Genomic DNA, 111175 nt, shown 5'->3' with positions numbered 1-111175 from the left:
GCAATGCAGATGTTCTGGAAGGTCCGGCCTAAGACCGCCCCCTTCAGACAATTATCGCAACGGTCACGCCGAGTCACAGCATTTTTGCTGACCAAAAGACCGCGCGTCCGGCTCCAGATGGGAGGAGAATTCAGAGCTTTTGTTTCGACCGGTTTCGGCCTCGGTCTTTGCGCTCGTCACGAGCCGCCGCCTGTCTCAACCCGTTGGCCGCTTGCTAGCCCTTCGTGGTCCGTGCCTGTTCAACGCCCGTCGCTTCCTCCCTTCCACGCGATCATCGCGCAACGTCAGGAGCAACGTGCGTACCGTTCGGCGGTTCCAGCGACTCGTCGGTCGGGAAGTTTAACGCTGGCCGGGCTCAGCGTGTCGTCATCGCCCTGCGAAATGCATCCAGCGTCTCGGCGCTGACATGGTGCTCGATGCCCTCGGCATCGATCCGTGCCGTCTCGGCGCTGACACCGAGCGAGCGCAGGAAGGCTTCGACAGTCTCGTGACGGATGCGGCTCTCCTGCGCCACCTTGCGACCGGCGTCCGTGAGAAACACCCCGCGATAGGGTTTCCTGGACACCAGCCCATCGGCGCAGAGCCGTGTCAGCATTTTTGCCACGGTGGGTTGCGCGACGCCAAGCCTGGCCGCGATATCGACCTGACGGGCCTCGTTTCCGTCCTCGATCAGATCGGCGATCAGCTCGACATAGTCCTCGACAAGCGCGCTGCGGCGCGCTTCGCGGGTCTGCCTGAACCCTTCCGAATGGATTTCGGCATCAGGAAGCGGCTTTTCGCGTCGAACTGGTCTGTTCCTCAGCGCCAATACGCGCTCCTTCATGGCTGAATCGGCTCCGCACTCATAGCACGGACCGTAGTGCTCTGGCCGTTTATTTGCATTCCCGGGTCGGCGCAACCCGGCGTTTGCTGCTGCACGCGGCGCCTATCGGCTTGCATCACAAGAGCTTGAACAATGAAGTATAGCCTGTTGCATAATGTTCAGCCTTAGCATACATAGTGGCGATCCTCGATACCCTTCCAGCGGACCCCCCGATGTCAGAAGCAGTGTCCCGTCCCTCGTGGCAATTTGCCCGCTCCGATGAGACTGAGCAGCCCAGTCTGCGCGAGGTCAATGCCTCGATCAGGGTGCCCGACACCGGTCTCTGGTTCCGCCGCCTGTTCGCCTTCATGGGTCCCGGCTATATGGTCTCGGTCGGCTATATGGACCCGGGCAACTGGGCGACAGACCTCGCCGGCGGCGCCCAGTTCGGCTACACGCTGCTTTTCATCATCATGCTGTCGAACCTGATGGCGATCCTGTTGCAGGCGCTGGCCGCCCGCCTCGGCATCGCCACCGGCCGCGACCTCGCGCAGGCCTGCCGCGCCTATTATCCGCGTCCGGTAAATTTCCTGCTCTGGATCGCCTGCGAACTGGCGATCATCGCCTGCGACCTCGCCGAGGTGATCGGCACGGCGATTGCGCTGCAGCTCCTGTTCGGCATCCCGCTGATCGGCGGCGCCGTCCTCACCGCGCTCGACGCCTTCCTTGTGCTGCTGCTCATGAACAGGGGCTTCCGTTATCTCGAGGCGTTCGTCGTCGCGCTCCTGATCATCATCTTTGGCTGCTTCGCCATCCATATCTTCGTCGCCGCCCCGCCCGCAGGCACAATCCTGCATTCGATGTTCGTGCCGTCGTCCCAGATCGTCACCAACCCGACGATGCTCTACATCGCCATCGGCATCATCGGCGCCACCGTGATGCCGCACAATCTCTACCTGCACTCCTCGATCGTGCAGACCCGCGCCTATGAGCGCACCGATGCAGGCAAGCGCGATGCCATCAAGTGGGCGACCACGGATTCGACCATCGCGCTGATCCTGGCGCTGTTCGTCAACGCGTCCATCCTGATCGTCGCGGCAGTGGCCTTCCACGGCACCGGGCACCAGGATGTCGCCGAGATCGGTCAGGCTTTCGAATTGCTGTCGCCGCTGTTGGGCTTGAGCATTGCCTCGATCCTGTTCGCGGTCGCGCTGCTCGCCTCCGGGCTCAACTCGACGGTCACCGCCACGCTTGCCGGCCAGATCGTGATGGAAGGCTTCCTGCGTCTGCGCATTCCGCAATGGGCGCGCCGCCTGCTGACGCGCGGCCTTGCCATCGTCCCCGTCGTGATCGTCACCGCGCTCTACGGCGAAAAGGGCACGGCCCAGCTCCTGGTCTTCAGCCAGGTCATCCTGTCGATGCAGTTGCCCTTCGCCGTTGTGCCGCTGGTGCAGTTCGTCTCGGATAAGAAGAAGATGGGCAGTTTCGTCATCTCGCGCGGTGTCGCCGCACTCGCCTGGGTAGTCGCGGCGATCATCCTGGTGCTCAACTTCAAGCTGCTCTTCGACACTTTTGCCGGCTGAGTTCGAGCCGCGACATCCCGGCCGGCCGCGCTATCTTCTGAAAGCATGACCGTTTCGGACGACGCCCGAAAATTCTACGCCAAACTGATGGCCGCGCATGCGCGCTCCGCCGATCCCCGCATCGAGGAGGCGTTCGCCTCCGTGCCGCGCGAGGCCTTTCTCGGCCCTGGACCTTGGACCGTCTTTGCCGGCGACGGGGCGTTCAAAACCCCGACTGCCGATCCCGGCTACATCTACCAGAACGTGCTGGTGGTGCTCGATGCCGACAAGGGCATCAACAACGGCGAACCGGTTCTGCACGCCATGTGGATCGGCAAGGTCGAACCGAAACCCGGCGAAGCCGTCACCCATATCGGCGCCGGTACCGGCTACTATACCGCGCTGCTGGCAAGGCTGGTCGAGCCCGGCGGCAGCGTCACCGCCTTCGAGATCGAAGCGGATCTCGCCGCGCAAGCCAAGGTGAACCTCGCGGCCTATGGCAATGTCGAGGTCGTTGCCGGCGACGCTGTCGCCGGCCCGCTGCCGCCCTCCGACATCATCTATGTCAATGCTGCCGTCATTGCCCCGCCCCCTGCGTGGCTGAGGGCGCTCAGGCCCGGCGGCCGGCTGATCTTCCCCTGGCGGCCGGCGCAGCGAATCGGCCTCGCCGTGCTGGTCACCCGCATGCAGGCGGGTTTCGCCTGCAGGCCCTTCATGGGTTCCTGGTTCATCCCTTGCGTCGGCGCCTCCCTCGCCGGCCCGGAGGCAAGAGTGCCAACTCGCGAACGCGCCAGCCGCACGCGCTCGATCTGGCTGACCGAAGACAAGGCGCCCGATCGCACTGCCACTGCCGTGTTCGGCGATGTCTGGTTCTCGTCCCGCGCCATGCGCGCCGACAGCGAACGATAGAAATCTGCGGGAGCCTGTGTCGGAACGTAGGCTCGTCGCCCGTCCTTAGGCCGAAATCCGGCCGCGACGGCGCGGATCACGAAAAGGGAGAAGACAGATGCGCAAGATCATCGCCGCCACATTCGTCAGCCTCGACGGCGTCATGCAGGCTCCGGGCGGCCCGGAAGAAGACCCGGTCGGCGGCTTTCAATTCGGCGGCTGGACCTTCCATTACTTTGACGAGGTGGCGGGGGAGGCAATGGACGAATTGTTCTCCAAGCCCTTCGCCCTGCTGCTCGGCCGCAGAACCTATGACATCTTCGCCGCGTATTGGCCGTATCAGAAAGATTCGATCGCAGATGCCTTCAACCCGGCGACCAAATATGTCGCGACGCATCGGCCGGATAGCCTGACCTGGCAGAACACGCAGCCGCTTGGACCAGACGTCGTTGCCAGGCTCAGGCAGCTCAAGCAGGAAGACGGACCCGATCTGCTCATCCAGGGTTCGGGCAATCTGATCCAGACCCTGCTCGCCAATGGGCTGATCGACGAGATCCGGTTGATGATCTTCCCGCTGTTGCTGGGCAAGGGAAAGCGCCTGTTCGGCGATGACGCGATGCCCGCCGCCTTCAAGCTCATCAAGTCGCAAACCACCAGCACGGGTGTCATCATGGCGACCTATGAACGTGGCGGCGACGTCAAGACCGGATCTTTTGCGACAGAGCAGCCTTCCGAAGCCGAGCTCGAACGGCGCAAGAACTGGAAGTAGCGCCAAGGTTCCTCGCCCCCAAAGCGGGGGCGAGGAACGAAAAGTGTCGCTCACGCTGCCTGGCGATGCCGCGCCAGACCCTCGCGGATATGAGTGGCGAATGCCTCTGCCGTCGGCCTGACGGCATGCTTCGGCAGGTGCAGGTTGACGGAAAAATTCGGCAGCGCCGGTAAGTCGGCGTCGGACAGGATGTCGAGGTCGGCCGGAACCGTCGAGGCGAGCCAGGTGGTCACCGCAAGGTCCGACCGTACCGTTGCGGTCGTTGCGTCGATGTTGCCGTTCTCGAACACGGTGCGCCAATCGAGCCCATGCGTGCCGAGCGCCGCCAGCACCGCCGGACGGAAGGCGCAGGTATCCGCGACCATGGAGACCGGCAAAGGCCGCTTCAGGCGCGCGGAGCCGCCTTTGGCGCCGACCCAGACCAGCCGGTCGACCACCAGGCACTCGCCGGCCGTCGGACCGGCCCGCTCCTCGATGACGGCAAGGTCGATCGTCCCTGCCGCCAGCGCCGCCGCGAGTTCCGGCGAAGAGGCGCAGACCAGCGAAATCTCCACCTGCGGATAGGCTTCGGCGTAGGTTTTCAAAACAGGTTGCAGCAATGTGCCGACAAGATCGTAGGGCACGCCGATCCGCACCCCGCCGGCGACCGCCTTGCCGCTTATCTCCGCCAGAATCTCGTCATTGAGCCGCAAGAGACGCCGGCCCTTGTCGAGCAGCCGTTCGCCCGAACGCGTCAGTCTCAAGCCGCGGCGGTCGCGCTCGAACAACATCTGGCCAAGGATCTCCTCCAGCCGCTTGATCTGCTGGCTGACGGCGCCCTGGGTCAGATTGAGGGCGTTGGCCGCGGCCGTCATGCTGGCTTTGTCGGCCGTCGTCACGAAGGTGCGGACAAGTGTGGTGTCGAGATCGCGAAACATCGCTGCATTATAAACACTAATGCAGACCATATCCAACATTGCATTTACTGATAGCGCCGAGCGCCTAACATGCAGGCTCCTTCCACCGTGGAGGCTTTGGATGTCCGAAACCATCGTCCCCCTTGTCCTGTTCGCGTTGATCTCGACCTCGACGCCCGGCATCGCCACGACGTTGTCGACGGCATCCGGGGCGCAGTTCGGCTTTCGCCGATCGGTGCCGCTGATGGCCGGCAGCGCCGCGGGACTGGCGTCGGTAGCGGCGGCGGGCGCTGCCGGCCTCGCCGGGCTGCTCGCCGCCGTCCCTTCGCTCCAGCTGGCGATGAAGATCTCCGGCTCGCTCTATCTGATCTGGCTGGCGATCAGGATCGGCCGCAGCGGCCCGCCCGAGCTCGACGTGAGCATGGCCAGGCCGAACAGCTTCTTCGGCGGCGCCGGCATCCAGTGGATGAATCCCAAGGGTTGGGCAATGGGCCTGGGTGCGGCCGCCTCCTTCGCGGCGCTTGCCGACGGCCCCTTGCAGTTGGCATTGCTGCTCGGTGCCGTGTTCGGCCTTGCCGCGGCCGTCTCGCTGTCGCTCTGGTGCGTAGCCGGCACGCTGCTGGCACGTTTGCTACGAACCGAGCGGCAATGGCGCGCGCTCAACATCGTGCTTGGCCTGCTGCTGGCCGCCTCCATCCTGCAGATGTGGCGGCCAGCCTGAGGCGGGCAAGTCCTTCAGGTTTGCGAAGTCTATTCCGCCGGCATGGCGACCGGGCGGGCGAGCGCGCGACCCGCGAGCACCACACCCAGCCCGCCGATCGGGAATACCGCCGCGACCAGCCCGAGATCGGCCGGCGCGCCGAAACGCAGCACCGCACCGCCGACCACCGCGCCGAGCGCGACGCCGAAATAGAGCGCCGAGGCGTTGAGCGAGAGCACGATCGGGGCGGCATCGGGCGCTATTTTGATGATCCGGCTCGCCTGCGCCGGCGGGAAGGCCCAGCCGACGATGCCCCACGGCACCATCATGCCCATCAGCGCCGGCCCGGCGATCGAATGCGGCAGGGAGGTCGGGATCAGCGACAAGGTGACGAGCATCGCTGCGCTCAGCCCCAGCGACCAGCAAACCGTGCGCGCCGCGCCGAAACGGTCCGCCGCCTGGCCGCCGGCGATGTTGCCGATGACGGCGCCAACGCCGAATGCGAGCAGCATGCCGGGAAGCGCCAGCGGACTGAGGCCGCCGCCCTCGATCGCCAGAGGCGCGATGAAGGCAAAGACGGTGAAGGCGCCGACCAGCGCCAGCACGGTTGTGACCAGGATCGGCAACACGCCGGGACGGACCGCCGCCGCGAGCCGCGCCTTGAGCGGCAGCCTGGTGCCGACAATGCCGCGCGGCAGCCGCCACCACAGGATCCCCCCGGCAAGCGCGCCGAGGCCGGCAATGGCGAAGAAGGTGCCGCGCCAGCCGGCAATCGCCGCCACCAGCGCGCCGAGCGGCGCGCCGACCGCGACCGCCACCGTGGTGCCGCCGACCACGACCGCGATGGCGCGGGCCCTGTGATGGTCGTCGACCAGCGCCACGGCGGTGCCTTGCGCGGTTGCCGCGAACAGGCCGGACGATAGCGCCATGACGATGCGTGCTAGGAGCAGCAATTCGAAGGACGAGCTTAGCGCCGCGACGATATTGCCGATGACGAAGAACACCAGCGTCCACAGGATGACGCGTCGCCGGTCCCACTCGCCGGTCAGCGTCGCCAGGATCGGCGCGCCGATCGCATAGGCGAGCGCGAAAGCGGTGATCAGCGAGCCGGCGAGCGGAACGGAGATGCCGGCATCCGCGGCGATATCGGGAAGAAGGCTGGAGATGACGAAGCCTTCGGTCGAGATCGCAAACGATCCGAGCGCAAGCCAGAAGATCCGCTTGTCCATTGGATATGTCCTTTGTTCAAAAGTTATTGAACAATTGGACCTGAAAGGGCCATGATGTCAACGGCGCTTGGGCAAATTAGCCGAACCCTCCTGACAGCCCTGTGTCAGGACGCGTAGAAACCGGGAAGCTGTGTAACCAAGCAAGAAGAGGAGACGCGTTGAAGTCGGTGCCGTTTGCGCTTAATTCTCAGCGATGACCTTGCCTCATCCGAACGCCGATCAGATCAGCCTGCCGATCGTGCTTGCCGTGCTTGGCGACCCGACCCGGCTGGCCATCGTGCGCTTTCTCGCCAGCAAGGAAGGCGTGCCGATGAACTGCGGCAAGTTCCTCGACCTCGCCTCCAAGACCAATCTCAGCTACCACCTCGCCAAGCTGCGCGAGGCGGGCGTCACGCGCACCGAAGCGGTCGGCACCAGCCGGCTGATCACCCTGCGCCGCGACGACCTCGACAGGCGCTTTCCCGGCCTGCTCGACAGCGTGATCGCGGCCGCCGGCGAGGACAAGGCGCTTCCAGCGGTCGGCACCGCCGATGCGGAGATCGACGCCTGATGCGCATTGCCGTTCTGGCCGATATCCATGGCAAGGTGCTGGCCCTCCAGCCTGCCGGATCGCGTTGTGCGGCAATAGCCATCGCAGCGAGCTCATCCGCATTCCCGCCGGCGCATGTCTCCGAGCAGGACAGCCGGCATGCGCGCTACGGCATCGTCGAGCTGGATGCCTCCGGCCGCTCCGAGGCGATCGCCATCGCCTACGACCATGAAGCTGCCGCAAAGCAGGCCGAAGCAGCGGGACGGCCGGAATGGGCGCACGCGCCGCGGACCGGATTTACAAAGATTGAGCGCAGCTCATATCTAGAGCGAAGCTCATATTCAGGATTGAGCCCAGCTCATATGCAGGGTTGAACGAAGTTCATATCTGATTGAGCGGAAACGCCAGGACTGCAGTGCATTAAGGATGAAGCGCAAAGTCACGCTCCGATCGACATTGCTGATCGCCGCTCCTTTGCTGCTGGCCGCCGTGCCGGCTTTGGCCCAGGACGCGCCAGCCACGATCATTTCGATCATCGGCGGCCTCGCGCCGGACGATCTCCTCAACATCCGCACCACCGCCTCCCCGGATGGAAAGATCGCGGCGCGCCTGCCCAACGGCACGGCCGTGAAGAATTACGGCTGCAAGACCGTCAACAAGTATCCCTGGTGCAAGGTCGAAGACACGCAGGACGCGCATATCGTCGGATGGGCGCCGGCCCGCTATCTCAGCCCGAACAACCCGGCCCCGGCGCCCGAGGATGCAGCCGTGCCGGCAACTGACGCCGGCCCGCCACAGGAAGCGAACGCGCCGGAGCCCTCTGAAGAACCGCAGCCGGACATCGCCGCGCGCCTGGGTCGCAGCGAGCCGGCCGATCCTCCTTCCGCGGCCGATATCAGCGCCATCGCCATGCAGGATGCCTACGCCCTCGCCTTCGCCGCCTCGGCAATCACGGAGTCCGACACCCCTGCCCCAGACGCCACCGACGGCATCCCCTGCGCGCGCCGGATCGGCCAGCCGATGACCCGCTGCCTGATCAGCGTCGCACATGAGGCCGGCGACAGCGTCGTGACCGTGACCTGGCCGGACGGCGGCACGCGCATTATCCACTTCCATGACGGCAAGCCGGCCGGCTCCGACTCCTCCGACGAGTTCCGCTTCCCCGCGAAGGCAGCTTGAACATGATCCGCATCGGCGTTTCGGAGCGCTTTGAGATCACGGATCAGCTGGCACTGGGGAATTGATAGGCTGAAGACGCCGGCGGGACAGTGCCCCCTCTGTCCTGCCGGACATCTCCCCCACTTGGGGGGAGATCGGCTGTTTTGGCGCCTCGCTTTTTCTTCGCCGTCGAAAATTGGCGAAAGCAGTCGTGACGTCCAATCTCCCCCCTCGTGGGGGAGATGCCCGGCAGGGCAGAGGGGGGCGCGAAGGAATGAGACGCCTGTTTTGTTCCGTCACGCCAACCCGCAAAACCCTCATTTTCGGGGTTACATCCGCCAAAACTCTTCCCTATAAGGCCCTCCTAGCCTGATACCAGAATCGCAAGCACAACCGGCCGGGTCCTCCCCGCCCGGTTTTTCGTGCAAGCCGCTCGCCGAACGGAATCCATAGACCATGCCAAGACGCACCGACATCAAGTCGATCCTGATCATCGGGGCCGGCCCCATCGTCATCGGCCAGGCATGCGAGTTCGACTATTCCGGGACCCAGGCCTGCAAGGCGCTGAAGGAAGAGGGTTTCCGCGTCATCCTGGTCAACTCCAACCCGGCCACGATCATGACCGATCCGGAGCTGGCCGACGCCACCTATATCGAGCCGATCACGCCGGAAGTGGTGGCGAAGATCATCGCCAAGGAGCGCCCCGACGCGCTGCTGCCCACCATGGGCGGCCAGACCGCGCTCAACACCGCGCTGTCGCTGCGCCGCATGGGTGTGCTCGACCGCTACAATGTCGAGATGATCGGCGCGGATGCGCATGCCATCGACAAGGCCGAGGACCGCGCGCTGTTCCGCCAGGCGATGAGCAAGATCGGCCTGGAGACGCCGCGCTCGATGCTGGCCAATGCCACCGAGGTCAAGGACGCCGACCGCAAGATCCACGAGGCCGAGCGCGCCGCGCTCAAAGCCGAGAACCCCGAAAACCTCGATGCCGCGCTCGACGCGCTGGAGACGCGCTGGAACCTCGGCGAAGGCGACCGCAAGCAGCGCTATATCAGCCACGCCATGGCGATCGCGGCGCAAGCGCTCGACCATGTCGGCCTGCCGGCGATCATCCGCCCCTCCTTCACCATGGGCGGCACCGGCGGCGGCATCGCCTACAACCGCGCCGAATTCTACGACATCGTCCAGTCCGGCCTCGACGCCTCGCCGACCACCGAGGTGCTGATCGAGGAAAGCGTGCTCGGCTGGAAGGAGTACGAGATGGAAGTGGTCCGCGACAAGGCGGACAACTGCATCATCATCTGCTCGATCGAGAACCTCGACCCGATGGGCGTGCACACCGGCGACAGCATCACCGTCGCGCCGGCGCTGACCTTGACCGACAAAGAGTATCAGATGATGCGCAACGCCTCGATCGCGGTGCTGCGCGAGATCGGCGTCGAGACGGGCGGCTCCAATGTGCAGTTCGCCGTCAACCCGGCCGATGGCCGCCTGGTGGTGATCGAGATGAACCCGCGCGTCTCGCGCTCGTCCGCGCTCGCCTCGAAGGCGACCGGCTTCCCGATTGCCAAGGTCGCGGCAAAGCTTGCCGTCGGCTACACGCTGGACGAGCTGGAGAACGACATCACCGGCGGCGCGACGCCGGCCTCGTTCGAGCCGTCGATCGACTATGTGGTGACCAAGATCCCGCGCTTTGCCTTCGAGAAATTCCCGGGCGCCGAGCCGGTGCTGACCACCGCCATGAAGTCGGTGGGTGAGGTGATGGCCATCGGTCGCAGCTTCCAGGAATCGCTGCAGAAGGCCCTGCGCGGACTGGAAACCGGCCTCACCGGCCTCGACGAGATCGAGATCCCCGGCCTTGGCTCGGCAGACCACGTCGACGACCGCAATGCCATCCGCGCCGCGCTCGGCACGCCGACCCCCGACCGGCTGCGCATGGTGGCGCAGGCGATCCGCATGGGTACCTCGCTCGAAGACGTGCACGCCATGTGCAAGATCGACCCGTGGTTCCTCGAGCAGATCGCCGGCATCATCGCCATGGAAGAGCGCATCCGCGAGCACGGCCTGCCGCAGGACGCGCCGAACCTGCGCATGCTGAAGGCGATGGGCTTTTCCGACGCACGCCTCGCGTCGCTGACCAGAACCGACGCCGAAGTCATTCAGAAGACCAGGCAAAAGCTCGGCGTTCATCCGGTCTATAAACGCATCGACACCTGCGCCGCCGAGTTCGCCTCGCCGACCGCCTATATGTACTCGACCTATGAGACGCCCTTCGCCGGCGAGCTCGCCAATGAGGCGCGTGTGTCGTCGCGCAAGAAGGTCGTCATCCTCGGCGGCGGCCCGAACCGCATCGGCCAGGGCATCGAGTTCGACTATTGCTGCTGCCATGCCGCCTTTGCGCTGCGCGATGCCGGCTTCGAGGCGATCATGGTCAACTGCAACCCGGAGACCGTGTCGACCGACTACGACACGTCCGACCGGCTCTATTTCGATCCGCTGACGCCGGAGGACGTGCTGGAGATCCTGCGCGCCGAGCAGGCCTCCGGGGAACTGGTCGGCGTCATCGTCCAATTCGGCGGCCAGACACCGCTGAAGCTGGCCGACGCGCTGGAGAAGGCCGGCATCCCGATCCTCGGCACTTCGCCCGACATGATCGACCTTGCCGAAGATCGCGACCGCTTCCAGAAGCTGTTGCACAAGCTCGGGCTCACCCAGCCGAAGAACGGCATTGCCTATTCGGTCGAGCAGGCGCGCCTCGTCGCTGCCGAGCTCGGCTTTCCGCTGGTGGTGCGCCCGTCCTATGTGCTCGGCGGCCGCGCCATGCAGATCATCTACAACGAAGGCATGCTGCAGACCTATCTGCTCGACACCGTGCCCGGCCTGGTGCCGGAGGACATCAAGCAGAAATACCCGGCCGACAAGACCGGCCAGATCAACACGCTGCTCGGCAAGAACCCGCTTTTGTTCGACACCTATCTCACCGGCGCCACCGAGGTCGATGTCGACTGCCTCTGCGACGGCAAGGAAACCTTCGTCTCCGGCATCCTGGAGCACATCGAGGAGGCCGGCATCCATTCGGGCGACTCGGCCTGCTCGTTGCCGGTATATTCGCTGCAGCCGGAACTCGTCGACGAGCTGGAACGCCAGACCGCCGCACTTGCCCGGGCGCTCAATGTCGGCGGCCTGATGAACGTGCAATACGCCATCAAGGACGGCACGGTCTATGTGCTTGAGGTCAACCCCCGCGCCTCGCGCACCGTGCCCTTCGTCGCCAAGACCATCGGCCGTCCCATTGCGAAAATCGCCGCCCGCATCATGGCCGGCGAGACGCTGGAAAACGCCTTCGCGCATTACGGCGCCATGCCTGACGCGCGAAATCCCGGCCATATCGCGGTCAAGGAAGCCGTCTTCCCCTTCGCCCGCTTCCCCGGCGTCGACATATTGCTCGGGCCGGAAATGCGCTCGACCGGCGAGGTCATGGGCCTCGACCGCGACTTTGCGCTGGCCTTCGCCAAGAGCCAGCTAGGGGCGGGTGTTGATCTCCCCCGCGCGGGCACGCTCTTCGTCTCGGTGCGCGACGAAGACAAGAAGGGCATCCTGCCGGCCGTAAAACGCCTCGCCGAGCAGGGCTTCAAGGTTTTAGCCACCTCCGGCACCGCCCGCTTCCTCGCCGAAAACGGCGTGACGGCGGAAAAGATCAACAAGGTGCTCGAAGGCCGCCCCCACATCGAAGACGCCATCCGCAATCGCCAGGTCCAGATCGTCTTCAACACCACCGATGGCCAGAAGGCCGTGTCGGACTCGAAGTCGCTGCGGCGGGCGACACTGATGCAGAAGGTGCCTTACTACACGACGCTGTCGGGCGCTGCGGCCGTGGCCGAGGCGATCGCGGCGCTGCGCGCGGGAAACCTCGAGGTTCGGCCGCTGCAGGAGTATTTTGGGTGAGGGCAACTTTGGCAGGGTAAGGAACATCACCAATTTAAAGGGATAATGTTTAGGTAATTGCTTTCACAGAGGCGCAGTTTAGTTCGCGGCGAGCGCATCCACAGAGCCAGCTTGCGGGAATTCTCCAAGATATTGGAGCGATGCCGCCACCATTGCGCTCTACGGCGCCCCCCTCTGTCCTGCCGGACATCTCCCCCACAAGTGGGGAGATCACCCGTCATCGCGGCTTTTCGCCAATCGCCAACGGTGCAGGATCGGCGAGGCGGCGAAGCTGCCAATCTCCCCCCAAGTGGGGGAGATGTCCGGCAGGACAGAGGGGGGGCGCGCCGTAGAGCGCGACTTCGTGCCCGTTCATCTCAGCGCATTTTGGTACCGGCACCGATTAGCAACTCCGGAACCCTCGGTTCCCCGCATTCTGCCCGTAGGCTAAAAATCTGCGATGGATGACATGTCCGAAGACGAAATCGACCTGCGCTGCCCTGAGATCGTCGCCGACAACGCCGCCAAGGGGCTGCGCCTGCGCAAGGAGTTCGGCCGCGGCGGCACCGAGATCGGCATCGCGAGGGCGACGGAGCTGAAGAACCGCAAGAACCTTTCACCCTCGACCATCCGCCGCATTGTCAGCTATTTCGCCCGCCACGAGGTCGACAAGCGCGGCAAGAACTACGGCAACGAGGAAAATCCCTCTGCCGGCTACATCGCCTGGCTGCTGTGGGGCGGCGACGAAGGCCGCGCCTGGGCGCTGGAGATGAAGAAGAAAGTCGGCAACGCGCCGGACATCTGAGCAGCAGCCGGCTCTTCGTGGAACTGCTTCACAAAAACCCTATGAACCGCCCGGCGAAAAGCACGCAGGTCCACAGGCCGAGCGAAATCACGGCCAGGACGGCCGCGATGCCCCCGGCCGACTCGGCCACCCCGCTCGTGCGGGTCAAGCGCGTGAAGGCGAGGAAATTGGCCCCCGCCAGCAGGATCAGTGTTATCTTGACAACGAAGATCGGCATCGCCGCATAGGTGCTCGCCTTTACCGAAAACAGCAGCGCCCCGGTGATGATCGCGCCGCCAAACGCCCCAAGGGCTACGCGGCGCAGCAGCGCGACGAACGGCGCGTGGGGCAGCGAGCGGAAGGCGCCAAGGACGCTGAAATCCATGAGGCCGACGCTGGTGAGCAGCGCGCCGACCGCCATGATGTGCAGCGCGTTGACGATCGGATAGGCGACGAAGGAGGCTTTCAGCCCCCGCGCCAAGGCAAGCTGCTCGATGCCGGCCAGAAACTCCGCCATCTAGGCCGGCGGCAGGCGGTCGGGATAGACGTCGTAGCGCTTGCCGCCGACGATGATGCGCACCGCCTTCATGCGCTTTTCCGCCTCCTCGCGCGAGCGATGGCCGATCGCGGTCACCGCGTCGCCGAGCTTGGCGACCTCCTCGGTGAAGCCGGCGGCGATGGTGCGGGCCGGCGGCGCCATCTCCACCCGCCACACCTCGCCCTGCGCATCGACGTCCAGCGTCGCATGCGGATTGCCGATATAGATCGCCGCGATCTTGCCCTTGAGCTCGAAGAACTCGTCCTGCGTCCACGACCAGCCGTGATGGGCATAGGCGGCAGTGCCAAACATCAACGCCGCCGCCAGCACGACGCCCTGCATGGGGTTCAACGGTAACTGCATCGCCCGTCTCCTCCACTCCTCCTGCCAGCGGTCGAAAGTAGGCTACGGCACGGCCAGGTCAAATCACATCGGAGCTTCGGCCCGGCACGGCACGAATTTCGGGTCCGCGGCGTCCACAGCACGATCAGGCCTTGCTACAGGCCTTCATGCTCCCCATTTTCGCTTCTCCTGGCCGCTCTTCTCATGCATCGAAGGCGGTCGAACTCACGTCTGAGCGAGGCAAACTATGAGCAGCATGAGGGACCGTCAGGAAGGCTTCGAAAAGAAATTCGCAATGGACGAGGAGACGAAGTTCAAGGCCGTGGCGCGCCGGAACAAGCTGCTCGGCCTGTGGGCCGCCGAAAAGCTCGGCAAATCCGGCGTGGATGCCGACGCCTATGCGAAAGAGGTGGTGCGCGCGGATTTCGAGGAAGCGGGCGACAATGACGTGTTCCGCAAGGTCCGTGCCGACTTCGACGCAGCAGGCGTCGTCCAGTCGGATGCCCAGATTCGCCAGGCCATGGACGAGTTGCTGGCAACGGCGGTCGAGCAGATCAAGGCGAGCTGAGGATCCGCTGCGGGGGCAGAAACCACCCTCACTCGTGATACGCCACCGCCAGTTCCTTCACATGCTTCTCGTGCATTTTCAGCACCGGCAGAGTCTTCTTGGCGAATTCCTTCAGCGCCGGGTCGTCGCCGGAATTGGCATAGGTGCTGAACAGCGCGACCGCGTCCCTGTGCGCATCCATCAGCATCTTGATATACTTCCGGTCGAACTCTGTGCCGCTCGCCTGTTTGAGCTCGCCTAGCATCTGCTGTTCCTTAGGCCCCAGGGCGGGGCCGGCAGGCTTGATAGAAGCCGTCGTCTGGCCCTGGCTCATCGCCGCCTTGAAATCCTCCCCTGCCTTGGTGTGGTCCCTGACCATCTCGTTGGCAAAAGCCTTGAGTTCGTCCGACTGCGACTTCTCCTCGGCCAGCCTGCTCGCCTGGATTTCGAACTCATTGGCATTGGGTACGGTGGTGACGAAAGTCTGCGTGTCGACCTTATTGTCTGCCGCCATTGGCGCGACATCGTTGCTGTCGCTCGACTGAGCAAGAGTGGCCTGCGCGCCGGCAAGGAGCGCCATGGCGGCCGCGGTCAGAAGCGTTTTCATCTGGAATCTCCGATCAGCCCCTTGCACTTCCAACGCGAAATGGCGCTGCCGGTTGCGTTGAGGGCCGTGAAGAAGGCTGTGTTTAGATTCAGGGTCAGGCCGAGCCGAGGATGGTGGTTCCGAGGACCGGAGCGTGCTTGAAGTACGTGAACACCGGAAGCGCAGGACACCGCCATGTGCAGCCCGGCATCACCTGAACATCAGCAAGGCCTACCCCTTCACGCCGCCGGCGGTGAGGCCGGAAACGATCTTGCGTTGGAAGATCAGCACCAGCACCACCAGCGGCACCGTGACGATCACCGAAGCGGCCATGATGTTGCCCCAGGGGATCTCGAATTGCGAGTTGCCGGAAAGCAGCGCGATCGCCACCGGCACCGTGCGCTGCGCGTTGTTGGAGGTGAAGGTCAGCGCAAACAGGAATTCGTTCCATGCGCCGATGAAGGCGAGCAGCCCTGTCGTCGCCAATGCTGGCCACATCAGCGGCAGGAAGACGCGAGTGACGATGATCCATGGCGTCGCGCCGTCGAGGATCGCCGCTTCCTCGATTTCGACCGGCAGGTCGCGCACGAAGGCGGTGAGCACCCAGACCGTGAACGGCAGCGTGAAGATCATGTAGGAGAAGATCAGTGCGATGAGCGAATTGTAGAGGCCAAAGGCCCGGATGATCTCGAACAGGCCGGCCAGCACCGCGACCTGCGGAAACATCGACACCGACAGTATGGCAAGCATCAGCGCCGAACGGCCGCGGAACCGGACGCGTGCCAGCGCATAGGCGGAGGTCACGCCGAGCAGCAGCGAGATGAGCACGACCGCGCCCGAGACGACCAGCGAATTCAGGAGATTGCGCAGGAAGGGACCTTCGACCAGCACGTTCCTGTAGTTGGCGAGGCTTAACGCCTGCGGCCAGAGGCTCGCCTCGAACAACTCTGTGCCGGATTTCAGGCTGGTGACGATGGCGTAATAGAGCGGAAACACCGCGACGAAGACGATTGCCCCCACCAGCAGGAAGAAGCCCAGGCGCTTCAACATCGCCATGTCAGCGGCCTCCTTCCAGCTCTATCCGGCCAATGCGGATGTAGGAAATGGTGAGCAGCGCCACGATCAGGAAAAGCAGCGTCGAGGCGGCCGAGCCATAGGCGAACTTGTCGAACTCGAACAGGTTCTCGCGCACGAACACCGACATCGATTTGGTGTGCGCATTGTTCGGCGTCAGCACGTAGATCAGGTCGAAGATGCGCAGCGCGTCGAGCGCGCGGAAGATTACCGCAACCATGACCGCCGGGCGGATGAGCGGCAAGGTCACCTTCCAGAAGATCTGCCACGGATTGGCGCCGTCGAGCCTCGCGACCTCGATAACATCGCGCGGCAGCATCTGCAGCGCGGCGAGGAAAAGCAGCGCCATGAACGGCGTCGTCTTCCAGATGTCGACGATCAGCACCGCGATCATCGCCGTGTCGGTGCTCGCGGTCCAGGCGATTTTGGCGTCGATCAGACCAAGGTTGAGCAGCACCGCATTGATGATGCCGAACTGGTCGTTGAGCATCCACTGCCACATCTTGGCCGAGACGATGGTCGGGATCGCCCATGGAATGAGGATCGCCGCCCTGACGAAGCCGCGGCCTCTGAAGTCGGCGTTGAGAACGAGCGCCACGATCATGCCGAGGACCGTTTCGCAGCTCACCGACACCACGGCGAAGAGCAGCGTGTTCCACACGGCGCGCCACCAGACCGGATCGGCGAGTAGCCCGTCATAGAGGACGCGGCCGCTCGGCATGCTGAGCATCGAGAAATAATTGTCGAAGCCGACCCATTGGCGGGCGTCGAGATCGGCCAATGAGGCGTCGGTGAAGCTGTAGTAGAAGGTGCGCAGGAGCGGCCAGCCGGCGACGGCGGCAAGGACCAGAAGCATCGGCGCCAGAAACAGCCAGGCCGAGCGCACGCGTTGCCGCATCAGGCGCGAGCGGCTCACAGGCATCGCCCTCACCAGCCCTTGCCCTTCAGCCTGGTCAGCCTGGCTTCGAGATCGGCCAGATTGTCGGCGGCGCTGCCGTCGCCCGACATGGTGTTGTGGACGGCCGTCCAGAACTGGCTCGAGGCTTCGTTGTACTTGATCTTGGCGACCGCCGAAGGGCGCGGCGCCGCGTTGAGGAATATCTGCTTCCAGCGCGGGACGATCGGCTGTTCCCTGGCGATATCGGGATCGTCATAGAGCGCTTTGATGGTGGGCAGGTTGGACGTCCTCAGCGTCCGATACTTCTGCATCTCGGGCGAGGCGATGAACTTCACCAGATCGATCGCCGCGTCCTGGTGCTTGGAATATTTGGAAACCGCGAGGTTCCAGCCGCCGAGCGTTGCCGTCGGCCGGGCGTCTTCGCCGGTTCCTGCCGGCAGCGGCGCCACATCGAACTTGCCCTTGATCGGTGAGGTCTCGCTGTTGCCGAGCGCATAGGCATAGGGCCAGTTGCGCATGAAGACGGCATTGCCGGTCTGCCAGACGCCACGCGATTCCTCTTCCTGGTAAGCGAGCACGCCCGGCGGCGCAATGGTGCCGATCCAGCCCCTGACCATGTCGAGCGCGGCCGCGGCTTGTCGGTTGTTGATGGAGACCGTGCCGTTGGGCTCGATGATCTGGCCGCCGCCATTCGACCTCACCCATTCGAGCGCGTCGCAGGTCAGCCCCTCATAGGCGTTGCCCTGGAAGACGAAGCCCCACAGGTCCTTGTTGCCGGCGGTGCGCTCCTTGTCCATGACGAGCTTGGCGGTGTCGGCCAGTTCCCGCCAGGTGGTCGGCACCTTGGCGCCATATTTGTCGAGCAGATCCTTGCGGTAATAAAGCGCCGGCGCGTCGGTGAAGATCGGCAGCGCCACCAGCTTTCCGTTCACGGTCTGCGACTGGATGATCGACGCGAAATGCTCGGCCACGACATCCCTGGTCGCCGCGGTGAGATCGACGAGTTGGCTGGCAAGCTGCGGCGCCCAGATCACGTCGGTCTGGTAGACATCGATGTCGCTGTTTCCCGCCGCGAGCCACAATCTGAACTGACCGAACTGGTCGGTGCCCGACGGCGGTATCACCACGATGTCGACCTTGTTGCCGCTCTGCTTCTGGTAGCGGTCGAGTATCTCGCGCAAGACCTTGATGCCGTTGCCCGTGTCGCCCGACACGATCGACAGCTCGACCGCGCGAGCCGGCGCCACCGCGAGCATCGCGCCGACGGCAAGTGCGAGGAATGCGCGGTAAAATTTCATGCTGGTGGGCCTCGCCTCGGAACCGTCCACGCGGACCTTGCCGCGTCGGCTGATGATGACCCTCCGCCCGCATTGAATGCGGAGCGACGCTTCGGGGTTCCGACATGGCCATCGGGGACGGGGCCGCGAGCGGACTGACCCTAGCCACTCGGTTAAGGGAGATCTCGCGATCGGCCGCACGCTCAAAGCGGGCGGGCTCCGAAACCCGCCGCCCCGGAGCCCGCCTTGGAGTGGCTGACGCATGCCGGCACAGCCTCTCCGACGCCTTGCCAGCGTCGATCCGCCGATCGGCCGCCCTGCACCACGACGCATTAGCATGCCCTAACGTCAGCTTGTGTGAAGCGGTTCACAATGCGCCCTGCATTCGGTTGTGTCGCTGCAGGCAAATGCTGCGAAGCGCCTAGCCTTCCCAGGCCACCGGAACCATGCCGAGCCGCTCATAAAGCCTGAAGGCTGCGGGGTTCTTCACCGTGTTGGTCTTGAGGTCGACATGGGCGGCACCCCTGTCGCGGAAGGTCAGGAACACGTGCCGCATCAGCGCCTCGCCGATGCCGTGCCTTCGCGAGTCCGGATGAACCGCCAGATCCTTGACGAAGCCCGACTCCCAGCAAAGCGCGGCGCCCGCCAGCAGCCCCTTGCCGTCGATGACGAGGAAACAGAGGTCCGGATCGAACTCGGCATCGTCTGAGATGCGCGGCCACCATTCGTCGAACGGACCTTCGGCGCCGTCGTCGAATGCCTCTTCCAGCAGCGCGTGCAGGGCCTGCGCATCCCTGTGCTCGAACGGGCGCATGACGAAGCCTTCCGGCCAATGCGGCGTGGTCAGCGCATCGTCGAGAAGCTTGCGAAGGCGGACATCGTTGGGGGTCGGCGGCCGGCGGCTGGTGTCACGCATGCAACTGCCCCAAAAGACCGATGGGACGCGCCTCGTTGCCGGCGCTCAGGCGCCCGGCTGCAGGCGGCGGCGGTCGACGCCGAGACCCGTTTGATCGAGCAGGCCCTTGCGCTTGGCGTCGTAATAATAGCCCGTCTGATAGAGCTGGTCGGCCCGCTTGGCGTTACCGCCCGAGACCAGCCAGGCGCCGCGCAGATATTTGACAGCGTATTTGAGATTGGTCTCGGCGTCGAACAGGCCGGCTGCCGGCCCGTCATAGCCCATGCCGCGTGCCGTCGCGTGCTTGATCTGCATCAGTCCCCAATGACCGTGATTATAGGCCTTCGGATTGAAGGTGCTCTCGCGGTTGACGACATGGCGCACCAGATCGACCGGCACTTCGTAGATCGCCGAATATTTCTCGATCAGCCGCTCGATCTCGGCGCGCGGACCCGTGGCATGCTGTTCGGGGCCCGGTTGGGCAAGCAGCGCCGGGTTCTGCGGCACCACATAGGCGACCTGCTGCACGCCCGGCATAGGAGCCACCTTCGCTGATTGGCCGGTGACCGGCATGGCAACAGCGGTAGTCCGGTAGACGGCGGCCTGCTTGAGCGCACCGGGGCCGGTCGGCGATGCGCCGGCCATCAGCACGGGCGGCGGCGGAAACTGCCCGGCGACGGGTGTCGAGCCGGCGAACGCGGCAGGTTGCGCCGGCGGCGGAAGGGCGGCGCCGGGCTGCGCGGGCGGCGGCAACGGCGCGCCAGCCGTCGTCGCGCCAGCCGTCGTCGCGCCAGGCGCCGTCGCCCCAGGTGCCGTCGCCAGGGCCACGGCATCGCCGGTCAGCGCCGCCGTTTGCACCTGAGCGAGGCCGGAAGGCTCCGGCAGCACAGCAACGGTTTCGGGCAGCGCGATGGTCGGTGTGTCGTCCTCGGCGGCCGGCGTCGATGCCGCCGCAAGCGCCGGCGAGGGTTTCATCTGTGAGGTCGAGGTACAGCCGCTGAGGCCGGCAGCGGCAACGAGCACGCCGATCGCGGTGAGGATGATTTTCGCTGCCAAGCCCTGCAGGTCCGATTGTCGGTTGTTGAAAAGTCCTTACACCAGCGATTCCAACCGGGCAATCAGGGCCAGTGTGCAGCTTTCGGGTGGCGAGACTCGAAGCAAACTGCGATATTGTTCCCCATCTGTACTGGAGATGTACCCGTTTTTCGCAGTTTGCGGAAAGGAGCGCACCATGGAAAACGCATTGCCGATCACGGCCGGCCACGCAGTGTTAGAAACAGTGATCGGCTTCATGGGCGTCGCCTGGAGCGAAAAGGGCCTGATCCGGCTCTGCCTGCCCGAGCGTAGCCGCGAAGCGGTCGAGCGCCGCCTGTTTCGCCATGCCGGAGTCTCCACCTCCACCGAACAGCCGCAATGGGTGGTCGAACTGATCGCCTCGATCAAGGCCTATGCGGCCGGGGACGATGTCGATTTCTCCGGCGTGCCGGTCGATCTCGACGGCGTCGACGATTTCCGCCTCGCCATCTATGACGCTGCGCGCAAGCTCGGCTTCGGCGAGACCACCACCTATGGCGAACTGGCCAAGCGGGCCGGCCATGCCGGGCTTGCGCGCGAAACCGGTGCAGCCCTCGGCGCCAATCCGGTGCCGCTGGTCATTCCCTGCCACCGCATCCTTGCCGCCGGCGGCAAGATCGGCGGCTTCTCGGCTACCGGCGGCTCCGCCACCAAGGAGAAGATGCTGGCCATGGAAGGCGTGCGGGTCGGCCCGCCGCCCGCCGCTCAGGCATCATTCGCGTTCTGACACAGCTTGCCGAACGCCGGACTCTAATGGCGCGGAAAGATCCGCCGTCGGAAATGCCGGTCGAAGTCCGGCCGTTTGCAGATATAGACGGGGCAGGATTTGATATCGGCGCTCGGCACATAGGCCCGCGCCCTCACCTCGCCCATGTTGCAGAAGCGCTCGTCCTGCACATAGCGGTCATAAAGCGGCAGTCCCGGCACGCGCATCGACTGGTAGCGCAGGATGACCGCGCCCTGCCTGGCGATCGTCGCCCGCACGCGGTCGCAGCTCATGCGCGTCGGGTCGTAGCGCGAGACGGCCTGCGCCTCGGCGGCCACCAACATCAGGCAGGCGGCAAGCAGAATTGTCCTCATGATATTCTCCCGCAACAGCAAGCGTATCTTCCCTCCACAACGCATCCCCGGCTGCAAACCTTCCAAGCGCAGTGGGCTCCGTTGGACGCTATCGCGGCACATGCCGGTAACGCCATCTTGTTTTCGTTCGCGAACCATACTATATCCGGCGCATTGAATTTGGCCGATCGATCGGGCCGCGATCTTCGCGTTTGCTGACGTCTATCTCCAAAATTTCGATACCACCGGCCGGGCTTTGGTCCGGTCAAACGAAGCAAATGTGAAGGACTCTACATGGCAACTGGTACGGTTAAGTGGTTCAACGCCACCAAGGGCTACGGCTTCATCCAGCCCGACAATGGCGGCGCGGACGTTTTCGTCCACATCTCCGCCGTCGAGCGCGCTGGCATGACCACCCTCGTTGAAGGCCAGAAGATCAGCTTCGAGATCGAGCAGGACCGCCGCACCGGCAAGTCCGCTGCTGGGTCTCTGAGCAAGGCAGCCTGATTTGGCGCTGGCATTTTGCAGCCGGGCGTGATCGCCTGGCATTGCACAATGCGCCTAGTTAGCGACGCGCACCGGGCGAGAGCCTGGAGCGGGCGGCAAGTCACGGATGTACTGACGGTCGTGCGATAAGCGCGCCGGAGCGAAAGGACCCGACAAGCTGGAACAGCAGATAGCTGCCGGCCCGGCCTCAACGCTTCCGATCAGGCTACCGGCATAGGAAGGCGGGCATTGTCCCGCCTTTTTTGTTGCCTGAATTGGCAAGCCGCCGCCCGCGCTTGTGGTCCCACTTTTGGTACTTTTAGCCCAATTGTAGTATGATTCATGACCAAGCTCGAACAGATCGAAAAGTCCGTTGCCGAACTCAGCCCTGAAGAGCTGGAGGCGTTTGCCGCGTGGTTTGAGACGCTGCAGGCCGATTTGTGGGACAAGCAGATTGAGGCCGACGCAAAGGCGGGCCGGCTGGACAAGCTGCTGGCCGAAGCACGCGCCGAAATAGCTGCCGGCAAACTGCGTGACCTGTGAGGCACAGAGCTACCGCTAGTTTTTGGACAAGATACAATTCTTTGCCAAAGGCCGTTCGCCGTACCGGCCGACAAGAACTTCACTTCGATGAGACCAATCCGCGACATCCATCCCTCCATTTCAAAAGGTGGGAGAGCTTTGGTCGGCGAGGATAGACGACACTTATCGGGCCTTGGCCCTCGAAAGCGCTGATGGCTTCGACTGGATCTGGATCGGCACCCATGCCGAATACGATCGTCTCATCAAATAGCCAGCATTCGGCGGCTGCAAAATGCTGCGGCATAGAAACAGACTACCCAACCCACTTGATCGGCACGTGCCTCTTGTCCGTCTCGACCCGCTTCAGCCACTCCACCACGGCCGGATGGGCGTCGAGCTGGAAGCCGCCCATCTCGGCGGTGTGAGTGTAGGCAAAGAGCGCAATGTCGGCGACGCTGTAGCTGGCGCCGGCAAAAAAGGCGTTCTGCTCCAGATGTTTGTTCATCACGCCGAGCGCCTTTTTGCCGCGCTCCAAAGTCAGCGCCAACCGTTCCGGCGTCGCATCCTTCGCGCTCTCGGGAAATGTGAGCAGCGCCTTGCGCACCGCGATATAGGGCTCGTGGCTGTACTGCTCGAAGAACAGCCACTGATAGGCCAGCGCCCGCTCATATCTGTCGGCCGGCAGGAAGCGTGTGCCCTCGGCGAGATAGAGCAGAATGGCGTTGGATTCAGCGATGCGTCGGCCGTCGTCGAGCTCGAGCAGCGGCACCATCGCGTTGGGGTTCTTGGCGACATAGTCGGCCTTGCGCGTCTCCCCGGTGTGCGAGCTCACTTCGATGCGGGTGAAGGGAATGCCGAGCTTTGCCATCAACAGACGCGGCTTGTAGCAATTGCCGCTGTCGATCATGTCATAAAGGATCATGGCCCTCTCCGCGCGCGACGAACGATCGGAGGCCTCTAACTCGCCTGTGCGGGGTTCATCCAGTGATTTGTTTTTGAGTGAAAGCATCAGCGGCGCTGATGCAGAGGCACTACCTTGTTGTCCATACCGAGCAGCGCATCGATCGCCAGCGGCTCTTCGTTGAAGATGGTGCCGGCGATCGCCGGGCGGGCGAGGTGATATCCTTGCAGGAGGTCGACGCCACCATCGAGCGCGACGCGCAGATGCGTGGCATGCTCGATGCCCTCGACCAGCACCTTGGCGCCGCGGTCGTGCAGCGTCGAAACCAGCGGCCGGAAGAACCGCTCGGCGGCGGCATGGCGGCAGAACTCGGCAAACCAGCCGCCGTCGATCTTGACGATGTCGGGCGACAGCAGGCCGATGCGCGCTTCGGTCGAATGTCCGGTGCCGAAGTCATCGATGGCGATGCGGACACCGTCGCGCCTCATCTCGCGCACGAGACCGGCGAGCACATGCTCGTCGGCTGCCTGCTCGGTGATCTCGCAGACCAGCATGGCCGGTTCGAGGCCGAAATCGCCGAGATGCCTGGCCATCAGCCGGATCTCGGCGAGCGCCCGCCCGAAATGATCGTTGATCATCGGATTGTAGTTGAAGAACAGGGTAAGGCCATCGACGCCGATGTTGCGGTAGTTGCCGAGATGCAGCATCCGGCACATCGTCTCGACGAACAGCCGGTCCTTTGCCACAACGCTGTCGAAGAAAACTTGCGGCGCAACGGGCGTCGCGACGCGCCGCGGCTCGATCAGCGCCTCGACGGCGACGGGTTGCAGCGATCTGCCACGCGGCGCGAAGATCGGCTGGTAGGCGCTCCACAGCCGGAACTCGCCATAGACGCCGAATTGAAGGCCGATCTCGTCTTCGAAGATCGCTTCGGCGACACTTCGCCGCCTTTCGGGGCGCTGCCTGTCGGGCCGCCCGATCATGGCGTCACCTTGCGCCCAAACGCCTTGGTCGGGCGAGCTGACGCCACCGGAGCGGGACTGGCGGCCGCGATCGTTTTGCCCTCCCCGGCCGCGGGCGCCTGCACGCTCTTGCCGAAGACGCGAAGACTGGTCGAGGCCAGCTCCGGCCGGGCAAGCACATAGCCTTGCACCATCGACGCCCCGGATTTCTCGGCGAGCTCGAGCTGCCAGCCTTCCTCGATGCCTTCGAAAACCGTGCGGATGCCCTGACTTTCGAAGCTCGTCACCATCGTTGTCAGCAGCGCGAATCCGGCTCCGGACTCCATCAGCTGCGTGATCCAGTTGGCGTCGAACTTGACGATGTCCGGCCGCAATTCCTTGATGCGGTTGATGTCGGATTCGTCGGCGCCGTAATCGTCGACGGCGATGCGGAACCCGTTGGCGCGCAGCGCCTCGACGAAGCTGTTGAGCGTTTCCTGCGAAGCCGATTTCTGCTCGGTGACCTCGCACACGATACGGCGCGGGTCGATGCCGGCCTCGTGCAGCACCAGCCGCATGTCGCGCAGCGCCTTGTCGACGATGGCGCGGTCGGTGAACACCGACGGATCGAAATTGACGAAGATCGACGCCTCTTGCGGCAGACAGCCGCCGGCGTTGAGCAGATGCAGCGTCCTGGTCAGCGCCTCGATATGCAGCCGGTCGCCTGCGGGGCAAGTGCCGAAGAAGCTCATCGGCGATTGCGGCTCACCGTCGCGGAACGGGCGGATAAGCCCCTCGAAGGCGACGAGCGAAAGCTTGCCTCCATCGAAGGCGAAGATTGGCTGGAAGGCGCTCTGCAGCGTGTAGATTCCCCAGACACCGCTTGAGGTGCCGTCATCATGACGGATGATATGGGCAAGCCCGATGCTGCGCGACAAAGGTCCCTCGCTCCGCAGAATAAGCGGAATTCGATCTGCCATCCTGCCAGCCAAGGGTTTACCGCTCGTTGATGAATTTATAGTTGCCGCTCACGCCACCTTGACCTCTGGATCACCCGACAATGCTTGCGCTTGGCCCGATGATGCGACATGAGAGGCGCCGCGGCCGCTCCTGGCCGCGCCCTTCTCTTGGAGACGCTCTGTCATGGCCTTTCTTGCCGACGCCCTTTCCCGCGTGAAGCCTTCCGCGACCATCGCGGTGACGCAGAAAGCGCGTGAGCTGAAAAATGCCGGCCGTGACGTCATCGGCCTCGGCGCCGGCGAGCCGGACTTCGACACGCCCGATAACATCAAGAACGCGGCGATCGAGGCGATCCGCCGTGGCGAGACCAAGTACCCGCCGGTCTCCGGCATCGCGCCGCTGCGCGAGGCGATCGCAAAAAAATTTAAGCGCGAGAACAACCTCGACTACCGACCGGAGCAGACCATCGTCGGCACCGGCGGCAAGCAGATCCTGTTCAACGCCTTCATGGCGACGCTGAACCCCGGCGACGAGGTCATCATCCCGCGCCCCTATTGGGTGAGCTACCCGGAAATGGTGGCGATCTGTGGCGGCACGTCCGTCTTTGCCGACACCTCGATCGACAACGGCTTCAAGCTGACGGCTGAGGTGCTGGAAAGGGCGATTACGCCGAAGACGAAATGGCTGCTGATGAACTCGCCGTCCAACCCATCGGGCGCCGCTTACACCGAGCGTGAACTCAGGGCCCTGGCCGACGTGCTGCTCAAGCACCCGCATGTCTGGACGCTGACCGACGACATGTATGAGCACCTGACCTATGGCGACTTCGTCTTCAAGACCATCGCCGAGGTCGAACCGAGCCTCTACGAGCGCACGCTGACCATGAACGGCGTGTCGAAGGCCTATGCCATGACCGGCTGGCGTATCGGCTACGCCGCCGGCCCGGTGCCGCTGATCAAGGCAATGGACATGATCCAGGGCCAGCAGACTTCCGGCGCCTGCACCATCGCGCAATGGGCGTCCGTCGAGGCGCTCAACGGCCCGCAGGACTTCATCGCCAAGAACAAGGCGATCTTCCAGGGCCGGCGCGACCTCGTCGTGTCGATGCTCAACCAGGCGCGCGGCATCTCTTGCCCATCGCCGGAAGGCGCCTTCTACGTCTATCCGTCCTGCGCTGAGCTGATCGGCAAGAAGACGAAGGCCGGCAAGGTCATCGACAATGACGAAGCCTTCTGCTCGGAGCTGCTCGACGCCGAAGGCGTTGCCGTTGTGTTCGGATCGGCCTTCGGCCTCGGCCCGAACTTCCGCATCTCCTACGCAACATCGGAGGCGCTGCTGGAGGAAGCCTGCACCCGCATCCAGCGCTTCACTGCGTCGCTGACCTGATCGGCAAGGCCGCAATCCACAAAAACCCGGCTTCGCGCCGGGTTTTTGTTGGACGGCAATCAGCCGCCATACTGTTCGTCGGAGACCGCCTCGAGCCACTCGGCATGGACGCCGTCCAGCGCTTCCTGCATGGCGACATGCGTCATCGTGGTCTTCGGCCCGGCGCCGTGCCAGTGCTTTTCGCCCGGCGCGAAGGAGATGACGTCGCCGGCCCTGATCACCTCGATCGGCCCGCCCCACGTTTGCGCAAGCCCGGCGCCGGCCGTGACGTAGAGCGTCTGGCCGAGCGGGTGCGTGTGCCAATGCGTGCGGGCGCCCGGTTCGAAACTGACCAGGGTTGCCCTCAGCCGCGCCGGCGCCTCCTTCTCGATGATCGGCGTCTGCAGCACCTTGCCGGTGAAATACTTTTCTGGCGCGATGATCGTCGGCACGCTGCCGCACGCAATGATCTTCATCGTAGAAACTCTCAAATCGTTAGGGACCGTCCGCCGCAGCGGGAGGTCAGTTTCTTGCTATATGGCGACCGACGCAATCGCCTTTGAGCGCTTGAGCCACCGGGCTGTTCGAAACCGAGCACAAAACCAAAGCCGGCGCATTTCCTATTTTCCTTGCCCTCTCCGCTAACCCGTGTGACGATGGCCTTGGCAGGTGGTGAGCAACAACCCCGCCCGCGACGGCTGAACAGGCCGGCCGCCGCTCCCTGGGAAACGCCTGAGTGGAGGTCAGCCATGGGTAATCGCGCCGGAGGACGACGCACGGGACCGAAATGCATCGCCATAGTCGGTCCCTTCGCAAGCGGTAAGACGACACTTCTCGAAGCTATCCTCGCCCGCACGGGCGCCATTCCCCGCCAGAATCCCGTTTCATCGGGCAACACGGTTTCCGATCATTCGCCAGAAGCCCGCGCCCACGCCATGAGCGTCGAGGCGACCTTTGCCACGACGGAATTCATGGGCGAGCAGTTCACCTTCGTCGATTGCCCCGGTTCCATCGAGTTCGCCTTCGAGGCGGAGCCGGTGCTTGCCGCCTGCGATGTCGCCGTGGTCGTGGCCGAAGCGGACGAAAAGAAGATACCCGCGCTTCAGCTCATCATGCGCAAGCTCGACGATCTCGGCGTGCCGCGCATCCTGTTCCTCAACAAGGTGGACAAGGCGGTCGCCGGCGTGCGCGAGACGCTAAAGATGCTGCAGCCGGCCAGCTCGGCGCCGCTGCTGCTGCGCCAGATTCCATTGCGCAAGGATGGTGTCGTCATCGGCTCGATCGATCTGGCCTTGGAGCGCGCCTATGTCTACCGCGAATATGCCGAAAGCCAGGTCGCCGAGATTCCGGACGACGACAAGGCGCGCGAGCTCGAGGCACGGTTCTCGATGCTGGAGACGCTGGCCGACCATGACGACCAGCTGATGGAGCAGTTGCTGGAGGAGATCGAGCCGCCGAAGGACGCGATCTTCGATGACCTTGCCGCCGACCTGCGAGCCGGCTCGGTGACGCCGGTGCTGCTCGGTACCGCCGAGAAGGGCAACGGTGTGCTGCGCCTGTTGAAGGCTATCCGCCACGACGCGCCTGACGTCGAGGCGACGCGCAAGCGCCTTGGCGCGCCTGATGGCAGCCAGACGGTCGTGCAGGTGATGAAGACCATCCACACCGCGCATGGCGGCAAACTGTCTATTTCGCGTGTGCTTTCCGGCCAGGTGGCCGACGCGGCCGAACTCTTCCTCTCCAGCGGCGACACGACGAAGGTCTCCGGCATCTACAAGATGCTTGGCAAAGACCAGTTGAAGCTGCCGTCGGCCAAGGCTGGCGATACCGTCGCGCTCGGCAAGCTCGACAATGTCAGGACCGGCCAAACGCTGAGTTCGGCCAAAGGCGGCATCAAGCCGCTGATCGCCCTGGAGCCCCCGCAACCGGTGTTTGCATTCGCTTTGCGCCCCAAGGAGCGCAAGGACGAGGTCAAGATGTCGGCAGCGATCCAGAGGCTAGCCGAGGAAGACCCCTCGCTCAGCCTGCACCACAACCAGGACTCCGCGGAGACCGTATTGTCGGGCCATGGCGAGATGCACCTGCGCGTCGTGCGCGAGCGGCTGGAGGGCAAGAACCAGATCCCGATCGATGGCCATTCGCCGGCGGTGCCCTATCGCGAGACGATCCGCAAATCCGCGCAGCAGCGCGGCCGCCACAAGAAACAGTCGGGCGGCCACGGCCAGTTCGGCGACGTGGTGATCGAGATCAAGCCGCTGCCGCGCGGCACGGGTTTCCAGTTCACCGACACCATCACCGGCGGCGTCGTGCCAAAAACCTACATCCAGTCGGTGGAGACCGGCATCCGCGACTATCTGAAATCCGGTCCGCTCGGCTTCCCGGTGGTCGATGTCGCCGTCAACCTTTCGGACGGCTCCTATCATGCCGTCGACTCGTCCGACATGGCCTTCCAGATGGCGGCCAAGCTGGCGATGAAGGAAGGCATGGCGGCCTGTTCGCCGGTTCTGCTGGAACCGATCATGAAGGTCGAGATCGTCACACCGTCAGATGCGACCTCGAGGATTATCGCTTTGATCCCTCAGCGGCGCGGCCAGATCCTTGGCTATGACGCGCGGCCCGGCTGGCCGGGCTGGGACGTGGTCGAAGCGACCATGCCCCAGGCCGAGATCGGCGACCTGATCATCGAGCTGCGCTCGGCGACGGCAGGCGTCGCCAGCTACAAGGCCGTCTTCGACCATATGGCCGAGCTGACCGGGCGCCTCGCCGACGAGGCGATGAACGCCAACGGCAAGGCCGCCTGATCGGATCTTGTTGAAGACGCGAAAACGGCGCCCGGATCGTCCGGGCGCCGTTCTTATTGCGGACTGTCTTCCTTGGGAGGCAACGGCAGGTCCGCCGCATCAGGAAATGGATCGGACGCGGTAGCTGCCTGAGCCCGGCCTGTCCGAGTGATGCCCCCATCTCCCGGACCGACCAACCGCGTCCTATGATCTACCTAATCGATAGAGTGCGTCTGCGACATGTTACCCGATGTTACATGTCACTGTTACGCGGGCCGCGCGCACGCATTTCTGGGGTCGGCGTGACTTCGGCGCAACAAAAAAGCCGGATCAATAAAGATCCGGCTGAGTTTGATTGGAAGTGCCGATTAGGGCTAACCTCCAGAGGGGAACACTCGAGGGCGCTAATGGGAGGAGAACGCGCCCTGGAGATCAACTATATATGTGCTCATCATGCTCAAGAAACAAGCATCTATTTTGCAACACACGCATGCAAAAAGAGGTAGGCTGTGGTCTAATCCGTCGCGAGAACCGATAGGACCAGAAAAAATCGCCGAATCCAGAGCCGTTCCGGACTGAAAGCGATCGCCGATATGCAAACCGGGTCAGATTCCGGTGCCGAAATACGCTAAATTCACAATGATGCAAACTTGGGCTGGTCGCGTTTATTTCTGCGGCAGGAGAGCCCGATGCGAACTTTTGCGGCAATTGCCGGCAGCGCTGTGTTCTTTGTCTCCGCCCCGGGCGCACTGTCTCCGGCTGGCTGCCCCACGCCATGGCGCGCTTAAGTCCCGGTCGTGGGCCAGGTCAGGCCGGCACCACCCGAATATCGGCAGGTCCCTGCTAGTAGGACCAGCTGCGCGCCTTGGCGATGATGAAATCGCGGAACACATGCAGCTTCGCCTGATTCTTCATCGCGTCGGGATAGGCGAAATAGGTGTCGAAGGACGGCACCTCGGTTTCGGGCAGCAACTGGACGAGGTTCGAGTCCTTGTTGATGACGTAGTCGGGCAGCATGGCGATGCCGGCGCCGCCCTGGACCGCGCGCTTGATCGACAGGATGTCGTTGATCTGCAGCGTCGGCACCCTTTGCCCGCCCTCGAAATCGCCGACCGTCTCCAGCCAGTTCAGCTCCGACAGATGCGAGGGCACCGGCACGCCGAAGGTGACGATCCGGTGGTTCCTGAGCTCGGCGATCGAGGCCGGTTTGCCAAACTTCGCCACGTAGGAAGGCGACGCATAAAGGTGGAAATGCACCGTGAACAGCCGGCGCTGGATAAGATCCGGCTGCTGCGGCTGGCGCAGGCGGATGGCGCAATCGGCTTGGCGCATGGTGAGGTCGAGCTCCTCGTTGGCGAGGATGAGCTGCAGGCTGATCTCGGGGTAGAGCTCGATGAATTCCTGCACGCGCTCGGTCAGCCAGCCGGCCCCGAGCCCCACCGTTGTCGTGACCCTCAGCACGCCGGACGGGCGATCCTTGGTCTCGGTCAGCCGCGACTTGATCGTCTCCAGCTTCATCAGCACGTCATGTGCCGTGCGGAACAGCATCTCGCCCTGCTCGGTCAACACGAGGCCACGCGCGTGGCGATGGAACAGCGCCACGCCGACGTCATGCTCCAGTGCGCTGACCTGCCGAGAGATCGCCGACTGCGACAGATGCAGCGTTTCGGCGGCATGGGTAAACGACCCAGCCTCCGCCGCAGCGTGAAACACGCGTAGCTTGTCCCAGTCCAGCGCCATGATTCCCCTCGTGTTGCCTTTGGCGTCTGAATGAAAAATCAGGCTTTTAAACGGCTTTTTTCAGCCGATCGATTATTCCGCCGCTTCGCGGTGAACCTCGATCCCCGCCAGATATTTCTCCGCCTCGAGCGCGGCCATGCAACCGAGCCCGGCAGCTGTAACCGCTTGCCGGTAGACATCGTCGGTGACGTCGCCGGCGGCGAAAACGCCGGGAACGTCGGTACGGGTCGAATCGGGCGCCGTCCACAGATAGCCGTTCGGCTTCTGCTTCAGCTTGCCGATGAAAAGCTCGACCGCCGGCGCATGGCCGATCGCGACAAAGACGCCATCGACCTGCAGCCGCGACACTTCGCCCGTCACCACATTGCGCAGCTTCAAGCCGTCGACCGAAGGCGGCAGCGGTGCCTTGCCCGGCTGCCCGGTGATCTCGTCGACGACGGTATCCCAGATGATGCGGACATTGTCCTTCTTGAACAGCCGCTCGCGCAGGATACGCTCGGCGCGGAAATCGTTGCGGCGGTGAATCACGGTGACGCTCTTGGCGAGGTTGGCGAGGTAGAGCGCCTCCTCCACCGCCGAATTGCCGCCGCCGACCACGGCGACATCCTTGCCGCGATAGAAGAAGCCGTCGCAGGTGGCGCAGGCCGAGACGCCGAAGCCCATGAACGTCTGCTCGGACGGGATACCCAGCCACTTGGCTTGCGCGCCGGTGGCGATGATCAAAGCGTCGGCGGTGTAGACGGTGCCGGAATCGCCGGTGGCGCGAAACGGCCGCACATTGAGGTCGACCTCGGTGATGATGTCGTTGACGATCTCGGTGCCGACATGCTCGGCCTGCTTGAGCATCTGCTCCATCAGCCAGGGGCCCTGGATCGGATCGGCGAAGCCCGGATAGTTTTCGACGTCGGTGGTGATCATCAACTGACCGCCCTGCTGCAGGCCGGCGACAAGCATCGGCTTCAGCATGGCGCGGGCGGCATAGATCGCCGCGGTGTAGCCGGCCGGCCCGGAGCCGATGATGAGAACGGGCGCGTGTTTGGTGTTCATGAAAAAGTCCCCTGCGGCGCGAGGGCCGTGGTTTTGTTGCCGGTAATGTAAGTGCTGCCCGCCAAGCCAGCAAGGCAGCTTGGCCTTCGTCCCCGGAAAGCTTCATAGTGGTATACAGGGCCATATCGCAGCCAGTTGCAGAAAAATCATCGCAAAGGGATGGCCTCGCGCGCGAAACCAAATTACAAAATCGCGAAAGATTCTTGCGCGAAAGCCGATCATGCCGCTCAAAGCCGATCTCGACGCCATCGACTGGAAGATCCTGCGAGAGCTGCAGAGTGACGGTCGTATGACCAATGTCGAGTTGTCCGGCCGCGTCGGCATCTCGGCGCCGCCTTGCCTGCGCCGCGTCAGGCGACTGGAAGAGGCCGGCATCATCCGCGGTTACCGTGCGCTCCTCAATGCGCCGGCGCTCGGCATGGATGTCGTCGCCTTCTGCCTGATTGGCCTGCACCATCAGGCCGACGCCGAGCTCAAGGCTTTTGCCGAGCGGACGAGGGGCTGGCCGATCGTTCGCGATGCCTGGATGGTGTCGGGCGAGTCCGATTTCCTGCTGCATTGCGTGGCAAGCGACCTTGGCACCTTCCAGACCTTCGTCATCGAGGAGCTCGCCTCGGCGCCCAATGTCGACACGGTGCGCACCGCGCTGACCATCCGCCGGGTCAAGGATGAGGGGCTGGTCGCCTTTCCGGCTTAATGCGCCGGCTTCCGGTGAAGCCGCTGGAAAAACAGCGGTTTGGCGCTCAATTTTGAATCAATCCGCGATCATTGCGATCGTATCGCGGTGAGCAGACCTTCCAGGTCCCGCACATCGCGCAGCGGCAAAACGGAAAAGCCGCCCATCGGTGTGGCTTCGCCATCGACAAGCCAGCCGCGCTCGAGGCCGGCGCGCTGTCCTGCTTCCATGTCGGCCGGCTTGTCGCCGACGATCAGCGATCGCTTGAGATCGAGGCCGAGGCGGCGCCCTGCCTCGAGCAGCATGCCCGGATTGGGCTTGCGCATCGGATGATCGGCGATCGCCAGCGGGCCCGAACCGGCCTCGTGGTAGGCGCAGGCCAGCACCATGTCGACGGCTGCGTTCTTCTCGGCAAGCAGTTCGAGCACCCGCTGATTAACCCGGGCGAAGGCATCCCAGCCAAAATAGCCGCGCGCGATACCGGACTGATTAGTGATGAGGATGACCGGAATGCCGCGCCGATTCGCGGCTTCTATGGCAGGCGCGATACCGTCGCGCAGCACCATGGCGTCCGGATCGTCAGGATAGCCGGTATCGATATTGATGGTGCCGTCACGGTCTAGAAACAGTGCCGGCAGGCCAGCCGGAAACGCCTTGGCGCCAATCCGCTCGATCCACAGGCCGGGCTCGACGAGCGGAAAATCCCCTTCGCGGTCAGCCATTGCTGAGACGCGCTTCGACCGCCTCGCACAGGTGGTGATAGAGGCAGAGATGCCCCTGCTGGATGATCGGCGTCGAGGTCGACGGCACGCTGAGCAAGATGTCTGTGAGCGGCTTGAGCTTGCCGCCGGTGTCGCCGGTGAGGCTGATCACCGTCATGCCCATGGCCCGCGCCTGCTCGGCGGCGGCAAGGATGCTCGGCGAATTGCCGCTGGTGGAGATAGCGAGCAATACCGCGCCTTCCGACCCATGCGCCTCGACCTGGCGTGAGAAGACGGTGTCGAAGCCGTAATCGTTGCCCCAGGCGGTCAGCACCGCCGCATTGGCCGGCAGCGCGATGACATTGTAGGCCTTGCGCTCCTTCAGGAACCGGCCGACCAGTTCGCCGGCGATGTGGATGGCGTCGCTCGCCGAGCCGCCATTGCCGCAGATCAGCAGCGCCTTGCCGCGTGACAGCGCCTTCACGACCGCGCTCACCGCGCGCTCCATCTCGCCGGTGAGATCGCGCTCGACCATTGCCGAGATCGCCGCCGCGGAGCGGACCAGATAGTCGTTCAGCTCGGACATGAAACCCTCAATTCGCGCCGCCGGCGCGCAGCTTGCCGATGGTTTTGGTGGTGCTCTTGCCGGCGACGAGGTCGACCAGCACCACACGCCCGCCCGCGTTCTGCACCACGTCGGCGCCGACCACGGTCTCGATCGTGTAATCCGCGCCCTTGACCAGAATGTCGGGCAGAAGCGCCTCGATCAGCTTGAGCGGCGTGTCTTCCTCGAAGACGACAACGGCATCGACCGAGGCGAGCGCCGCGAGCACGCAGGCGCGGTCGTGCTGGTCGTTGACCGGACGTCCGGGCCCTTTCAGCCGGCGCACCGAGGCGTCGCTGTTCAAGCCGAGCACCAGCCGGTCGCATCGGCTGCGCGCGGCGTGCAGCAGGCTGACATGGCCGGCATGCAGGATGTCGAAGCAGCCATTGGTGAAGCCAACCGACAGCCCCTCCTCTTTCCAGGCCGCCACCATCCTGGCCGCCGCATTGGCGTCGAGAATGGCGTCCTTGTGGGCGACCGGTCCATGCGAGCGGAACAGCGCGCCGGAAAGCTCCTCCACTGTCAGCCGCGCCGTGCCCCGCTTGCCGACGACCACGCCGCCGGCGGCGTTGGCGATTGTAGCAGCCTGCACCCGGTCGGCGCCCGCGGCGAGCGACAGCGCGAAGGTGGCGATGACCGTGTCGCCGGCGCCGGAGACGTCGAACACTTCGCGCGCCTGCGTGGAGATATGGCGGGCATCCTCCGCGGTGACCACGCTCATGCCCTTTTCGCTGCGCGTCGCGACGATGAACTCGAAGTCATGCGCGGCGATCAGGTCGCGTGCCGCAGCGACGATCTCGTCATCGCCGAAGACCGGGCGTCCGACCGCCTCGCCGAGTTCCTTGCGGTTGGGCGTGACCGCCGTCGCCCCGGCATAGCGCGCATAGTCGCGGCCCTTCGGGTCGATCAGCACCGGTTTTCCGGCATCGCGGCAGATCGCGATCAGTTCGGCCGCCACGCCGTCGAGCAGGATGCCCTTGCCGTAGTCGGACAGGATGACGATATCGGCGCGCGCAAGGGCAGCCTGGAAATGCTCGACAAGCGTCGCCCGCTCGCCACTGGACAACGGTTTGATTTCCTCCTCGTCGAAACGCAGCACCTGCTGGTTAAGCGCGCTGAAGCGGCTCTTCGACGAGGTCATGCGGTCCTGCCGCTGTGCAAGGCCGTCCGTATCGGCGCCAAGATCGCCGAGCATGCGCATGAGATTGTCGCCGGCCTGGTCGGCGCCGATCACGGACACCGGGATCGCGGCGCCGCCCAGTGAAACGATGTTGGAAACGACGTTGCCGGCGCCGCCCAGGGCCACCACCTCGCCCCGCCCATGCAGAACCGGGATCGGCGCTTCAGGCGAGATCCGCTCGATGACGCCGTTGACGAAACGGTCGAGGATGAAATCGCCGACCACCAGCACGGTGACCTCGCCGAAGTGGGCGATGGTGCGATGCAAGGGCTCCGGGGAAGGCAGATGGTGCTTGATCATCTCACTGGCGCGTGCCGAGAACGGCGGTTCTTGATCGGGGTTGCAGCGCCGGAAATGCGGCGCTCTTCATTCTTCGCGATGCCGATATACCGCAATCGGGGCCAGCGCAACGGCGGGCCGGTGCACGCGCACCGGCCAAGGCGCCGGACGGATCAGCTCTTCTGCAAGGCGACATGGACGCCGAGACCGACAAGCACGGCGCCACCTGCGCGCTGCATAAGGCGCTGCGCGCGACCGGAGCGCCGCAGGCGCGCAATCATGGCGCCGGCGAGAAAGACGCAAACGATGTCGGCCGACGAGAACATCAGGTTGACAATGGTTCCCAGCACCACGAACTGCAGCCAAACCGGCAAGGTCGCCGAGGCATCAATGAACTGCGGCAGGAATGCCATGAAGAAGATTGCTGTCTTGGGATTGAGCACCTCGACCGTGATGCTTTCGAAAAAGGCGCGACGCGCCGATTTTCGCTCGATGGCAGGAAGCGTTCCGTTTCCCTGGATCTTGGCGCGGAACAGCGAAACACCGAGCCAGATCAGGTACAGCGCGCCGACAAGTTTGACCGCCATGTAAAGCGGCGGCACGGCATGGAACAACACCGACAGTCCGGTTGCGGCGGCAAGGACATGGACATAGCCGCCGAGATGGATGCCGAGCGCCGCCGTCAGCCCCGACCAACGCCCGCGCGCCATGGTCTGCGCGGCGGCATAGAGCATGGCCGGTCCGGGAATGTAGGCGAAGATAGCCGTGGTGACGAAAAAGGCGATAAGCAGTTCGGTCGACGGCATCTTGATCCCTCACGATAGGAGCCGACTGAAGCGGGAGCTTTGCGGCCTCACTGTGGCGACGAACCGGTCTGCCCTGATTTGGCAAGAACACGCGCCATGAACTTGTCATGGTCGACGACCGCGCGCTCGTGGAAACCTTCGCCGATCAATCCATTCTCGTCGCTGCACGATACCTTGAAGCGCAGCTTTCGCCCCTGCACCGCGACAAGCTCGACATCGGCGGTGACGGTCATGCCGACGGGCGTCGCTGCGACATGGCTGACGTCGACATGGGTGCCGACGGTTCTCTCATGGCTGCTCAGGAACGGACGCAATGCCTCGACGCACGCCCATTCGATGAAGCCGACCATGAAGGCGGTGGCGAAAACCGGCGGCATGTCGGCGAAACCCGCAAAGGCCGTTGCCATGGCCGGAACCGTCAGGGAGTCGTCGACCCGCAGGGTTTGAAGGTAGTGAAGGCCGGGCTTTAAATCGGATGTCATGGCTATACCAACGGCAAGAACGCACACCGACGGCTCATGCCACGGCCCTCAAAGGCACCATAGCTTGCTTCGACTGAAGACATATCGTTCGGCGCGCCAGAGCTTATCTCGCGAGCCGTTCTGCCGATCCATCCCTACATTCGTCGTAGCCGACGCTCCGCAACCGGCGACCTTTTATCGACACTCTCTCGCGCCTCCCCTATAAGGGCCGGAATCGGCAACGAAACAAGGCTCACCAGGATGATCATCGTCACGGGCGGCGCCGGCATGATCGGCTCCAACATCGTCGCCGCGCTGAATGCCGAAGGCCATGACGATATCTTGGTCGTCGACGATCTGACCGACGGCCACAAGATTGCCAATCTGGCCGATCTCCGCATTGCCGACTATCTCGACAAGGACGAGCTTCCGGCCCGGCTCGAGGATGGCAGGCTGGGCCGCATCGACGCCGTCTTCCATCAGGGCGCCTGCTCGACCACTACCGAATGGAACGGCAAGTTCATGATGGACGTGAACTACGCTTATTCGAAGCGCCTGCTGCACGCCTGCCTGGCACTGCGCGTGCCCTTCCTCTATGCCTCGTCGGCTTCGGTCTATGGCGGCGGCAGCGAGTTTCGCGAAGAGCCCGAATTCGAACGGCCACTCAACGTCTACGCCTATTCGAAGAAGCTGTTCGACGACTATGTCCGCCGCAATGTCTTCGACACCGATCACTCGCAGGTCGCCGGCCTGCGCTATTTCAACGTCTACGGGCCGCGCGAGGCGCATAAGGGCGCCATGGCCTCGGTCGCCTTCCATTTGTTCAACCAGGTCGAGCAGGGCCAGAACCCGAAGCTGTTCGGCGCCTATGGCGGGTTCGGCCCCGGCGAGCAGAGCCGCGACTTCATCCATGTCGGCGACGTCGCCGACGTCAATCTGTGGCTATGGAAGCGGGGCTCAAGCGGCATCTTCAACTGCGGCACCGGCCGCGCCCAGCCGTTCCGCGCCATCGCCGAGACGGTAATCGAGACGCTCGGCAAGGGTGAGATCGAGTTCGTTCCCTTCCCCGAACACCTGAAGGGCAGCTATCAGAGTTTTACCGAGGCGGATATGTCCCGCTTACGCGCGGCCGGCTACAATGGCCAGTTCCGCACCGTCGAAACCGGCGTCAGAGACTATGTCCAATGGCTGAAAGCCCAACGATCCTCGTGATCGGCCCACGCTGGGTGGGCGACATGGTGATGGCCCAGTGCCTGTTTACGGCGCTGAAGGAAAAGCATCCGAATGCCGCGATCGACGTGCTCGCGCCGTCTTGGGCAGCGCCCCTGGTCAAACGCATGCCCGAAATACGCTCCCAGATCGACTTTCCATTGATGCCCGGCACGCTCGAATTCCGCAGCCGCAGGCGCTTCGGTCGCCTGCTGCGCGGCCGCTACGACATGGCCTATGTGCTGCCGGGGAGTTGGAAATCGGCGCTGATCCCGTTCTTCGCCCGGATTCCGCGCCGCGTCGGCCATCTGAGGGAAATGCGCTACGGCCTGCTGACCGACATCGTTCCGCTGCCCGATGCGGTGAAGCGGCGCACGGCTCAGGCCTATTTCGGCCTGGCGCGCGGCGGCACTTTTCGCCCGCCGAAGCTCACCGTCGATGTGGCCAATCAGGCCGATCTGCTGGCGCGGTTCGGGCTGGGTGCAAAAGAATTCGTCGCCCTGTTGCCGGGCGCCGAGTTCGGCCCGGCGAAGCGCTGGCCGAGCGAATACTATGCTGAGCTAGCCCGCGGGATGATGGCAAAAGGCCTGGGCGTCGCCTTGCTCGGCTCGAAGAACGACGCTGAGGTCTCCGGCGAGATCGCGAGGCTTGCGCCGGGCGCCGTCGACCTTGCCGGCCGGACGAAGCTGGAGGATGCCATCGATCTGATCGCCGCGGCGAAGCTAGCCGTCTCGAACGACAGCGGGCTGATGCATGTGGCCGCCGCCGTCGACACGCCAATCGTCGCCGTCTATGGCTCGACCTCGCCCGAAAACACGCCGCCGCTGACCGATCGTTCGGAACTGATCTGGCTGCACCTCTCCTGCTCGCCCTGCCACAGCAAGGTCTGCCCGCTCGGCCATCTCAACTGCCTTAAGACGCTCGATGTCGCGCGGGTCGCCGCCGCCGCCGACCGGTTGCTTGAAATTCCTGCGGCCGCATGAGGGTTCTCATCGTCAAGACGTCATCGATGGGCGATGTCATCCACACCTTCCCGGCCGTCGAGGACGCGCTCCGCAATCGCCCGGACATAAGCTTCGACTGGTGCGTGGAAGAGGCCTTTGCCGCCATCGTCGCCTTGCATCCCGCGATCGGAACCATCCACAAGGTGGCGATCCGGCGCTGGCGCAAGAAGCCGTTCGACCGCGGCACATGGCGCGAGATGGCCGGCCTGCGACGTGCGTTTCGCTCGCGCCGCTATGACCTGGTTATCGATGCACAGGGGCTGTTGAAATCGGCCGTGGTCGCCAAGCAATCCGGCGCGCCGATCGCCGGCTTCGACCGCTCCAGCGCCCGCGAGCCCTCGGCGACGCTGCTTTACGAGCGCAAATACGCCGTGCCGCGCGAGTTGCACGCCATCGAGCGCACCAGACGCCTGTTCGGCCTGGCGCTGGGGTATCAGGCGGACCTCTCGACGCTCAGCTCCGGCATAGTGCCGCCGGCAGGCGGACTTTCCGGCGTCGAAGGTAAAACGGCTTTCCTGCTGCACGGCACCAGCCGCGAAGACAAGAAATGGCCGGTCGAAGACTGGGTCGATACTGCGCGCCGATTGGTGTCGCAGCAATTTACACCGATCGTCACCTGGTCGAACGAAGCGGAGAAGCGTGTTGCCGAGGCGATCGCCGGCGCCGTGCCGGAAACGGTGCTGGTTCCGAAATCGCTGCTAGCGGATGTCGCCGCGATCCTCGGCCGGTCGACGCTCGTCATCGGCGCCGACACCGGCCTCACCCATCTCGCCAGCGCTTTCGGCCTGCCGACCGTCGCCATATTCCTGGCGACGGAGCCCGGCCTGACCGGCCCGCGCGGGCCCTATTCATCGACACTGCTGGCGCCCGCCGGCGGCAAAGTCACGCCGGCCGAAGTTATGGCTGAAGCAGAGCGGCTGCTGGCGCCTAGATCGGAAACGCCAGTCTAGCCCTCAAATAAATTGCACCTGGACGATCTCGTAACCCCGTGCGCCGCCCGGGGCGTTGACCTCGATGGCATCGCCGACTTCCTTGCCGATCAACGCGCGCGCGATCGGCGAGGAGATCGAGATACGGCCGGACTTCACGTCCGCTTCCTGGTCGCCGACGATTTGATAGGTCTTCTTTTCCTCGGTGTCCTCGTCGACCAGCACGACCGTGGCGCCGAACTTCACCTTGTCGCCGCTGAGCTTCGAGACGTCGATCACCTCGGCGCGCGCGATCAGGTCCTCGAGCTCGTTGATACGGCCCTCATTATGGCTCTGCGACTCTTTAGCCGCATGGTACTCGGCATTCTCGGACAGGTCGCCATGCGAGCGCGCTTCGGAGATCGCCTCGATGATGCGTGGACGCTCTTCCTGCTGGCGCCAGCGCAGTTCTTCCTTCAATGACGCGAACCCCTCGCCTGTCATCGGGACCTTGATCATGATGCCTGACCTTTCCTGCCACTACCCCCGCTTTTCGGGAATAGCCTTGTCGTTGGGTACAAAAAGAAAACGGTCCGGCAGCCTCGGGCTAACGGAACCGTTTCACCACAATTTCCCTGAATATAGCGATCTCCGCGCGATTTTCACGCTCAAAAATGATGTTCAGTAAAATCACCACCGCTTTCGCAAGGCCATCCGGCGCTAAATCCGCAATGCCGCCAGCAAAAAGCCGGCCGCGATTGCTCGCAGCCGGCTTCGAAAAGCATCTGAGAAGAATCAGCTCCTCAGGAAACGTTCGATCTGCTCTGACAACATGCCGTATTCGCGCGAGCCTTTGCCGGTCCGCTTCTCGATTTCCTTGAGCTGCTCCTGCGCGCCGGCAAGATCGCCGATTTGCAGATGGGCCTCGCCGAGATATTCGCGCACCAGCGTGTAGTCGGGGTCGATGCGCAGCGCTTCCTCGTAATAGCCGAGGCCGACCGTGACACGGCCGGAATGGCGATGCGAATAGCCGAGATAGTTGAGAATGCGCGGATCCTGCTTGTTGGCGGCGAGCGTCAGCACCGAAATCGCCTCGTCGTAGCGCCCGGCCATCGCCAGGTCGTGGCCTGCCTCATAGATGCTGTCGTCATCCAGCATGCCGTACTGCGGCACGACGCATTTCTTCTTTTTCTTGTCCCAGACCTGACCCTTCTTGCATTGAGTGGTAGTCTGGCTGCCACCGCCACCGCCCTCGCCGGCGGTGAATGCAGGCGCCGCGAACAGCGGCAGGCTAACGGCAGCAGCCAAGACCTGAACAAGCAAACGTCTGCGCATCGGAGCCTCCTTAAGCGTGACAACGGCAGATTAACGCCGCTTCGATGCGGTTTCATCCCGAAAACCTGTCAAAAGCCAAACTATTTGGAGGTCGGGGAGCGCATCGCCTCTGCGAACGGATGTGACGCGGGCCGCAAATCCGCTATCATCAGTCGAGCGCACGACGAGGAGAAAGGCCAGTGCAGCAGCGCCTCGAGAAGGAATGGGAGCTTTCCATCGACCCGGATACCGTGCGCCTGTTCATCCTGAAGGCCAAGGCGCTGAGCGCAGCCGTCAACGAGGACTACGACGACGGCGCCGAGCACGAGGTCGAGTTCGATGGCGACAGGCACGACAATCATCATCACGACGGCCTTGTCGAGGAGGCATCGGAAGACCTCACCGAGGAGGAATTCCGCGAGCTTATCAACGACCTCAATGTCGATGAAGCGGCCGAGCTCGTAGCGTTGGCCTGGGTGGGCCGCGGCGACTACGAAGCTTCCGAATGGATCGACGCGGTGGCGGCCGCGCGCGAGCGCGCCAACAAGCGCACCGCAAAGTACCTGCTCGGACTGCCGCAGCTCGCCGATTGGCTGGAGGAAGGCCTGGAGGCGATCGGCGCGTAACGAACCGGTAACCGATTTTGATCGCAGCGCCGCAGCGTTCAAGGCAACCTTGCGATGCCCGGCCCGTTTCCGGCCGATGGCGAGGCTGAGCTTTTCCGGATTTTGCAGACTGGCGCTGCCTTTGGCGGCGGGGATTTTGCTGGTCACGCCGGCCGATGCCAAGCATCGTCACAGGCAGCCGCTGACACCGCGCATGGAGCAGCCGTTGACGCAGCGGGCCGATCAGCCACTGCGGCCGAGGATCAAGCACCGCGTGAGACCGCGCGGCAAGCAGCAAGTCGCGCCAAAGCTGGTGCAACAGCAAACGCAGGACCAGCCGATCTTGCCCGCCGATGCTCCGGTGCCAGAACCACGGCCCGCAGAAGCGCAAAAGGCCGGCACCGCAACGCTGGAAGAGCAGAAGGCTGCCGGTCCAAAGGACGCTGACGCATCCGACCAGATCAATCAAGAAAAGTCTCGTGAGGGAAAGCGGCAGCATCCCGAGTCTTCGGCCACCGAGCCGTCAACCGACACGGAAGGCGAACCTGAGGCGCCGTCTGCGGTGCCGATTCCGACGCAACGACCCGACATCGCGGAACCGAAGCCGCCCGCTGCCGCACCAAAGCCACCTGAAAAGCCGGCTGATACCCACGACAACAAAATACTGCCCGATCCGCGCTCCGCTGAGCTGCCAGCCGACAAGATGCCGGCGGAGGAGGTTGCCTGCCGTGAGCGCCTCAAGACGCTCGGCGTCGAATTCGAGGAGCACAAGGCCGAGCACGAAGCCGAGATCGGCTGCTCCATTCCCTATCCCATCGTCATGAAAACATTAGGAAAATCGATCAGTATAGGCGCCGGAGCCGAACTCAACTGCCAAATGGCGGAGGCTGCGGCACGATTTGCCGTCGAAGTCATCCAACCCGCCGCGAAGGCCGAATTTGGCGCCGATCTCAAATCGATCGGCCAGGCCTCCGCCTTTGTTTGCCGCCCGCGCAACGGTGGTGGAAAGCTTTCGGAGCACGCCTTCGGCAATGCGCTGGACATCGCGTCCTTCACACTCTCCGACGGCAGGACGATCGAGGTCGGCCCGGTGCCGCCCGAAAAAGATGCAAACTTCCTGAACACGATCCGCAAGGCCGCCTGCGGGCCGTTCAAGACGGTGCTCGGCCCAGGCAGCGATCCGGACCATGCGCTGCACTTCCACTTCGACCTCGAACCGAGACGGAATGGCGGAACGTTCTGCCAATGAGTGGGTGCGAAGAACAGATGCCGCAATTCGGCCCCAGGCGTGAATGCCGGCGCTGATCTTTCCTTTACTCTTGCCGACTAGACTTGTGCCATCCGGGGACAGGATGCCTTTCGATGGCCGCAATATTTGGCGCCAGCCTCGCCTTGGCGCGACTAAGCACTCGTGCGCGCTCCGTTGCCGTCAGAATGACAACGGGGCTCGCAATCACAGCGGTCTCGGCCTGCACCACCGGCGATGTCTTTTCGCTGCAGCCGGCCGTCGACGTCGGCAGCCAGACCTCCGCCATGCCCGAGGCTCCGCAATATTCCGGCATGCAGAGGCTTGTTCCGTCCGATCCCTACCTGACCCAGGCAGCCTATCCGCGCATGGATGAGCCCTTGTCTTCGCCCGAGCAGATGCCGGCCAGCGAGATCGACTGCCGCAATGAACTGAAACGGCTTGGCGTCGTTTACCAGGACATCCAGCCGATCCACGAAGGCCAGTGCGGCATCGATTTCCCGGTGAAAGTTTCAGCCATCGGCAGCGTCGAGATGAAACCGGCAGCGACACTGACCTGCAACATGGCCGCGACCTTCGCCGCCTGGACCAGGAACGAGCTCGTGCCGGCAGCCCGCTGGCGCTATTTCTCCGGCGTCAGGGCGATCCACCAGGGCTCGAGCTATTCCTGCCGTAAGATCGCCGGCGAGGGCGTCTTGTCGGAGCACGGCAAGGGCAATGCGCTCGATGTCATGAGCATCGAGCTCAACAATGGCAACGACATCGACGTTCGCAAGCCTGGCCTGTTTGCGTTTCGCACCCGCGGCTTCCTCAACAATGTTCGCGCCGACGGCTGCCAATATTTCAACACGGTGCTCGGCCCGGGCTATAATTACGACCACCGCAACCACTTTCACTTCGACGTCAAGAACCGCAGGAACGGCTACCGCGCCTGCCGCTGACCCTCAGCCTACTGCCCAACCGGCCCAACACCGCATAGAGTGGGCCGGGCACAGGCTTGGGAGTGGTCTCTCGTGGGTGAGCGAAGCCTTAGGCGACGCGCGGCGATTTGGCTGGCGGCTTTCTGTGCTTTCTATCTGGGCTTTGCCTATCTTGCCGCGCCGGAATTCTGGACGTGGCGCGAGCGCGGCTTCCGCACGCAGCGCTTCGAGATGGTGACGCATACGCCGCAGGGCATTCCCGGCGACCCGATCAATGTTGGACTTGTCGGCACCGAGAAGGAGGTGGTCCACGCTTTTGCCGTGGCCGGCTGGGACACGGCCGACGCCGTCACGCTCAGGACAGCGATCGACATCGGCGAGAGCGTCCTGTTCTCCCGACCCTATCCCGATGCGCCGATCAGCCGCCTGCTATTTGAAGGCCGCGCCCAGGACCTCGCTTTCGAAAAGCCCGTGGGCGACAGCGCCGACCGGCGCCACCACGTCCGCTTCTGGCAGACAAATACCGTCGGCGACGACGGCCGCCCGCTCTGGCTGGGCGCTGCCAGCTTCGACCGCGGCGTCGGCCTGAGCCACGACACCGGTGCCATCACCCATCATATCGGCCCGGACATCGACGCCGAGCGCAACTTGCTGATCGGCGACCTCAGCACCGCAGGCATGCTGACATCGTCCAGCGAGATCCCGGGGATCGGCGCGACGAAAAACGGCAGGAACGGCGGCGGCGATCCCTATTTCACCGACGGTATGGCGGTGGTTGGCGTGTTGAAGCGATTGCCCTAGCGCATCCGGCATTCTCGAAGCGGCAAACGGCGCAATTCGAAAAACGCCAAACCCGCTATTTTCGAATGCACCGCAGCAATGCTATTGACGCCGCATGCTATACGTCGAAATCGCCGTTGTGGCCGCCCTCATCCTGGTGAACGGCCTTTTGGCCATGTCGGAGCTGGCTATCGTCTCGTCGCGGCCGGCCCGTCTCAAGGCGATGATCGACCGCAATGTCAGGGGTGCCGGCCGCGCGCTGGCGCTCGGCTCCAACCCGGGCAAGTTTCTGTCCTCGGTGCAGATCGGCATCACCCTGGTCGGCGTTCTTTCCGGCGCCTTTTCCGGCGCCACGCTCGGCGAGCGACTGGCTCAATATTTGGCCTCGACGGGCATCCGCGAGAACATCGCCGACCCCATCGGCGTCGGCATTGTCGTCGCGGTCATCACCTACGCCTCGCTGATCGTCGGCGAGCTCGTGCCGAAGCAGATCGCGCTCAGGGATCCCGAGCGCGTCGCAGTCCGCGCCGCACCGGCGATGACCATTCTCGCCAAGGTATCGGCGCCGCTCGTCTTTCTGCTCGACATTTCCGGCCGCGCGGTTCTGTGGTTGCTCGGCCAGGCCGGCGAGGCGGAAGAGAAGGTCACGGACGAGGAGATCAAGATGCTGGTCGCCGAGGCCGAGCATCACGGCACCATCGAATCCGACGAGCGCCGCATGATCGCCGGCGTCATGCGCCTTGGCGACCGCGCTGTGCGCGCCGTGATGACGCCGCGCACCGAGGTCGACTGGATCAACCTGCAATCCGACGAGGCGACCATCAAACGGCTTTTGATGGAGAGCCAGCATTCGCGCCTGCCTGCGGGCGACGGCAATGTCGATGCCATGATAGGGGTCATCCAGACGCGCGACGTGCTGGCCGCCCTTCTTGCCGGCAGGGTGTTGGATCCGCGCCAGCATGTGCGCACCGCGCCAATCGTCCATGATCAGGCAGACGCGCTCGACGTGCTGCAAAGGCTGCGGGAATCGGACGTACCGATGGCGCTCGTCCATGACGAATACGGCCATTTCGAAGGCATCGTCACGCCGGCCGACATCCTGGAAGCGATCACCGGCGTCTTCCGCTCGGACCTCGACGCGGGCGAGGAAGAGAACGCGGTCAAACGCGAGGACGGCTCATGGCTGCTCGCCGGCTACATGCAGGCTGACGAGATGGCCGAGGTGCTGGGCATCGACTTGCCGGAGAACCGCGACTACGAGACGGTGGCCGGCTATGTGCTGTCGCATCTGCACCACCTTCCCGCTACCGGCGAATGCGTGGACGCGCAAGGCTGGCGCTTCGAGGTGGTCGACCTCGACGGCCGCCGTATCGACAAACTGATCGCCACCCGCCTGCCCGACGGCCACCGTCCGATGGCGCGCCGATAGCGAGCCTGGATCTGCCGGGTTTTCCCAACGTCCATTCAGGCCAGTTCCTTGCGAAGAAAGACGCGGGCCTGCCCATCGAACCCGAACGGAACGCGGCCGAATTCCACATAAGCGTGGCGGCTGTAGAATCCAGGCGCCTGAAAGCTGCTTGTCTCCACGACGGCGCGTCTGCAGCCCCGCGCCTTTGCCTCTTCTTCGACGGCGGCAAGCAACCGGGCGCCGTAAGACAGACCGCGTAAATGCGCGGGCACGAAAAACATGTCCAAGAACAGAAGGCCGAGTTCGGTCCTTCCCCATAGGCCGCCCAAAGCTTTGCCCGAGCCATCACACAATACGGCGCCTATGGGAATGCGGTCGTCCGTCCCTGTGATGGCGACGTTATAGCGGTAGAGCGCCGCGGCGGCCTCCGCTTTCGCGGCTTCGTCCGCAGACAGGATAATTGAGAATTCTTGAGTCATGCGGATTTGCACCTGCCCTGAACATGGCGAAAACGGATGAACTTCCAGCTTCGGCCGGCGTTCCGGAGAATGCTCGTCAACCTCTTCGTGTTCGGAACCTTGAAGAGAGGGTTTCCTCTTCACAAGGCGGGTTTGTCCGGGGCCGCGTGCATCGGTGCCTGCAGGACCCGTGAGCGTTTCCCGATGCTGATTGCCGGACCTCGCTTCGCTCCGATGATGTTCAATGAACCGGGTCTCGGCTTCCACGTCAGGGGCGAGCTCTACGCGGTCGACCACCGCGCCCTGGCTGGGCTTGACCGGATCGAATCCGTTGGCAAGCCCGGCAACCTGCGCGTCCCGATCGAGGTTGAGCCCATTGAAGGCGGTCCGCATGTGGTGGCGCAGGCTTACATGAAATCCCGCCGTCTCGCGGATCCCGTCCATTCGGGATATCTGGATTTCTACGACGATCGGCGTTTCAAACTTCACGCGAACGACTAAGGTTGCGCCCGAAGGATGCCCAATTGAAATCCGACTTTCTCCAGTATGTCTGACATAAAAGCGGCAGCAGAGCGAAATCCTTGAGCGATCGTCTGTCGACGACCGAGGCTTCCGCAAATAAAAGGGGCGGCGCAAGCGCCGCCCGTAGATGATATTTTGGGAGGATGAAGCGGCTTAAGCCGCCTGGGCTTCACTGGCGATCGCGTCGGCGGCGCGCGCCGCCTTCAGCACCTTCGCCCACCAGGCAACGTCATTGATGAGCGCCGCCGCCGCCTGGTTCAGATGTTCGATCTCTTCCAGCTTCTTGTCGCCCTGGCGGACCGCAAGGAAATCGCCCCAGGCGATGTGCACTGCCGACTTGACCGGCGCCATTTGCAGCTCGACGGCGATCAGGCGAAGCTGCTCGACGGCGCGCGCGCCGCCGACGCTGCCATAGCCGACGAAACCGGCCGGCTTCTTGTTCCATTCATTGGCGGCGTAATCGATGGCGTTCTTCAAGACGGCGGTCGGCGCGTGATTGTATTCGGCCGCGGTGAAGATAAAGCCGTCGAACTCGGCGACCTTCTTCTGCCAGCGCTGCGCCACCTCGTTCTGCGACGGCGCCCAGGCGGAGGATGCGACCTCATCGAAGAACGGCAGCGGCCAGTCGCGCAAATCAACGACTTCGACGTCGATATCGGCATGCGTCTTGGCAATCTTGGCGATCCACTGCGTCGGGACGTCGGCGAAGCGGGCGGCGCGCGTCGAACCGACGACAATGGCGATTTTGGGTTTGGACATAAGGGGGCTCTCCTTGCGGGGGAATTTCGGTATCGTTTGGATACCGGCGCTATATGTGATACTGACAAAGTGGCGCGCAAGGAGGCACATTTTTGTTACCGAGGCACCCGTACAACACTGAGGACTGCCGGGCCGTATCGGAAATCCTACAACGGGTCGGCGACAAATGGACCGTTTTGGTGGTCGGCAAGCTGGGCGGCGGACCGATGCGCTTCAATGAATTGCGCACGGCCGTCGGCGGCATCTCACAGAAAATGCTGACCATCACCTTGCGCGGCCTGGAGCGGGACGGCTTTGTCACGCGCAAGGTTTTTCCGACCATTCCGCCGCGCGTCGATTACGAGCTGACCGAGCTCGGCCACGAGTTGCTGGTGCCGGTTGGCGCGCTCGGCGAATGGGCACGAAAGAATACCAATCGAGTACGCGCGGCACGCGCGAAATTCGATGGCGAGCATCCCTGAAAGCCTTGAAGCTCAACGTGTTGCAAGCATCGCGTCGCAGCGTTGCTGACTGCGCAAGGAGTCTGCAGTTGTGTCTTTTTGACCTGTCGTATTCGGAGGGCACATCAACCTTTAGTGCCCCGCCCGACCCTGACGGCTTTGGTCGCGTCTGAGACGACCATTCAGGCTTTTGACGTGGTACTGCCACGCGGCGCCAAGGAGCAGATTGCGCGCATCGCTCCCTGACTCTGCTCCGCCCCGAGGCCATGCATCCACACCGTGCGCGGGAGCTCTTTTTTCACTTCTACATAGGCAGTTATGCCGAGCAGACAGGCGAGTGCGAGAAGGGCTGCCACGAGCCAGCCGTTCAGCATATGTTGACGCATTGTCTTTCCTCCAGCGGCACGCACCCTCGGGCGCGGAAGCAACCATCGGACGTCGTCGGACGCACGTCCCGCGCAAGAGTTGTTACAAATTTGCCTGTCCGGAAAAGCGTTCGCCGTCAGCTTTCGGCTGGGACCGGCTTCGGCTTGCCGTCGCCGTCGAGCGCCACCATGACGAAATCGGCATGGGTGACCTTCTCCATCAGGTCGGCGAGATAACGCTGCGCCCAGGCCTCGACCTTGAGCGTCATCGAGGTGCGGCCGACGCGCTCGACATGGGTGTAGATGCAGAGCGTGTCGCCGATCTTCATCGGCTTGGCGAAGGACATCTCCTTGACCGCCGCCGTCACCACACGGCCCTTGGCCCGTTCGGCCGCGCGGATGCCGCAGGCCAGGTCCATTTGCGCCATCACCCAGCCGCCAAATATGTCGCCGGCGGCATTGGCATCCGACGGCATGGCGAGCGTCCTCAATGTCAGGTCGCCGAGCGGCTTGCCGTCCGCGTAGTGCACCATGAGGGGTCCTCCAGCCGCTGCTTCCTGAAGCCGTACCAATGCCATCGCGATGTCGCAAGCTTTGCTGAAGGCGAAGGACGCGTCGCGGCTCGGTCGCTTTTTTCACAAGCCATGCCGGAAGCCCCAGCGACGACGTGAGCCGGCAATGTCTAGGGTAAGCGCCGGATCTCGGAGCCCGCCCGCGCATCATGCAGACTTATGATTTCATTATCGTCGGCTCCGGCTCGGCCGGTTCGGTGGTCGCGGAAAGGCTCTCGGCCTCGGGCCGCTTCTCGGTCTTGGTGCTTGAAGCCGGCGGCAGCGATCGCCGCTTCTATGTCCAGATGCCGCTCGGCTACGGGAAGACCTTCTTCGATCCGGCCGTCAACTGGAACTACAAGGCCGATCCCGATCCCGGCCTCGGCAACAATGCCGACCACTGGCCGCGCGGCAAGCTGCTCGGCGGCTCGAGCTCGATCAACGCCATGGTTTTCATCCGCGGCTCGCGCGAGGACTTCGATGCCTGGGCCGCCGCCGGCAATCCGGGCTGGAGCTATGACGACCTGCTCCCCGCTTTCAAAGCGTTGGAGGACAACGAGGCCGGCGCCGATCAATGGCGCGGGGTCGGCGGCCCCTTGCACATCACCGATTGCTCGAATGCGGTGCATCCGCTGACCAAGCGCTATCTGGCGGCCGCCCAGCAGGCCGGACTGCCGTTAAATCCAGATTTCAACGGCGCCTCCCAGGAGGGCGTCGGCGTCTACCAGATCACCACCAGGAACGGCCGCCGCATGTCGGCCGCCCGCGCCTTCCTGCGACCGGCGATGAAGCGCAACAATGTGCGCGTCGAGACCAACGCGCTGGCGACGAAAATCCTGTTCGAGGGCAAGCGCGCCGTCGGCGTCGAGTACCAGCAAAACGGCGAAACCAAGAGGGTCCGCGCGGGCCGCGAGGTGATCCTCTCCGGCGGCTCCGTCAACTCGCCGCAACTGCTGCAGCTCTCCGGTGTCGGCCCGTCGGCGCTGCTCGGCGATCTCGGCATCCCGGTCGTCCACGCCAACGACAATGTCGGCGCCAACCTGCAAGACCATGTCGGCATCAACTACACCTTCAAGGGCAAGCTGCCGACGCTGAACCAGATCCTGCGGCCATGGTGGGGCAAGCTGCTGGTGGGCATGCAGTACATCCTGCTGCGTTCCGGTCCGCTGTCGTTGTCGATGAACAATGCCGGCGGCTTCTTCCGCACCGACCCGTCGATGGCGCGGCCGAACATGCAGCTCTATTTCCAGGCCTTCTCCACCGTCATCCCCAAGAGCGGCGAGCGCCCGATCCTGACGCCCGATCCGTGGCCGGGCTTCTCCATCGGACTTTCCAATTGCCGGCCGTCGAGTCGCGGCGAGATCATGATCCGCTCGAAGGATCCGCGCGACCATCCGAAGATCACGGCGAACGCCTATTCGACCAACGCCGATGTCGACGAGATGCTGGCGGCGGTGAAGTTCGTGCGCAAGATCGCCTCGATGCCGGCGATGGCCGAGATCATCGAGGAAGAAGTTTTGCCTGGTCCGTCAATTACTTCCGATGCCGATATGATTCAGGATTTCAGGAAGCGCTCGGGCACCGTCTACCATCCCGTCTCGACCTGTCGCATGGGTCCGGACGCTTCGCGCGCCGTCGTCGATCCACGGCTTCGGGTGCATGGGCTCGAGGGCTTGCGTGTGATCGACGCATCGATCTTTCCCGACAACATCACGGGCAACACCAACGCCGCCGCAATCCTCACCGGATGGAAAGGCGCCGAGCGAGTTCTGGAGGATCACAAATGAAAGTCACCGACGTCAAGACCTGGGTTGTCGGCAACCCGCCGCCCGGCATCGGCGGCAAGTATTTCATCTTCGTCAAGCTCACCACCGATGGCGGCGTGGTCGGCTATGGCGAGGCCTACAACGCCACCTTCTCGGCGCATGTCACTGCCAAGATGATCGAGGATATGGCCGAGCGTTACCTCATCGGCCGCGATCCGCACGATATCGAGAACCTCTTCCGCCGCGTCTATTCCTCCGGCTTCACCCAGCGTCCCGACGTTTCCGGGATGGGCTGCTTTTCGGCACTCGAAATGGCCTGCTGGGACATCATCGGCAAGGAGGCCGGCAAGCCGGTCTACAAGCTGCTCGGCGGCCAGGTGCACGAGACGCTGCGCTCCTACACCTATCTCTATCCGCACACCGGCAGCGTCCATTCGGAAGACGCCCACGGCCAGAACGTCTACAACGATCCCGACATGGCCGCGGCCTGCGCGCTGGAATATGTCGAGCAGGGGTTTAACGCCGTCAAGCTGGACCCGGCCGGGCCTTACACGGCCTATGACGGCCATCAGCCGCGCCTGATCGACATCGACCTCTCCGCCCGCATGATCAAGGCGATCCGCGAGGCGGTCGGCACCAGGGCGGACATCCTGTTCGGCACCCATGGCCAGTTCACCGCCTCCGGTGCGCTTCGTATGGCCCGTGCAATCGAGCCCTACGATCCGCTGTGGTTCGAGGAGCCGGTGCCGCCGGACATGCCCGAGGTGATGGCGCAGGTCGCTCGCGGCACCTCGATTCCTATCGCCACCGGCGAGCGGCTGACGACAAAATTCGAATTCGCGCGCGTCATCGAGAACCGCGCCGCGACCATCCTGCAGCCGGATCTCGGCCGCTCCGGCGGCATTCTCGAAACCAAGAAGATCGCCGCCATGGCCGAGGCCTACCACATCCAGGTCGCGCCGCATTGCTATTGCGGGCCGATCGTCGGCGCCGCCAACATCCAGCTTGCGGTGACTCTGCCCAACTTCCTCATCCTGGAATCGTTGAAGCAGTGGGACGATTTTCACGCCACGCTGCTCAAGAAGAAGATCGAATGGCAGGATGGCCACGTCATCCCGTCGAAGGAGCCAGGCCTCGGTGTCGAGCTCAACGAGAAAATCTGCGAGGCGCACCCCTATAGCGGCAAGGACCTGCATCTGCAGATGATGCAGACGCCGCTGATGCCGTGACCGCGCGCCTCGCCTACGCCTTCATCGGCCTTGGTCATCTCGGCGGCAACCTTGCCGCCAGCCTGCTGCGCCACGGCTTCGCTGTTGCCGTTTTCGATCGTGACCCAGCGGCGGTTGCGCGTTTGGTCGCGCTCGGCGCTACGGCGGCGGCGAGCCCGGCGGATGCCGCGACCCGCGCCGGCAATGCGATCACCTGCCTGCCCTCGCCGAAAGTGAGCGAAGCTGTGCTCGCCGGTTCTGACGGATTGCTGGACGGCCTGGCCGCCGGCGGCACCTGGATCGAAATGTCGACCAATGGCCGCGACGAGATCCTGCGGCTGGCCGCACTTGCTTCGGCGAAAGGTGTCGAGACGCTGGAATGTCCGGTCACCGGCGGCGTGCACTTGGCGGCGGCAGGAAAGATCACCGCGCTGGTAGGAGGGGACGCCGCGCTCTACGAGCGCCACCGGCCGGCGATCCAGGCAATGTGCGCCAAATCGTTCCTGATGGGACCGGTCGGCTCGGGGGCGGTGATCAAGGTCATCACCAACATGCTAGCCTTCATTCATCTGGTCGCCGCCGGCGAGGCATTGATGCTCGCCAACCAGGGCGGGCTCGACCTCGCCCAAGCCTATCACGCCATCGTCGCCTCTTCCGGCAACAGCTTCGTCCACGAGACCGAAAGCCAGCTTATCCTGAACGGCTCCTACGACGTCGGCTTCACCATGGACCTGGCCTTGAAGGATCTCGGTTTCGCGTTGGGCATGGCCAGGGATTTCCGCGTGCCGCTGCAACTGGCAACACTCGTCAACCAGATTTTCGAGGTCGGCAGGCGGGAGTATGGCGGTGGCGCCTGGTCGACCCAGATCGTCAAGCTTCTGGAGGATGCGGTCGGCACGGAGCTTCGCGCGCCAGGCTTCCCGGCCAAGCTCGAACTGTAATCCGCCAAAACTTTAGCCAGCTATTTCAATCGCCTAATCACACCGGCGGAATCAAACCTTCAGGCAGGTGATTCAACACCTGAGCGTCAATGCGCCGGGCAGTATCTCGAACGTCGCCGGAATCCGACCGGGCGACTCGCCGTCTATGTCGACCAGCGCTCCGTTCTTCTCAACGTCGCCCAGCGGTTCGACCAGCACCTTGCGACCGCGCAGGATGGTGATCGCCGGATGGTTGCGGTGGCGCCCGCCATAGAGGAGACGGATGTCGCGGATCAGCCCAAGCTTGCCGGCGGCGCGCAGGATGACGACATCGAACTGGCCGTCGGACAGATCGGCGTCCGGCGCAATCATCATGCCGCCACCGAAGAATTTCCCGTTCGCTACCGCCACCAGCGCCATGCGCGCCTCGACCGGCTCGCCGTCGTCTATGGTGATCCTGACCTCCTGGAAGCGATAGCGGACGAATTCGAGCACGGTGCGCCAGAAGAACAGCGCCTTGGCCGAGACCCTGCCCTTGCGCTTGTCCGCATTGACCGCGCGATCGGTGGCGCCGGAGAGGCCGAGGCTGGCGATGTTGATGAAGTGACGGCTGGCGAGCGCGCCGTGGTCGTCGATGTAGCAGACGCGGCCGGCATCGACCTTGCGCGCGCCGGCGCCGGCGATACGCGCCAGTGCTTCCTCGATTTCGTCGGGCAGGCCGAGCCCTCTGGCGAAATCGATACCGGTGCCGCAGGGCAAAAGGCCGAGCGCGCTGGTTCGGCCGGTCTCATGCTCTGCCTGCAGCAGCCCGTCCGCCACCTCGCTGGCGGTGCCGTCGCCGCCGGCCGCGATCACCAGATCGCACCCGCTGGCCGCGAGGTCGATTGCCAATCGCTCGGCGTCGCCGCTGGTCTGCGTCTCGCGCAGCTCGAAATCGCCGAAATGCCTCTTGAGCGATGCGGCGGCTTCGGACCAATGCCGCTTGAGCTTGCCCCCTCCCGCTATCGGATTGAGAACCACCCCGACCTTCAACCTGATCTCCCCCGAGGCATATTGCGTGGAAGTCCATGGCGACTCGGCTGATGCAGCGCCACAGCACTTTGCCGGCATTCAAACGCGGGCCGACTGGCGGGGCAAGGCTCATCCTCGAAAGGACCGCGGAAAATGGGGACAGGCTGTCTAAGGCGTTCGGCCCGCAAATTCCGAGACTTGTCGCATCGGTCCCCGATAATCCCGCTATCCACAGGTCCGCGTCTATTCCGCAAATTCCTTACCCGGCATACATTGAACCCATCTCAGGCGGCTACCGAACGCCCCGGCCGAAAGGCAGAAGCGCAAGGCGGATTTCCTGAGGCCCGTACGGCCCAGAACGAGAGCAGGTTCGCCTGCTGGAGGGACGGATGCCGAGACCTACGGGTGCCGCGGAAAGCGTGCGAACGCCGACGGCGGACCGATGCTGCCATGAAGGCGGGTGAAACCTTCGATGGTGCGCCGGCAAAGCCCGCAAGGGTGGAGATCGGCGTGGTCTGGAACGGACGCTGCCTTCGGGTGGCGACTGGCAGGACCGTCAAAATCAAGGCCGGCCTGGCGCGACGACTTTACGGAAGTTGCTGCCGTAACCGGTTCCTGATCTGACAGGGAGGCGCTGGGAGCAATCCCAGCGCCGACTGTTTTTTGGGCTGCCCTTTCACCGGCCCTTTTCCCAGCGTCCTGCACCTCCCCAGCATCTGCCACTGATGCTTCCCCGCCACAGTCGCAAGCCAAGCAACGCGCCGACACTCTCAATTCACAATCGCGGCCAAATCCCGCCTTGTTCCCCGGCGATTGATCGCCTGGGAACGAACTTCAAAGGGACAAGACCGTGATCAAGACCGCCCTTGTCGCCATGACCATTGTCGGCTGCGACTGCGACGCCAAGCTCTGCGAGTATATCGGCGAGACTCCCGCCAAATGGGCGACGATTGCCGACTGCGAAGCGGCGATGAAGAGCCAGATGCTGCATCAGCGCAATTTCAATTATCCGCTGGTTTCCGGCATCTGCCGCACCAAAGGGTCGGCATCGACTTCGGAGCTCGCAGCCAAAGCGTCAAGGCCGGAGCTGAGGCCGCCGAACCGCGTCGTCGAAACCATCGCCCCGCTGCCGCCCGAGCTCAGCCGTCGGCCGAGCGTCCCGGTCGGCACGACGGTGACGGCCAGCGAGACGGGAGCCGCGCGGCCTGTTGCCTTCGAGGCCGCGGTCGACGGCGGCAGCGCCGTGCTCTATCGCACCAAGGCTGGTTATGCCGTGGTCAAGACCGATCTCGGCCGCGCGGCCAACGCGACGGTGGACATGGCAAAGCGATCGGCGAACTGGCTGGCGGGACTGGTGCCGAGCGGGCTGTAATCCAGCACCGGAAGCGCACGAAACTGGTATTCCAGGCACTTGAATATCAGCGCGCCTTACAGTTTGACCTTCAGCGTCTGTCAGAATTTGTCGATCATCGGTTGCTCGGTTGCGGTGTCCTGATCGCCGATGCGCGTGATGAACAGCAGCCCCTAATCGGCAAGATCGAAGCCGACGATCTCGAAATCGGCCTTGTCGGTACGCGTCTTCACCGTGGCTTTGATGCCGGTCAACTGCTTGCCGTCGGCGAGCTTGCGGGTCGTCGGCTCCTGTATCAGCGTGCCGCCCGCCTGAACCGACTCCTTGGTCATCTCCTGCAGCATCAGCTGATTGAGCGACACTGGATTCATCTTGCCGTATTCCTGCACCACGACGACGGGTGCCGAGGGCCGAGGCAGCGAGGTATTGGGTGATGCTCTCGCCGAGATCCGTCTTGGTGACGGAAATGCTGCTCGGATGAACAAAGGAAAACGTGCCGCCTGAGAAAGTGGCGAAGTCGTTGCGGTCGAGCCGCACCCTGGCCGTCTTGCCGCCGGGCAAGGTCACGTCTGCATCCTCGCCGGGATCGATTTCGACCGCCACGCCATCGATCGTCAGCTTGAAAGCTTTCAGATCTTCGGCGCGGGCCGAGGACGCACCAAGAATGATCATCGCGATCGCCGTGGCAGCAAGTTTCATTCGCATGTCCTGTCTTCTCCGGCGCTCGGCGCTTTCGACTCTTTGACGACCGGGAGCGCTTCCGTTCCCGTTACCATCCGCTCGTGACGGATAGACTGACCACCCGGCAAAGCCATAGGGGTATCGGAACGCTGCAGACGAAGGCCGCCGCTGGCGCGTCGCGACAATGCCGTGCCTGATTGATAATGCCGGTACGATGCGGGAAGATGAGCGCCCTACCTGGACTTGGGGGGCTTCATGACCTTTGCCGTTCGCGCCACACTAAGCTTGTTACTGGCACTCGCGCCCTTGCCTGTTCGAGCGCAAGACACCGATCAGGGTGACGACAAAACGGTGATGGTAGCCCCGGACGATGCCGAAATGGCGGCGGCGATTGCAAGGGCACGATCCAGCCTGGACGACTTCCTGGCTTTGTCCGACGCGCCGCCGCCGGGAACCGGCAGGTTCAAGCTGAAGGTCATGGTGGTCGACGGACATGCGACGGAGCATTTCTGGGTCATCCCCTTCAAGCGGACCGCCACCGGCTCTGTCGGCATATTGGCGAACGAGCCGGAACTCGTCCGCAACGTCGTATTCGGCCAGAACATCGAATTCTCCAAGGACGATATCTCCGACTGGGGATACACCAGGGACGGCCATCAGGTCGGCAGCTTCACCGTCTGCGTGATGTTCAAGAAAATGTCCAAGGAAGAGGCGGACTACATGCGCACCCAATACGGCTTCGACTGCTGAACTGCATCCAAGGCATTACGGCTGCCTAGTGCGGCGAGTTCTCCGCGGCCAGTCGGGCCGGTCAGCAGTCGGCTGTCAGCCGGAAAAGATCGCGCTCAGGCGTTCGGTAACCTTCCGCTTCAACAATCCCTCCTTCAGCGCCTCCACCGGCACCAGCTGCTCATGGCCGGCTTTGGCGAGGCGCATGAAGAAATGCAGTTTGTAAGCGGCAATCTTGCCTCGCGCGGCTGCGTCCGTGCGGACGTCGACGACCAGGATCGAACCGATGCGGCCGGGCCATGGCTGCCTGGCAAAAGCCGTGCCGAGGAAGTCGCCGAGACCGTAGGCGACGAGCGCATCGCCGATGCGCTCGAGCGGCTGCACGACATGGGCGTGGTGGCCGGCAATCAGCCGGACGCCGTGGCCCGCCAGCCGCCGCGCCAGCGCCCGCGTCGCCGGTCTCGGAAAATGCCGGAACTCCCAGTCCCAATGCGGCACCGCGCAGAGCAAGTCGACGTCCGCGAGGATCCCGAGCGGCCATTCGGCCGGATCGCCCGCCATGGAAATCCGCGCCCGAAATTCGGCCTCGTCAGCGTTGCGCCAAAGCGTGAACGCGGCGAAGCCGATCGTCAGCGGCCCGGCGGCCTGGTGTTGGACCGGGCCGCCGGCCGCGGTGCCGATGGTGCGGATGCCGAGCCGCTTCAGCGCCGCGACCGTCTCGTCGAAGCCGGCAACGCCCTGGTCGAGGATATGATTGTTGGCGAGCGACAGCACGAGCCTGTCACGGGCAATGCCGACGGCTGCCAGCGCATCCGCCAGGAAGCGTTCGCTCATCGCGTGATGCGTGCCAAGCCGCGTGCCCGCCACCGCGCTCGGCCGCTCGACGACCGGGCTTTCGCAATTGCCGACCACGAGATCGGCCGAAGCGAGCAGCGCCGCGATCGCAGGGTCGCATTCCGGCACCCTGCGATTGGCGACCGCCGACAGGTCGCCGATGAAGGCAAGCCGCACAGTTTGCGTTGGCCCCGGCACCATCAGCGTCGCTGCCGGGGCCGCGAAACCGTTTCTGTCGCCGCCAAGCGACGGCTTCAGAAAACGCGGCAGCCACGACAATTTGTAGGAGAGCGGATAATTCGACACGCGATGCCCAACCGTTTGCCATCGTGTGTAGACCGTCTACGCGACAGGAGAAAGCTGCAGGCGAAGCGCCGCAAATCCGTATATTGTGGCTGGCGGGATTGGGACGGGAGGATCCATCGTGAAGCGACTGTCGGGCCTTGTGGCACTCACACTCTTGCTGCTCCTGCCGTTTGCTTACGCCAAAGCGGCTAGCCCCGACCCGGCCGCCCTGTTCGAGGCGAAGACCGTAGCGGATCGGAATACTGCCTTGGCGGCACTGGAGGCGGCGGCACCGAGCGATCCGGCATCGGCCTATGCCGCCGGCGCCGGCGAATTCTTTACCGCGCTGGAAATCCTGGCCAGCGGTCTGCATCGGCACGGTTTCGAGAGCCCGCAATCCTTCATGCTACCGCTGATGCGGCTGCCCGTGCCGGACAATCCCAGTCCCGAGCCGCTCACCTATGAAAAGTTCCGCGCCATCCTGATCGCTTTCCGCGACCGTCTGGAGAAATCCGCCGCCACGCTGGGCTCGGTGCCCACCGACGCCGATATCGGCATGGTGGTCGACCTCGCTCATGCCGGTATCGATCTCAACGAGGACGGCAGCATCGCGCCGGACGAAAGCATCGCCGCGATCATGGCCTCGCTCTCACGCGGCGGCGTCGACGCAAGCGATGCCGCCCCTTCGCTTACCTTCCGCTTCGACCGCGCCGACGGTTTCTGGCTGCAAGGTTACGCCGAGTTCCTGATGGCGCAGGCCGATTTCTGGCTGGCGCATGATTTCAGAGCCATGTTCGACGGCTCTTTCCACATGCTGTTTCCGCACGCGAAACTGCCGCTGCAGGACGCGCTGGTCCCGCCGGATGGCGGCATGAGCGGCAGCATCTTCGCCTCGGAATGGCGCTTTGCCGACTTCATCTCGCTGGTGCATCTCGTCAACTGGCCGGTGATCGAGCCGGAGCGCCGGAAGGCGGCGCGCCGTCACCTGCTGGAGATGATCCGGCTTTCGCGCGAGGACTGGAAAGCGATACGCGCCGAAACCGACAATGACCGCGAATGGCTGCCGGGACCGCAGCAGAAGGGCGTCAACCCGCTCACCGGCCTCGAGGTCGGCGAGGCGCAAGTGCAGGCATGGCTTGCCGCCCTGACCATGGCTGAGGACCTTCTCGAAGGCCGCGTGCTGCTGCCGCATTTCCGCGTCATCGGCAAAGGCATCAACATGAAGCGCTTCTTCGACGAGCCGAAACCTTTCGACCTCGTCCTGTCGATCACCGGCCCGGCCATCGCGCCTTACCTCGAAAGTGGAAAAATCCTCACCAGCGACGATTTCAATCAGATTCAGCGCGAGTTCGGCGGCGCCGGCTTCCTGACCTTCGCGCTGTGGTTCAACTGAAACGAAACGGCGCGTGCGACATGCCTCCTGACAGCCTTCTGTCAGCAGGCTCGGCAGCGCGCACCCGGCATTTCACTCCGCTCTTTCCATTTCGGCCGAGTCCTCCCATATTCGGGCCATGGCCAAACGCACCGACAAGAAAACGCCCTCGCCGGCGCAAGAGGGCGCGCCGAAACGGCGCAGTCCGCTGACCGAATTCCTCGACGCCGCCGAGCCCCTGGAGCGCGGCGGCTTCGCCGAAGCACCGCAAAGCGAGTTCTCCGGCGCGCCTCTCACCGGCTCGATCTCCGATTGGGCCGGGCAGATCGAGCGCGAGGCGCAAAAGCAGCCGAAGGCTAAAGCGCCGAAGAAGGTCCCCGAGCGCTCTGCTGCGCCCGGGCGCACGGCGCGCGGCACCTCGATGGGCGGCGCGGCATCGGCGAAAGAACGCGCCGCCGCCGGCCTCAACCCGGTGGCCGGCCTCGACATCAGCCTGGAGGACGCCGAGCAGGTTTCCTCGAGCGGTGTGACCGCGACCGTCGCCGCACTGTCGAGGCTCATCGAATCCGGCAATCCGCTGCATAAGGATGGCCAGCTTTGGACGCCGCACCGGCCTGCCCGGCCGGAAAAATCGGAAGGCGGCATCGCCATCAAGATGGTGTCGGATTTCGAGCCCGCCGGCGACCAGCCGACCGCCATCAAGGACCTTGTCGAGGGTGTCGAGCAAAGCGACCGCACCCAGGTGCTGCTCGGCGTGACCGGCTCCGGCAAGACCTTCACCATGGCCAAGGTGATCGAGGAAACGCAGCGCCCTGCCCTGATCCTGGCGCCGAACAAGACGCTGGCCGCGCAGCTCTACGCCGAGTTCAAGAAATTCTTCCCCGAAAACGCGGTCGAGTATTTCGTCTCCTATTACGACTACTACCAGCCGGAAGCCTACGTCCCGCGCACCGACACCTATATCGAGAAGGAATCCTCGATCAACGAGCAGATCGATCGCATGCGCCACTCGGCGACGCGCTCGCTGCTGGAGCGTGATGACGTCATCATCGTCGCCTCCGTCTCCTGCATCTACGGTATCGGCTCGGTCGAGACCTATACGGCGATGACTTTCCAGATGCAGGTCGGTGACCGGCTCGACCAGCGCGCCTTGCTCGCCGACCTCGTCGCCCAGCAATACAAGCGTCAGGACATCAACTTCGTGCGCGGCTCGTTCCGCGTGCGCGGCGACACGATCGAGATCTTTCCGGCCCACCTCGAAGATCGCGCCTGGCGCATTTCGATGTTCGGCGACGAGATCGAGGCGATCACCGAGTTCGATCCGCTGACCGGCCAGAAGACCGGCGAGCTGAAGAGCGTCAAGATCTACGCCAATTCGCACTATGTGACGCCGCGGCCGACCTTGAATCAGGCTATCAAGTCGATCAAGGAAGAGCTGCAATACCGCCTGCAAGAGCTTGAAAAGGCTGGCCGTCTGCTTGAAGCGCAACGTCTCGAGCAGCGCACGCGCTTCGACCTCGAGATGCTCGAAGCGACCGGTTCCTGCGCCGGCATCGAGAATTATTCGCGCTATCTCACCGGTCGCCAGCCGGGCGAGCCGCCGCCGACCCTGTTCGAATATGTGCCGGACAATGCGCTGATCTTCATCGACGAGAGCCACGTCACAGTGCCGCAGATCGGCGGCATGTATCGCGGCGACTTCCGCCGCAAGGCGACGCTGGCCGAGTATGGCTTCCGCCTGCCCTCCTGCATGGACAACCGGCCGCTGCGCTTCGAGGAATGGGACGCCATGCGCCCGCTGTCGATCGCCGTCTCGGCGACGCCGGGCGGCTGGGAGCTCGACCAGTCCGGCGGCGTCTTCGCCGAGCAGGTCATCCGCCCGACCGGGCTGATCGACCCGCCGGTCGAGGTGCGCCCCGCCAAGAGCCAGGTCGACGATGTCGTCGGCGAAATCCGCGAGACGACCAGGCTGGGCTACCGCACGCTGGTCACGGTTCTCACAAAGCGCATGGCCGAAGACCTCACCGAATATCTGCATGAGAACGGCATTCGAGTCCGCTACATGCATTCCGACATCGACACGCTGGAGCGCATCGAGATCCTGCGCGACCTGCGCCTCGGCGCCTTCGACGTGCTGGTCGGCATCAACCTGCTCCGCGAAGGCCTCGACATTCCCGAATGCGGCTTCGTCGCCATCCTCGACGCCGACAAGGAAGGTTTCCTGCGTTCGGAAACCTCGCTGATCCAGACCATCGGCCGCGCCGCCCGCAACGTCGACGGCAAGGTCATCCTTTATGCCGACCAGATCACCGGCTCGATGGAACGGGCGATGGCGGAGACCAACCGCCGCCGCGAGAAGCAGATGGAGTGGAACGCGGCCAACGGCATCACGCCGGAATCGGTCAAGTCGCGCATCGCCGACATCCTCGACTCCGTCTACGAGAAGGATCACGTGCGCGCCGACATCTCGCAGTTCACCGACGATGCCGGCGCCATGATCGGCAACAATCTGAAAACCCATCTCGAGGCGCTGGACAAGCAGATGCGCGACGCCGCCGCCAATCTCGACTTCGAGAAGGCCGCCCGCATCCGCGACGAGATCAAGCGGCTGCGGGAAATGGAACTGTCCATCTCGGACGATCCGCTCGCCCGCTACGCCGACATGGAAAGCCCGGTTTCCGGCCGCGAGAAAGGCAGGCACAACAAGGGACGTGCGGTGCACCGCACCGTCGATGACGACGGCAAGGGCCTGTTCCGCAAGCCGGATCTCGATGAGATGGGCGCGGACGGCGCGGTGCCGGTGAAGAAGCCTCTTTTCGCCAAGCCCTCGATCGACGACATGGGACCGGGCACCGATATGGCAACACCCGCTGGCGCGGTCTCGCGCTCGCTGTTCAAGAAGCAGTCGGCGCAGGAAGCGCATGGCTCCGACTTCGGCATCCCGGGCGATCGCACCGGGTCGCTGTTCCGCAAGAACTCGCTCGACGAGATGACGGTGCGCCGGACCGAAAAACCCGTCGAAGGAACGGTGCCTACGAAGCCACGGCCAATCTCCCCCCTTGTGGGGGAGATGTCCGGCAGGACAGAGGGGGGCGCGAAGGAACGCGACGATAAACCCATCGTCCGCCAGCGCTCTGGCATCGGCTCTTACGAAGACCCAGCCGATGAGCGCCGTCAAAAGCGCCGGCCGAGCAAGACTGGGCGGCCGGGGCACTGATTTCTGAAGAGATTGATATGTTGACATGCCGGCGGGACAGCGCTCTGTCCTGCCGGACATCTCCCCCACAATGTGCCCAAAAGAGGGGAGATCGGTAGGTTCAGCGCCCCGCTCTGTCCTGCCGCCCCTTGCCATGCCCCCTCCCCAGGTGTACCAGTTTCCCCAACTCGAACATCTGGAAAGGAGGGCTGCGTGTCTATCGATCACCACCGTCAGCGCGGCCCTGTCTGTGCCCTGCGAGCTTGCTTGCAGGGCTGACCAGGACGGTCCGGGAATTTTCCCCCGCTTCGATTTTTGGTCTGCCCTTCGTGGTGCCGCTGATCTCGGCCTGATGGCCTACCGGCGCACCGTCAAAGTGCATTGAGCCGGGCTCCGGCAAGACCAGAGAAATCGACATGGCCCTGATCAGCCTCAAATCCCTCGGCGTCACCATGAGTGCGCCGCTCTTCTCCAACCTCGACCTCATCATCGGTGCCGGCGACCGGCTGGGCATCGTCGCGGCGAACGGCCGTGGCAAAACCACCCTGCTCAGATGCCTGGCGGGCGAGCTGGACGCCACGAGCGGCGACATCACCCGGACGCGCGGCTTGCGCGTCGGCCATGTCGAGCAATCCGTCCCCGGCGCGCAGCTCGACCGTAGCTTCCATCAGGTGGTTGCCGATGCCTTGCCGCCGGAGCAGCTTGGCAGCGAGCTCTGGCGCGTCGACGTGGTGCTGGATTCGCTCGATGTGCCCGAGGACATGCGCGACAGGCCGATGCGGGCCTTGAGCGGCGGCTGGCAAAGGCTGGCGCTGATCGCCCGCGTCTGGGTCACCGACCCGGACGTGCTTCTGCTCGACGAACCGACCAACCATCTCGACCTCGCCAAGATCGGCCAGCTCGAAACCTGGCTCAACGCGCTGCCACGCGAGGTGCCGGTGATCATCGCCAGCCACGACCGCGCCTTTCTCGACGCCACCACCAACCGCACGCTCTTCCTGCGCCCGGAAGAATCGCCGGTGTTTTCGCTGCCCTATTCGCGCGCCCGGCGGGCGCTCGACGAGGTCGATGCCTCGACGGCCCGGCGGTTCGAGCGCGACATGAAGGTCGCGCAGCAGTTGCGCCGCCAGGCAGCCAAGCTCAACAACATCGGCATCAATTCCGGCAGCGACCTGCTGACGGTCAAAACCAAGCAGCTCAGGGAGCGGGCCGAAAGGCTGGAAGATGCAGCCGTGGCAGCGCATCGCGAGCGTTCGGCCGGCGCGATCCGATTGGCCAACCGCGGCACCCACGCCAAGGTGCTGATCACGCTCGACGACCCGGCGGTCGAAACGCCCGGCGGCACGCTGCTGTTCAGGACCGGCAAGCGCCATATCTGCCAAGGCGACCGCATCGTGCTGCTCGGCCGCAACGGTGTCGGCAAATCGCGCTTCATTGCGATGATCCGCGCCGCCATCGCCGAACCGGGGTCGGAAGAAAGCGTCAAGGTGACGCCGTCGACCGTGCTCGGCTACAGCGACCAGGCTCTGTCCGGCATCGGCGCCGACGCCACCCCGCTGGCGATGGTCTCGCGCCGCTTCGAGATCGGCGAGCAGCGCGCCCGCTCGCTTCTCGCCGGCGCCGGCGTCGCCATCGAGATGCAGGAGAAAAGGATCGCCGCGTTGTCGGGCGGGCAGCGGTCGAGGCTGATGTTGCTGGTGCTGCAGCTCCTCAACCCCAATTTCTACCTCCTCGACGAGCCGACCAATCACCTCGACATTGACGGCCAGGAAGCGCTGGAGGACGAGTTGCTGAAGCATCAGGCAAGCTGCCTGCTCGCCTCGCACGACCGCTCCTTCATCCGCGCGATCGGCAACCGGTTCTGGCTGATCGAGAAGCGGCGGCTGACCGAAGTCGACAGTCCGGAAGGGTTCTTCCGCTCGGTGGCCGCGACGGAGCGCTGATAGCCACGACAAGGCCAGCCTATATGGGGGCCGGCCTATACGGGCCGGCTTTCCGGGCGCGCATGAAAAATTCCGGTGACCTGTCGGATTGCCGCAGCATTCCTCGTCCTCGGGATGCCGACACGGTGCTGACGGCACCAACCAGGGAGAGTTTATCATGTCCATCTTGTCATCCATCAGCCGCATCGCCAGCCAATATGCGACGGCGCGCGCCCGCTACCGCAGCGAGCGCATTCTGCTTTCGCTGCCGGCCGACCTGCGCAAGGACATCGGTTTTCCGGAAATTCTCGACACGCGAAACGGCCGCTGCACAGCCACCTTCTCGACCGACTTCATTTGAAAGTGACCAACGGGTTCATGCGACGGTCATCGGCTTCACCGGCTGCGCGGCCGGTCCGGGCCCGGCCCCGCTAAAAAAATTCCGCTGCCCGTGTAGGATTGCTGTCGCCTCGTCCGTCTTTTGATCGCAACGCCCAATCAACCCGTGAAGAGGAACACGTGAAATGACCGACCAGAACCCGCCCCGCGCCAAAGTTCTTGGCGGATTGACCCCCTATCTGCAGGTCGACGGCGCCATCAAGGCGGCCGAGTTCTACAAGAAGGCTTTCGGGGCCGAGGAAGTCTTTGCCTATCCGCCGGACGACAAGGGCCGCACCATGCATATCCATCTCTATGTCAACGGCTCGACGCTCATGCTGGGCGACGCCTATCCCGAGCACGGCCATCCGCATCAGGCGGCGCAGGGTTATACGCTCCAGCTCCATCTCGGTAGTGACGACGTCGATGCCTGGTGGAAGCGCGCGGTAGACGCCGGCTGCGAAGTCGTCACGCCCCTCCAGGTAATGTTCTGGGGCGACCGCTGGGGCCAGGTGAAGGATCCCTTCGGCGTCGCCTGGGCGATGAACGCGCCGGTAAAATAGGTTTCCCTGCGAGCAAGCGTCGCCCGCCAATCGCAGGGCTGACGCGCTCACCCGCGCCGGGTCGTATCCCCGCCGGCCCGGCGCTCGTTTTCAGCGAAGGAGTTTACCCATGTCCTATGTCGATGGTTTCGTGCTTGCCGTGCCGAAGGCAAATCTCGATGACTACAAGAAAATGGCTGCGAATGCCGGCGCCGTCTGGAAGGAGCACGGCGCGCTCGCCTATGTCGAATGCATCGGCGACGACGTGCCCTATGGCGAACTGACCTCGTTCCCGCGCGCCGTGCAGGCGAAGGACGACGAAGTCGTCATCTTTGCCTGGGTCGTTTACGAATCCAGGCAGAGCCGCGACGCGGTCATGGCGAAAGTGATGGCCGACGAACGTCTCAAGATGGACTGGTCGACAATGCCCTTCGACGGGAAGCGCATGATCTTCGGCGGCTTCCAGCCATTTATCGAGGTTTGAGCACAGCCGATTCGGTCCTCATCCAGGGCGGGGCAGGAGCGGAGCTCCTGCTTCCCCCTGGAATGACGAGGTTGCGAGGCAGCGGCTAATCTCACAGGCCTGCGATGGCTGAGAGCAAGCGGCCTACCAGTCCAATCCCGCCCTATCCGTTCTGGAGCTTGACGAGCAGCGGCTTCAGCCGCTCCCCATAACACTTCCACAGATCGACCGAGCCCTGATACATCGGCTGGCGCACCTGCGCGGCCGACGCCGTGCGCACCGGCCGGTCGGTCTCGTGGAACGCCAGCACCTTGTCGTCCCAAGGCAGGCCGAGATGCGCCATCAGCGCCCGCGTCTGGCCTTCCTGATCGGCGACGAAATCCTCGTACCGGACGTCGTGGACGACGCCGGGCAGCACCTTGTGCCAATGCGCCATGATGTCGGTATAGAGGTTATGGAAATCGGCGAGCTCGCCGAGATCGTAGCCGTAGCGATGGCTGTCGCCGCGGAAATGCACTTTGAAGATCGACAGGCACGTGGCCGCCGCGTCGCGCGCGCAATGCACGATCTTCGCCTTCGGCAGCATCATGTGCAGGAAGCCGACCAGCAGGAAGTTGCCCGGCATCTTGTCGGTGACATGGCGGAAGCCCGGATACCGGGCATGCAGCATGTCGATATAGGCCTGCCCGGCCTCGGCAAAGGCCTTGTCCGGCATGTCGGCTATCCCTGAGGGAAAACCGCCCGGCATGCTCATCGGAAACTGCTTGCCGACGACCGACTTCAGGATGCTGAGCTCGCCCGCGCCAAAGACCTGCGGATGGCTCGCGATGATCTGCTCGACCAGCGTCGTGCCGGAACGCGGCATGCCGACGACGAAGATCGGCGTGTCGTCGGAAATGTCGCTCGGCCTGTGCTTTTCGAAGAAGGCCTTGTCGAAGGCCGACTTCATCGCTTCGAACTCGTCGCGCGTTCTCACCGGGTCGTAATCGATGCCCTTCCGGCGGATCGCATTGCCCTCGGCGAAATAGTCGAAGGCGCGGCCATAATCCTTCAGATCGTCATTGGCCTTGCCGAGGCCGAAGGAAAGCTGCATGCGCGCAAGGCTGTCCTGCGGCGCCTTGGCGTGCTCGGCCTCCATGCCGGCAAGCTCGGCGTCGCGCTCGGTCTGGCGCTTGACCTGGGTCAGCAGAAGCCAGGCTTTCGCCATCGCCGGAGCGATCGCCACCACCTGGCGGGCTAGATCGGCGGCCTCGGCGAGCTTGCCCTTCTCCATCAGGGCGACGCCCAGCCCGTAGAGCAGCTCGGCATCCTTGGGCCGGATCGACAGCGACTCGCGGAAGAGCGCGATCGCCTCATCGAGCCGCCCGGCTTCCTGCAGCGTCTCGGCAAGGCCGATGCGGGCGCGGACATGGAACGGGCTGCGGCCGATCGTGCCGCGATAGATCTCCTCAGCGCCCTCGAACTGGCCGAGCTGCTTCAGCGACGAGCCGAGATTGTCGCGCGCCGCGAGTTGGTCCGGGCGGATGTCCACCGCGCCGCGGAAGAAATCGACGGCGGCGGCAACGCGGCCGAGGTCGCGCATCACCGTGCCCATGTTGTTGAGGAAATCGGCATTTTGGGGCTGCAGCGTGACCGACTGCTCGATGAGATCCAGCCCTTCCTCGCTGCGACCGGTCTGGTGCAGGAGGAGCCCGAGGAAATGCAGCGCGGCGGCATGATTAGGCTGCTGCCCCAGCACCTGCCGGTAAAGCGACTCCGCCTCCTGCCGGCGTCCTGCCTGGTGCAGCTGCAGCGCCCGCTGCACATAGGCATCGAGGGGGCTCGCCGATCCTGGCTTGCCGCCCGCGTTTGCCGCTCTTCTCTGATCTCTGTTAATGGGAAACCTGCCGTGTTTGTCCGTCCGCCGGACCTAAGCCAAGCGGGCGGCAGATGCAAGTCTGCGGGCAGCGCTCCGAGGACTTGCCCCCAATGCCGCTAGCAAGGCCCGTCGCCGATGATGCGATAGTCCGCCGCGCGGGCCTCGCACGCATTCGGGAAAGTGCGCACCTCGCCGTAGCGTCTGGCGCAGACCGGCGCGTATTCGCGGGTGCAGAAGGTTTGCTCGCCGCCACCGCCGCCATCCCGGCAAGGCCCGTCACGCACGATACGATACCCTGCCCTCTCCGCCAGGCAGGCATTGGCGAAGGTCTGGCGGTCGCCGCCGCGTCTTGCGCACACTGGTTCGTATTGCATCGTGCAGAGCTGCGGATGCGGTCTCGGCGGACGCGGACGCGGTCCTTCGTCGACGACCACGGTACAGGCCGCCAGCAATGCCGACAGTAGCAGGGCGACAAGGCCCTGCCGCGAAACGATTGCCGCAAGAAATCGCATAGGTCCCTCTCCTATCTGGCTCAGGCGCGATCGCGCCAGCTCGCGCAATTCCTCGCCATTTTGGGATCGAACGCAACCCCGGCTTGTGCATTGCCCGGGGCGAAATTCATCGCCGGTCGGCTTGTCGCATTGGCCCATGCCCGGCTTTTCACTGGCCGATGACCGGTCATGGCGCCGGGTCTATCGATGGCCTCGCGTTGGGCGCGCCGAGGGCCGCCCGCGGTGCTGTCTTGCAACCATCACATTTCCGTGTAATAAATTTGGTGTTCGGGCATTTGCGACCCGGAGAGCGGCGCGTTTTGGACGACCTTTCCCCGATAGTGTGAATCTCTGACGGCCCCGTTTTTCGGCGGGGGCTTTGACCATGCGCGAATGCATGACTGCCGAAGCAACACCGGGATCAGCCCAAGGAAGCGGGCGAGCCCACGAGACTGATACGGGTGAAGGAGTTTCCCCCATGGCCCAGACCGGCACCGTAAAGTTCTTCAACGCCACCAAAGGCTTCGGCTTCATCACGCCTGACGGCGGCGCCAAGGACGTGTTCGTCCACATCTCCGCGATCGAGGCCTCCGGCCTGCGTACGCTCGTCGACGGCCAGAAGGTCACCTTCGACGTCGAGCCTGACCGCATGGGCAAGGGTCCGAAGGCGGTCAACCTCCGCGCCGCCTGAGCGGGCGACGCTGCCTGTCCTTCCGCTGATGAACGGCGCGGCAGGATCATGAATCGGCTTCGCAGGAAGCTTGAGTTTTCGAGGGCGCGACGGTTCCGTCGCGCCCTTTTTTGTCCGGCAAATAGTTGTATTGGCAGGCGAAAACTTTCTCTTGCCGATAGCGCTAAAATAAAGGACAAATTTCCTCTCGGGCAATTTGCCGGCCCGAGACTGACTTGATGGGATCAAAGGAGCTTCCCATGCCGCAGACCGGCACCGTCAAATTTTTCAACCATGCCAAGGGCTTCGGCTTCATCACGCCCGACGATGGCGCGAAGGACGTCTTCGTCCATATTTCGGCCGTGCAGGCGTCGGGCCTTCCCGGTCTTGAGGATGGGCAGAAAGTGACATTCGACACCGAGCCCGACAAGCGAGGCAAGGGTCCGAAGGCCGTCAATCTGTCTATCGGCTAGCCGGCTCAAGACAGATCCGACGGAGACTGAGCAGGCGGGGCGCTCCCGCAGAGCTCGGAATTTTGTCGAGCCGCGAAATCGTTCGCGCAGTGCCGTTCAGCCTCCGTTCAGCCACGGTCTTCTATTAACCCCTGCTAAAGCCGACCCGCATCCCCTGAAATACGCGGGCCGGCGCGAAGGAGACCGAAAATGAACCGAATTCTCAAGACCGCCATTGTGACCGCCGGCGTCGCCGCGACCACTTTGGCCACCTTCTCGGCGGCAAATGCTGATGATTGGCGCTGGCGTCGTCATCATCACAATGGCGGCGACGCCCTTGCCGCGGGCGTTGTCGGCCTGGCGGCGGGCGCCCTGATCGGTAGTGCTCTCAGCAACCCTGGGCCGAGATACTACGATCCCGCCTATGATGACGGCTATTATGTCGACCGCCCCGTTCGCCGCTACTATGTACAGCCGCGCGTCGTCTATGCCGACCGCTATGCCGAGCCGTGGACCCGCGAATGGTACGAGTATTGCTCCGACCGGTACCGCACCTTCAACTCGCGTACCGGCACATTCACGGGCAACGATGGCGAACAGCATTTCTGTGTTGCCAACTAAGACTTACGGTTTCCAGTCCAGGCAAAAGCGCCGCCCTCCAGCGGCGCTTTTTCTTTGCGCAGAGGATCAGGTCAGGAAGGGATTCGTCCGGCGCTCCTCGCCGAAGCGGCCGCCCGGACCGTGACCGCAGATGAAGCCGATATCGTCGCCGAGCGGCAGCAGCTTGTCTTTGATTGCGGCGATCAGCGCGGCGTGATCGCCGCCCGGCAGATCGGTGCGGCCTATCGAGCCGCGAAACAGCACGTCGCCGACATGGGCGAATTTGGCCGCGCGGTTGTAGTAGACGACATGGCCCGGCGCGTGCCCCGGACAATGCAGCACCTCGAACACATGCTCTCCGAACGAGACCGTGTCGCCTTCGCTGAGAAAACGGTCCGGAATGCAATTGCGCACCGGATCGGTAAGGCCGAAGCGCTTGGCCTGGGTCTCGAGATTGGCAAGCAGCGGCCGATCAGCCTCGTGCGGGCCGATGATGTCGATGCCGAGTGCATCCTTCAGATCCATCGCGCCGCCGGCATGATCGATATGGCCGTGAGTGATCCAGATCGCCTTCGCCCTGATCGCGTTGTCCTTAAGCACTGCCACTATCTTGTCGACGTCGCCGCCGGGATCGACGACGACACCTTGTTTGTCGTCCATGTCGAAGAGAATGGTGCAATTCTGCTGGAAGGGCGTGACCGGCACGATGCCGGCATTGAGCTGACCCATGGCTTTCCTTTCGAGGTGTTGCCCTGATGTAGAGGGCACAGCCGACTGCGTCCACCGGTGATCCCTCTAAAAGAAATGGGCGGCCATAGCCGTCCATGGGAAGCCTGAAATTCTGCCAAGCCTATTCTTCATCACGGTCATGACCGCGCGCATGATGTCGGTGAGGATGGCGCCGGCGCCGACGATGATGCTTTGTATGCCCATCGCCCTGCCAGTCCCACCGGCTGCTCCGCTGCCGTCGCCGGATCGCCCGCACCCATGAGACGCCGAATTGCTGCGCAGGCGCCTAAATAAAAGGGGCGGCCCGAAACCGCCCCGTTGCACAAAAAGGCTGTGACTATCGCTATTCTGCGGCGATGGCGTGCTTTGGCTGCACCGCGGCAGAATAGTCGTTCATCAACGTCTTGGCGATCTCGCCGACCTCGAATCGGTACGGGCCGATTTCCGAGACCGGCGTGACTTCCGCGGCCGTGCCGGTAAGGAAGCACTGCTCAAAGCCATCGAGCTCTTCGGGCATGATGGCGCGCTCGATCACCTCGAAGCCGCGGTCCTTGGCCAGGCCGATGACGGTGCGGCGGGTGATGCCGTCGAGGAAGCAGTCGGGCGTCGGGGTGTGGATTTTGCCGTCCTTGACGAAGAAGATGTTGGCGCCGGTGGCTTCCGCCACCTGGCCGCGCCAGTCGAGCATCATGGCGTCGGCGTAGCCCTTGGCCTCGGCGGCGTGCTTGGAAAGCGTGCAGATCATGTAGAGGCCGGCGGCCTTGGACTTGGACGGCGCCGTGCGCGGGTCGGGCCGGCGCCATTCGGCGACGTCGAGACGGATGCCCTTCAGCTTCTGCGCCGGGTCGAAATAGCTCGGCCACTGCCAGATGGCGATGGCGCAGTTGATGCGGTTGTTCTGCGCCGAAACACCCATCTGCTCGCTGCCGCGCCAGGCAATCGGACGCACATAGGCGTCCTTGAAACCCTGCTTCTTCAGAAGCGTGCGGCAAGCCTCGTCGATCTCGCCGACCGAGTAGGGAATCTTGAAGCCGAGCAGGCGCGCCGATTCATGCAGGCGCTCATTGTGCTCGGTGAGCTTGAATATCTGGCCGCCATAGGCGCGCTCGCCCTCGAAGACCGCGCTGGCATAGTGCAGGCCATGGGTCAGCACGTGGATCTTGGCCTCGCCCCATTTGACGAACTCCCCGTTCATCCAGATGAAGCCGTCCAGTTGATCGAAGGGAACGGATGCCATGGAAACCTCCCGCGGGCGGGCGCCCGCCAATCGTTGTGTCATACGGCCTTTCGTATCGGCCCGGCCACTGGGTCCGAAACCGCCGGCCTGTGTCTGGAAGCGTAGGCGGATATTCAATCCCTGGCAAACTTAGGAAGTTCCGGAAAAACGGCTTCCGCTTGCCTTTTCGTTCGCAATCCGCCGAAAAGCTTGTCAAAAATTATCATTTGCGGGAAATTACGTCAACAGTACTGACGTAATTCCCGCTTGGCATGGAGAAATGATGACGGAACGAAGCCCCGCAGCCGGAAAACCGATCAGGACGGCGATCACCGACGAGGACGGCATCGACTTTGCCATCATCGAGCTGTTTTTCTTCGCCTATCGCGACTTCACCTCCGATCCCGACCAGATCCTTGCCGATTACGGCTTCGGCCGTGCCCATCACCGCGTCCTGCATTTCGTCAACCGCAGGCCCGGACTGACGGTAGCCGAGCTGCTCGACGTGCTGAAGATCACCAAGCAGAGCCTGGCGCGGGTGTTGAAGCAGCTGATCGACACGGACCATATTGTCCAGGTGCAAGGGTTGCGCGACCGCCGGCAGCGCGAGCTCTATCCGACTGCCAAGGGCCGCGCGCTGGCACTGGCGCTGGCACGGCCACAGTCGCGCCGCATCCGTGCTGCATTGGAAGATTCCGGGACCGCCGAACGCGCCTCGATCGAGAGATTCCTCGAGGCGATGGTCAATCCGGAACTTAGAGCGCAGATCGACATTGTGCCTGCGCAAACATCGGGGAAGAAAAATGGAGACCACTGAGAAGGTTGATCATCCGGCAGCGCCCGGCGATGATGCGCCGCATCTGCTGGTGGTCGACGACGACACCCGCATTCGCAATCTGCTCAAGCAATATTTGTCCGAGAACGGTTTTCGGGTCACCGTCGCCGGCAACTCCGGCGAGGCCCGGCGCAAGCTCGCGGGGCTGGACTTCGACCTGCTCGTGCTTGACGTCATGATGCCCGGCGAAACCGGCGTCGACCTCACCAAGGCGCTGCGGGCCGAGAAGAACGTGCCGATCCTGATGCTGACGGCGCTGTCGGAAACCGACAGCCGTATCACCGGGCTCGAGGCCGGCGCCGACGACTATCTGCCGAAGCCCTTCGATCCGCGCGAGCTCATCCTGCGCATCAACAACATCCTGCGCCGCGGCGGCCCGGCGGCGACGCCGAAAGTCGAGCAGCTCGTTTTCGGCCCCTACACGTTCCAGATCGCCAAGCGCGAACTGAAGCGTGGCGGCGAGGCGCTGAAGCTGACCGACCGCGAGCAGGAAATCCTGGCGATCTTCGCCGCCCGGGCGGGCGAAACAATACCGCGGCACGAGCTCGTCGGCGACGAATCGGATGTCGGCGAGCGGACCATCGACGTCCAGATCAACCGGCTGCGCCGCAAGATCGAGCGCGATCCGTCCAATCCGGTGTGGCTGCAGACCGTGCGCGGTATTGGGTATCGGCTCAGCGTGGAATAACATGCTCGCAGACGGCCTTGGCTGAATGGCCGTCTACGAGCGGAAGGGCCAATGGCGACCACGCAACTGGAAAAGCCCAAGACCGGGAGCCCCGGCGATCTCGCTTTGCGGACGCTGAGGGCGATGCCGCGCGCCTGGAACCGGTTCTGGCGCCTGGTCGCGCTCTACATGCCGAAGCGGCTTTATGCCCGCTCCCTGATCATCGTCATCGCGCCGATGATTCTTTTGCAGTCGGTCGTCGCCTTCGTCTTCATGGAGCGCCACTGGCAGACTGTTACCCAACGCCTGTCGCAGGCGACGATCGCAGACATCGCTGCCATCATCGACATGATGGAGACCTATCCCCACGACGCCGATTACGCCAACATCATCCGCATCGCCCAGGACCGCATGCAGCTGAAAGTGGATCTGCTGCCGCCCGATCCGCTGCCGGCCCCCGGGCCGAAGCCGTTCTTCTCAATCCTCGACACGGCCCTGTCATCGGAGATTACCCGACAGATCAACCGTCCCTTCTGGATCGACACGGTCGGCAACTCCAATGTCGTCGAGGTCCGCGTCCAGCTCGAAGGCAAGGTCCTGCGCGTCTTCGTGCGTCGCAGCCAGGCTTATGCCTCAAACACCCATATCTTCCTGATCTGGATGGTCGGCACCTCGCTGGTGCTCTTGATGATCGCCATCCCCTTCCTGCGCAATCAAATAAGGCCGATCTTGACCTTGGCCGAAGCCGCCGAGAGCTTCGGCAAGGGCCGGCCGATGCCGCGCGATTTCCGTCCGCGCGGCGCGGAGGAAGTGCGCCGCGCCGGCTTCGCCTTCATCCAGATGCGCGAGCGCATCGAGCGCCAGATCGAGCAGCGTACCGCCATGCTGACCGGCGTCAGCCATGATCTCAGGACCATTCTGACCCGCTTCAAGCTGCAGCTGGCCCTGGCTGGCGGCAAGGCCGAGACCAAGGCAGCGCTGAACCAGGACATCGACGACATGCAGTCGATGCTGGAGGGCTATCTCTCCTTTGCCCGCGGCGAGGCGGCGGAAGACACCGGCCGCTTCGATCTTGATGCCTATTTCCAGAAGCTTGGCGAGGAAGCGCAACTGCGCAAATGCAAGCTGTCGACGACACTGACCGGCGATCCGACCGTGCATGTGCGGCCGAACGCCTTTGCCAGGCTGATGTCCAACGTCATCGGCAATGCCTTCCGATATGCCAAGACGGTCGAGGTCCATGCCAATCACGGCCGCGGCTCGCTGACCGTCACCATCGACGATGACGGTCCCGGCATCGCGCCGGACAAGCGCGAGGAAGTGTTCAAGCCATTCCTGCGGCTCGACGAAGCGCGCAATCTCGATGCCAGCGGCACCGGCCTTGGTCTGTCGATCGCCCGCGACATCGCCCGAACCCATGGCGGCGACATCATGCTTGAAGACAGCCCGCTGGGCGGTCTGCGAGCCGTGATCAAGGTGCCGGCTTAGTCGGACAGAGACGGCCTTCATCCCCCCGTCATGAAATCATGGTCAAGAGCGCGCATGAAGCGCGCGACCTTTATCGATTCGGTTATGCCGCCCCGCTTCGATCCCGCACCCGCCCGGGTGCGCTGGAGCGAAGCGCGAGCTGCAGCCTGGCTGCCGTTCCGCCATCGTGCCGGCGCGCCCAAGAACCTGTGCGAAGGGTCGTCATGCGAATCATGATGGTCACCGACGCATGGCGACCGCAAGTCAACGGCGTGGTTCACACGCTGGAGCGGCTTACCGAAACGCTGAAATCCTTCGACGTCCAGGTCGATTTTCTGACGCCGAACATCTTCCGCACCTTGCCGCTGCCGACCTACCCGGACATTCGGCTCGCCTTGACAACCCCCAGTCATGTCGCGCGGCTGATCGAAGCGCACAAGGCCGACCACATCCACATTGTCACCGAAGGGCCGCTCGGCATCATGGCGCGCCGCTACTGCCGCAAGGCCGGCCGTCCCTTTACCACCAGCTACCACACGCGTTTCCCCGAATATCTCAGCGCCCGCCTGCCGGTGCCGGAGAGGTGGGCCTATAACTGGCTGCGCGAGTTCCACAATTCCGGACAGGGCACGTTGGTCGCTACGCAATCGTTGGCGGACGACCTTGCCTCGCGCGGCTTCGATAAGCTGAGGCCCTGGACTCGCGGCGTCGACACCGATCATTTCCGGCCGAACAAACGCAAGGACACCAGCTTTCCCCGCCCCATCTTCCTCTGCGTCGGCCGTGTCGCGATCGAAAAGAACCTGACCGCCTTCCTCGATCTAGATCTCCCCGGCAGCAAGGTGGTGGTCGGCGAAGGGCCGGAACTGGCAAAGCTCAGCGCCCGCTATCCGAACGCGCATTTCCTCGGCCATCGCCCGAACGACGAACTGGCGGAAATCTACGCTTCGGCTGACGTCTTCGTCTTTCCGAGCCGCACCGACACCTTCGGCAACGTCATCATCGAGGCTCTGGCCAGCGGCACGCCGGTGGCCGCCTATCCGGTGACCGGACCGATCGACATCGTCGGCGACGGCGTCGGCGGGGCCGTATCCGAGGATTTGCGCGAGGCGGCGCTCAAGGCGCTTCACATTGACCGCGCGGAGGCGCGCCAGCGCGCACTGCGCTACAGCTGGAAGTCATGCGCCGAGATGTTCCTCGACGTTGTCGAAGAAGCGCTGGGGATGCCGCGCAAGCGCGCCGATCAGAACGCGGTGACGTCGGGCCGGCCCAGGCTTGTTCTAGAATAGACGCCCGCCGTCCGGCACTTTGCGCTCGATGGCGCCGAGCACGACGGCGCCCTCCTCGTCCGGAAAGCCAAGCGTCAGCACTTCCGACATGAACGGGCCGATCTGGCGCGGCGGGAAATTGACCACCGCGAAGACCTGCCGGCCGATCAGCGTCTCCGGCGCATAATATTTGGTGATCTGCGCCGACGACTTCTTCACCCCGATCGCCGGGCCGAAATCGATCTTCAGCTTGAATGCCGGCTTGCGCGCCTCCGGAAAGGGCTCAGCCTCGACGATCGTGCCGGCACGGATGTCGACACGATCGAAATCGGCAAAACTGATCTCCGGCTTGCGCTCGCTGCTGGAACTCATCGGCGGTATTGGCTTCGCTCAGGCGCTTCCATGGGTTTCAAAGAGCACGCTCGACAGCGCGTCCTTGGCCGACGTACCCGACCAGACGACGAATTGGAAGGCCTGGAAATAGCATTCGCAGGCCTCTAACGCCGATGACAGAAGCACCTCGACCTGCTGGCTCGACGGCTCGACCCCGCCGGCGAGCAGCAGCGATTGCCGGAACATGATCGCGCCCTCCTGCTCCCACAGGTCGAAATGGCCAAACAGCATCTGTTCGTTGATTAGCGAAAGGAGTCGCATCACCTCCAGCGCGCGCGTTTCCGGCACCTTGATGTCGAACGCGCAGGCCAGATGCAGCGCTTCGAAATCTTCCATCCAGGAAAAGGAGACATGATAGTCGGTCCAGCTGCCTGTTACCGAAATCGAAATCTCGTCGTCGCCGGCGCGTTCGAAGGACCAGTCATTGTTGTGGGCCACCTGCTCGATGACGTCCACCGGGTGGATTTCGCGGGAGAATTCGAGTTCGAGGAGTTCCATGAATGCTTCCTGTCGTTCTGAGAGCGCCGCCACACGCTCCGCAAGAGAGGGCACGCACAACGAACAATCTTGTCTAGAACTCGGACGGCCAGGACTTTCCAAACGCAAAGACCCCAACCGGACCCCACCGCCCGGCGCATGACCCTGCTTCGAATCATGCAACAAATTCAGTCTATTGATCGGGAGTCGCGTGAACAGCCCAATTTTTCGCACTGCGTCATTCGCATGTGGAAAGGCGCTGTCAAAAAGATTCATGCAATGCCGGTAAGCGATTCACGGCAAAGCGATTTTTCGGATCGTGCTTTGTGGAAAAGTTTACGATTATTTTTTTGATCTGGGCTTCGCCGCAGCCGCAGGTGCGGCTTGCCCGGTCAATTCGGCGAGCTTGGCCTCGAGCGCTTCGACGCGCACCGCAAGCTGGATGTTGTCTTCTCTTGCCTTGACGGCCATCTCGCGCGCGGCCTCGAACTCCTCGCGTTTCACCACATCCATGGAGTTGAGCAGGCGCTCGGCCTGGCTGCGGAAAGCCGTCTCCATCTCGCGCCTGACGCCTTGGGCTGCCCCCGCGGCATCGGTCATCAGCTTGGCGAATTCATCGAGAATGCGGTTCGTTCCGGTCGACATGGCAAATCCTCGCTTGATTATTTGACGTAGTGGCGCGCGGCACGGATTGCAAGCAAAGCGTGCCTTGACCCCGCCAAAACCCTGCCGCATGGTCCGCGCCCGATAGACGACCGCAACCGGAGCGACCCAGTTTGAGCGAATATTTCCTGCTGCCGCTGGCCTCCCTGCTCTTCCCCAATATCGACCCGGTCATCGTCCATATCGGGCCGCTGGCGGTGCATTGGTATGGCGTCGGCTACATCGTCGGCATTCTGTTCGCCTGGTGGTACGCCAAGCGCCTGGTCAGCAATGCCAGCCTTTGGCCGGACGGCAAGCTGCCGATGAAGCCCGAGGATCTTGACGATTTCATCGTCTGGGCGGCGATCGGCGTGGTGCTCGGCGGGCGCACCGGCTATGTCCTCTTCTACGACCTTCCACGCTATATCGCGCATCCGCTCGACATCTTGGCGGTCTGGCAGGGCGGCATGTCGTTCCATGGCGGACTGCTCGGCGTGATCCTCGCCATGACCCTCTTTTCGCTCAAGCGCGGCATTCATACCTGGACGCTGTTTGACGTCGTCTCGGCCGGCGTGCCAGTCGGCCTTGGGCTGGTGCGTGTGGCCAATTTCATCAATTCGGAGCTCTGGGGCCGTCCATCGGACGTGCCCTGGGCGATCGAATTCCCCAATGGCGGCCCGTTCACCCGGCATCCCAGCCAGCTCTACGAGGCGCTGCTGGAAGGTCTTGTGCTCTTCCTGGTGCTGCGCTTTCTCACCCACTCGCGGCTGAAGCTGAAGACACCGCGCTTCGTCGGCGGCGCCTTCATCTGCGGCTACGGCCTGTCTCGCATCTTCGTCGAGTTCTTCCGCGAGCCTGACCAGCAGCTCGGTTATCTGCTCGGCACCAACTGGCTGACCATGGGCATGGTCCTGTCCTCGCCGATGGTGCTCGCCGGCATCTGGGCCATGGCCACCGCAAAGCCGACGACGCAGACGCAGCCGGCATGACCAGGCTGAAGGAGCGCATCATCGGCCTGATCGGCGCGGTGGGGCCGATCCCGGTCAGCGAATACATGGCGCTCTGCCTGTTCGACCCTGAGGACGGCTATTATACGACGCGCGAGCCCTTCGGCGCCGCCGGCGACTTCGTCACCGCGCCGGAGATCAGCCAGATGTTCGGCGAGCTTGTCGCCGTCTGGCTCTACCAGGCCTGGCAAGGCGGCGGGCGTCCGCTGCCAGCCACCTTCGCCGAAATCGGGCCCGGTCGCGGCACGCTGATGAAGGACATGCTGCGCACCTGGTCGCGCCTCGATCCGGCGCTTGCCGCCGAGGCTTCCTTCGCCATGATCGAGACCAGTCCGCGCCTGACCGAAATCCAGAAAGAGACGCTCGCCGGCCAGAGCCCCGCCCTGAGCTGGCACCAAACCATCGACACGCTGCCGCAGCAGCCGCTCTTCATCATCGGCAATGAACTCTTCGACGCCGTGCCGATCCGCCAGTTCGTCTATGTCGGCGCCGGCTGGCGCGAGCGCATGGTCGGGCTCGACGAACAAGACAATCTTCATTTCTTCGCCGGCGCGGGTTCCGTCGACCCGGCGCTGCTGCCGGCCGGTGCGGCCGATGCTCTGCAAGGCGCCATCGTCGAGGTGGCGCCGGCCCGCGCCGCGCTGATGGCAGCGATTGCCGAGCGTATCGCCGGCCATGGCGGCGCCGGGCTGTTCATCGACTACGGCCATCTTGAGCCGGGCTTCGGCGACACATTGCAGGCTGTGCGCAGGCACGATCACGAAGACGTGCTGGCCAATCCCGGCGGGGCCGACCTTACCGCTCACGTCGATTTCGCCGCGTTGGCCGCAGCCGTCCGGGAGCACGGCCTCCAGGCGGAACTGACCACGCAGAGCGAATTCCTGCTCGGCATGGGCTTGCTCGAGCGCGCCGGCGCGCTGGGCGCCCGGGCCGATGATGTCGCGCGTCAGGCGATTTCCGAGGCGGTCAAGCGCCTTGCCGGCCCCGATGCGATGGGCGAGCTGTTCAAGGTGATGAAGATCCTGCCAGCCGCGAAAACTGGCTGACATCGGCGGGCAACCCGTGCAAGCTGACCCTGCCACTTGCCCGAGCCTCACATCCCCCAACCGAACTCCACCTTGACGAAATCGCCCACGCGGACAACAAACCCTTCCATGCTGAATCAGACCAGACCCGATCCAGTACGCTCGCCGCTGCTTGCGAAGGCGCCAGGCATACGCCACGGCTATTTCACCCGCATCGGCGGCGTCTCCGGCGGCATCTATCAAGGCCTCAACATCGGCACGGGCTCCGGCGATGATCAGACGCTGGTTGCCGAGAACCGTCGCCGCGTTGCCTACTGGATGGGCGTGCCGGCGGATCATCTCCTCACCGCGCACCAGGTCCATTCTCCCGATGTCGTCATTGCCAGGGAGCCTTTTGCCGGCCCTCGCCCCCAGGCCGACGCCATCGTCACCGACCGGCCGGGCATCGCTGTCGGCGCCTCGACGGCCGATTGCGGTCCGGTGCTGTTCGCCGACGCGGAGGCGCGCGTCATCGGCGCGGCCCATGCCGGCTGGAAAGGCGCCCTCACCGGCGTGCTCGAAAACACCGTAGACGCGATGGAAGGGCTCGGCGCCCGCCGCGATCGCATCGTCGCCGTGCTCGGCCCTTCCATCGGACCCGACAATTACGAGGTGGGACCGGAATTCGTCGCTCGCTTCATCGAGGCCGACGCCGGCAATCAACGCTACTTCAAGTCGTCGCAGAACCCTGGCCACTCGATGTTCGACCTCAACCAATATACGGTCGACCGGTTGCGCAAGGCCGGCGTGACCGCCGACGGGCTCGGCCGCTGCACTTACGCCGAAGAACACCTTTTCTATTCCTACCGCCGCACCACCCACCGCAGGGAAGCGGATTACGGGCGGCAGGTCTCGGCAATCGTTCTGGAGAAAGAGTAATGGCGCTGCATTTCGAACGTTCGGAATTCGACGCGCGGCGCGACCGGCTGCTGATCGAGATGGCCGAGAAGAAGCTCGACGCCGTGCTTTTGTTCGCGCAGGAGAGCATGTACTGGCTGACCGGCTACGACACTTTCGGCTTCTGCTTCTTCCAGTGCCTGGTGGTGAAGGGCGACGGCTCGATGGTGCTGCTCACCCGCTCGGCCGATTTGAGGCAGGCGCGAAACACCTCGACCATCGAGAATATCGTATTGTGGACCGATCGTGATGGCGCCAATCCCGCGATCGACCTGCGCAACCTGCTCAACGATCTCGATCTGCTTGGCGCCCGCATCGGCGTGGAATACGATACGCACGGCCTCACGGCCTACAATGGCCGTCGCGTGGACGAGCAGTTGCAGACCTTCGGCCAGATCGCCGATGCTTCCGGAATCGTCGGCCGGCTGCGTCTCTTCAAGAGTCCGGCCGAGATCGCCAAGGCCGAAAAAGCCGCAAGCCTCGCCGACGATGCGCTCGATGCCGCGCTGCCCCTGATCAAGCAGGGCGGCGACGAGGCGCTGATCCTGGCCGCCATGCAAGGAGCAGTTTTTGCCGGCGGCGGCGACTATCCCGCCAACGAATTCATCATCGGGTCCGGCGCCGATGCCCTGCTCTGCCGCTACAAGGCCGGCCGCCGCAAGCTCACCAAGAACGACCAACTGACGCTCGAATGGGCGGGCGTCTTCCATCACTATCACGCGGCGATGATGCGCACCGTTTTGACCGGCAAGGTCTCGAAGCGCCACCAGGAACTGTTCGATGCCGCCCGCGCGGCTCTGCTTGCCGTCGAGAAGGCGATGACGCCGGGCAATTCCTTCGGCGACGTCTTCGACTCGCATGCCCGCACGCTCGAGGCGCATAATCTGACCAAGCACCGGCTGAACGCCTGCGGCTATTCGCTCGGCGCCCGCTTCACGCCGTCCTGGATGGACATGCCGATGTTCTACCAGGGCAATCCGGAGCCGATCGCGCCCAGCATGACGCTGTTCGCGCATATGATCATCATGGATTCGGAAACCGATACGGCGATGACGCTCGGCCGCACCTATCTTACCACGGAATCGGCGCCGAAGCCGCTCTCGCGCCATGATCTCGACTTGATCGTGCAGTGAATCCATAATGGTTGGTTCACGCGGGGGCGTTCGCCACCAGGGAGTTGTCGGGCAAATGAGACGATCGCAGGTGACGACCGTGTCATTGCTTGCGGCGCTGGCGCTGGCCGCCTGCACCAACGCCAAGGACGTCCTCGATCCTTCTGCCGTCAAGCCGCCGGCGGGTTCGGCCCAGGCTCTGCCGGCCACCCAGGGCACGTCGGCCACCGCATCGCCAACAACGACCACCGCGCCCGCGCCCACAGCGACCGCGGCGGCTTCAACGCCTGCCACGCCGGCTCAGGCCGCCGCCATCGCCAAGACCCGGCTGCAGGTAGCGCCGATCGTCGGCGCCTCGGTGGAGGCCGCAGCACCCTTGACGGCGGAATTGCAGACGCGCGCCAGGCAGCGCGGCGTGACCCTTGTCGGCAGCACCGACCAGACGGCGACGCATGTGCTGAAGGGTTATTTCTCGACCATGTCCGAAGGCAAGGACACCACAGTCATCTATGTCTGGGATATCTACGATCCGTCGGGCAACCGCCTGCATCGCATCAATGGCCAGCAGAAAGCGGTTTCCGTCGACAGCGGCGAAGGCTGGCCGGCGGTACCGCCGGCCACCATGCAGGCCATCGCCGACCAGACGATCGATCAGTTCACCGCGTGGCTCGGCAGCGGCGGCGCCGGTTGATCGACCAACCTGTTGCCGGCTTGCGATCCAGCCGGCCTTTGTTGCGCCTTGTCGAACGATTCCCGATCACGAGGCTTGCAATACCGGCGCGGGCCGCTAAAAGCCCGGCATAAAGGCTCATGAGAGTCTGTCCGGTCTCTCCATCCTTCACCAGGAACGGTGCATGAAGCTTTTTGCGGGCAATTCCAACAGGGTGCTGGCCGAAGCGGTCGCTCGCTATCTCAACATCCCGCTGGGCAAGGCCAGCGTCAGGCGCTTCGCCGATCAGGAGATCTTCGTCGAGATCCAGGAGAACGTGCGCGGCGAGGATGTCTTCATCCTGCAGTCGACCTCCTATCCGACCAACGACCATCTGATGGAGCTGCTCATCATGATGGACGCCTTCATGCGCTCCTCAGCAAGGCGCATCACGGCGGTCATTCCCTATTTCGGCTACGCCAGGCAGGACCGCCGCGCCTCAGGCCGCACGCCGATTTCGGCCAAGCTCGTCGCCAACATGATCACCCGCGCCGGCGCCGATCGCGTGCTGACGCTCGACTTGCACGCCGGCCAGATCCAGGGCTTCTTCGACATCCCGACCGACAATCTGTTCTCGGTGCCGGTGATGGCCCGGGATGTGAAGGCGAAATACAAGCAGCTCGGCAATGTCGTCGTCGTATCGCCCGACATCGGCGGCGTGGTGCGGGCGCGCGCGCTTGCAAAACGCTTCGATGCGCAGCTCGCCATCGTCGACAAGCGCCGCGAGCGGCCCGGCGAATCCGAGGTGATGAATATCATCGGCGCCGTCGCCGGCAAGGATTGCCTCTTGATCGACGACATCGTCGATTCCGGCGGCACGCTCTGCAACGCGGCCGATGCCTTGCTCGCCAACGGCGCGACCAGCGTCACTGCCTACATCACCCATGGCGTGCTCTCGGGCGGCGCCGTTGCCCGCATCAGTGGCTCGAAACTGCAAGAACTGGTGATCACCGATTCCATCCAGCCCAGCCAGGCCGTGCTCGACGCGCCCAACATCCGCGTCATCTCGATCGCCGACCTGATGGGCGAGGCGATCTCGCGCACGGCGACCGAAGAATCGGTTTCAAGCCTGTTCGACTAGACTAGACCGCGGCGCTGCTGGCCTGAACCGGGCCGCTTGATCGCTTTGCCCCCTCGCCTGACTCGCGCGCGCCGCGCATATAGCCGCGAGGCGAGCTGCCGAGCATGCGCTTGAACATGGTGATGAACGCCGGCACGCTATCATAGCCAAGATCGAACGCCACGCTGGTGATGGGTTCGCCGTCGGCGAGCCTCGGCAGCGCCGCGAACAGGCAGGCCTGCTGGCGCCAAGTGGAGAGCGACAGCCCGGTCTGTCGGTGGAAGGCGCGTGTGAAGGAGCGCCGGCTCATGCCAGCGGCATCCGCCCATTCGTCGATCGTCGCATGTGGCGAAGGCGCCGCGACAAAGCGCCGGCAGAGCGCCGCAAGCTTCGGATCCGACGGAAAAGGCAGGCCGAGCGGCCGCTCCGGCAGGTTCGGGATCTCATGCAGCAGGAGCCGCATGATCAGCCCGGCGCGTCCTTCGAGCTCGCCGCCCTGCGGCAGCTTCTCCGATTCCACGATCAGGCTGTGCATCAGCTCGGTGATGCCGACGACGCGCAAGCCCTCCGGCAGGCCGGGAATTGCATCCGGCACCACATAGACCGAGCGCATCGAGACATCGCCCAGCATCTCGACCGAATGCTCGATGCCGGCCGGTATCCACATTGCATGGTCGGGCGGCACCATCCAGCGGCCGTGCTTGGTCGTCACCAGCACGACGCCGACAAGCGCATGCAGCAACTGGCTGCGGCTGTGGCGGTGCCGCGGCACGTGGTAGCCGTCGGGATATTCGGTCGGCAACGCAACCGCCGGCCCGACCGCCTGCTCCAGCCACTGCCAGCGGCTTTCATGCAGCCGGCCGAGCTCGGCGGCATCGCCCCTGAAGATTTCCCGGCCATGCGGCATTCGATGTGGCCCACTTGCGAAACTATTGGACCAAACCACGAAAGAAGTCGCCATTCAAGCCGATTATAAGACAAGCGGGCCAATAAAGCTGGCTGGCTGCGGTTCGCCGCCAAAAAGACCCGGAGCATTGCCTTGACCGATACGACCGCCACCGCCGTCGCCAACCCAGCGCCGGCAAGCCACACCTCGGCGCAAGCGACGGCCTTCACCGTCATTCTTGCGGTGAGCTTCTGCCACTGCGTCAACGACATCATGCAGTCGCTGCTTTCGGCGATCTATCCGCTGCTCAAAGAGAATTACGGTCTCGATTTCTGGCAGATCGGCCTTCTTACGTTCACTTTCCAGGTAACGGCCTCGCTGCTGCAGCCTGTGATCGGCATGATCACCGACAAGCGGCCGATGCCCTATTCCTTGCCTTGGGGCATGGCCTCGTCACTGGTCGGGCTGGTGGTGCTCGCGCATGCCGGCCATTACTGGCTGCTCCTGATCGGCGCCTCGCTGATCGGTATCGGCTCGGCGATCTTCCATCCGGAATCCTCGCGCATCGCCCGCTTCGCCTCGGGCGGCCGCTTCGGTCTCGCGCAATCGCTGTTCCAGGTCGGCGGAAATTTCGGCCAGGCGATGGGCCCGCTGCTCGCCGCCTTCATCGTCGTGCCTTTCGGCCAGACCAGCATTTCCTGGTTCGCCGTCGGCTCGCTGATCGGCATCGTCGTGCTGTGGCAGGTTGGCGGCTGGTACAGCCGGCTGCGCGCCTCGATGGCCAGCCGCAAGCCGGCGGCTCACGTCTCGCCCTTCCCACGCAAAAAGGTCATGGGGGCATTGGCGGTGCTGACGCTGCTGGTGTTGAGCAAGAACGCCTATATCGCCTCGCTGTCCAGCTACTACACCTTCTACGCCATCCATAAGTTCGGCGTTTCGGTGCAGATGTCGCAGGTCATGCTCTTCCTGTTCCTCGGCGCCTCGGCGCTTGGCATCCTGCTCGGCGGCCCGTTCGGCGACCGCTACGGACAAAAGGCGATGATCTGGTTCTCGATCGTCGGCGTTCTGCCCTTCACGCTGGCGCTGCCTTACGCCAATCTGGAATGGACGATGGTGCTTACCGTTGTGATCGGCCTGATCCTGTCGTCGGCCTTCTCCAACATCGTCGTCTTCGCGCAGGAACTGGTTCCCGGCCGCGTCGGCATGATCGCCGGCATCTTCTTCGGCTTCGCCTTCGGCATGGGCGGCATCGCTGCGGCCGTGCTCGGCGTCATCGCCGACATGAAAGGCATCGACTTCGTCTACCACGTCTGCTCGTACCTGCCCTTCCTCGGCCTGCTGACCGTGTTCCTGCCGAACATGAAGGAGGCCAGGAAAGCCTGAGCCGGCCACTCCGGACGAGCTCCAGAGAGCAAAGCACCCGCGCGATGGCGGGTGCTTCTCTGGCGCTGGGACTCAGGCCTGGAAGAAAGCCAGGAGGTCGGCATTGATGACCTCCGCATGGGTCGTCGCCATGCCGTGCGGAAGGCCCTTGTAGACTTTGAGCTCGCCCTTCTTGAGCAGCTTGATCGCGAGCAGCGCCGAATCCGCGATCGGCACGATCTGGTCGTCGTCGCCATGCATGACCAGCACCGGCACGTCGATCTTCTTCAGGTCCTCGGTGAAGTCGGTTTCCGAGAACGCCTTGATGCAGTCGTAATGCGCCTTGGCGCCGCCCATCATGCCCTGCCGCCACCAATTGTCGACCACACCTTCCGACACCGTCGCGCCTGGACGGTTGAAGCCGTAGAAAGGGCCGGCCGGAACGTCGCGGAAGAACTGGGCGCGGTTCGTCGTCAGCGCCGAGCGAAAGCCGTCGAACACTTCGATCGGCAGGCCACCGGGATTGGCAGCGGTCTTGAGCATGATCGGCGGCACCGCTCCGATCAGCACAGCCTTGGCGACACGGCCTCCGGAACCGTACTGCGCGACATAGCGCGCCACTTCGCCACCGCCGGTCGAATGCCCGACATGGATGGCGTTCTTGAGGTCGAGATGCGCAACCAGCGCCGTCACATCGGCGGCGTAGGTGTCCATCTCATTGCCGGTGTCAGTCTGGCTGGAGCGGCCATGGCCGCGGCGGTCATGGGCGATGACCCGATAGCCCTTGGAGAGGAAGAACAGCATCTGGGCATCCCAGTCGTCGCTGCTCAGTGGCCAGCCATGGTGGAAGACGACCGGCTGACCGGTGCCCCAATCCTTGTAGTAGATCTGCGTGCCGTCGTTGGTGGTGATCGTGCCGCTGCCCGAGCCGGCCTTCGCATGTGAAGCTTCAGTCATCTCAATCTCCTTTGTCATTATCGCGATAAATGATATCGCGATAATGATATGTTTAGCGCAACGATGACTTCTTGTCCACGATAATATGTATCGCGATATGATTTTTTGTGCTAAAGAGCCTCACGACGTCGACAAAAGGATCATGGCGCGATGCCTCTGCCCCTGGACAATCAGCTCTGTTTCGCGCTCTACGCCACGAGCATGGCGATCAACCGTACCTACAAGCCCATGCTCGACGAGATGGGGATCACGTATCCCCAGTATCTCGTGCTCAATGCGCTTGGAGAGGCCGATGGCATGTCGGTCGGCACCATAGCGCGCCGGCTGGCGCTGGAATCGAGCACCGTCACGCCGCTCGTCAAGCGCATGGAGCAGGCGGGTCTGGTGACCCGCCAGCGCAGCCATGACGATGAGCGGCAGGTGCAGGTCGATCTCACCGCGGCAGGCCGGGCGCTGCTCACGCAATGCAGCTGTCTGGGCGAAACGCTGGTCGAGCGTTCAGGCATGACCTCGGCCGAGATCGATGCTCTCACGCGAAAAGTCCGGGCGTTGCGCGATGCGTTGAGCGGCGACCAATCGGCTGATGCTGCCTGACCTCCAAACGCCGGACAAAGTCTGCTTAGTGCAGGCCACGGCCCGCGTCCCATCGCAGGGGCGAGCCATTTCCGCCGCGGCTTGGCAGGCATCCTCGACGATGGTCCAAAAAAGACGTTCAAAATCCTGGCTTAGCCCGGCGCCGCCTCGCTGCTGACCGGCGGCAGTTGCGGCGCATCCAGCCCCTGGAACGGGTCGCGCCAGGCATCGATATGATCGATCCGCCGATACCAGCGGCTGAGCGACGGATAGTCATCGAGCGGCAACCGGGCGGCATCATTGAACGCGAGAAAGGTCGCCATACGAAAGTCGGCATAGCAAACCGAATTGCCGACCAGCCATTGGCGCCCGCAAAGCTCGGCTTCAAGGATGGCGGCCGTCATGTGGAACTGCCTCAGCCCCTCCTCGACCAATGCCTTGTCGATCGGCCCCAGTCCCCAGCGCTGTTTCGTGCCGCGCTCGAAATGCACCATGTCGCAGGCCCTGACGAAATTCTCCTTGCCCCAGCTCAGCCAGCGGATCATCTGCGGCTCGTCGTCGCCGGTGCGCCAGAAATCCGAATGCATGTCGCGCGAGAGCCGGCATGCGATCGCATCGGCTTCCCACAGGCTCCATCCCGGGCCGACCAGGATAGGCAAGGTCAAATTGGGGTTCAGCGCGCGGTAGCGCTCGGCCTGCCCTGGTGCCATGGGCGAGGCGAATTCGAAGGCGACATCGGCCTTCAGATAGCGCGCCGCCGCGACCGCGAGGCGAGGATTGGGATTGCGGCTGAACAGTAGTTTCATGTCGATCTCCGGTCCTTCGATTGCCTGCCAAGGACGTTTGAAACCGGCCCGATGCTACATGACGCATGCGGGCGGGACCCGGCGCAACTCGCCAGATCCGACGGAGCAACGCGTCGGCTATGCCTCCCCGACCGGATATCATCGCGCAGCGTGGCCGAGCCTTCCCGTTCAACGGCTTGCGCCCCTGCCCGCCTTCCGCTATAGAGCCGCCACCCGCGTAGACACCCTTGGAGGCAACGCGGAGGAAGGCCGGCCAGGCCTGCATGATCCTCGAAGCGTTTGGACAGCCAAAAGCGTTGGATCGACCATGCGAGGCCGCGACGGCTTTCGACGTTTACGGATGGGCTTGCCCGCCGCGAACGCTCCATAACACGCGAAAGGAAATGCCATGAGCCACGAGGCTTACGAGCTCAAGGCCGAAGCGCGCGAACAGGTCGGTAAGGGGTCCGCCCGTGCAGTTCGCCGCAACGGCAAAGTGCCTGCAGTTATTTACGGCGACAAGCAGCCCCCCCTGGCGATCGCCCTCAACTACAAGGACATCTTCTACAAGATCCACGGCGGCGGGTTTCTGACCACGATCGCTACGATCGATGTCGACGGCAAGAAGATCCAGGTTCTGCCGAAGGATTTTCAGCTCGACCCTGTCAAGGACTTCCCGGTCCATGTCGACTTCCTGCGCATCGGCAAGGACACCGAGGTCAATGTCGACGTGCCCGTCCACTTCATCAATGAGGACAAGTCGCCCGGCATCAAGCGCGGCGGCGTGCTCAACATCGTTCGTCACGAAGTCGAGTTCCACTGCCCTGCCAACGCGATCCCGGAATTCATCACCGTCGATCTCGCCGGCACCGAAATCGGCGACTCGATCCACATTTCGGCGGTTGTCCTGCCGGCCGGCGTCAAGCCGGTGATCTCCGATCGCGACTTCACCATCGCGACCATCGCCGGCTCCGCGGCAATGAAGCCGGAGACGGAGGAGACTGCCGAAGCGGCGGCGCCGGAAGCTGAGGCCGCTGAGGCCGAAGAGAAGTAATTTCTCTCAGCGCCAGGAGACAACGATGCTTGTCTTTGCAGGCCTCGGCAATCCGGGCGCGAAATATCAGAACAACCGACACAATGTCGGCTTCATGGCGGCGGACGCGATAGCCCGCCGCCATTCCTTTTCGCCCTGGTCGAAGAAGTTCCAGGGCCTGATCGCCGAGGGCGCGCTGGGCGGCGAAAAGATACTTTTGATCAAGCCGCAGACCTTCATGAATTTATCCGGCCAGTCGGTCGGCGAGGCGTTGCGCTTCTACAAACTCGATGCCGCCGCCCTCACCGTCTTCTACGACGAGATCGATCTTGCCGCCGGCAAGCTCAGGGTCAAGGTCGGCGGCGGTTCCGGCGGCCACAACGGCATCCGCTCGCTCGACCAGCATGTCGGCAACGCCTATCGCCGGGTGCGTATCGGCGTCGGCCATCCCGGCGTCAAAGAGATGGTGCACGGGCATGTGCTCGGCGATTTCGCCAAGGCTGACCGTGAATGGCTCGACGTGTTGCTTGACGCGATCGCCGACGACGCCGGATTGCTGGCCAAGGGCGACGACAACTCCTTCATGAACCGCATCACCCTGGCGCTGCGCGAAAAGCTCGTGCCGACCGGCGATGACGATCGGCCTCCGCCCAAGGAGCCAAAACAGCAGAGCCATATCCGCCAGGCCCGCCCGCAGCAGCCGCCGGCGAAGGTTCCCGAGAGCGGGCCGATGGCCGCGATGCTGAAGAAGCTGTTCGGAAAAGACTGAGCGTCGAAACGATCATGCCAAGGGCTTGACGATCGTCCTCGCTTTCGCCCATAGCCCTCACCAAATCTCGAATTCCCGATAGGACCGGACGAATATGGGTTTCAAATGTGGCATCGTTGGCTTGCCCAACGTCGGCAAGTCGACGCTGTTCAACGCGTTGACTAGGACGGCTGCCGCGCAGGCCGCCAACTATCCTTTCTGCACCATCGAGCCGAACACCGGCGAGGTGGCGGTTCCGGACCCGCGGCTGCAGAAGATCGCCGCGATCGGCAAGTCGAAGGAGATCATCCCAACCCGCATCTCCTTCGTCGACATTGCCGGACTGGTGCGCGGCGCCTCCAAGGGCGAAGGTCTGGGCAATCAGTTCCTCGCCAACATCCGCGAGGTCGACGCCATCGTGCATGTGCTGCGCTGCTTCGAGGATGACGACATCACCCATGTCGAGGGCCGCATCGATCCGGTCGCCGACGCCGAGACCGTCGAGACCGAGCTGATGCTCGCCGATCTCGAAAGCCTGGAGCGCCGCATCGTGCAGGTCCGCAAGCGCGCCGCCGGCAAGGACAAGGAAGCAATGACTGTTCTGCCGATGATGGAGGCGGCGCTCGAACTGCTGCAGGCAGGCCGTCCGACCCGCGTCCTGCTCAATGGCATCGCGGCGGAGGATCTGCGCATCCTGCAGGGCCTGAACCTGCTCACATCGCATCCCGTGCTCTATGTCTGCAACGTCGCTGAGGCGGACGCTGCCACGGGAAACGAGCATACAAAGGCGGTGGAGAAGATGGCCGCCGCGCAGGGTGCCGGCACGGTGGTGATCTCGGCGGCGATCGAGGCGGAAGTTGCCCAGCTTTCCGACGAGGAGGAAATGGAGTTCCTCGCCTCGATCGGCCTTGACGAGCCGGGCCTCAACAAGGTGATCCGCGCCGGCTACGAGCTCTTGCATCTGATCACCTATTTCACCGTCGGGCCGAAGGAGACGCGCGCCTGGACCATCCACAAGGGCGATAAGGCACCGCAAGCTGCCGGCGTCATTCACACCGACTTCGAACGTGGTTTCATCCGCGCCCAGACGATCTCCTACAACGACTTCGTCACGCTCGGCGGCGAAGTGGCGGCCAAGGAAGCCGGCAAGGCGCGCGACGAAGGCAAGGAGTATGTCGTCCAGGACGGCGACATCATGCTGTTCAAGTTCAACACCTGAGTGCCTGGCTGGCTCACCAGAAAGGACTTGACCAAATTGGCTCGGGCCTCCATCCGGGATGCCGACCTTCGGGATCACGCGTTCGTCAACCGGATTGCCGACATGACCGGAAAGACCTGGGCCTATGAGGATTTCGTCGAGGGCGCCTCGCTCGACCTCGGCAGCAAGAATGTGAGCGCCGCCGAGATCATCGAGTTTGCCAGTGAATTCGATGCCCAGCCTATGCATCTCGACGAGGCGGCCGGCAAGGCCAGCATCCTGGGCGGCCTTTCGGCTTCGGGCTGGCACACTTGCGCGATGTTCATGCGCATGCTGTGCGATGCCTTCCTGCTCGATTCGACCTCGCAAGGCTCACCCGGCATCGAGCATGTCAAATGGAAGAAGCCGGTTCTGGCCGGTGACCGTCTCACCGGCAAGGTCACCGTGCTTTCCAAGCGCCAGTCCAAGTCGCGGCCGCAGATCGGCCTGGTCAGCATGCGCAGCGAGCTGTTCAACCAGCGCGGCGAATGCGTCTTCGAGCTTGAGAACACCGGCATGTTTCTGACCCGCGGGGCCGTCGCGTGACCCTGGACGAGTATTTCCTCATCGGCCAAACCGTCACCCTCGGCGCGCACAAATTCGAGGCCGACGAGATCAAGGCGTTCGCCAGGAAATACGATCCGCAAATCTTCCATGTCGACGAGGAGGCGGCGAAGAAGAGCATGCTTGGCGGTCTCTGCGCCTCCGGCTGGCACACCGCCGCCACCTGGATGAAATACAACCTCGAAAAGCGCATGGAGACCGAGGGCGTGCGTTGGACCGGTCCCGGCCCGCAGCCCGAATTCGGCCCCTCGCCCGGGTTTCGCAACCTCAAATGGCTGAAGCCGGTCTATGCCGGCGAAACCGTGACCTTCACCCGCACAGCGCTTGCCCATCGGCCCCTTGCCGGCCGCCCCGGTTGGAGCCTGCTCACGCTGCGTTCCGAAGGTTTCGACTCCACCGGCGATAAGGTCATCGAGTTCGACAGCGCGGTGCTGGTGAAGGTGGAGTAGCGAATGGTGAATAGTGAATGGTGACTAGTGAACCATTCCCTATTCACCATTCACTATTCACCATTCAACACTGATTAATGCCCCTCGAAGCCGATCAGCGTCCTTACCGGCACGCCGAGCGCTTCCAGTTTCTGGCGCCCGCCGAGATCCGGCAGGTCGATGACGAAGCAGGCGGCGACGATGTCGGCGCCGATCTGCCTGAGCAGCTTGACGGCCGCCTCCGCCGTGCCGCCGGTGGCGATCAGATCGTCGACCAGGATCACCTTCTCGCCTTGCGAGACGCCGTCCTTGTGCATTTCCATCTCGTCCAGACCGTATTCGAGGCTGTAGGCGACGCGCACGGTCTCGTAAGGCAGCTTGCCCTTCTTGCGGATCGGGACGAAACCCGCCGAAAGCTGATGCGCCACTGCGCCGCCCAGGATGAAGCCCCGCGCCTCGATGCCGGCAATCTTGTCGATCTTCAGCCCGGCGTAAGGATGCACAAGCTCGTCGATGGCGCGGCGAAAGGCGCGAGCGTCGCCGAGCAGCGTGGTGATATCGCGAAACAGGATGCCGGGTTTGGGGTAATCCGGAATGGTGCGGATGGCCGCAAGCAGCGTGTCTTCGAGCGAGGGTTTCATGAGACGAGCTCCGCGTGTCCGGCTGTCGGGTATAACGGCGTCGACGCGCCCGGCGCAACGCAACCAACAACGGCTACCGCGATGGAGCCCGGGAGACAAGCGCATCCGGCAAAGGATCGGCATCGCCTGCCTTGCTCCCGTGCCGGCGCCGCAAGCGAAAAGGGCGCCCGCTGGCGCCCTTGTAGAAACGTCGGCGACCGACGGCTCACATGCCGAGGTCGGACCGCAGCTCGGATCGCGCCACCTCGAACTCGGCCTTGAAATCGGGCCGGCTGAGCAGGACCGCGGCGATCACGCTGCCGGAAATCTTGCCCATCTCGACATCGGACGGATAATGGATGCCGCCGACCACGCGGTTATGGGCATATTCGGCCGCGCGGGCCATGATCTCGGCCCGCTTCTCCGGCACCATGTCGGACAGGATGATGCCCATCATGGTGCCGACCGTCGCATGGCCCGACGGCCAGGAACCGGAATTCGACAGCTTCACCGCCGGTTTGACCAGATCACTGAGCTGATGCGGACGCGGCCGCTTCCAGACGTCCTTGGCCGGATCGACGACCGCACCTTCGGTCGCCACCACGCGGTCGAAGAAGGCGCTGAACTTCGGCAGCGTCTCCTTGCTGAATTTCGGTCCCATGACATCGGCGAAGCGCCAGACATCCTCTTCGGCATCGGCGATAGCACGCTTTTCCATTTCGGGAGTTCGCGTCACTTGCAGGGTCAGCACCTCGCCGAGTTCTGCCTTGGTCTCGGCCGAATCATTGGCCGGCGGCGGCGGCAGGATCATCGTCAGGTCGATGTCCTTCTTGGTGACGAAGGGCTGGGCGTCCTCGGCGCGGACTGCCGAGGAGGCGACAAGAAGCAGCACCACGGCTGCAAGCGGCGCAAGTCTTTTCATGAGGACGATCCTTTGAGGTGAGCCAACGCAGGATCGCGATGCGCAATGACAGCCATGTGACACGGCCGGATCAAAGCGGTCCCGAAATTGAAAAGGGCGCCTTTGCGGCGCCCCTCGAAAGTGTCTGACCGATCGCGGTTCAGTGCGCCACTTCGGCCCACACCTTGCGCTTGGTCAGGTAGACCAGCGCGCCGAACAGCAGCAGGAACACCAGGACGCGGAAGCCGGTCTTCTTGCGCTCTTCGAGATGCGGCTCGGCGGCCCACATCAGGAACGCCGACACGTCGCGCGAATACTGGTCGACCGTCTGCGGCGAGCCGTCGTCATAGGTCACCTGGCCGTCCGAAAGCGGTTTCGGCATCTTCAGCGACACGCCGGACAGGAAGTATGGATTGTAGTGCGTGCCTTCGGGGATCACCATGCCGGCCGGCGGCGTCTGGTCGTAGCCGGTGAGCAGCGAGTGGATGTAGTCCGGGCCGCCCTGAGCATACTGGGTGAAAATGTCGAAGATGAAACGCGGAAAGCCGCGCTCGACGCCGCGCGCCTTGGCGAGCAGCGACATGTCGGGCGGAGCGGCGCCGCCATTGGCGGACGCGGCGGCCTGTTCGTTCGGGAACGGCGACGGGAAGTGATCCGACGGCTTGCCCGGGCGGTCGAACATGTCGCCGGCATCGTTCGGGCCGTCATGGATGGTGTACTCGGCGGCAAGCGTCTTGATCTGCGCTTCCGAGTAGCCGAGGCCTTCCAGCGTGCGGAACGCCACCAGGTTCATTGAGTGGCAGGCCGAGCAGACTTCCTTGTAGACCTTCAGGCCGCGCTGCAGCTGAGCCTTGTCGTAGGTACCGAACGGCCCGGCGAAGCTCCAGCTCATTTCCTTCGGTTCATTGATCGGGAAATGCGTCGGGGCCGCCGCGTTGTGTTCCTCTTCGGCGGCGATGGCAGCGGTGCCCGCGACCACCAGGCCAAGCAGCGCCAGCGCGGTGAGAATCTTCTTCATGCCAAATCCCCTCAGATTCTCAGCCCTTGGTTTCCGGCGCGCTGACCGCGCCTGCCGGATGCCCGCCGGCTCCCTTGTTTTTCTTTTCCAGCACCGCCTCGGTGATCGAGTTCGGCAGCCGCCGCGGCGTCTCGATCAGGCCGAGCACCGGCATCACGACCAGGAAGAAGGCGAAGTAGAACAGCGTCGCCATCTGCGCCATGAACACGTAAGAGCCTTCCGCCGGCTGCGAGCCCAGCCACCCGAGCAGGATGGCGTCGGCCACGAACAGCCAGAAGAACAGTTTGTACCAGGGCCGGTAGACCGCCGAGCGCACCTTGGAGGTGTCGAGCCACGGCACCAGGAACAGCATGGCGATGGCGCCGAACATGCACAGCACGCCGCCGAGCTTGGAGTTGATCGGCCCGATGTTGAAGGTGATGGCGCGCAGGATCGCGTAGAACGGCAGGAAGTACCATTCCGGAACGATGTGGGCCGGCGTCTTCAGCGGATTGGCGACCGTGTAGTTGTCCGGATGGCCGAGGTAGTTCGGCAGGTAGAAGACGAAATAGGCGAAGAAGAACAGGAACACGATCATGCCGAACGCGTCCTTGATGGTCGCATAGGGCGTGAAGGCGACGGTGTCGGTCTTCGACTTGACCTCAATGCCGGTCGGGTTCGACTGGCCGACGACATGCAGCGCCCAGACGTGCAGCACGACGACGCCGGCGATCATGAACGGCAACAGGTAATGCAGGGCGAAGAAGCGGTTCAGCGTCGGATTGTCAACGGCGAAGCCGCCGAGCAGCAGTTCCTGGATCCAGTTGCCGACCAGCGGGATGGCGCTGAAGAAGCCGGTGATGACGGTGGCGCCCCAGAAGCTCATCTGTCCCCAAGGCAGCACATAGCCCATGAAGCCGGTCGCCATCATCAGGAGGTAGATGATGCAGCCGAGGATCCAGAGCAGCTCGCGCGGCGCCTTGTAGGAGCCGTAGAACAGCCCGCGAAAGATGTGGATGTAGACGGCCACGAAGAAGAACGAGGCGCCGTTGGAATGGAGATAGCGCAACAGCCATCCCGAATTCACGTCGCGCATGATCTTCTCGACCGAATCGAAGGCGAGTGCGGTGTCGGACGTGTAGTGCATGGCCAGCACGATGCCGGTGAGGATCTGCGATACCAGCATGATCGACAGGATGCCGCCGAACGTCCACATGTAGTTGAGGTTGCGCGGCACCGGATAGGCAATGAAGCTGTCATAGACAAGCCGGGGAAGCGGCATACGGGCGTCGAACCAGCGTCCGAGACCCGTCTTCGGTGTGTAGGTGGAGTGTCCCTCGCTCATCGAAATATCCCCCTGCCTCAACCGATAAGGATCTTGGTATCGGAAATGAATTTAAACACCGGGATCGCCATGTTCTCCGGCGCCGGGCCTTTGCGGATGCGGCCGGCGGTATCGTACACCGAGCCGTGGCACGGGCAGAACCAGCCGCCGAAATCGCCTTCCTGGCCGAGCGGGATGCAGCCGAGATGGGTGCAGACCTGCACCATGACCATCCAGGCTTCCTTGCCGGGCGTGGTGCGGTTGGCGTCGGTCGCCGGCGCATCGGCCGGCAAGTTGGCATTGCGGGCGATCGGATCCTTGAGATCGTTGAGGCTAACCGCCGCGCCGTCCTTCATTTCCTTGTCGGTGCGGTTGCGCACCACGACCGGCTTGCCGCGCCACTTGACGACCAGCGAGCTGCCGGGCTGCAGCGAGGAGACATCGACCTCGACAGAAGCCAGCGCCAGCGTCGAGGCATCCGGCTGCATCTGGTCGATGAACGGCCAGGCGACGGCCCCAGCGCCGACCACGCCGGCCATGCCGGTGGCGATGTAGAGAAAATCGCGACGGTTGGGATCGTGGATGTCGGTTGCGCTCACGGGTGCCTGATCCTTTCGCCTCTTTCCGTGCCGGCGGCCGAGCCTTGTCCCCGCTCAATCGCGCCGGCCCGACAGCGCATGGCGAACAGGCTAGCGAATTCCTCCGGCATTTGGAGGTTCGGTTTATGCGTGAAGCCCGTTTTTGTCCAGACGCGTGGAGGCACAAGGGCACATTGTCGCGGGCACATGCCGCGGCCCGCGCAACGGCTTGATGATCGGACCGCCGAACAGCGCTAAATAGCGCTAACTTCAGCGGTAAATCGGAACTCCGCTTGCCTCGACAGCGACCGCCGGCCCGGTCTATTGTCGAGCCATGGCGCATGTCATCGACCGCGACAAATGGGCGAGCACGCCCGACCGTTGGCAAGGTGAGCTGCAATGCGGCGCATTTGGCTCCAACTCCTGCCTGATCTTCAATTATCAGCCCGAGATCGGCGGCGGCCCGCGTCTGCATAAGCATCCTTACGCGGAGATCTTCGTCATCCGTTCCGGCACCGGCCTGTTCACGGTCGGCGATCGGCAGATAACGGCCACCGCAGGCCAAATTCTGATCGTGCCGGCCGACACGCCGCACAAATTCACCAATCTCGGCCCCGGTCCGCTCGAGACCACCGACATCCACGAGAACGGCAGCTTCATCACCGAATGGCTGGAGTGATGCGGCTTATTCGAGAGACAGGCCCTGTCCGCGGACCGATTCCCGCCTAGTTCTGTCGGTCGGAGCGATCGGACAGGTGAAGGCCGGGCGGATGGAAACTTCCAGCATCGAGGTTGAAGGACTGACCATTGCGATCCGCGAAGCCGGACCACGGGATGCGCCCGGCCTCGTGCTGCTCCACGGCTGGCCTCAAAGTTCCCATGCCTTCGAGAACGTGATCGGTCGGCTGGCCACCGATCAGCGCGTGATCGCGCCGGACCTGCCGGGTATAGGCGGCTCGCAAGGCACGCGCAAAACCGGTGAGAAAGCCCATCTGGCCAGGGTGATAGCGGCCTTGATTGACGCCTGCGGCCTGCGACAGGTCATAGTGGCCGGCCATGATGTCGGCGGCCAGATCGTCTTCGCGCTTTTGCGCAACCATCCGGAAATCCTCTCCGCCGCCGCGATCATGGATGTTGTCGTTCCGGGCGTGGCGCCGTGGGACAAGGTCATCCGCAATCCAAACCTCTGGCATTTCGCGTTCCACGCGGTTGCTGCTCTCCCGGAACTGCTGGTTGGGGGTCACGAGCGCGCCTATTTCGACTTCTTCTTCGACACCCTTTCGAAGGAGAAATCCGCTATCCCGGCCGAAGCAAGAGACATCTACGCCAAGGCCTATTCGCGGCCGGAAAGCCTCAAGGCCGGCTTCGACTGGTACCGCGCCTTTTCCGAGGACGCCAAGGCCAATGCCGTTCCGCCGGCAAGCCCGATCGACACGCCGGTGCTCTGCCTCAGGGGCGCTGCCGAGACCGGCGAAATCAGCGATTACCTCAATGGCTTGAAGGCCGCCGGCCTCTCCAATGTCGAGGGCGACATCATCCCCGATAGCGGGCACTTCGTCGCCGATGAGAATCCCGGAGCGCTCGCCTTGCGCCTCGCGCGCTTTCGGAAGGAAGTCAGCGCTTAGCTGGCGCCGATCCTGACCAGCACCGCCCGCGGGATGTCGTATTCGCGGATCACGGCGTCGTGCTTGCGCAGCCCGCAGAGTTCGCGCTGAATGAAATAGGCGTGGACGGCTTCTGCCGCTTCTTTCAGCAGCCGGTTGCGATCCCCGCCTTCCCCATTTTCGCGCAGCTTCGCCAAGGCCTCGTCGACGCGCTGGCCGGCGCGACCGAGGGCGGCCGCCTTTTCAGCGAGTATTTCGTGGCCGAGCAGATCGAGAGCGCTCTCCTGCGCGCCTGACCGTCCGAAATTGCTGGGCATTCTGATCGACATGGCTGCGTTTCTACTCCGCCGGGCGCGTCTCTTCCAGCGCGCTTTCCTCATTGAAGAGGAAGCCGCCGGACTGCCGTTTCCAGAGCCGCGCATAAAGACCGTCCAGCGCCACCAGCTCATCATGCGTGCCTTCTTCGACGATGCGGCCGCCGTCGAGCACGACCAGCCGGTCGAGCGCTGCGATGGTGGAAAGCCGGTGGGCGATGGCGATGACGGTCTTGTTCTCCATCAGCCTTGCCAGGTTTTCCTGGATCGCCGCCTCGATGTCGGAATCGAGTGCCGAGGTCGCCTCGTCAAGGATGAGGATCGGCGCATCCTTGAGGAAGAGGCGGGCGATCGCCACGCGCTGACGCTGGCCGCCGGAGAGCTTGACGCCGCGCTCGCCGACATAAGCTTCGTAGCCAAGGCGCTCGCGATTGTCGCGCAGCCCCATGATGAAGTCATGCGCCTCGGCTTTGCGCGCCGCGGCGATCACCTCAGCGTCGGTAGCGTCCGGCATGCCGAGCTTGATGTTGTCGCGCAGCGAGCGGTGGAACAGCGCCGTGTCCTGGCTGACCACGCCGATATTGGCGCGCAGCGAATTCTGCGTCACGCCGGCGATATCCTGGCCGTCGATCAGGATCCTGCCGCCCTCGAGATCGTAAAGGCGCAGGATGATATTGGCCAGCGTCGTCTTGCCGGCGCCGGACGGACCGACCAGCCCGACCTTCTCGCCTGGACGCACGACGAGGTCGATGCCTTCGAGGACCCCTGCCCCTTTCCCGTAGTGGAAGGTGACGTTCTTGAGGTCGATGCGGCCACCCGCAACCACCAGCTCCTTGGCATCCGGGGCGTCGGTCAGGCCGAGCGACTGCGAGATCAGCGCCTTGGAATTTTCCAGCACGCCGAGATTCCTGAGGATACTGTTGAGCTGCATCATCAGCCGTCCCAGCAGCATGTTGAGCCTCAGCACAAGCGAGAGCGTGAAGGCGACGGCGCCGACGGTGATCGAGCCTTCCACCCACAGATAGACTGCAAAGGCGGCGATCGCCGTGATCATGATGCCGGAAAGCGTCGTCAGCGCCACGCGCACGCCGGTCAGCCGGCGCGTGAAGGGCCGCAGCGCATCGAGATAGATGTCGAAGCCGTTGCGGATGTAGCGGTCGTCGCCGTCGGCCGCGAACAGCTTCAGCGTCTGCACATTGGAATAGGAATCGACGAAGCGGCCGGTGATCATCGAGCCGGCCTCGGCGGTCGCCTCGGCATGCTTGCGGATTGCGGGCAAATGGAGCCTGGCCAGCCAGCCGAAGGCGACGATCCAGATCACCACCAGCGCCGCCAGCCTGAGGTCGAGGCCGGCGACCAGCGCCAGCGTCGTCACCGTGTAGACGATCATGAACCAGACGACCTCGATGAAGCTTTCCATGAGGTCGCCAGTGGCCTGCCCCGCCTGCCAGACCTTCGTGGCGATACGCCCGGCGAAGTCGTTTTGGAAGAAAGCGTAGGACTGGCGCGAGACATGCCGATGCGCCTGCCAGCGCACCAGGCTGTAGAAGCCCGGCGTGATCGTCTGCTCGTCGACCAGCGCCGAAAGGCCGACCACCAGCGTGCGGATGATCAGCACCACCGCGCCCATGAACAGCAGCTCTGGCCCGGCGGCCCCCCACAGCGCGTGCCAGCTGCGTTCGCCGGGAAGCTGGTCGAGGATATCGACCAGCCGTCCGACGAAATAGAACAGCCCGGCCTCGACCAGCGGCGCGATGCCGCCGATGATCAGCATGGCGAAGAAGGCGAGCTTCGCTTGCCCGACATAGTGCCAGAGGAAGCCGCCGACGCTGGCAGGTGGACGAAGGTTCGTCGGCTCGCGGAACGGGTAGACCCAGCTTTCGAACCAGCGATAGACGGCCTTCATCATTCCGCGGCTTCACCTTTCGTCGGCAGATCGTCGGCCGCCTGCTTTTCCTCGAGCAGGAAGCCGCCCGACTGGCGCCGCCAGAGCTGGGCATAGAGCCCGCCCTTGGCGATCAACGCTTCATGCGAGCCGTCCTCGACGATGCGGCCCTTGTCCATGACGACGAGCCGATCCATTGCCGCGATGGTCGACAGGCGGTGGGCGATGGCGATGACCGTCTTGCCCTGCATGAGCTTGTAGAGGTTCTCCTGGATGGCGGCCTCCACCTCGGAATCGAGCGCAGACGTAGCTTCGTCGAGAATGAGGATCGGCGCGTCCTTCAGCATAACGCGGGCAATGGCGATGCGTTGCCGCTGGCCGCCGGACAGCTTCACGCCGCGCTCGCCGACGAGCGCCTCATAGCCGCTTTGCCCATGCGGATCGGTCAGCCCCGCGATCACATCGTCGATCTGCGCGGCCTTGGCGGCGCTGAACATCGCCTCATCGCTGGCGGACTGTCGTCCATATTTGAGGTTCTCGCGAACCGATCGATGCAAGAGCGACGTATCCTGATTGACGAAGCCGATCGCCGCGCGAACGCTTTCCTGCGAGACGTTGCGGATGTCTTGTCCGTCGATCAGCACCTTGCCGTCCCGCACGTCGAACAGCCGCAGCACGAGATTGACCAATGTCGACTTGCCGGCCCCGGAACGGCCGATCAGGCCGACCCGCTCGCCCGGCGCGATCTTCAGCGACAGATTGTCGATGACGCCGCCTTTGCCGTCCTTGCGCCAATAGTTGAAGTTCACCTGCTCGAACTCGATGCCGCCGGCTTTGACCACGAGGGCCGGCGCGTCCGGCTGGTCCTGCATTGTGATGGGGCGCGCGATCGTCGTCATCGAATTGCTGGCGACGCCGATCTGCCGGAAGACGTTGGCGCCGACATCGAGGATCCTGCCGGAAATGTTGGCGATCTGCAGCGCGAACGGTATCGCCGTCGCCACGGCCGCCGTGGTCATGGCGCCGGCGTTCCAGCCGGCCAGCGCCAGCCAGCTTATGGCGATAAGCAGCGCAGCGTTGAGGACGAACAGGGCCGACCACATCAGTGTGAAAACGCGCATCAGCTGGTAAAACGTGTCGGCGTGCTCGACGACGGCTTGCGAGACATATTTGTCTTCGTGCTCGCCGGTCGAGAATGTCTTGAGCGTCAGGATGTTCGTGTAGCTGTCGACCATGCGGCCGCTCACCTGCGACCACCGCTCCGACAGTTGGGACGAGCGCTGGGTGATCCTCGGCATCGCAAACCAGAAGATCATGCAATAGAACACCAGCCAGGCCGCCACCACAGCCAGAAGAAGCGGGTCGAGCCGCGCCAGCACAACGATGGCGACCGCGACGAAGACCAGCGCGTACCAGACGGCATCGACGGTGAGATTGACGCTCATCTCCACCGAGTCGCCGCTTTGCATGACCTTCGTTCCGATGCGGCCGGCGAAGTCGTTCTGGAAGAATGACCAGTCCTGACGCACGACATGCCAATGGCTTTGCCAGCGGATGAGGTCGATGAGGTTCGGTGCGATGGCGTGGTTGCGGATGAGCGCGTCGATAACCATGGACAGCGGACGCAGCAGCACGACGATCGCCATGATGACGAGCAGCGGCCCATGCGCGGCGAAGAAATCGCCCGGCCTGGTGTTGGAGAGCAGGCCCACGATCAGGCCGACGAAAATCGGCAGCATCGCGTCCACTATTGCCGCGACGGCAACGATGATCATGCGCAGCCAATAGGCGGCGCGAAACTGTCTTATGAAATACCAGTAGAACCGCCAAAGTCCCATTGGCGGCTGCCTGTCTTCGGCCAGCGCCACCGGCGAATAGTGGCTTTCGAACCAGGTGAAGATGCGGTCGAACATTTTTCTCTCGTAGATGCCGGAACCCCGCCGGCACCCAATTTGGTCCCCGGCAGGCCTCTGACAGCTCGTGGTTACGCCCGGGATCGATTCCCCGCAATTGCCGTAACCTTGATGCCAGTCGCGATCGCGTTACTCCGCCGCCATCTCGGAGTGAGACCCTTTGGCATCGGACTCAGCCTGCGCATCATCGAGGAGGAACCCACCCGACTGGCGCTGCCAGAGCTGGGCATAAAGGCCGCCCTTGGTGACAAGCTCTTCGTGCGAGCCTTCCTCGATGATGCGCCCCTTGTCGATGACGACGAGCCTGTCCATCGCAGCGATGGTCGACAGCCGATGCGCGATGGCGATCACGGTCTTGCCTTGCATCAGTTTGTAGAGGTTCTCCTGGATCGCCGCCTCGGCTTCCGAATCGAGCGCCGACGTCGCCTCGTCGAGGATGAGGATCGGTGCGTCCTTCAGCATGACGCGGGCAATGGCGATGCGCTGCCGCTGACCGCCGGACAATTTGACGCCGCGGTCGCCGACATGTGCATCGAATCCCTTGCGGCCGTTATGGTCCGAAAGCGCGCCGATGAAATCGAGCGCCTCCGCCCGCCGGGCCGCCTCGATCAGCATCTCGTCGGTGGCGTCAGGGCGCCCGTAGAGGATATTCTCCCGCACCGACCGATGCAGCAGCGAGGTGTCCTGCGTCACCATGCCGATCTGCGCGCGCAACGAATCCTGCGTTACCCCGGCGATCTCCTGGCCATCGATGAGGATCCTGCCGCTTTCCAGGTCGTAAAAACGCAGCAAAAGGTTGACCAGCGTCGACTTGCCGGCGCCGGAGCGGCCGACGATGCCGACCTTCTCGCCGGGTTTCACAGTGAGCGACAGGTTCTCGATGACGCCCTTCTGCTTGCCGTAGTGGAAGCGGATCTCCTCGAAACGGATCTCGCCCTGACTGACGGCGATGTCGCTGGCGCCCGGGCGGTCCTCGACCAGCCGCGGCAGCGAGATCGACTGGATGCCGTCTTGCACCGTGCCGATATTCTCGAACAGGCTCGACATCTCCCACATGATCCACTGCGACATGCCCCACATCCTGAGCACCAGGCCGATAACCACGGCGACTGCGCCGATCGTCACCGCCTCGCCCAGCCATAGCCACAGCGAAATCGCCGTCACGGAAAACAGAAGCAGCGAATTCAGGATGTAGAGCATCCCGTATAACTGCGTCACCAGCCGCATCGAGCGGTAGACGGTATCGAGGAAGCTCGCCATGCCCTCCCTGGCGAAAGTTGCCTCGCGGCGGGCATGCGAAAACAGCTTCACCGTCTGGATGTTGGTGTAGCTGTCGACGACGCGGCCGGTCATGGTCGATCGCGCATTGGCCTGCTCCTCGCCGACCTTGCCGAGCTTCGGGATGAAAAAGCGCAAGAGCCCGATATAGCCGACCAGCCATACACCCAAGGGCACAGCCAGTCGCAAGTCTGCCGAGCCGACGATGAACAGCATGCTGAGGAAGTAGACGACGACATAGTTTAGGACATCGATCAGCTTGATGACGCATTCGCGCACGGCAAGAGCGGTCTGCATCAGCTTGGTGGCGATACGGCCGGCAAACTCGTCCTGGTAGAAGGCCATCGACTGCTTGAGCAGGTAGCGATGCACCTGCCAGCGGATGCGCATGGGATAATTGCCCATCAGCGTCTGCTGGTTGAGCAGCGAATGCAGCCATACCGTGCCGGGCAGCGCGAACAGCACGATGAAAGCCATGCCGGCGAGTTTCCAGCGCTCCGTCTCAAGAAAGGTTTCGCGGTTCTGCGCCGACAGCCAGTCGACGATGCGGCCCATGAAACCGAACATCCACGCTTCGGCAAGGGCTATCGCTGCCACAAGCACGGCATCGACGAGGATATAGGGCCAGGCCCCGCGCGTGTAATGCACGCAGAAGGCGACCAGCGTCTTCGGCGGCTCGACCGGCTCCGCGGCGGGAAACGGATCGAGCCTCTTCTCAAACCAGCGGAACATTCGAGGCACTCGACGATTTGTGCGCTCACGCGGCGCGGGGTTGATTGGTAAGGCCGTTCGGCCGCACGGCGCCGCGGGCCGGCGATACGGAATTGTCCGTATCGCCGGCCCTGCTTCGCGCAATATAGGGTGTCGCGGGCTTTTCGCCGACAGGCTTGCCAGAGGATCCTGACGACAAGCTGTCGCCAGCCCTGGTTTTGCCCGGCCGGACCATGCGGATGATCCGGCGCACCAGCGAGGGTCGACCGGGATCGGGCACCGCGCGCGAGAAGTCGACGTCCGGCAGCATGCCGCGATGCGGACGCCGGCGCGTCTCGGCGTGCACCGCCGACGAGTAAGTCTCGCCGATCAGCAGCGCCCAGGTCGCCACCTTGCGCTCATGCAAGCTTCTTGAACCCGGTATTTTAAAGGGATCGAACATCGGTCCGTCCTCCATGTGCAAATGCGTTAAAAAGGGTGATGCGAGCTCGACCTCCGGCATTCGGCCGGAGGGACGCGACGCAGTCAGGACCTGACGGCAAGCGTCAGTCCCGACATGACGGCCAGCGTCGGTGTCGACACGTTCAGGCGGGGCGCGGCGCCGCTTTGGCAGTTTGAGAAACATCGCGAGATTCCTTCGAAGGCCGAAAACAGGGTTCGGCGGGAATCGGTGCGATGAGGTCTTAAAGTGTCAGAAGAATCGTCGTACCGAAACCGCCGTTGGGCATACGTGGGCCCCAAAGAGGAGCTGCCCGGAGAAGGGCTGGAAGTGCATGGTCATCATGTGGTCCCTCTCCTTCGGTTCGGGTTGACGATGATGGGCGTATACTCGACTTCGCATAAAATGGCCACCCGCCAGTCTAGAAATCGCCAAAAGCCGGAGCCGCCTGTGGCCGTTCTGCCACTTATTAGAAGGAGGCGGAAATGAACGACCGTCTCCGCATCGGGCTCTACCAACCGGATATCGCCGGCAACACCGGGACGATCCTGCGCTTCGCCGCCTGCCTTGATCTTGGCGTCGACATCATCGAGCCGGCCGGTTTCCCGCTCTCCGATCGGGCGCTGAAACGGGCCGGCATGGACTATCTCGAAATGGCGGCGCTTACCCGCCATGCCGACTGGCACGCCTTCGAGGAATCGCGCCGAACGAACGCGCGCCGCCTTGTGCTGCTCACCACCAAGGCCGAGACCGCCTACACGCAGTTTGCTTTCGCCGCCGGCGACGTCCTTCTGTTCGGCCGCGAATCCGCTGGCGTGCCGGAAGAGGTTCATCAGGCGGCGGACGCGCGACTGACCATTCCGATGCGGCCGGGCGCCCGCAGCATCAATGTCGCGCTGTCCGTCGCGATGGTCGCGGGCGAAGCGCTCCGCCAGCTCGGATAGGCTGCTCAAGCCCTGCTCGTCGTCGCGAACGCCTCCCACTTGCGGCGTCAGTCTCACCCAGGCGCACATCGCCTTCTCCTCAATTTGCCTTGTCAGGCTTTCCTCGCTACAAGCTCAACCTAACTTGAGGTCAAGCGGAAAGTGCGAGATGGCTCCGGTGAAGGAATTGACGGTCGGTCAGGTGGCGATGCGCAGTGGCGTCGCGGTCTCGGCGCTCCATTTTTACGAAGGGCGCGGGCTGATCCGCAGCCATCGCACCGCGGGCAACCAACGGCGCTACGGCCGCGACGTGCTGCGACGGGTGGCGATCATCCGCGTCGCCCAGGAGGTCGGCATCTCGCTCGCCGAAATCGCCGCCGCATTCCACTCCCTGCCCGAGGGCCGCACGCCCACGCGCGAGGATTGGAATCTGCTTTCAACGGCTTGGCGCGACGGCCTCGATCATAAGATCGCCCAATTGAAGAAGCTGCGCGACGGCCTGACGGACTGCATCGGCTGCGGTTGCATGTCGATCGACAAATGCCCGCTTCGGAACAAGGAGGACCGACTGGCCAGAGAGGGAACTGGAGCGAGACGGCTACTGGTGCCCTGAGGATTTTTCAATCTGCCGCCGGCAGCCGTCGCATGGTGAATTCGATGACGTCGCCCGGGCGCTCGAACCAGCTTTCGATCTCGGTCCAATAGGCCTGCTTGGGAAAGCGCTCGAACCATTCCTTGGCTTTGAGGCGCGCGGCCGGCCGCGGCAGCACGAAAGTCTCGCGCAAAAATCCGTCGCGCGGCTCTCTTTCGCGCTCGGCCCGTGAGCGCTCCAGCCTCTTCTTCAAGCCATCCAGCGGCGGTCTTGCCGGGGTGCGCACGAGCAAACTCCTTGCACCTTGGTCAGACAGGACTTGACCCTTGCCCTTAAGAGATTAGGGATCGCGCGCAGAAAAAACGAGTCATTTGTCGGGCAAGCAGCCTGGACTGGAGACGGAATTGGAACGACCCGACATTGCGGTGGGCCTGCCTGACGACATCGAGCAGAAGAAGATGAAGGCCCGCCTCTGGTTCGAGGCGCTGCGCGAGCGCATCTGCGCCGCCTTCGAGCAGATCGAGCAGGAACTCACTGGACCGCAATCGGCATGGTCGCCCGGGCATTTCGAGCAGACGCCGTGGGAGCGCGACGACGGCAAAGGTGGCGGCGGCACCATGTCGATGATGCGCGGCCGCGTCTTCGAGAAGGTCGGCGTGCATACCTCGACCGTCCACGGCGAATTCTCTCCCGAATTCCGCAAGCAGATCCCGGGCGCCGACGAGGATCCGCGCTTCTGGGCGAGCGGCGTTTCGCTGATCGCGCACCCCTGGAACCCCAACGTTCCGGCCGTGCATATGAACACACGCATGGTCGTGACCACCCGCCACTGGTTTGGCGGCGGCGCCGACCTGACGCCGGTGCTCGACCGCCGCCGTACCCAGGACGATCCCGACACGATCGCCTTCCACCGCGCCATGCAGTTCGCCTGCGAGAAGAACGCCGGAGTGGCCGACTATCCGAAATTCAAGGCGTGGTGCGACGAGTACTTCTTCCTGCCGCATCGCAACGAGGCGCGCGGGGTCGGCGGCATCTTTTTCGACTGGCTGCATTCCGATGAGGGCAAGGGCGGCTGGGACGCCGATTTCAATTTCGTCCAGGATGTCGGCCGCTCTTTCCTCGTCGTCTATTCCCATCTGGTGCGGGGCAATTTCAACCAGAACTGGACCGACGGCGACCGCGAGGAACAGCTCGTCCGGCGCGGCCGTTACGTCGAATTCAATTTGCTTCACGATCGCGGCACCATCTTCGGCCTGAGAACCGGCGGCAATGTCGCCTCGATCCTCTCCAGCCTGCCGCCCGAGGTAAAGTGGCCGTAAAAATCCGGTGAGCGGAAGGCCAGCCGCATTGCTGTCCCATTCGCCGAATTTTGACCGGCAATGTGGCAGGGGCGATTTCTTTTTCGTCTAATATCCTTTTGAAAAAATTGATTTATTTAACGTGCCGGGTCGGGAAGCGCCGGCGGCTCGTCACTGCTACGAGCCGCGACCCGACGCGTCCGGACGGCCCTGATCGAGCGGAGTGCCTTCCCAATGGTGCCCGCATCCCAGGAGAACAACCTATGCGCAAGCTTATTGTGACGGCGGCAACCGCCGCCTTTCTCGCCTCCGGTGGCGCCGCGTTCGCCGCGGTCAAGCACACCACGGGAACAGTGAAGAGCTTTGATGGAACGGCCATGAGCCTTGTTCTGGACAACGGATCGACCTTCACGCTGTCCAAGGCCTTCAAGGATCCGGGCATCAAGCCGGGCGAGAAGGTTCGCGTTTCCTGGGATATGAGCGGCAAGAACAAGATTGCCGAGGCTGTCAAGATCATGAAGTGACGGCCTCCAATTGCAGAACAGTTGAAGCGGTTTCCGCCGGAATTGCGTCAAAACAAAAAGACAGAGCGGTTCATCGTTTGACGGAAACCAGGTGGCAACGGGCGGAGCAGCAATGCTCCGCCTTTGATTTCGCGCGGAGACCGTGAAAAAACAATTCGCCACCGGCTCCAATGCAACCGAAGCCGGCGACATGTGTTATGGTTTTCCACCGGGGCAATTTCAGGAAAATGCGATGCTGCTTTCCATGCGGAATTGCATGACAACAAGGAGCGGAATCAGGGCTCCGGACCTAGGAAAGGAAAAACCATGAAGGAGTTCCAATGCGGGACACTCGTCCCGGGCTGCGATTGGCACACGCGCGCCGAGGAGGAAGCCGAGGTCATGCGCCGCGCCGTCGAGCACATGCGTGAAACCCATGGCGAAACCACCATCCGCGAGACCATGATCGAGGCAATCCGCTCGCGCATCCAAAAGGTCCGCGACGCGGCCTGAGGCATCGGGTCACCGTTTTCGGACGACCATTGGCAAAGCCGGCGAGTTGGATGCAGCATCCGGCGCATCTCGCTTCGTTTGCGTCTGATCGCTGGCAACGGCCTGGCTTCGCCGAATTCAAGCAAAAACTTATATTCGTACCGGCTTGGATAACCCCGCGGTAACGGTCTCCATGCGATCGTCGCGCATGATCCGGCGACCGCGGCTGCTCGAGGAGCCGTCCGCCACAAGGCGCGTCTGGATCCGGTGGGGCGAGGTGCTTCGCGCATGCGCGAAAGATCCAACAAACGAGACGGTTTCGGCGCAGCCGCACTGTTGCTGTGCCTAGTCGTTGGCGCCTCGCCGTCGATGGCCCAGGAAATGACCACGTCCCTCGTGAACATCCACCAGGGGTCATGGCTCAGCGACCGCGCCAGAGCTCTCGGCAATGGCGGCTATGAGCTGCAGGACGGGAGCTGGGTCTCGTTCAATCGTTGGTACCACAGCGATTGGGTCGACATGCACGTCGACTTCATCACGCAACTTACCGAAGACAGCGGCTTTCTGTGGGGAGTGGGAACCGGGGAACAAGCCGAGAAGTACCGCATCGCGCCGAGCCTCAAGCTCGGTTTTCTCACCCAGACCCATCCGAGCCTCAACAGCACTCTCTCCCTTTCCGTTACCTCGACCTTCGGCGGCAACCTGAGCGAAAAGCCCTGCGTGGCCGATTATGGGGATCTGGGCACCTACAGCGTCAACTGCCGGCTTGCGGCCGGGGAGACGGCGCCTGAGGACACGCTGAAATATCTGGTTAACGCTACCCCCGAAAGGCTGCGCCTGTGGCTCAACTACCGTGTTACTTTCTGATCGCCGGGATGCCGCGCATGAGAAATCTTCCTGCTCCCGAACTTCGCGAGCGTCCGTCCTCGTTCCTGCTTTGACCGGGAGTAAGACCATGTCTGGTAATTTCTGGAAGCTCGGCATTGCCGCGGCACTGACCATTCTGCCGGCATCCATCGCGTCGGCGCAGGAAGCTCTCGACGCGGACCAGGCGGCCGCGCTGTGCCACGGCGGCGGGTCCATATGCGTAAGCGCAAAGATACCGGTTGCGCGCACGACACAAGCGGTGCAGAGCTGGATGAGCCCCGATGTCGGCGCCGCGTGGGCGGCTGGCTACAAGGGCAAGGGCGTCACCATCACCATCATCGACGACTTCAGCAGCTCATCGCGCTTCTCCGGCAATTTCGGCCTCGGCACGCAATATCAGCGGCACGGAGAGTGGACGCGCGAGGAAGCAAGCATGATCGCTCCTGCGGCGACCATCCGCTCCAAGGACTTCTCGACGGGTTCGGCCGTCCCGCTGGCAAGTGGCCGCAACGTCCTCAACCTCAGCTACGGCATGTATGCGAACGCGGGTTACAGCGTGAACCAGATCCGCTGGGCCCCGGAGGAGCAATCGATCATCTCCTACGCCAGCAAGGGATCGGCCATCGTCTCGAAAGCGGCTGGCAACGATTCGGTTGCGGTCGGCGGCGTCACTAGCGGACAGCAGGATTATCTCGATCTCGCTCTGATCGGCAAACCGACGGCGATCTTTGTTGGCGCGCTGTCCACAAACGGCACGGCGTCAAACAAGGCTCAGCTTGCCTGGTATTCCAATTACGCCGGCTCCGACCCGACCGTGCAGAGCCATTTCCTGGTGGTCGGCGTCGAAGGCGACAAGACCGGCCTTTACGGCACGTCGTTCGCCGCGCCTATCGTCTCCGGATATGCCGCAATCATCGGCAGCAAATTCACCAAGGCGACCCCGGTTCAGATCACCAACGACCTGCTCAACACGGCTCGCACCGACACGCTGGTCAACTACAACCCCTCAGTCTACGGCAAGGGCGAGGCAAGCCTTTCGCGCGCCCTGGCCCCGGTCGCGATACGCTGAGCGGCGCCACGATGTAGGACTCATCTAAGCCTCGAGTGCCTGCGCGGCGCGTTTGAGCAGCGCGCCGCGATCCATGGCGAATGCTGAATCCACCCATTCCCTTTCGAGATTCTTCAGCGTGGCGCCAAGCTTCGGGCCGGGCGCGGCGCCGAGTTCGGTCAGGTCGGCCCCCTTTATCGGAAAGCTCGGCTTTTGCCATTTCAAGGCGAAGCCGAGCAGGCGCGAGAAACTGCCGGCTTCCATCATCGCCCGATCGTCCTCGATGGCCCGTGTCCGCGCGGCGGCGAGCGCGAGCCGCAGGCGATCGACGAAGCCTTCGCGGTCGCCGAAATAGAGCTTCTTCGACAATTCCGTCTCGGTCGTCTTGGGTTCAGGCGGAACCGTCAGTGCCCAGTGTCGCAGGCGCTCCCCCTCGGCGGTTGAAAATCTGAGCCTTTCGGCAAGCGTCTTCATGCGCGCGGCATCCGGCGGAACGACGGCCTCCAGCCTGAGCAGCGGATCGGCATCCCAGCCGAGATCCTTTTCGGTCCTGACCAGCCCGTGGATGGCG

At 63.6% G+C, this 111175-nt stretch carries 120 protein-coding genes (1 of these 120 cut by a window edge); 66 read left to right on the top strand and 54 right to left on the bottom strand.

Annotated features, from left to right (window positions below):
* Positions 1-355: 355 nt before the first annotated feature.
* A complete protein-coding gene (gene mntR / locus CK224_RS07865) occupies positions 356-808 on the bottom strand; it encodes a manganese-binding transcriptional regulator MntR (protein ID WP_066994948.1) in 453 nt (150 codons plus the stop codon).
* A gap of 227 nt (positions 809-1035) precedes the next feature.
* On the opposite strand from mntR, the gene CK224_RS07860 reads away from it, so the two are divergent.
* The 3 genes from CK224_RS07860 (at position 1036) to CK224_RS07850 (ending at position 4021) form a co-directional block, all read left to right on the top strand.
* The gene (locus CK224_RS07860; protein ID WP_095781337.1) at positions 1036-2385 is read left to right on the top strand and encodes an Nramp family divalent metal transporter; all 1350 of its coding nucleotides are present in this window, start codon (positions 1036-1038) and stop codon (positions 2383-2385) included.
* A gap of 45 nt (positions 2386-2430) precedes the next feature.
* Positions 2431-3273, top strand: a complete 843-nt coding sequence (locus CK224_RS07855; protein ID WP_095781336.1) for a protein-L-isoaspartate O-methyltransferase — start codon at positions 2431-2433, stop codon at positions 3271-3273.
* A 97-nt stretch (positions 3274-3370) separates the two neighbouring features.
* Positions 3371-4021 (top strand): dihydrofolate reductase family protein, encoded by a 651-nt coding sequence (locus CK224_RS07850; protein ID WP_066994573.1) that lies wholly within the window; start codon positions 3371-3373, stop codon positions 4019-4021.
* Positions 4022-4071: 50 nt separating this feature from the next.
* On the opposite strand, the gene CK224_RS07845 is transcribed toward CK224_RS07850, so the two are convergent.
* Positions 4072-4938, bottom strand: coding sequence for a LysR substrate-binding domain-containing protein (locus CK224_RS07845; protein WP_095781335.1), 867 nt, complete (start codon positions 4936-4938; stop codon positions 4072-4074).
* 100 nt (positions 4939-5038) lie between these two features.
* On the opposite strand from CK224_RS07845, the gene CK224_RS07840 reads away from it, so the two are divergent.
* A complete protein-coding gene (locus tag CK224_RS07840; RefSeq protein WP_095781334.1) occupies positions 5039-5638 on the top strand; it encodes a LysE family translocator in 600 nt (199 codons plus the stop codon).
* 29 nt (positions 5639-5667) lie between these two features.
* On the opposite strand, the gene CK224_RS07835 is transcribed toward CK224_RS07840, so the two are convergent.
* Complete coding sequence (locus tag CK224_RS07835) at positions 5668-6846, bottom strand: MFS transporter (protein ID WP_095781333.1); 1179 nt, start codon at positions 6844-6846, stop codon at positions 5668-5670.
* Positions 6847-7039: 193 nt separating this feature from the next.
* Between CK224_RS07835 and CK224_RS07830 the strand changes: the two genes are divergently transcribed.
* The 5 genes from CK224_RS07830 to CK224_RS07800 all read left to right on the top strand — a co-directional run bounded on the left by CK224_RS07830 (position 7040) and on the right by CK224_RS07800 (position 13265).
* Complete coding sequence (locus tag CK224_RS07830; protein WP_095781332.1) at positions 7040-7396, top strand: helix-turn-helix transcriptional regulator; 357 nt, start codon at positions 7040-7042, stop codon at positions 7394-7396.
* Positions 7396-7749 carry a hypothetical protein gene (locus CK224_RS07825; RefSeq protein WP_245425766.1) on the top strand — a complete coding sequence of 118 codons (354 nt, stop codon included), beginning with the start codon at positions 7396-7398 and terminating at the stop codon, positions 7747-7749. The genes CK224_RS07830 and CK224_RS07825 overlap by 1 nt, the downstream gene beginning before the upstream one ends.
* Positions 7750-7831: 82 nt before the next feature.
* Positions 7832-8554, top strand: coding sequence for an SH3 domain-containing protein (locus CK224_RS07820; RefSeq protein WP_348628375.1), 723 nt, complete (start codon positions 7832-7834; stop codon positions 8552-8554).
* Positions 8555-8989: 435 nt separating this feature from the next.
* On the top strand, positions 8990-12481 hold the full coding sequence (gene carB / locus CK224_RS07810; protein WP_095781330.1) for a carbamoyl-phosphate synthase large subunit: 3492 nt from the start codon (positions 8990-8992) through the stop codon (positions 12479-12481).
* A 448-nt stretch (positions 12482-12929) separates the two neighbouring features.
* Positions 12930-13265: a hypothetical protein gene (locus CK224_RS07800; protein ID WP_095777378.1), complete on the top strand. Its 336-nt coding sequence runs from the start codon at positions 12930-12932 to the stop codon at positions 13263-13265.
* A gap of 28 nt (positions 13266-13293) precedes the next feature.
* On the opposite strand, the gene CK224_RS07795 is transcribed toward CK224_RS07800, so the two are convergent.
* The gene (locus CK224_RS07795; RefSeq protein WP_095777350.1) at positions 13294-13761 is read right to left on the bottom strand and encodes a hypothetical protein; all 468 of its coding nucleotides are present in this window, start codon (positions 13759-13761) and stop codon (positions 13294-13296) included.
* Positions 13762-14145 carry a DUF6152 family protein gene (locus CK224_RS07790; protein ID WP_066994553.1) on the bottom strand — a complete coding sequence of 128 codons (384 nt, stop codon included), beginning with the start codon at positions 14143-14145 and terminating at the stop codon, positions 13762-13764. It abuts the gene before it with no gap.
* A 226-nt stretch (positions 14146-14371) separates the two neighbouring features.
* Between CK224_RS07790 and CK224_RS07785 the strand changes: the two genes are divergently transcribed.
* On the top strand, positions 14372-14692 hold the full coding sequence (locus tag CK224_RS07785) for a DUF1476 domain-containing protein (protein ID WP_066994550.1): 321 nt from the start codon (positions 14372-14374) through the stop codon (positions 14690-14692).
* 28 nt (positions 14693-14720) lie between these two features.
* Here the strand turns inward: CK224_RS07785 and CK224_RS07780 are convergent, their stop codons facing one another.
* The 6 genes from CK224_RS07780 to CK224_RS07755 form a co-directional block, all read right to left on the bottom strand.
* The gene (locus tag CK224_RS07780) at positions 14721-15278 is read right to left on the bottom strand and encodes a DUF4142 domain-containing protein (RefSeq protein ID WP_095777349.1); all 558 of its coding nucleotides are present in this window, start codon (positions 15276-15278) and stop codon (positions 14721-14723) included.
* A gap of 210 nt (positions 15279-15488) precedes the next feature.
* Positions 15489-16313, bottom strand: coding sequence for a carbohydrate ABC transporter permease (locus tag CK224_RS07775; RefSeq protein ID WP_095781329.1), 825 nt, complete (start codon positions 16311-16313; stop codon positions 15489-15491).
* Position 16314: 1 nt separating this feature from the next.
* Positions 16315-17253, bottom strand: coding sequence for a sugar ABC transporter permease (locus CK224_RS07770; protein ID WP_095781328.1), 939 nt, complete (start codon positions 17251-17253; stop codon positions 16315-16317).
* Positions 17254-17258: 5 nt separating this feature from the next.
* Positions 17259-18527 (bottom strand): ABC transporter substrate-binding protein, encoded by a 1269-nt coding sequence (locus CK224_RS07765; protein WP_095781466.1) that lies wholly within the window; start codon positions 18525-18527, stop codon positions 17259-17261.
* Between the two features lie 400 nt (positions 18528-18927).
* Positions 18928-19422: an N-acetyltransferase gene (locus CK224_RS07760; protein WP_095781327.1), complete on the bottom strand. Its 495-nt coding sequence runs from the start codon at positions 19420-19422 to the stop codon at positions 18928-18930.
* Positions 19423-19467: 45 nt separating this feature from the next.
* Positions 19468-20457 carry a lytic transglycosylase domain-containing protein gene (locus tag CK224_RS07755; protein WP_095781326.1) on the bottom strand — a complete coding sequence of 330 codons (990 nt, stop codon included), beginning with the start codon at positions 20455-20457 and terminating at the stop codon, positions 19468-19470.
* Positions 20458-20632: 175 nt separating this feature from the next.
* Here CK224_RS07755 and CK224_RS07750 point away from each other — a divergent pair, with 175 nt between their 5' ends.
* Positions 20633-21202, top strand: coding sequence for a methylated-DNA--[protein]-cysteine S-methyltransferase (locus CK224_RS07750; RefSeq protein WP_095781325.1), 570 nt, complete (start codon positions 20633-20635; stop codon positions 21200-21202).
* A gap of 23 nt (positions 21203-21225) precedes the next feature.
* On the opposite strand, the gene CK224_RS07745 is transcribed toward CK224_RS07750, so the two are convergent.
* Positions 21226-21555, bottom strand: coding sequence for a hypothetical protein (locus tag CK224_RS07745; protein ID WP_095781324.1), 330 nt, complete (start codon positions 21553-21555; stop codon positions 21226-21228).
* Between the two features lie 273 nt (positions 21556-21828).
* Here CK224_RS07745 and CK224_RS07740 point away from each other — a divergent pair, with 273 nt between their 5' ends.
* The gene (locus CK224_RS07740) at positions 21829-22041 is read left to right on the top strand and encodes a cold-shock protein (RefSeq protein WP_066994534.1); all 213 of its coding nucleotides are present in this window, start codon (positions 21829-21831) and stop codon (positions 22039-22041) included.
* Between the two features lie 321 nt (positions 22042-22362).
* A complete protein-coding gene (locus CK224_RS07735) occupies positions 22363-22563 on the top strand; it encodes a hypothetical protein (protein ID WP_095781323.1) in 201 nt (66 codons plus the stop codon).
* Positions 22564-22855: 292 nt separating this feature from the next.
* Here CK224_RS07735 and CK224_RS07725 read toward each other — a convergent pair whose 3' ends face one another.
* The 3 genes from CK224_RS07725 to CK224_RS07715 all read right to left on the bottom strand — a co-directional run bounded on the left by CK224_RS07725 (position 22856) and on the right by CK224_RS07715 (position 25322).
* Positions 22856-23464 (bottom strand): glutathione S-transferase family protein, encoded by a 609-nt coding sequence (locus CK224_RS07725; RefSeq protein WP_095781322.1) that lies wholly within the window; start codon positions 23462-23464, stop codon positions 22856-22858.
* Between the two features lie 86 nt (positions 23465-23550).
* Complete coding sequence (locus tag CK224_RS07720) at positions 23551-24426, bottom strand: EAL domain-containing protein (RefSeq protein WP_095781321.1); 876 nt, start codon at positions 24424-24426, stop codon at positions 23551-23553.
* A complete protein-coding gene (locus tag CK224_RS07715; RefSeq protein WP_095781320.1) occupies positions 24423-25322 on the bottom strand; it encodes an EAL domain-containing protein in 900 nt (299 codons plus the stop codon). The genes CK224_RS07720 and CK224_RS07715 overlap by 4 nt, the downstream gene beginning before the upstream one ends.
* Before the next feature lie 205 nt (positions 25323-25527).
* On the opposite strand from CK224_RS07715, the gene CK224_RS07710 reads away from it, so the two are divergent.
* Positions 25528-26730 (top strand): pyridoxal phosphate-dependent aminotransferase, encoded by a 1203-nt coding sequence (locus CK224_RS07710; RefSeq protein WP_066994522.1) that lies wholly within the window; start codon positions 25528-25530, stop codon positions 26728-26730.
* 59 nt (positions 26731-26789) lie between these two features.
* On the opposite strand, the gene CK224_RS07705 is transcribed toward CK224_RS07710, so the two are convergent.
* Entirely contained in the window at positions 26790-27185 is a 396-nt protein-coding gene (locus tag CK224_RS07705; protein ID WP_066994518.1) for a cupin domain-containing protein, read from the bottom strand.
* Between the two features lie 273 nt (positions 27186-27458).
* Here CK224_RS07705 and CK224_RS07700 point away from each other — a divergent pair, with 273 nt between their 5' ends.
* Positions 27459-29510 carry an elongation factor G gene (locus CK224_RS07700; RefSeq protein ID WP_095781319.1) on the top strand — a complete coding sequence of 684 codons (2052 nt, stop codon included), beginning with the start codon at positions 27459-27461 and terminating at the stop codon, positions 29508-29510.
* Positions 29511-30332: 822 nt separating this feature from the next.
* On the opposite strand, the gene CK224_RS07695 is transcribed toward CK224_RS07700, so the two are convergent.
* Positions 30333-31229, bottom strand: a complete 897-nt coding sequence (locus CK224_RS07695) for a LysR family transcriptional regulator (protein ID WP_095777339.1) — start codon at positions 31227-31229, stop codon at positions 30333-30335.
* A gap of 72 nt (positions 31230-31301) precedes the next feature.
* On the bottom strand, positions 31302-32276 hold the full coding sequence (gene trxB / locus CK224_RS07690) for a thioredoxin-disulfide reductase (protein WP_095781318.1): 975 nt from the start codon (positions 32274-32276) through the stop codon (positions 31302-31304).
* A 220-nt stretch (positions 32277-32496) separates the two neighbouring features.
* Between trxB and CK224_RS07685 the strand changes: the two genes are divergently transcribed.
* A complete protein-coding gene (locus tag CK224_RS07685) occupies positions 32497-32973 on the top strand; it encodes an Lrp/AsnC family transcriptional regulator (protein ID WP_066994506.1) in 477 nt (158 codons plus the stop codon).
* A 68-nt stretch (positions 32974-33041) separates the two neighbouring features.
* On the opposite strand, the gene CK224_RS07680 is transcribed toward CK224_RS07685, so the two are convergent.
* From CK224_RS07680 to CK224_RS07660, 5 genes are all read right to left on the bottom strand, one after another.
* Complete coding sequence (locus CK224_RS07680) at positions 33042-33674, bottom strand: HAD family hydrolase (protein WP_095781317.1); 633 nt, start codon at positions 33672-33674, stop codon at positions 33042-33044.
* Positions 33667-34239: an SIS domain-containing protein gene (locus tag CK224_RS07675; protein ID WP_095781316.1), complete on the bottom strand. Its 573-nt coding sequence runs from the start codon at positions 34237-34239 to the stop codon at positions 33667-33669. The genes CK224_RS07680 and CK224_RS07675 overlap by 8 nt, the downstream gene beginning before the upstream one ends.
* Positions 34240-34246: 7 nt before the next feature.
* Positions 34247-35737 (bottom strand): D-glycero-beta-D-manno-heptose-7-phosphate kinase, encoded by a 1491-nt coding sequence (gene rfaE1, locus CK224_RS07670; RefSeq protein WP_082980447.1) that lies wholly within the window; start codon positions 35735-35737, stop codon positions 34247-34249.
* A gap of 152 nt (positions 35738-35889) precedes the next feature.
* Positions 35890-36522, bottom strand: coding sequence for a LysE family translocator (locus CK224_RS07665; protein WP_095781315.1), 633 nt, complete (start codon positions 36520-36522; stop codon positions 35890-35892).
* A 47-nt stretch (positions 36523-36569) separates the two neighbouring features.
* On the bottom strand, positions 36570-37004 hold the full coding sequence (locus CK224_RS07660; RefSeq protein WP_066994491.1) for a thioesterase family protein: 435 nt from the start codon (positions 37002-37004) through the stop codon (positions 36570-36572).
* A 240-nt stretch (positions 37005-37244) separates the two neighbouring features.
* Between CK224_RS07660 and rfaD the strand changes: the two genes are divergently transcribed.
* From rfaD to waaC, 3 genes are read left to right on the top strand one after another with little or no spacing between them, the layout of a single operon-like run.
* Positions 37245-38195: an ADP-glyceromanno-heptose 6-epimerase gene (rfaD, locus tag CK224_RS07655; protein ID WP_095781314.1), complete on the top strand. Its 951-nt coding sequence runs from the start codon at positions 37245-37247 to the stop codon at positions 38193-38195.
* Positions 38168-39175, top strand: coding sequence for a lipopolysaccharide heptosyltransferase II (gene waaF, locus CK224_RS07650; protein WP_095781313.1), 1008 nt, complete (start codon positions 38168-38170; stop codon positions 39173-39175). Before rfaD ends, waaF begins: the two co-directional genes overlap by 28 nt.
* Positions 39172-40146, top strand: coding sequence for a lipopolysaccharide heptosyltransferase I (waaC, locus tag CK224_RS07645; RefSeq protein ID WP_095781312.1), 975 nt, complete (start codon positions 39172-39174; stop codon positions 40144-40146). Before waaF ends, waaC begins: the two co-directional genes overlap by 4 nt.
* 3 nt (positions 40147-40149) lie before the next feature.
* Here waaC and greA read toward each other — a convergent pair whose 3' ends face one another.
* Complete coding sequence (gene greA, locus CK224_RS07640; RefSeq protein WP_027168132.1) at positions 40150-40623, bottom strand: transcription elongation factor GreA; 474 nt, start codon at positions 40621-40623, stop codon at positions 40150-40152.
* A 276-nt stretch (positions 40624-40899) separates the two neighbouring features.
* Entirely contained in the window at positions 40900-41439 is a 540-nt protein-coding gene (locus CK224_RS07635; protein ID WP_095781311.1) for a tetratricopeptide repeat protein, read from the bottom strand.
* Between the two features lie 179 nt (positions 41440-41618).
* Between CK224_RS07635 and CK224_RS07630 the strand changes: the two genes are divergently transcribed.
* The 5 genes from CK224_RS07630 (at position 41619) to CK224_RS07610 (ending at position 46398) form a co-directional block, all read left to right on the top strand.
* On the top strand, positions 41619-42044 hold the full coding sequence (locus CK224_RS07630; protein WP_095781310.1) for a DUF3775 domain-containing protein: 426 nt from the start codon (positions 41619-41621) through the stop codon (positions 42042-42044).
* A gap of 193 nt (positions 42045-42237) precedes the next feature.
* The gene (locus tag CK224_RS07625) at positions 42238-43272 is read left to right on the top strand and encodes an extensin family protein (protein ID WP_095781465.1); all 1035 of its coding nucleotides are present in this window, start codon (positions 42238-42240) and stop codon (positions 43270-43272) included.
* A 185-nt stretch (positions 43273-43457) separates the two neighbouring features.
* Positions 43458-44210, top strand: coding sequence for an extensin family protein (locus tag CK224_RS07620; RefSeq protein WP_245425815.1), 753 nt, complete (start codon positions 43458-43460; stop codon positions 44208-44210).
* A gap of 72 nt (positions 44211-44282) precedes the next feature.
* The gene (locus CK224_RS07615; protein WP_066994473.1) at positions 44283-44990 is read left to right on the top strand and encodes an LssY C-terminal domain-containing protein; all 708 of its coding nucleotides are present in this window, start codon (positions 44283-44285) and stop codon (positions 44988-44990) included.
* A gap of 94 nt (positions 44991-45084) precedes the next feature.
* Positions 45085-46398 carry a hemolysin family protein gene (locus tag CK224_RS07610; RefSeq protein WP_095781308.1) on the top strand — a complete coding sequence of 438 codons (1314 nt, stop codon included), beginning with the start codon at positions 45085-45087 and terminating at the stop codon, positions 46396-46398.
* 35 nt (positions 46399-46433) lie between these two features.
* Here CK224_RS07610 and CK224_RS32320 read toward each other — a convergent pair whose 3' ends face one another.
* The gene (locus tag CK224_RS32320) at positions 46434-46856 is read right to left on the bottom strand and encodes a GNAT family N-acetyltransferase (protein WP_095777326.1); all 423 of its coding nucleotides are present in this window, start codon (positions 46854-46856) and stop codon (positions 46434-46436) included.
* A gap of 36 nt (positions 46857-46892) precedes the next feature.
* On the opposite strand from CK224_RS32320, the gene CK224_RS07600 reads away from it, so the two are divergent.
* Positions 46893-47336, top strand: coding sequence for a gamma-glutamylcyclotransferase family protein (locus CK224_RS07600; RefSeq protein WP_095781307.1), 444 nt, complete (start codon positions 46893-46895; stop codon positions 47334-47336).
* Positions 47337-47510: 174 nt separating this feature from the next.
* Here CK224_RS07600 and CK224_RS07595 read toward each other — a convergent pair whose 3' ends face one another.
* The gene (locus CK224_RS07595; RefSeq protein ID WP_067326641.1) at positions 47511-48116 is read right to left on the bottom strand and encodes an NADPH-dependent FMN reductase; all 606 of its coding nucleotides are present in this window, start codon (positions 48114-48116) and stop codon (positions 47511-47513) included.
* 92 nt (positions 48117-48208) lie between these two features.
* Between CK224_RS07595 and CK224_RS07590 the strand changes: the two genes are divergently transcribed.
* The gene (locus CK224_RS07590) at positions 48209-48577 is read left to right on the top strand and encodes a helix-turn-helix domain-containing protein (protein WP_066994462.1); all 369 of its coding nucleotides are present in this window, start codon (positions 48209-48211) and stop codon (positions 48575-48577) included.
* 481 nt (positions 48578-49058) lie between these two features.
* On the opposite strand, the gene CK224_RS07580 is transcribed toward CK224_RS07590, so the two are convergent.
* Positions 49059-49454, bottom strand: coding sequence for an acyl-CoA thioesterase (locus tag CK224_RS07580; RefSeq protein ID WP_066994459.1), 396 nt, complete (start codon positions 49452-49454; stop codon positions 49059-49061).
* Between the two features lie 188 nt (positions 49455-49642).
* Between CK224_RS07580 and CK224_RS07575 the strand changes: the two genes are divergently transcribed.
* Genes CK224_RS07575 through CK224_RS07565 form a run of 3 tightly spaced genes read left to right on the top strand, consistent with a single transcriptional unit; the run spans position 49643 to position 53387 of the window.
* Positions 49643-51259 (top strand): GMC family oxidoreductase N-terminal domain-containing protein, encoded by a 1617-nt coding sequence (locus CK224_RS07575; RefSeq protein WP_095781306.1) that lies wholly within the window; start codon positions 49643-49645, stop codon positions 51257-51259.
* Positions 51256-52467, top strand: a complete 1212-nt coding sequence (locus CK224_RS07570) for a mandelate racemase/muconate lactonizing enzyme family protein (RefSeq protein ID WP_095777323.1) — start codon at positions 51256-51258, stop codon at positions 52465-52467. The genes CK224_RS07575 and CK224_RS07570 overlap by 4 nt, the downstream gene beginning before the upstream one ends.
* Entirely contained in the window at positions 52464-53387 is a 924-nt protein-coding gene (locus tag CK224_RS07565) for an NAD(P)-dependent oxidoreductase (RefSeq protein WP_095781305.1), read from the top strand. Before CK224_RS07570 ends, CK224_RS07565 begins: the two co-directional genes overlap by 4 nt.
* A 72-nt stretch (positions 53388-53459) precedes the next feature.
* Here CK224_RS07565 and CK224_RS07560 read toward each other — a convergent pair whose 3' ends face one another.
* A complete protein-coding gene (locus CK224_RS07560) occupies positions 53460-54398 on the bottom strand; it encodes a diacylglycerol kinase family protein (RefSeq protein WP_095781304.1) in 939 nt (312 codons plus the stop codon).
* Between the two features lie 829 nt (positions 54399-55227).
* Here CK224_RS07560 and CK224_RS07555 point away from each other — a divergent pair.
* Positions 55228-55749: a hypothetical protein gene (locus tag CK224_RS07555; RefSeq protein WP_095781303.1), complete on the top strand. Its 522-nt coding sequence runs from the start codon at positions 55228-55230 to the stop codon at positions 55747-55749.
* A 152-nt stretch (positions 55750-55901) separates the two neighbouring features.
* Here the strand turns inward: CK224_RS07555 and CK224_RS31885 are convergent, their stop codons facing one another.
* On the bottom strand, positions 55902-56099 hold the full coding sequence (locus CK224_RS31885; RefSeq protein WP_245425765.1) for a hypothetical protein: 198 nt from the start codon (positions 56097-56099) through the stop codon (positions 55902-55904).
* Positions 56100-56664: 565 nt separating this feature from the next.
* Between CK224_RS31885 and CK224_RS07545 the strand changes: the two genes are divergently transcribed.
* Positions 56665-57159, top strand: a complete 495-nt coding sequence (locus CK224_RS07545) for a DUF2314 domain-containing protein (protein WP_095781302.1) — start codon at positions 56665-56667, stop codon at positions 57157-57159.
* A gap of 75 nt (positions 57160-57234) precedes the next feature.
* Here the strand turns inward: CK224_RS07545 and CK224_RS07540 are convergent, their stop codons facing one another.
* Positions 57235-58278, bottom strand: a complete 1044-nt coding sequence (locus CK224_RS07540; protein WP_095781301.1) for a CapA family protein — start codon at positions 58276-58278, stop codon at positions 57235-57237.
* 118 nt (positions 58279-58396) lie between these two features.
* Between CK224_RS07540 and CK224_RS07535 the strand changes: the two genes are divergently transcribed.
* From CK224_RS07535 to CK224_RS07510, 6 genes are all read left to right on the top strand, one after another.
* Entirely contained in the window at positions 58397-59650 is a 1254-nt protein-coding gene (locus CK224_RS07535; protein ID WP_095781300.1) for a hypothetical protein, read from the top strand.
* A gap of 118 nt (positions 59651-59768) precedes the next feature.
* Entirely contained in the window at positions 59769-62846 is a 3078-nt protein-coding gene (gene uvrB / locus CK224_RS07530) for an excinuclease ABC subunit UvrB (RefSeq protein ID WP_095781299.1), read from the top strand.
* A gap of 395 nt (positions 62847-63241) precedes the next feature.
* On the top strand, positions 63242-64768 hold the full coding sequence (locus CK224_RS07525) for an ABC-F family ATP-binding cassette domain-containing protein (protein ID WP_095781298.1): 1527 nt from the start codon (positions 63242-63244) through the stop codon (positions 64766-64768).
* Positions 64769-64925: 157 nt separating this feature from the next.
* On the top strand, positions 64926-65108 hold the full coding sequence (locus CK224_RS07520; protein ID WP_095781297.1) for a hypothetical protein: 183 nt from the start codon (positions 64926-64928) through the stop codon (positions 65106-65108).
* A 163-nt stretch (positions 65109-65271) separates the two neighbouring features.
* The gene (locus tag CK224_RS07515) at positions 65272-65688 is read left to right on the top strand and encodes a glyoxalase/bleomycin resistance/extradiol dioxygenase family protein (protein WP_066994423.1); all 417 of its coding nucleotides are present in this window, start codon (positions 65272-65274) and stop codon (positions 65686-65688) included.
* A 109-nt stretch (positions 65689-65797) separates the two neighbouring features.
* Entirely contained in the window at positions 65798-66151 is a 354-nt protein-coding gene (locus tag CK224_RS07510; protein ID WP_067326604.1) for a DUF1428 family protein, read from the top strand.
* A 142-nt stretch (positions 66152-66293) separates the two neighbouring features.
* Here CK224_RS07510 and CK224_RS07505 read toward each other — a convergent pair whose 3' ends face one another.
* Positions 66294-67934 (bottom strand): tetratricopeptide repeat-containing sulfotransferase family protein, encoded by a 1641-nt coding sequence (locus tag CK224_RS07505; RefSeq protein WP_095781296.1) that lies wholly within the window; start codon positions 67932-67934, stop codon positions 66294-66296.
* 170 nt (positions 67935-68104) lie between these two features.
* The gene (locus CK224_RS07500; RefSeq protein WP_066994414.1) at positions 68105-68500 is read right to left on the bottom strand and encodes a Kazal-type serine protease inhibitor domain-containing protein; all 396 of its coding nucleotides are present in this window, start codon (positions 68498-68500) and stop codon (positions 68105-68107) included.
* A gap of 457 nt (positions 68501-68957) precedes the next feature.
* On the opposite strand from CK224_RS07500, the gene CK224_RS07495 reads away from it, so the two are divergent.
* From CK224_RS07495 to CK224_RS07485, 3 genes are all read left to right on the top strand, one after another.
* Positions 68958-69170 carry a cold-shock protein gene (locus CK224_RS07495; protein ID WP_006202520.1) on the top strand — a complete coding sequence of 71 codons (213 nt, stop codon included), beginning with the start codon at positions 68958-68960 and terminating at the stop codon, positions 69168-69170.
* 239 nt (positions 69171-69409) lie between these two features.
* Positions 69410-69622 (top strand): cold-shock protein, encoded by a 213-nt coding sequence (locus tag CK224_RS07490; RefSeq protein WP_006202521.1) that lies wholly within the window; start codon positions 69410-69412, stop codon positions 69620-69622.
* A gap of 189 nt (positions 69623-69811) precedes the next feature.
* On the top strand, positions 69812-70222 hold the full coding sequence (locus CK224_RS07485; RefSeq protein WP_066994411.1) for a BA14K family protein: 411 nt from the start codon (positions 69812-69814) through the stop codon (positions 70220-70222).
* 66 nt (positions 70223-70288) lie between these two features.
* Here the strand turns inward: CK224_RS07485 and CK224_RS07480 are convergent, their stop codons facing one another.
* From CK224_RS07480 to CK224_RS07475, 3 genes are all read right to left on the bottom strand, one after another.
* A complete protein-coding gene (locus tag CK224_RS07480; RefSeq protein ID WP_067326594.1) occupies positions 70289-70930 on the bottom strand; it encodes an MBL fold metallo-hydrolase in 642 nt (213 codons plus the stop codon).
* A gap of 66 nt (positions 70931-70996) precedes the next feature.
* A complete protein-coding gene (locus tag CK224_RS31210; RefSeq protein ID WP_164763686.1) occupies positions 70997-71134 on the bottom strand; it encodes a hypothetical protein in 138 nt (45 codons plus the stop codon).
* Positions 71135-71273: 139 nt separating this feature from the next.
* The gene (locus CK224_RS07475) at positions 71274-72167 is read right to left on the bottom strand and encodes a branched-chain amino acid aminotransferase (RefSeq protein WP_095781295.1); all 894 of its coding nucleotides are present in this window, start codon (positions 72165-72167) and stop codon (positions 71274-71276) included.
* 262 nt (positions 72168-72429) lie between these two features.
* On the opposite strand from CK224_RS07475, the gene CK224_RS07470 reads away from it, so the two are divergent.
* The 4 genes from CK224_RS07470 to CK224_RS07455 all read left to right on the top strand — a co-directional run bounded on the left by CK224_RS07470 (position 72430) and on the right by CK224_RS07455 (position 76404).
* Positions 72430-72963, top strand: a complete 534-nt coding sequence (locus CK224_RS07470; RefSeq protein WP_095777371.1) for a MarR family transcriptional regulator — start codon at positions 72430-72432, stop codon at positions 72961-72963.
* Positions 72950-73669 (top strand): response regulator transcription factor, encoded by a 720-nt coding sequence (locus tag CK224_RS07465; protein ID WP_059188911.1) that lies wholly within the window; start codon positions 72950-72952, stop codon positions 73667-73669. Before CK224_RS07470 ends, CK224_RS07465 begins: the two co-directional genes overlap by 14 nt.
* A 123-nt stretch (positions 73670-73792) precedes the next feature.
* Positions 73793-75136 carry an ATP-binding protein gene (locus tag CK224_RS07460; RefSeq protein WP_067327137.1) on the top strand — a complete coding sequence of 448 codons (1344 nt, stop codon included), beginning with the start codon at positions 73793-73795 and terminating at the stop codon, positions 75134-75136.
* Positions 75137-75339: 203 nt separating this feature from the next.
* Positions 75340-76404, top strand: a complete 1065-nt coding sequence (locus CK224_RS07455) for a glycosyltransferase family 1 protein (protein WP_095781294.1) — start codon at positions 75340-75342, stop codon at positions 76402-76404.
* Here the strand turns inward: CK224_RS07455 and CK224_RS07450 are convergent.
* The 3 genes from CK224_RS07450 to CK224_RS07440 form a co-directional block, all read right to left on the bottom strand.
* Complete coding sequence (locus CK224_RS07450; protein WP_066994400.1) at positions 76396-76755, bottom strand: tRNA-binding protein; 360 nt, start codon at positions 76753-76755, stop codon at positions 76396-76398. The genes CK224_RS07455 and CK224_RS07450 overlap by 9 nt on opposite strands.
* Positions 76756-76773: 18 nt before the next feature.
* On the bottom strand, positions 76774-77274 hold the full coding sequence (locus CK224_RS07445) for a YbjN domain-containing protein (protein WP_066994911.1): 501 nt from the start codon (positions 77272-77274) through the stop codon (positions 76774-76776).
* Between the two features lie 321 nt (positions 77275-77595).
* Positions 77596-77898 carry an accessory factor UbiK family protein gene (locus CK224_RS07440; RefSeq protein WP_066994397.1) on the bottom strand — a complete coding sequence of 101 codons (303 nt, stop codon included), beginning with the start codon at positions 77896-77898 and terminating at the stop codon, positions 77596-77598.
* A 131-nt stretch (positions 77899-78029) separates the two neighbouring features.
* On the opposite strand from CK224_RS07440, the gene lgt reads away from it, so the two are divergent.
* The 6 genes from lgt (at position 78030) to CK224_RS07410 (ending at position 83765) form a co-directional block, all read left to right on the top strand.
* Positions 78030-78884 (top strand): prolipoprotein diacylglyceryl transferase, encoded by an 855-nt coding sequence (lgt, locus tag CK224_RS07435; protein WP_095781293.1) that lies wholly within the window; start codon positions 78030-78032, stop codon positions 78882-78884.
* Positions 78881-79948 (top strand): class I SAM-dependent methyltransferase, encoded by a 1068-nt coding sequence (locus CK224_RS07430; RefSeq protein ID WP_095781292.1) that lies wholly within the window; start codon positions 78881-78883, stop codon positions 79946-79948. Before lgt ends, CK224_RS07430 begins: the two co-directional genes overlap by 4 nt.
* 108 nt (positions 79949-80056) lie before the next feature.
* Positions 80057-80845: a peptidoglycan editing factor PgeF gene (gene pgeF, locus CK224_RS07425; protein ID WP_095781291.1), complete on the top strand. Its 789-nt coding sequence runs from the start codon at positions 80057-80059 to the stop codon at positions 80843-80845.
* The gene (locus CK224_RS07420; RefSeq protein ID WP_095781290.1) at positions 80845-81996 is read left to right on the top strand and encodes a Xaa-Pro peptidase family protein; all 1152 of its coding nucleotides are present in this window, start codon (positions 80845-80847) and stop codon (positions 81994-81996) included. Before pgeF ends, CK224_RS07420 begins: the two co-directional genes overlap by 1 nt.
* A 55-nt stretch (positions 81997-82051) precedes the next feature.
* A complete protein-coding gene (locus tag CK224_RS07415) occupies positions 82052-82666 on the top strand; it encodes a hypothetical protein (protein ID WP_095781289.1) in 615 nt (204 codons plus the stop codon).
* 163 nt (positions 82667-82829) lie between these two features.
* Positions 82830-83765, top strand: coding sequence for a ribose-phosphate pyrophosphokinase (locus tag CK224_RS07410; protein WP_066994382.1), 936 nt, complete (start codon positions 82830-82832; stop codon positions 83763-83765).
* Position 83766: 1 nt separating this feature from the next.
* On the opposite strand, the gene CK224_RS07405 is transcribed toward CK224_RS07410, so the two are convergent.
* Positions 83767-84651 carry a helix-turn-helix transcriptional regulator gene (locus CK224_RS07405; RefSeq protein ID WP_095781288.1) on the bottom strand — a complete coding sequence of 295 codons (885 nt, stop codon included), beginning with the start codon at positions 84649-84651 and terminating at the stop codon, positions 83767-83769.
* A 132-nt stretch (positions 84652-84783) separates the two neighbouring features.
* Here CK224_RS07405 and CK224_RS07400 point away from each other — a divergent pair, with 132 nt between their 5' ends.
* Positions 84784-86013 (top strand): MFS transporter, encoded by a 1230-nt coding sequence (locus CK224_RS07400; RefSeq protein WP_176477870.1) that lies wholly within the window; start codon positions 84784-84786, stop codon positions 86011-86013.
* A 72-nt stretch (positions 86014-86085) separates the two neighbouring features.
* Here the strand turns inward: CK224_RS07400 and CK224_RS07395 are convergent, their stop codons facing one another.
* The gene (locus tag CK224_RS07395) at positions 86086-86949 is read right to left on the bottom strand and encodes an alpha/beta hydrolase (protein WP_095781286.1); all 864 of its coding nucleotides are present in this window, start codon (positions 86947-86949) and stop codon (positions 86086-86088) included.
* A gap of 150 nt (positions 86950-87099) precedes the next feature.
* Here CK224_RS07395 and CK224_RS07390 point away from each other — a divergent pair, with 150 nt between their 5' ends.
* The gene (locus tag CK224_RS07390; RefSeq protein WP_066994371.1) at positions 87100-87543 is read left to right on the top strand and encodes a MarR family transcriptional regulator; all 444 of its coding nucleotides are present in this window, start codon (positions 87100-87102) and stop codon (positions 87541-87543) included.
* Positions 87544-87674: 131 nt separating this feature from the next.
* Here the strand turns inward: CK224_RS07390 and CK224_RS07385 are convergent, their stop codons facing one another.
* Positions 87675-88328, bottom strand: a complete 654-nt coding sequence (locus tag CK224_RS07385; protein ID WP_095781285.1) for a glutathione S-transferase family protein — start codon at positions 88326-88328, stop codon at positions 87675-87677.
* A 388-nt stretch (positions 88329-88716) separates the two neighbouring features.
* Here CK224_RS07385 and CK224_RS07380 point away from each other — a divergent pair, with 388 nt between their 5' ends.
* From CK224_RS07380 to CK224_RS07360, 5 genes are all read left to right on the top strand, one after another.
* Positions 88717-89361 (top strand): 50S ribosomal protein L25/general stress protein Ctc, encoded by a 645-nt coding sequence (locus tag CK224_RS07380; protein ID WP_095781284.1) that lies wholly within the window; start codon positions 88717-88719, stop codon positions 89359-89361.
* Between the two features lie 25 nt (positions 89362-89386).
* Entirely contained in the window at positions 89387-90109 is a 723-nt protein-coding gene (pth, locus tag CK224_RS07375; RefSeq protein WP_095781283.1) for an aminoacyl-tRNA hydrolase, read from the top strand.
* A 94-nt stretch (positions 90110-90203) separates the two neighbouring features.
* Entirely contained in the window at positions 90204-91307 is a 1104-nt protein-coding gene (gene ychF / locus CK224_RS07370) for a redox-regulated ATPase YchF (RefSeq protein ID WP_095777301.1), read from the top strand.
* A gap of 102 nt (positions 91308-91409) precedes the next feature.
* On the top strand, positions 91410-91871 hold the full coding sequence (locus CK224_RS07365; protein ID WP_066994904.1) for a MaoC family dehydratase: 462 nt from the start codon (positions 91410-91412) through the stop codon (positions 91869-91871).
* Positions 91868-92338 carry a MaoC family dehydratase gene (locus CK224_RS07360; RefSeq protein ID WP_095781282.1) on the top strand — a complete coding sequence of 157 codons (471 nt, stop codon included), beginning with the start codon at positions 91868-91870 and terminating at the stop codon, positions 92336-92338. The genes CK224_RS07365 and CK224_RS07360 overlap by 4 nt, the downstream gene beginning before the upstream one ends.
* 74 nt (positions 92339-92412) lie before the next feature.
* Here the strand turns inward: CK224_RS07360 and CK224_RS07355 are convergent, their stop codons facing one another.
* The 5 genes from CK224_RS07355 to petA all read right to left on the bottom strand — a co-directional run bounded on the left by CK224_RS07355 (position 92413) and on the right by petA (position 96758).
* Entirely contained in the window at positions 92413-92958 is a 546-nt protein-coding gene (locus CK224_RS07355) for an adenine phosphoribosyltransferase (RefSeq protein WP_066994354.1), read from the bottom strand.
* Positions 92959-93163: 205 nt separating this feature from the next.
* Positions 93164-93859, bottom strand: coding sequence for a phosphatase PAP2 family protein (locus tag CK224_RS07350; RefSeq protein WP_095781281.1), 696 nt, complete (start codon positions 93857-93859; stop codon positions 93164-93166).
* A 139-nt stretch (positions 93860-93998) separates the two neighbouring features.
* Positions 93999-94856: a cytochrome c1 gene (locus CK224_RS07345; protein WP_095781280.1), complete on the bottom strand. Its 858-nt coding sequence runs from the start codon at positions 94854-94856 to the stop codon at positions 93999-94001.
* A 19-nt stretch (positions 94857-94875) separates the two neighbouring features.
* Positions 94876-96180, bottom strand: a complete 1305-nt coding sequence (locus CK224_RS07340; protein ID WP_095781279.1) for a cytochrome b N-terminal domain-containing protein — start codon at positions 96178-96180, stop codon at positions 94876-94878.
* Positions 96181-96197: 17 nt separating this feature from the next.
* Positions 96198-96758 (bottom strand): ubiquinol-cytochrome c reductase iron-sulfur subunit, encoded by a 561-nt coding sequence (petA, locus tag CK224_RS07335; RefSeq protein ID WP_066994342.1) that lies wholly within the window; start codon positions 96756-96758, stop codon positions 96198-96200.
* 313 nt (positions 96759-97071) lie between these two features.
* Between petA and CK224_RS07330 the strand changes: the two genes are divergently transcribed.
* Together CK224_RS07330 and CK224_RS07325 are read left to right on the top strand one after the other, a co-directional pair.
* Positions 97072-97416: a cupin domain-containing protein gene (locus tag CK224_RS07330; protein ID WP_066994340.1), complete on the top strand. Its 345-nt coding sequence runs from the start codon at positions 97072-97074 to the stop codon at positions 97414-97416.
* Positions 97417-97507: 91 nt separating this feature from the next.
* On the top strand, positions 97508-98362 hold the full coding sequence (locus CK224_RS07325; protein WP_095781278.1) for an alpha/beta hydrolase: 855 nt from the start codon (positions 97508-97510) through the stop codon (positions 98360-98362).
* On the opposite strand, the gene CK224_RS07320 is transcribed toward CK224_RS07325, so the two are convergent.
* From CK224_RS07320 to CK224_RS07300, 5 genes are all read right to left on the bottom strand, one after another.
* The gene (locus CK224_RS07320) at positions 98359-98670 is read right to left on the bottom strand and encodes a DUF6665 family protein (protein WP_095781277.1); all 312 of its coding nucleotides are present in this window, start codon (positions 98668-98670) and stop codon (positions 98359-98361) included. The genes CK224_RS07325 and CK224_RS07320 overlap by 4 nt on opposite strands.
* 10 nt (positions 98671-98680) lie before the next feature.
* On the bottom strand, positions 98681-100564 hold the full coding sequence (locus CK224_RS07315; RefSeq protein WP_095781276.1) for an ABC transporter ATP-binding protein: 1884 nt from the start codon (positions 100562-100564) through the stop codon (positions 98681-98683).
* Positions 100561-102453 (bottom strand): ABC transporter ATP-binding protein, encoded by a 1893-nt coding sequence (locus CK224_RS07310; protein ID WP_095781275.1) that lies wholly within the window; start codon positions 102451-102453, stop codon positions 100561-100563. The genes CK224_RS07315 and CK224_RS07310 overlap by 4 nt, the downstream gene beginning before the upstream one ends.
* Positions 102454-102582: 129 nt before the next feature.
* Positions 102583-104463 (bottom strand): ABC transporter ATP-binding protein, encoded by a 1881-nt coding sequence (locus CK224_RS07305; RefSeq protein ID WP_095781274.1) that lies wholly within the window; start codon positions 104461-104463, stop codon positions 102583-102585.
* A gap of 25 nt (positions 104464-104488) precedes the next feature.
* Positions 104489-104884, bottom strand: a complete 396-nt coding sequence (locus CK224_RS07300) for a hypothetical protein (protein ID WP_095781273.1) — start codon at positions 104882-104884, stop codon at positions 104489-104491.
* A 482-nt stretch (positions 104885-105366) separates the two neighbouring features.
* Here CK224_RS07300 and CK224_RS07295 point away from each other — a divergent pair, with 482 nt between their 5' ends.
* Positions 105367-105825 carry a tRNA (cytidine(34)-2'-O)-methyltransferase gene (locus CK224_RS07295; protein ID WP_095781272.1) on the top strand — a complete coding sequence of 153 codons (459 nt, stop codon included), beginning with the start codon at positions 105367-105369 and terminating at the stop codon, positions 105823-105825.
* A gap of 148 nt (positions 105826-105973) precedes the next feature.
* Positions 105974-106417, top strand: coding sequence for a redox-sensitive transcriptional activator SoxR (gene soxR / locus CK224_RS07290; protein ID WP_095777293.1), 444 nt, complete (start codon positions 105974-105976; stop codon positions 106415-106417).
* Positions 106418-106424: 7 nt separating this feature from the next.
* Here the strand turns inward: soxR and CK224_RS07285 are convergent, their stop codons facing one another.
* The gene (locus tag CK224_RS07285; RefSeq protein WP_066994316.1) at positions 106425-106682 is read right to left on the bottom strand and encodes a hypothetical protein; all 258 of its coding nucleotides are present in this window, start codon (positions 106680-106682) and stop codon (positions 106425-106427) included.
* Between the two features lie 118 nt (positions 106683-106800).
* Between CK224_RS07285 and hemF the strand changes: the two genes are divergently transcribed.
* The 5 genes from hemF to CK224_RS31880 all read left to right on the top strand — a co-directional run bounded on the left by hemF (position 106801) and on the right by CK224_RS31880 (position 110625).
* Positions 106801-107715 carry an oxygen-dependent coproporphyrinogen oxidase gene (gene hemF / locus CK224_RS07280; protein WP_066994898.1) on the top strand — a complete coding sequence of 305 codons (915 nt, stop codon included), beginning with the start codon at positions 106801-106803 and terminating at the stop codon, positions 107713-107715.
* 242 nt (positions 107716-107957) lie between these two features.
* Positions 107958-108218, top strand: a complete 261-nt coding sequence (locus CK224_RS07275; protein WP_066994313.1) for a DUF1344 domain-containing protein — start codon at positions 107958-107960, stop codon at positions 108216-108218.
* A gap of 306 nt (positions 108219-108524) precedes the next feature.
* Positions 108525-108710, top strand: a complete 186-nt coding sequence (locus CK224_RS07270) for a DUF1059 domain-containing protein (RefSeq protein ID WP_066994310.1) — start codon at positions 108525-108527, stop codon at positions 108708-108710.
* Positions 108711-108977: 267 nt separating this feature from the next.
* On the top strand, positions 108978-109556 hold the full coding sequence (locus CK224_RS07265) for a hypothetical protein (RefSeq protein WP_066994307.1): 579 nt from the start codon (positions 108978-108980) through the stop codon (positions 109554-109556).
* A gap of 88 nt (positions 109557-109644) precedes the next feature.
* Complete coding sequence (locus tag CK224_RS31880) at positions 109645-110625, top strand: S8/S53 family peptidase (RefSeq protein ID WP_082980442.1); 981 nt, start codon at positions 109645-109647, stop codon at positions 110623-110625.
* A 24-nt stretch (positions 110626-110649) separates the two neighbouring features.
* On the opposite strand, the gene CK224_RS07255 is transcribed toward CK224_RS31880, so the two are convergent.
* Positions 110650-111175 carry the final stretch of a CCA tRNA nucleotidyltransferase gene (locus CK224_RS07255; RefSeq protein WP_066994305.1) on the bottom strand. The gene runs 743 nt beyond the window's last position, so 526 of the gene's 1269 nt are visible here — the last part of the coding sequence; its start codon lies beyond the right edge, outside the window; its stop codon occupies positions 110650-110652.

Origin of the sequence: Mesorhizobium sp. WSM3862 (assembly GCF_002294985.1) — a bacterium.
Classification (GTDB): Bacteria; Pseudomonadota; Alphaproteobacteria; order Rhizobiales; family Rhizobiaceae; genus Mesorhizobium.
The sequence above is the reverse complement of the archived record's forward strand: the minus strand, read 5'-3'. Positions and strand labels throughout refer to the sequence as shown.

Coding starts and splice junctions, on each gene's coding strand:
- CK224_RS07620 (WP_245425815.1), top strand. CDS start 43,458: ATGACAACGGGGCTCGCAATCACAGCGGTCTCGGCCTGCACCACCGGC.
- CK224_RS07525 (WP_095781298.1), top strand. CDS start 63,242: ATGGCCCTGATCAGCCTCAAATCCCTCGGCGTCACCATGAGTGCGCCG.
- CK224_RS07455 (WP_095781294.1), top strand. CDS start 75,340: ATGCGAATCATGATGGTCACCGACGCATGGCGACCGCAAGTCAACGGC.
- CK224_RS07575 (WP_095781306.1), top strand. CDS start 49,643: ATGCAGACTTATGATTTCATTATCGTCGGCTCCGGCTCGGCCGGTTCG.
- CK224_RS07735 (WP_095781323.1), top strand. CDS start 22,363: ATGACCAAGCTCGAACAGATCGAAAAGTCCGTTGCCGAACTCAGCCCT.
- CK224_RS07450 (WP_066994400.1), bottom strand. CDS start 76,755: ATGAGTTCCAGCAGCGAGCGCAAGCCGGAGATCAGTTTTGCCGATTTC.
- CK224_RS07490 (WP_006202521.1), top strand. CDS start 69,410: ATGCCGCAGACCGGCACCGTCAAATTTTTCAACCATGCCAAGGGCTTC.
- CK224_RS07415 (WP_095781289.1), top strand. CDS start 82,052: ATGAGACGATCGCAGGTGACGACCGTGTCATTGCTTGCGGCGCTGGCG.
- CK224_RS07515 (WP_066994423.1), top strand. CDS start 65,272: ATGACCGACCAGAACCCGCCCCGCGCCAAAGTTCTTGGCGGATTGACC.
- CK224_RS07750 (WP_095781325.1), top strand. CDS start 20,633: ATGGAAAACGCATTGCCGATCACGGCCGGCCACGCAGTGTTAGAAACA.
- waaC (WP_095781312.1), top strand. CDS start 39,172: ATGAGGGTTCTCATCGTCAAGACGTCATCGATGGGCGATGTCATCCAC.
- CK224_RS07345 (WP_095781280.1), bottom strand. CDS start 94,856: ATGAAGAAGATTCTCACCGCGCTGGCGCTGCTTGGCCTGGTGGTCGCG.
- CK224_RS07625 (WP_095781465.1), top strand. CDS start 42,238: ATGGAGCAGCCGTTGACGCAGCGGGCCGATCAGCCACTGCGGCCGAGG.
- carB (WP_095781330.1), top strand. CDS start 8,990: ATGCCAAGACGCACCGACATCAAGTCGATCCTGATCATCGGGGCCGGC.
- CK224_RS07765 (WP_095781466.1), bottom strand. CDS start 18,527: ATGAAATTTTACCGCGCATTCCTCGCACTTGCCGTCGGCGCGATGCTC.
- CK224_RS07700 (WP_095781319.1), top strand. CDS start 27,459: ATGGGTAATCGCGCCGGAGGACGACGCACGGGACCGAAATGCATCGCC.
- CK224_RS07785 (WP_066994550.1), top strand. CDS start 14,372: ATGAGCAGCATGAGGGACCGTCAGGAAGGCTTCGAAAAGAAATTCGCA.
- CK224_RS07685 (WP_066994506.1), top strand. CDS start 32,497: ATGCCGCTCAAAGCCGATCTCGACGCCATCGACTGGAAGATCCTGCGA.
- CK224_RS07495 (WP_006202520.1), top strand. CDS start 68,958: ATGGCCCAGACCGGCACCGTAAAGTTCTTCAACGCCACCAAAGGCTTC.
- CK224_RS07325 (WP_095781278.1), top strand. CDS start 97,508: ATGGAAACTTCCAGCATCGAGGTTGAAGGACTGACCATTGCGATCCGC.
- CK224_RS07780 (WP_095777349.1), bottom strand. CDS start 15,278: ATGAAAACGCTTCTGACCGCGGCCGCCATGGCGCTCCTTGCCGGCGCG.
- CK224_RS07385 (WP_095781285.1), bottom strand. CDS start 88,328: ATGAAACTACTGTTCAGCCGCAATCCCAATCCTCGCCTCGCGGTCGCG.
- CK224_RS07835 (WP_095781333.1), bottom strand. CDS start 6,846: ATGGACAAGCGGATCTTCTGGCTTGCGCTCGGATCGTTTGCGATCTCG.
- CK224_RS07310 (WP_095781275.1), bottom strand. CDS start 102,453: ATGTTCGACCGCATCTTCACCTGGTTCGAAAGCCACTATTCGCCGGTG.
- CK224_RS07390 (WP_066994371.1), top strand. CDS start 87,100: ATGCCTCTGCCCCTGGACAATCAGCTCTGTTTCGCGCTCTACGCCACG.
- soxR (WP_095777293.1), top strand. CDS start 105,974: ATGGCTCCGGTGAAGGAATTGACGGTCGGTCAGGTGGCGATGCGCAGT.
- CK224_RS07790 (WP_066994553.1), bottom strand. CDS start 14,145: ATGCAGTTACCGTTGAACCCCATGCAGGGCGTCGTGCTGGCGGCGGCG.
- CK224_RS07595 (WP_067326641.1), bottom strand. CDS start 48,116: ATGTCCAAACCCAAAATCGCCATTGTCGTCGGTTCGACGCGCGCCGCC.
- CK224_RS07745 (WP_095781324.1), bottom strand. CDS start 21,555: ATGAGGACAATTCTGCTTGCCGCCTGCCTGATGTTGGTGGCCGCCGAG.
- pgeF (WP_095781291.1), top strand. CDS start 80,057: ATGCTGAATCAGACCAGACCCGATCCAGTACGCTCGCCGCTGCTTGCG.
- CK224_RS07300 (WP_095781273.1), bottom strand. CDS start 104,884: ATGTTCGATCCCTTTAAAATACCGGGTTCAAGAAGCTTGCATGAGCGC.
- CK224_RS07660 (WP_066994491.1), bottom strand. CDS start 37,004: ATGACATCCGATTTAAAGCCCGGCCTTCACTACCTTCAAACCCTGCGG.
- CK224_RS07800 (WP_095777378.1), top strand. CDS start 12,930: ATGTCCGAAGACGAAATCGACCTGCGCTGCCCTGAGATCGTCGCCGAC.
- rfaE1 (WP_082980447.1), bottom strand. CDS start 35,737: ATGATCAAGCACCATCTGCCTTCCCCGGAGCCCTTGCATCGCACCATC.
- CK224_RS07480 (WP_067326594.1), bottom strand. CDS start 70,930: ATGGGTCAGCTCAATGCCGGCATCGTGCCGGTCACGCCCTTCCAGCAG.
- CK224_RS07410 (WP_066994382.1), top strand. CDS start 82,830: ATGAAGCTTTTTGCGGGCAATTCCAACAGGGTGCTGGCCGAAGCGGTC.
- CK224_RS07795 (WP_095777350.1), bottom strand. CDS start 13,761: ATGGCGGAGTTTCTGGCCGGCATCGAGCAGCTTGCCTTGGCGCGGGGG.
- CK224_RS07460 (WP_067327137.1), top strand. CDS start 73,793: ATGCCGCGCGCCTGGAACCGGTTCTGGCGCCTGGTCGCGCTCTACATG.
- CK224_RS07445 (WP_066994911.1), bottom strand. CDS start 77,274: ATGGAACTCCTCGAACTCGAATTCTCCCGCGAAATCCACCCGGTGGAC.
- CK224_RS07485 (WP_066994411.1), top strand. CDS start 69,812: ATGAACCGAATTCTCAAGACCGCCATTGTGACCGCCGGCGTCGCCGCG.
- CK224_RS07775 (WP_095781329.1), bottom strand. CDS start 16,313: ATGGCGATGTTGAAGCGCCTGGGCTTCTTCCTGCTGGTGGGGGCAATC.
- CK224_RS07420 (WP_095781290.1), top strand. CDS start 80,845: ATGGCGCTGCATTTCGAACGTTCGGAATTCGACGCGCGGCGCGACCGG.
- CK224_RS07850 (WP_066994573.1), top strand. CDS start 3,371: ATGCGCAAGATCATCGCCGCCACATTCGTCAGCCTCGACGGCGTCATG.
- CK224_RS07825 (WP_245425766.1), top strand. CDS start 7,396: ATGCGCATTGCCGTTCTGGCCGATATCCATGGCAAGGTGCTGGCCCTC.
- CK224_RS07355 (WP_066994354.1), bottom strand. CDS start 92,958: ATGAAACCCTCGCTCGAAGACACGCTGCTTGCGGCCATCCGCACCATT.
- CK224_RS07725 (WP_095781322.1), bottom strand. CDS start 23,464: ATGATCCTTTATGACATGATCGACAGCGGCAATTGCTACAAGCCGCGT.
- CK224_RS07635 (WP_095781311.1), bottom strand. CDS start 41,439: ATGCGCAGACGTTTGCTTGTTCAGGTCTTGGCTGCTGCCGTTAGCCTG.
- CK224_RS07365 (WP_066994904.1), top strand. CDS start 91,410: ATGACCGGAAAGACCTGGGCCTATGAGGATTTCGTCGAGGGCGCCTCG.
- CK224_RS07430 (WP_095781292.1), top strand. CDS start 78,881: ATGACCAGGCTGAAGGAGCGCATCATCGGCCTGATCGGCGCGGTGGGG.
- CK224_RS07510 (WP_067326604.1), top strand. CDS start 65,798: ATGTCCTATGTCGATGGTTTCGTGCTTGCCGTGCCGAAGGCAAATCTC.
- CK224_RS07395 (WP_095781286.1), bottom strand. CDS start 86,949: ATGACTGAAGCTTCACATGCGAAGGCCGGCTCGGGCAGCGGCACGATC.
- CK224_RS07770 (WP_095781328.1), bottom strand. CDS start 17,253: ATGCCTGTGAGCCGCTCGCGCCTGATGCGGCAACGCGTGCGCTCGGCC.
- CK224_RS07330 (WP_066994340.1), top strand. CDS start 97,072: ATGGCGCATGTCATCGACCGCGACAAATGGGCGAGCACGCCCGACCGT.
- CK224_RS07470 (WP_095777371.1), top strand. CDS start 72,430: ATGACGGAACGAAGCCCCGCAGCCGGAAAACCGATCAGGACGGCGATC.
- CK224_RS07760 (WP_095781327.1), bottom strand. CDS start 19,422: ATGCGTGACACCAGCCGCCGGCCGCCGACCCCCAACGATGTCCGCCTT.
- CK224_RS07720 (WP_095781321.1), bottom strand. CDS start 24,426: ATGATCGGGCGGCCCGACAGGCAGCGCCCCGAAAGGCGGCGAAGTGTC.
- CK224_RS07830 (WP_095781332.1), top strand. CDS start 7,040: ATGACCTTGCCTCATCCGAACGCCGATCAGATCAGCCTGCCGATCGTG.
- CK224_RS07440 (WP_066994397.1), bottom strand. CDS start 77,898: ATGTCGACCGGAACGAACCGCATTCTCGATGAATTCGCCAAGCTGATG.
- CK224_RS07270 (WP_066994310.1), top strand. CDS start 108,525: ATGAAGGAGTTCCAATGCGGGACACTCGTCCCGGGCTGCGATTGGCAC.
- CK224_RS07855 (WP_095781336.1), top strand. CDS start 2,431: ATGACCGTTTCGGACGACGCCCGAAAATTCTACGCCAAACTGATGGCC.
- CK224_RS32320 (WP_095777326.1), bottom strand. CDS start 46,856: ATGACTCAAGAATTCTCAATTATCCTGTCTGCGGACGAAGCCGCGAAA.
- uvrB (WP_095781299.1), top strand. CDS start 59,769: ATGGCCAAACGCACCGACAAGAAAACGCCCTCGCCGGCGCAAGAGGGC.
- CK224_RS07680 (WP_095781317.1), bottom strand. CDS start 33,674: ATGGCTGACCGCGAAGGGGATTTTCCGCTCGTCGAGCCCGGCCTGTGG.
- CK224_RS07500 (WP_066994414.1), bottom strand. CDS start 68,500: ATGCGATTTCTTGCGGCAATCGTTTCGCGGCAGGGCCTTGTCGCCCTG.
- CK224_RS07275 (WP_066994313.1), top strand. CDS start 107,958: ATGCGCAAGCTTATTGTGACGGCGGCAACCGCCGCCTTTCTCGCCTCC.
- pth (WP_095781283.1), top strand. CDS start 89,387: ATGCTTGTCTTTGCAGGCCTCGGCAATCCGGGCGCGAAATATCAGAAC.
- CK224_RS07580 (WP_066994459.1), bottom strand. CDS start 49,454: ATGGTGCACTACGCGGACGGCAAGCCGCTCGGCGACCTGACATTGAGG.
- CK224_RS07520 (WP_095781297.1), top strand. CDS start 64,926: ATGTCCATCTTGTCATCCATCAGCCGCATCGCCAGCCAATATGCGACG.
- CK224_RS07340 (WP_095781279.1), bottom strand. CDS start 96,180: ATGAGCGAGGGACACTCCACCTACACACCGAAGACGGGTCTCGGACGC.
- CK224_RS07320 (WP_095781277.1), bottom strand. CDS start 98,670: ATGTCGATCAGAATGCCCAGCAATTTCGGACGGTCAGGCGCGCAGGAG.
- trxB (WP_095781318.1), bottom strand. CDS start 32,276: ATGAACACCAAACACGCGCCCGTTCTCATCATCGGCTCCGGGCCGGCC.
- CK224_RS07545 (WP_095781302.1), top strand. CDS start 56,665: ATGACCTTTGCCGTTCGCGCCACACTAAGCTTGTTACTGGCACTCGCG.
- CK224_RS07350 (WP_095781281.1), bottom strand. CDS start 93,859: ATGAAAAGACTTGCGCCGCTTGCAGCCGTGGTGCTGCTTCTTGTCGCC.
- CK224_RS07305 (WP_095781274.1), bottom strand. CDS start 104,463: ATGTTCCGCTGGTTTGAGAAGAGGCTCGATCCGTTTCCCGCCGCGGAG.
- CK224_RS31880 (WP_082980442.1), top strand. CDS start 109,645: ATGTCTGGTAATTTCTGGAAGCTCGGCATTGCCGCGGCACTGACCATT.
- CK224_RS07695 (WP_095777339.1), bottom strand. CDS start 31,229: ATGGCGCTGGACTGGGACAAGCTACGCGTGTTTCACGCTGCGGCGGAG.
- CK224_RS07570 (WP_095777323.1), top strand. CDS start 51,256: ATGAAAGTCACCGACGTCAAGACCTGGGTTGTCGGCAACCCGCCGCCC.
- CK224_RS07610 (WP_095781308.1), top strand. CDS start 45,085: ATGCTATACGTCGAAATCGCCGTTGTGGCCGCCCTCATCCTGGTGAAC.
- CK224_RS07295 (WP_095781272.1), top strand. CDS start 105,367: ATGAACGACCGTCTCCGCATCGGGCTCTACCAACCGGATATCGCCGGC.
- CK224_RS07860 (WP_095781337.1), top strand. CDS start 1,036: ATGTCAGAAGCAGTGTCCCGTCCCTCGTGGCAATTTGCCCGCTCCGAT.
- CK224_RS07315 (WP_095781276.1), bottom strand. CDS start 100,564: ATGATGAAGGCCGTCTATCGCTGGTTCGAAAGCTGGGTCTACCCGTTC.
- rfaD (WP_095781314.1), top strand. CDS start 37,245: ATGATCATCGTCACGGGCGGCGCCGGCATGATCGGCTCCAACATCGTC.
- CK224_RS07665 (WP_095781315.1), bottom strand. CDS start 36,522: ATGCCGTCGACCGAACTGCTTATCGCCTTTTTCGTCACCACGGCTATC.
- CK224_RS07740 (WP_066994534.1), top strand. CDS start 21,829: ATGGCAACTGGTACGGTTAAGTGGTTCAACGCCACCAAGGGCTACGGC.
- CK224_RS07675 (WP_095781316.1), bottom strand. CDS start 34,239: ATGTCCGAGCTGAACGACTATCTGGTCCGCTCCGCGGCGGCGATCTCG.
- CK224_RS07845 (WP_095781335.1), bottom strand. CDS start 4,938: ATGTTTCGCGATCTCGACACCACACTTGTCCGCACCTTCGTGACGACG.
- CK224_RS07465 (WP_059188911.1), top strand. CDS start 72,950: ATGGAGACCACTGAGAAGGTTGATCATCCGGCAGCGCCCGGCGATGAT.
- waaF (WP_095781313.1), top strand. CDS start 38,168: ATGGCTGAAAGCCCAACGATCCTCGTGATCGGCCCACGCTGGGTGGGC.
- CK224_RS07710 (WP_066994522.1), top strand. CDS start 25,528: ATGGCCTTTCTTGCCGACGCCCTTTCCCGCGTGAAGCCTTCCGCGACC.
- CK224_RS07265 (WP_066994307.1), top strand. CDS start 108,978: ATGCGCGAAAGATCCAACAAACGAGACGGTTTCGGCGCAGCCGCACTG.
- CK224_RS07475 (WP_095781295.1), bottom strand. CDS start 72,167: ATGGCATCCGTTCCCTTCGATCAACTGGACGGCTTCATCTGGATGAAC.
- CK224_RS07380 (WP_095781284.1), top strand. CDS start 88,717: ATGAGCCACGAGGCTTACGAGCTCAAGGCCGAAGCGCGCGAACAGGTC.
- CK224_RS07600 (WP_095781307.1), top strand. CDS start 46,893: ATGAACTTCCAGCTTCGGCCGGCGTTCCGGAGAATGCTCGTCAACCTC.
- ychF (WP_095777301.1), top strand. CDS start 90,204: ATGGGTTTCAAATGTGGCATCGTTGGCTTGCCCAACGTCGGCAAGTCG.
- CK224_RS07405 (WP_095781288.1), bottom strand. CDS start 84,651: ATGCCGCATGGCCGGGAAATCTTCAGGGGCGATGCCGCCGAGCTCGGC.
- CK224_RS31885 (WP_245425765.1), bottom strand. CDS start 56,099: ATGAATCCAGTGTCGCTCAATCAGCTGATGCTGCAGGAGATGACCAAG.
- greA (WP_027168132.1), bottom strand. CDS start 40,623: ATGATCAAGGTCCCGATGACAGGCGAGGGGTTCGCGTCATTGAAGGAA.
- CK224_RS31210 (WP_164763686.1), bottom strand. CDS start 71,134: ATGGGCATACAAAGCATCATCGTCGGCGCCGGCGCCATCCTCACCGAC.
- CK224_RS07705 (WP_066994518.1), bottom strand. CDS start 27,185: ATGAAGATCATTGCGTGCGGCAGCGTGCCGACGATCATCGCGCCAGAA.
- CK224_RS07840 (WP_095781334.1), top strand. CDS start 5,039: ATGTCCGAAACCATCGTCCCCCTTGTCCTGTTCGCGTTGATCTCGACC.